We start from the raw sequence: 111,967 nt of genomic DNA, 5'->3' as shown, positions 1-111,967 counted from the left end.
AACGCGTCTTCATCCGCGCCGATCTCAATGTGCCGCAAGACGATGCCGGCAACATCACCGAAGACACCCGCATCCGCGCCTCGGTACCGGCGATCCAGCAGGCGCTGCAGGCCGGCGCCGCCGTGATGGTGACGTCGCACCTCGGCCGTCCGACCGAAGGCGAGTTCAAGCCGGAAGATTCGCTGGCGCCGATCGCCAAGCGCCTGTCCGAATTGCTCGGCCAGCCGGTGGAACTGAAACAGAACTGGGTCGACGGCGTCGATGTGCAGCCAGGCCAGGTCGTGTTGCTGGAAAACTGCCGCGTCAACAAGGGCGAGAAAAAGAACAGCGACGAACTGGCGCAGAAGATGGCCAAGCTGTGCGACGTGTACGTCAACGATGCGTTCGGCACCGCGCACCGCGCCGAGGCGACCACGCACGGTATCGCGAAATTCGCGCCGGTCGCCTGCGCCGGTCCGCTGCTCGCCGCCGAACTCGATGCGCTGGGCAAGGCGCTGGGCGACCCGAAGCGTCCGCTGGCCGCGATTGTCGCCGGCTCCAAGGTGTCGACCAAGCTGACCATCCTGAAAACGCTGGCCGAGAAGGTCGACAATCTGATCGTCGGCGGCGGCATCGCCAACACCTTCATGCTGGCGTCCGGTCTCAAGATCGGCAAGTCGCTGGCCGAAGCCGATCTGGTCGGCGAAGCGAAGGCCATCATCGATATGATGGCTGCGCGCGGCGCATCGGTGCCGATTCCGGTCGACGTGGTGTGCGCCAAGGAATTTTCGGCAACGGCAGCTGCGACCATCAAGGACGTGAAGGACGTGGCCGACGACGACATGATTCTCGACATCGGCCCGAAGACGGCGGCCCAGCTGGCGCAGCAGATCGCGCAAGCCGGCACCGTCGTCTGGAACGGCCCGGTCGGCGTGTTCGAGTTCGACCAGTTCGGCGAAGGGACGAAGACGCTGGCGATGGCGATCGCCAATTCCAAGGCGTTTTCGATTGCAGGCGGCGGCGACACGCTCGCTGCAATCGCGAAATACGACATCGCTGACAAGGTCGGCTATATCTCGACCGGCGGCGGCGCCTTCCTGGAGTTCCTGGAAGGTAAGACCTTGCCTGCGGTAGAAGTCCTGATGCAGCGCGCTGCTTAATTTTAAAAAGAGCTGAGCCACGGCCAACACGGTTTGTTTTTTCGCCGTGCCAGCCGAGGCGGGTAACAAGGGTTTGCCATGCAAAGAGCCACAAAAATCGTTTCCACCATTGGCCCAGCATCCAGCGATCTGGACACGCTCACCCGCATGATCGCCGCCGGCGTCAACGTGGTCCGGCTGAATTTTTCGCACGGCAAGGCGCAGGATCATATCGACCGCGCCAGCCTGGTGCGCCAGGCCGCCGCCAAGTGCGGGCGCGAAGTGGCGATCATGGCTGACTTGCAGGGACCGAAGATCCGCATCGGCAAGTTCGAGAACGGCAAGATATTCCTCGAGAACGGCAGCAAGTTCGTGCTCGACGCGGCCTGCGAGCTGGGCAACCAGGCGCAGGTCGGACTCGACTACAAGGAGCTGCCGCGCGACCTGAAGCCGAACGATGTGCTGCTGCTGAATGATGGCCTGATCGTGCTGGTGGTCGATAAGGTGGTCGGCAGCGCGATTCACACCACCGTCAAGATCGGCGGCGAACTGTCGAACAACAAGGGCATCAACCGCCTCGGCGGCGGCTTGTCGGCGCCGGCGCTGACGGCCAAGGACATGGAAGACATCAAGACTGCGATGAGCTTCCAGGCCGATTACGTCGCGGTGTCGTTTCCAAAGAACGCGTCCGACATGATCATGGCGCGCCAGCTGGCCAATATTGCCGGCGAGCAGACCGGACACAAGCCGCAGATGATCGCGAAGATCGAGCGCGCGGAAGCGATTCCCGCGCTGCAGGAAATCCTCGACGTGTCCGATGGCATCATGGTCGCACGTGGCGATTTGGCGGTGGAAGTCGGCAATGCGGCGGTGCCCGCCCTGCAGAAGCGCATGATCAAGATGGCACGCGCCTCCAACAAGCTCGCCATTACCGCGACCCAGATGATGGAGTCGATGATCGTCAATGCAGTTCCAACCCGGGCCGAAGTGTCGGACGTGGCCAACGCCGTACTGGACGGCACCGATGCCGTGATGACATCGGCAGAAACCGCTTCCGGCAAATATCCGGTCGAGACGGTGGAAGCCATGGCGGCGATCTGCCTGGAAGCGGAAAAGTCGGACGTGGTGAAACTGGACGCCGATTTCCTCAATGCGACCTTCACCCGCATCGACCAGTCGATCGCCTACGGGGCGCTGTTTACCGCGCACCATCTGCGCGTGAAGGCGATCGTCGCCCTGACCGAATCCGGTTCGACCGCGCTGTGGATGAGCCGGCACAACATCGACATTCCGATTTACGCGATCACGCCGATCCTCGCGACGCAACGCAAGGCGGCGCTCTACCGTAACGTCTGCACCTTCGAAATGGAGCGTTCCAGCGACCGCGATGCGACGATGAAAGCGGCGCAGGATTTGCTTCTGGCTAAAGGCGCGGTGCATAAAGGTGACATGATTGTGTTCACCTGGGGCGAGCCCATGGGCCAGATCGGCGGCACCAACGCCCTGAAGATCATGAAGGTCGGCGAGCATTAATTTCTTATTTTTATTATCTGGAGAACACCATGCCTCTCGTATCCATGCGTCAATTGCTCGACCACGCCGCCGAAAACGGCTACGGTCTGCCCGCGTTCAACGTCAATAACCTGGAACAGGTCACCGCGATCATGCAGGCCGCCGATGAAGTCGGCGCGCCGGTGATCATGCAGGCATCTGCCGGCGCCCGCAAATATGCAGGCGAAGCCTTCCTGCGCCACCTGATCGAAGCGGCAGTCGAAGCCTACCCGCACATCCCGGTCGTGATGCACCAGGATCACGGCCAGTCGCCGGCGGTCTGCATGGCCGCGATCAAGTCCGGCTTCACCTCGGTGATGATGGATGGTTCGCTGATGGAAGACGGCAAGTCTGTCGCCAGCTATGAATACAACGTCGACGTGTCGCGCGAAGTCGTGAAATTCTCGCACTCGATCGGCGTCACCGTCGAGGCGGAGCTGGGCGTGCTCGGCTCGCTGGAAACCATGAAGGGCGACAAGGAAGACGGCCACGGCGCGGAAGGGACGATGACTCGCGAGCAGCTGCTGACCGACGTCAACCAAGCCGCAGACTTCGTCAAGCTGACCCAGTGCGACGCACTGGCGATCGCGATCGGCACCTCGCACGGCGCCTATAAGTTCTCGCGCAAGCCGACCGGCGACATCCTCGCGATCGAGCGCATCAAGGAGATCCACGCGCGCATCCCGAACACCCACCTGGTGATGCACGGCTCGTCTTCCGTGCCGCAGGAATTGCTGGCCGAGATCCGTCAGTTCGGCGGCGACATGAAGGAAACCTACGGCGTGCCGGTCGAGGAAATCCAGGAAGGCATCAAGCACGGCGTGCGCAAGATTAATATCGACACCGATATTCGTCTGGCAATGACCGGCGCGATCCGTCGCTTTTTGTTCGAGAATCCGTCCAAGTTCGATCCGCGCGACTACCTGAAGCCGGCGCGCGAAGCCGCCAAGCAGATCTGCAAGTCCCGTTTCATCGCTTTCGGCTGCGAAGGCCAGGCAGCGAAGATCAAGCCGATTACCTTGGAAAAGATGGCCGAAAAGTACAAAAAAGGCGAACTCGCGCAGATCGTGCAGTAAAATTACGCATTAGAAACAAGCACTAAACTAACCGGCGGCGTGTTCAACGCACCCGCCGGTTTAGCTTTCTGGGACCTCTATGAAAAGTCTTTACCAATCCACCATCAAGTCGCTTCCGCTGCTCGGCCGCGGCAAAGTACGCGATAACTATGCGGTCGGCGACGACAAGATACTGATCGTGACCACCGACCGCCTGTCGGCCTTCGACGTCGTGATGAATGAACCGATTCCGGGCAAGGGCATGGTGCTGAACCAGATGTCCGATTTCTGGTTTGAAAAGCTGAAGGATATCGTGCCGAACCACCTGACCGGCATCGCCCCGGAAAGCGTGGTGAGCGCGGACGAAGTGGATCAGGTCAAGGGCCGTGCCGTCGTCGCCAAGCGCCTGCAGCCGATCCTGGTGGAGGCGGTGGTGCGCGGCTACATCATCGGTTCCGGCTGGAAGGACTATCAATCGACCGGCGCGATCTGCGGTATCGCTCTGCCGCCGGGGCTGCGCCAGGCCGACAAGCTCGCCACGCCGATCTTCACGCCGGCGGCCAAGGCCGACCTTGGCGAGCATGACGAGAACATCAGCTTCGCCGAGATGGAAAACCGCATCGGCAAGGAACTGGCTGCGAAGATGCGCGACATTAGCATCAAGCTGTACCAGACTGCGGCTGACTATGCGGCTACGCGCGGCATCATCATCGCCGACACCAAGTTCGAATTCGGCCTGGATGAAAACGGCACGCTGCACCTGATGGATGAAGTACTCACTGCCGATTCATCCCGCTTCTGGCCGGCCGATTCCTATGCCCCGGGCATGTCGCCGCCGTCGTTCGACAAGCAGTTCGTGCGCGATTACCTGGAAACGCTGAAGGACTGGAACAAGACCGCACCCGCGCCGGCCCTGCCGGCGGACGTGATCGAGAAGACCGGCGCCAAGTACCGCGAGGCGCTTCAGCGCCTGACCGGTGAAAACCTGAAGGATTGATATGAGCGACGCGCAAGCTAGCACGCCTGTTGTAGGCGTCGTGATGGGTTCTTCCTCCGACTGGGAAGTGATGCAGCATGCGGTGGCGATGCTGAAGGAATTCGGCATTGCGCATGAAGCGCAGGTGATTTCCGCGCATCGCATGCCGGACCAGATGTTCGCTTATGCGGAATCGGCGCGCTCGCGCGGGCTGCGCGCGATCATCGCCGGTGCCGGAGGCGCGGCGCATCTGCCGGGCATGCTGGCGGCGAAAACGATCGTGCCGGTGCTGGGCGTGCCGGTGCCGTCGAAATATTTGCGCGGCGAGGATTCGCTGCTGTCGATCGTGCAGATGCCGAAGGGTATCCCGGTATCGACCTTCGCCATCGGCGAAGCGGGTGCCGCCAATGCCGCGCTGACGGCGATCGCGATGCTTGCCTCCACCGATGACCAACTGGCCTCGCGCCTGCAGGAGTTCCGCTCCAAGCAGACCCAGGCCGCACAAGCGATGACATTGCCGGCATGAGCGACAAGTTTCACCCGTTTATTCCTTCGGCCACCCCGCCGACCTGGCTGGGCGTGATGGGCGGCGGCCAGTTGGGCCGCATGTTCGTACATGCCGCGCAGATGATGGGGTTCAAGGTTGCGGTGCTGGAGCCGGCGCGCGACTGCCCGGCCGGACATGCATCCGATCACCTGATTGGCGCCGACTATACGGATGAGAAGGCATTGGCCGAACTGGCCGGGCAGTGCGCCGCCGTCACCACCGAATTCGAGAATGTTCCCGCGCAAAGCCTCGCGTTCCTGGCCGAGCGCACCTTCGTCGCGCCTTCTTCCGCCTGCGTATCGATTGCGCAGGATCGCGTCGCAGAAAAGCGCTTTTTTACGGAATGCGCGCCGAAATCCGGCGTGTTGCCCGCGCCGCACCATATCGTCGCTTGTGAAGCCGACGTCGAGCAGATTCCCGATGCGCTGCTGCCCGGTATCCTGAAAACCGTCCGCCTCGGCTACGACGGCAAGGGGCAGGTACGCGTGACTACGCGCGACGAGGTGCGCGCGGCGTTCGCCGGGATGAAGGGCGTGCTCTGCATCCTGGAAAAAATGCTGCCGCTGGCCTATGAAGTATCGGTGCTTGCGGCACGCGCGGCCGATGGCCAGTCGGTGGTCTATCCCATCGCCGAAAACGTGCACCGCGACGGCATCCTGTTTACCACCACCGTGCCGGGCCCGAACGTGACGGCAGAATGCGCCGCCAAGGCGCAGGCGGCAGCGCTGGCTATCATCGAACAGCTCGGTTATGTCGGCGTGCTGTGCATCGAATTCTTCGTGCTGCAGGACGGTTCTCTGGTAGTCAATGAAATGGCGCCGCGCCCGCACAACAGCGGGCACTACACGATCGACGCTTGCGTCACCAGCCAGTTCGCGCAGCAGGCGCGCGCGATGGCGCGGCTGCCGCTGGGCGACGTGCGCCAGCATTCGCCGGCGGTCATGCTTAACATCCTCGGCGACGTCTGGTTCGACGGCGATGGCGACCAGGCGCGTGAGCCGGCCTGGGACAAGGTCCTGGAACTGTCCGGCGCGAACCTGCATTTGTACGGCAAGGACGATGCGCGCCGTGGCCGCAAGATGGGGCACGTCACCTTCGTGGCGCCCACGCTGGAACAGGCGCAGGCGAGCCTGCACGCTGCCTGCGCCATCCTGGGCATCGCCGCGTAATGAATAGGCTTTGACATGGATGACGTTGCGCTGGACTTGAACGCGATCCGGGCAGCCGCACGCCGGCTGGAGCAGGGCGAGCTGGTTGCGTTTCCGACCGAAACCGTCTACGGGCTCGGCGCCGACGCTGAAAATCCGGCCGCGGTGGCCGGGATCTACGCCGCCAAAGGTCGCCCGTCGAATCATCCGGTGATCGTTCATCTGGCGCCGCAGGCTGACCTCAGCTACTGGGCTGCCGAGATTCCTCCGCAAGCGCGGCAATTGATCGATGCCTTCTGGCCCGGCCCGCTGACGCTGATCCTGAAGCGTGCGGCACATATTCCCGACGCGGTATCCGGAGGCCAGGATTCGATCGGCTTGCGCTGTCCGTCGCATCCGGTGGCGCAGGCGCTGTTGCGCGAATTCCGGCAGGGCAGGGGAGGCGTTGCTGCGCCTTCGGCCAACAAGTTCGGGCATGTGAGCCCGACCACGGCCCAGCATGTGCGCGACGAGTTCGGCATCGGCCCGGACAGCCTGGTGAAGTGCGTGCTGGATGGCGGGCAGAGCGAGGTCGGCATCGAATCGACCATTCTCGATCTGTCGCGCATGGCCACGCACGGCCCCGTGCTGCTGCGGCCCGGACACATTAGCACGGCCCGCATCGCCCAGGTCATCGGCTGGCAACCGCGCTTGCCGGATGCCGCCGCGCCACGCGCGTCGGGCACGCTCGAGGCGCACTATGCGCCGAGCACACCCGTGGCGCTGGTCGAGGCGGGGCTCTTGCCGGAAACAGTGCAACGGCTGCACGCACATGGCCGCCGCACGGCATTACTGCGCCGCGCCGCTTTGCCAGAGGTGCGCGCCATCGCGCAAGCCGAACTTCCCGCCGAGCCGGACGGCTACGCGCATGACCTGTATGCCGCGCTCCGCGCCATGGATGGCGCGGGCGCGGACATCATCCTGGTCGAGGCGCCGCCAGCCGAGAACGACTGGCAAGGCGTGAACGACCGTCTGCGGCGTGCGGCACATGATTCGCAAGGCGTGCTGGCGCGCCTTCTCGACGCCGGCCGATAATCCTCTCTGTCTCGTTCGCGACGCAACTTCCCTCGCCTGCCGCCATTGCTGGCGCGATCGCTGTCCATGCGCCGTCTTCCGGACTGGGCTCTGGTTTAGAGCCAACCCTCTAGATTCGGGCCGGATTTTTCCCCTTTCCTGACTATGCAAGCCATTGTCTTCCAGACATACTATTTCCTTACGGAATGGAACGACCGTTCTTTTTTGTTTCGCATAATACACACAAGGGGACAACATGCATCAAATCAAATTCGCAGCGGCGCTGCTGGCTGCTGCCGCGCTTACCGCTTGCGGTGGCGGCAGCAGCGGACCGGCAGTCGATACCACTCTTGCACGTGGTTCACTGGTGGCCAATCCCCCCAATCTTGTACCCATTCCGCAGGCTGACGGGACGGCAGTTGCCAAGCTGGACCCGGCGGTATTCGCGCAAATGCTTGAAGCATCGAATCCCGGCATTACCCAGATCACCGGGACGCCGAAATGTTCGATCACCACCTATTACATGAAATACGGTACGGTCGGCGGCGCTGGGGAAACGACCGATGCCACCGGCGCGATCATGGTGCCGTCGGGCAGCGATCCTTCCTGTAGCGGTGCGCGCCCGGTCGTGCTCTATGCGCATGGAACGAGCTACGACAAGGCCTACAACATGGCCAACCTGCGGGACAACCACGAGGCGGCGCTGGTCGCGGCCATGTATGCCGCCCAGGGCTTCATTGTGGTGGCCCCGAATTACGCCGGCTACGATGTCTCGAAGCTGAGCTATCACCCCTACCTGAACGCCGAGCAGTCGGCCAACGACATGGTCGATGCGCTGCGCGCGGCCCGCAAGGCATTCGCTGGGCTCAATGCGCAGGATTCCGGCAAGCTATTCGTCACCGGCTATTCGCAGGGCGGACATGTGGCGATGGCGACCCAGCGCGCGATGCAGACCACCTACGCATCCGAATTCAAGGTGACCGCGCTGGCCGGCCAGTCCGGCCCGTATGCGATGTCCTTGCTGGGCGACGTGATCGTCGGTAGCGGCAAGCCCAACCTGGGGGCGACGATCTTCTTCCCGATGATCAGCACCAGCTGGCAGAAGTCCTATGGCGGCCTGTATGCGAGCCCCAATGAAATGTACGAGGACCAGTACGCCACGGGCATCGAGACGCTGCTGCCGAGCGCGACGCCGGATACCATCTTCAGTTCCGGCAAGCTGCCGCAACTGGCCTTGTTCGCCGCCGATTCGATGCCGCAAGCACCGATCATCCCTGGCACCTTCGGCGCGGGCAACCTGATGAAGACCAGCTTCCGCAACGCCTATCTCGCCGACCTGTCCGTCCATCCATGCGATGTCGACCCGGCCGATCCGCTGAACTGCGCGCCGGCCAACGCCTTCCGCAAGGCCGGGGTCAAGAACGACCTGCGCAACTATGTGCCGAACGTGCCGGTGCTGCTATGCGGCGGCAATGGCGATCCGACCGTGTTCTGGGCCAATGCGCAAGCGACGGCCGGGTATTTCGGTGCCAAGGGCATGACGGCTCCCGCGCTGCAGGTGCTGGACGTCGACTCCGCGATTGGCGCGGGCGATCCGTATGCGACCGTCAAGGGCGGTTTCGCTCAGCTCAAGGCCAAGACCGCGGCTGACGCCGGCGGCGGCTCGGCCGGCGTGGCTGCGGTCACTTCCGCCTACCACGGCACGCTGGTTCCGCCGTTCTGCAACGCGGCTGCCCGTGGCTTCTTCCAATCCATGCTGGCTATCTAACCGGGAGACCGCACCATGAAAATCACTCAGTTCACCATCTGCGCCCTGATCGGCATCGCATCGATGTCCGCATATGGCCAGCAAAACAGCGTTCGCGCCGGTCTCATCGATCTGACGATCCATTCCGATTCGCCCAACCTGAGCACCAACGGGCCCACCTTCCTGACACCGCAGCCGGCGGGCGTCACCGTGGGCGATGCCACAACCCTACTCCTCGGTTACACGCGCAAGCTGGATGAACATTTCGATATCGACGTGGTATTGGGGTTGCCGCCACGCCATGATGTAAAGGGCACCGGCTTGCTCGCGCCGTTCGGTGTCATTGCACAGGTCAAGCAAGCGGCACCTACGGTCTTTTTGAACTATAACTTCGGGGCTCCGCAGAACAAGTTCCGGCCCTTCGTCGGCGTCGGCATGAATTACACGCATTTCTTCGATGCCCAATCGACCAGCTCCGGCCAACTTTCCAGCGGCGGCCCGACGAAAATCGAGCTGTCCGATTCCTTTGGCTGGGCCGCGCAGGTCGGTGCCAGTTATAAGCTGGGCGATCGATGGTCGCTGGTCGGCTCGGTTGCGACGGCAAAGGTAAAAAGCGACATGACCGCCACCACCGGGAGCATCGAGCGCAAGACGACCATCGATTTCCGGCCTGTCGTCTATACCCTGGGTTTGGCCTACGGCTTCTGAGGAAGTGTGAAAATAAAAAAGCCGGCAAAGCGATTTGCCGGCTTTTTCTTTGATGCGGAAACGGGCGTCAGAATGCGGCGATGCCCGTCTGCGCGCGGCCCAGAATCAACGCGTGAATGTCGTGCGTGCCTTCATAGGTGTTGACCACTTCCAGGTTCACCAGATGGCGCGCCACGCCGAACTCGTCCGAAATGCCATTCCCGCCCAGCATGTCGCGCGCCAGGCGGGCGATGTCGAGCGACTTGCCGCACGAATTGCGCTTCATGATCGAAGTGATTTCCACCGATGCCGTGCCTTCATCCTTCATGCGGCCCAGGCGCAGGCAGCCTTGCAGGCCGAGCGTGATTTCAGTCTGCATGTCGGCCAGCTTCTTCTGGATCAGTTGATTCGCCGCCAGCGGCTTGCCGAACTGCTTGCGATCCAGCACATACTGGCGGGCACGATGCCAGCAATCCTCGGCCGCGCCCAGCGCGCCCCAGGCAATGCCGTACCGTGCCGAATTCAGGCAGGTGAACGGCCCCTTCAAGCCGCGCACCTCGGGGAAGGCGTTCTCTTCCGGGCAAAACACCTCGTCCATCACGATCTCGCCGGTAATCGAGGCGCGCAAGCCGACCTTGCCGTGGATCGCCGGGGCCGACAAGCCCTTCCAGCCCTTTTCCAGCACGAAGCCGCGGATCTGTCCCTCGTCGTCTTTCGCCCACACCACGAACACGTCGGCGATCGGCGAATTGGAAATCCACATCTTGCTGCCGGTAAGCGAAAAGCCGCCCGGCACTTTCTTCGCGCGCGTGATCATGCTGCCCGGGTCGGAACCATGGTTCGGCTCGGTCAGGCCGAAGCAGCCGATCCATTCGCCGGTGGCCAGCCTGGGCAGGTATTTCTGTTTTGTCGCTTCATTGCCGAATTCAAAGATCGGCACCATCACCAGTGACGACTGCACGCTCATCATCGAGCGGTAGCCGGAATCGACGCGCTCGACTTCGCGCGCGATCAAGCCGTAGCTGACATAGTTCAGGCCGGGGCCGCCATACTGTTCCGGGATGGTGGGGCCGAGCAAGCCCAGTTCGCCCATTTCGCGGAAGATGGCGGGATCGGTTTTTTCGTGGCGGAAGGCTTCCAGCACGCGCGGGGCCAGCTTGTCCTGGCAGTAGGCGTTGGCCGCGTCGCGCACCATGCGCTCGTCGTTCGTCAGCTGTTCATTGAGCAGCAGCGGGTCGTCCCAGTGGAACCGTGCTTTGGATTGTGGCGAAGTCATCGTGGGTCCTTGGATTTGTGTTGAGGAAGACTTTTTCCGGTGCGCCTGTGCAAGGGCTGGGTCGATGCGAACTCGCCGCCATGGAACACCAATGCCGGTTTGGGCGAGACGTCGCAGCGCTCCACCTCGCCGACGAAAATCACGTGATCGCCCTCGGGGTAGCGGCTGCGGTTATGGCATTCGAACCAGGCGGAGACGCCTTTGAGGATCGGCAGGCCGGTATGCGAGAGATCGAAATCGACGCCTTCGAAGCGGTTCTCGATGCGCATGGAGAATCGCTGCGCGAGGGCGACCTGGTCGCCGGCGAGGATGTTGATGACGTAGTGCGAATTGCCGGTAAAAACTGGAAGGCTGTTTGCCGTTTGCGCCAGGCTCCATAACACCAGCGGCGGGTCGAGCGACACGGAATTGAAGGAGCTCGCGGTCAGTCCCAGGAAGGTGCCGTCAGGCAGGCGCGTGGTAATGATCGTGACGCCGGTGGCAAATTGCGACAACGCCTGGCGGAAGTGGCGCGAGTCGAATTCGGGCGGCACCGCGCCGGAAGGCCGTTTTGACATCTGATTTCCATGAAATTTTGGTCATTATGCCAAAAAGACGTTGTTACGGTTGGCGCCGTCCCGGCAGCGATGCCGTGCTTATTTGTGCCGCACCAGCTTCGGTCCGGCCTGCTGCGGCCGCAGCAATTCCTTGAACCCCGTCGGCATCCACGGCCGTGCGGCCAGCATGAAGCTGATCGAATAGCGGTCCTCGTAGGGCAGTTTCGCATCTTCCTGGTGCTGCTGCGAGAATTCGCGCGCGACTTGCGTGAAGCGATTCAGCAGCGCGGCGATCGATTGCTTCGACAACATGACGTTTACCAGTCGCAGCAATTCGTTCTCGCCGTCGAATTTCGATTCCAGGTAATCGCTGTACGCTTGCTCACGGAAATGATTCTGGATCGGGCCATTGGGAATCCAGCGGAACGTGCGCGACACAAGAAGCTTCACCCGGTTGTTCGGCATCAGTTCGATAAATCCGATCTTGTCCAGTCGCACCAGGAATTTCACGACTTCCGCTTCGGTGACCTGATAGGTCTGCACGATCTGATCCACGGTGAGATGGTTCAGGACGGAGACGGCGATCAGAAAAAGCTTGGTGTCGCCGATGATTTCCTTTTCCTGCGCATAGCTCAGTTCGGAAATCAGTCGAGACTCGTCGTGTGCGATCAGCGCGATGTCGCGGAAATCGATCTCGGTCGCATTCAGTATTTCATCCAGGCGCTGCAGCGTGAAATTTTTTTGCGAGAACATGCGCTTGACGCTGGCCTCCGACATGCCGATGCGCGCGGCCAGCTCGGCATAGGTGATGCCGCGCGCCTTCAGTTCGCGCTTGAGGGAATCGACGAGGGCGGTCGCTTGCAGCATGGAGGCGTCTCTACTTGATTGGGAATTTGGCAAAAATGATACACGAGGGTGTCGACGGGGCGCGCGTCATTAAAATTCCGGCAACTCGCTGACGGCCTGGTGAAGAATGGATCGTTCCCTTGTTGCGGATGGCGCGGAGCGCGGCAGATTATCGATATGTCAGGGAATCCGATAGGCAGTTTCATGTGTTTGCGCTAAAGTCATAGTGAAGGAACAAACGGAGTGGATCATGGCGACCGAAACAGCGACACTGGGCGGCGGGTGCTTCTGGTGCCTGGAAGCTGTCTACCAGGAATTGAAGGGCGTGCTGCAGGTGGAATCCGGGTATGCCGGCGGACATGTTCCGGATCCGACCTATGAGCAGGTGTGCGAGGGCGCGACCGGCCACGCGGAAGTGGTGCGGGTGACTTTCAATCCCGAGTTGGTCAGCTACCGCGACATACTCGAAATTTTTTTCACCATACACGATCCCACCACGCCCAACCGGCAAGGCAACGACGTCGGCACCCAATACCGCTCCGTCATCTTCTATCACACGCCCGAACAGCATGAGATCGCCAGGCAGGTGATTGCTGCGATGGCCCATGTCTGGGATGCGCCCATCGTGACCGAACTCAGCCGTGCGCAGGAATACTTCAAGGCCGAGGATTATCACCAGAACTATTTTCGGCAGCATCCGCTGCAGGGCTATTGCGCCTTTGTGGTGGCGCCGAAGGTGGCGAAATTCCGCAAGGTTTTCGCCGACAGGCTCAATGCTCCGGAATAAGGGATTGCCATGACTACCGTCTTCACAAAAATCATCGACGGCGAGCTCCCGTGCGCCAAGGTGTACGAGGATGACCTGGTCTTCGCCTTCATGGATGCCGGGCAGGTCAATCCGGGCCACGTGCTGGTCGTGACGAAAACGCCTTACGAAACGCTGATGGATGCCGACGAAGAATCGGCGGCGGCGATGATGCGCGCCGCAAACAGGATTGCAAAGGCCGTCCAGCAAGCGTTCGAGCCGGAGGGGATCACCATCCTGCAGTCCAACAAGCCGGCAGGATGGCAAACCGTGCCGCATCTGCACCTGCATGTGCTGCCGCGTTACAGCAACGACGGCGTCGAACTGATCTGGCCGCGCAAGGACCCCGGCATGGAAAAATTGCTGGAGTACGCGGCAAGGATACAGCTGAAGTAAAGCCGCTACGGCTTGCTCACGCCTGGTACATGTACCGCCGCGACCATGGCAGGGTCGATGCGTCGCGCCCGGCCTTGGTGCAGACGATCTGGTAGAGCGAGATCCAGTCCTGCATGAATGCATAGGCGCAGCCGGCAAGATAGACGCGCCAGATCCGGAAGCGCTTTTCATCGACCAGCCGCTTGATGCGTTCCGCGTTCGATTCGAAGTTGTCGGCCCAGATGCCGCAGGTTTTGGCGTAGTGGCGACGCAGGTTTTCCACGTCCAGCGCTTCCAGCCCGCCTTCCTGCATGGTGCGCAACACCGTGCCGATGTGATGCAGCTCGCCTTGGGGAAATACATATTTTGCGATGAACTCGCCGCCGCCGTAGGCGGTTTCGCCGTCGCTCGGATCGGTAGTCGTAATGCCGTGATTCATCGCCACGCCGTCGTCCGCCAACAGTTCGCGGATCCGCGAGAAGTAGAGCGGCAGGTTTGCGGCGCCGACATGCTCGAACATGCCGACGCTGGTGATGCGGTCGAAGGTGCCGCCGATATCGCGATAGTCTTGCAGCCGGATTTCGACGCGCTCCTCTAGGCCCGCGCGCGCAATGCGTTCCGTGGCGAGGTCGAACTGATTTTGCGACAGGGTGATGCCGACGCATCTGGCACCGTACTTTTGCGCTGCGCGTATGATCAAGGCGCCCCAGCCGCAGCCGATGTCGAGCAGGCTCTGGCCGGGCCGCAGCCGGATCTTGGTCAAGATATGGTCGATCTTTTTCAGCTGCGCCGTGTCGAGGTCCTCCTCTTCATTCTCGAAGTAGGCGCATGAATACACCATGTTCTTGTCCAGCCACATGCTGTAGAAGTCGTTCGATACGTCGTAGTGGTAGCGAATCGCTTCCTCGTCCATTTTTTTGGAGTGATGGAAGGAGCGGACGATGCGGCCGAACTTGCCTTCCTGCTTCAGGGTATACCGTGCAAGCGCATTACCGACGGAAATGATTTCATTGGCGCGGCCTTCGATGTCGATTTTGCCTTCCACGTAGGCGGTGCCGAGGTTGAAGAGGGAGGGCGTCAGCAGGTAACTGAGCGCCGAGGCGTGCGGTACTCTGACGGTGACATGAGGCGCGGGATATTGGCCGAAATCGAGTTGCTGCCCGTTCCATAGTTCCAGCCGCAACGGCAGCGCAGCGCGGTCGCGTATGCGCTCAACCCAGCTTCCAAGCTTCTTTTCCCAGAACATGACATGTCCTCCGTAAAGCCGTTGGATTCGCCATTGAGCCTGGGTGCGCCGGATGACGCGCCCGGATCGGGTAATGTATCGCTTGGCTGCGGGGACAAAAATTCCTTACGGTTGCAGCCTTTGCCGTTTCCAGCTGCCGTCCGCCTGCAAGGTGTACGCGATGCGATCGTGCAGGCGCGACGGGCGGCCTTGCCAGAATTCGATGTAATCCGGCGTCAGCCGGTAGCCGCCCCAGTGCGCGGGGCGGACCGGATGTTCGCCATATTGTTGTTCCACTTCCGCGACCCTTGCTTCCAGCTCGGCACGGCTTGCAACCGGGCGGCTTTGCGCCGATGCGATGGCGCCGAGGCGGCTTTTCAACGGGCGGCTCTGGAAATAGGCATCGTTCTCGGCATCGGAGATGCGTTCGATCCGGCCTTCGATGCGTACTTGTCGCTCCAGCTCGATCCAGTAAAACAGCAGAGCCGCGTAAGGATTTTGCGCTAACTCATGTCCCTTGCGGCTCTCGTAGTTCGTAAACCACGTGAATCCACGCTGATCAACATCCTTGATCAACAGAATGCGCGAAGACGGGCGATTGCCGGCGCCGACGGTCGATACGGTCATGGCGTTCGCTTCCGGCACTTTCGCCAGGATCGCTTCGCCCAGCCATTTGGAAAACTGGTCGATCGGGTTCGGCAGAACCTCGTCTTCGGACAGGCTGGCACGGCTGTATTCTTTGCGTAAATCGGCTATCGACGACATCTGGATTCCTGTTATGGGTGAGTGGTGCGGCGCATCGGTGCTGCTGTAATCAGTATTATCACCGATATGCGGAATTGCAATTGGCGCAATGTTTTTCGTATTGCGAGGCGTTTTGCGGCAGGCTAAAAATACTGCACCACGCATTTCGGGCGCCTTGTCTTGAATCAATTTTTGGGCGGCTGATGGTTATTTGCGAAATGCCTGATGCCATGCGGCAGGTACGCCGGCACCGATCATCGCGCTCATTGCCCAGAAAACCGCCGGCAAGCCCAATGCCGCTCCGGCACCGCCGAACGCAAGCGGCAGGATGACCTGGCAGGCATTGCCGATGGTGATGCGCACGCCGACAGCTTCGGCGCCGCGCCCGGAGGGGGCGGCATGGTGCAAAAGCGCCAGCATGTTTGGCTGGCTTGATCCGACCGCCGCACCCAGCATGGCGGCGACTGCCATCATCGATGCCGGTCGCCCTGTCAGCGGAAACAGCGCATAGCACACCACAGCCAGTATCAGCGCCGCTGTCAGGACATGCCATTCGCTGTAATGGCGCGCGATCCACGGCATTCCCAGGCGCACCAGGAAGGTCGCGGCGGAGAAACTGCCGAGAATGATGCCGATCGTCGAGGCGGAAAATCCGAGATGCGCGCCATGAATCGGCAGCACGAAGGTAAACAGATCCCAGGCCGATGCAAGCAGGGTGCCGACAATATAAATGCGCCGCAACTCCCTGTCGCGCAGCAGTTGCATTGCGCCGCCGGCGCACGCTTCCTTTTCCTGTGCGGCGGGCCGAACCTGCCGTAGCCTTCCACAAGCAGTTAATGACAGCGCACTGAGGGCGATCATGCAAAAGGCCAGATAGGCAACATCATGGCGCGCGTGGTCAATCAGGAATCCGGCCATGACGGGCCCGCAGAAACCGGATATGGAAAAACCGAGCGCAAGCCAGCTGAAGTTGGACGCGCGCCGCTCTGCCGCGCTGATGGCGCCAACCGTATGTTGGGCCGCCACTTGCACCACCATGAATCCGGTACCGATCAGGATCGTGGCCAGGTACAGGACTGGCAAGCCGCTCACGAAGCCTGGCAGTGCGCAGCCGGCGGCAATCGCCGCGCAGCCAGCCAGCATCGGACGCACGATGCCGATGCGATCGATGGCGCGTCCGGCAGAGACCGCCAGCAGCATCGGAAACAGGGCGAACAGCGCAATTAGCGTACCGATGGTGAATTCGGACGCGTGTAGCGAAAGGGCATACAGCGAGGTCGTGACGCGCGCGCCGGCCAAGGCGCTGTGCGCCAATAGTGATATGAAGATTAACTGAAGCAGGGGCGCGGAAGGGAACACGGCAAGGCTGGGAAGGGCGCGGCGGAAAAGCGGGAGAAAAGATTCGCGACAAAAACATTCTAAGAGAAAATATCGCGGCTTGCTCTCCATTAAAATGGCGAAATGAACGCAATTATTTCCCTTCCTCCAGTTTCTGATCCTTCTGCCAACGATATCGATTTCGATCGGCGCTTTGGCGGAATTGCAAGGCTGTATGGCGCGGCCGCGCTCGACCGTTTTCGCTCCGCGCATGTATGCGTGATCGGCGTCGGCGGCGTAGGCTCCTGGGTGGTCGAAGCGCTGGCGCGCAGCGCGATCGGCCGGGTGACGATGATCGATCTCGACAACGTGGCGGAGTCGAACGTGAACCGCCAGATCCACGCGCTCACCGATACGCTGGGCATGGCCAAGGTCACGGCGCTGGCCGCGCGCATCGCGCAAATCAATCCGTACTGCGAGGTGACCGAGGTCGAGGACTTCATCTCGGAAGACAATCTCGACCAGATGATCGGCGTCGGCCGTTATGACTATGTGATCGACGCCATCGACAATGTGCGCGCCAAGACGGCCCTGATCGCTTATTGCCGCATGCATGCGATTCCATTGATAACGATAGGCGGCGCCGGCGGGCAAGTCGATCCGACCAGGATCGAGATCCGCGACCTGTCGCGCACCGAACAAGAACCGCTGCTGGCCAAGGTGCGCAAGCGCTTGCGCGCCTCTCATGGTTTTCCGCGCGGGAGCAAGAACAAGTTCGGCATCGATGCAGTGTTTTCCACCGAACCGCTACGCTTTCCCGAGACGCAGTCGTGCGAGACTGGCGGCGACCAGGCGGGTGGCGTAACCGGATTGAACTGCGCAGGATTCGGTTCGGCGATGGTCGTGACCGCCAGCTTCGGCCTGGTCGCGGCAGCGCATGTCTTGCGCAAGCTGGCTCAGGCCGGCGCGAAAGATACTGCCCGGAGCGCGGCCGAACCCGCTCTCGAACAGGCTTAACCGGATTAATTGCCGGCGTCGCCCGGCATCCATACTTCGCTATCGATCCGGCGCGACGCCAGCACCTGATAGGATGAACCTTCCGGCTTCATCACCGATTGCACCAGGGCGACCTGGTCAGCTTTCCAGGCGATAGGCGTAAAGGCCGTATCCGGCGGCGGCGCCGCGTCGCGCGCCAGCGTGATGTGCGGCTTGAACTTGAATTGGCTGTCAAAGGCGACGCCGTGCTGCGCGAGGGCGAGCGCAAGCTGTTGCTGCAGGCCGGCGAGCGCGGAGGGCATCTCGTGCATGCCGGCCCACGCAATCCGGTTCCTGCCGAAGTAGCCGATCCGGTCGAGCGTCAAAGTCATCGATGCGCCCGGCAAGTGCATGAGGATGTCCTTCAGTGCGGGAATCTGCTCGGCAGGCTGCTGGCCGAGAAACGCCAGCGTGATATGTAGGTTGCCGTACGGGATTTTGCGCCCCTGTAGCACTTGTTGCAGCCGCACGAGTTCACCGCGTGTCAGGTCGTCCGGCCACAACGCATAGAAAAGGCGTAGCGATTGCTTGCTGTTCTCGTTCATGTCGATTCCGACTCCATCGAGGCGCCGACGTTCAGGCTTGCATGTCAGTGGCACAGCGCCGCGCCGCGATCCCGGAAACCGTCGTCTGCAGTCGGCACGAATTCCCATTCATAACCGAGTTCCTTCAAGCTCAGCTTCAGCACGCCGAACGTGAAGTTGTTGCTAACCTCGCTATTCGATTTGCGAAAGCGAAACGGCGTCAGATGCGCACCGCCCGTGCCGACCACGAACTGCCGGATGCCGCGCCGGTCATCCCGGTTGCCGTCGCCATCCTGCGGCGCGAAGCGCTCGTAATCGTGATCATGCCCGACCAGGACCAGGTCGGCATCGGCAGCGACCAGCATCTTCCATGCATCGAGCATGCGCTCGCTGCTGCCGTGGCCGCCGGAACTGAATACCGGATGATGCCAGTAGGCTAGCGTGCAGAGGGTTTTATGCTGTTCAAGATCGTTCTTCAGCCACTCCAGTTGCGCCTGTTGCGCGGCCGGCTTCAGATTGCTGTTGAGAGAGATCACATGCCAGCTGCCGATGTCGACGCTGTAGTAGCCGCGCCGCGCCGGGCCGGCGGCATCACCGAAATAGCCGTAATAGCCGGTTGCCTGCGGCGTGTAATACTCGTGATTGCCGGGCGCTGGATAAGTCTGCTGCTTGAACCTGCCCCACGTCGGCTCGTAGCAATTGGTGAATTCGGCTTGAAGCCCGACCGGATAGGTTGCATCGCCCAGCATCAGCACCGCGGCGTTCTTGTCCTTGCCGAGCCCCTGCGCGATCAAGGCTGCGGTCTTGGCGGCGCCGCTGCGCTGCGCCGGGGCGTTGCTGCAATCGGCGACATCGCCCGCCGCAAATACGGTCACGCCCTTGTCGGCCAGTCGGACCGCCAGCGCCGTCTGCTCTTGCGCGCCCTTGTCGGTAAAGCAGCCTGACAGGCAGCAGATCACCGCGCCTGCCAGGGCAAGGGCAAGGCTTCTATTCCGGAATGTACCAGTCGATCGAATGGCGCGGTTGCTAGGCATGGGAGGTCAGAGCAAAAGGTCACATTTTAACGACCCTCTGGCTGACGCTCCAAACGCAGCCGCGCTACGAGGTATAAGGCGCGGGGCAGGGCGATGCGCGCTGCTGCGCTCAGAATTCATGTTCTTCGATAGCGCGTCTCGCACGATTTTCCGCTGCGTCCCAAGCCTCGACCTCCGAAGCATATATTCCGGCAGGGATATAGGTTTCCGCGATTTCCGGCTCCCGCGTCAGCCTGACATACACTTGCGCTTCAAAACTGCCGTCTGGCTGAGGCTTTGCCAGGATGCGGGCGAGATGCGTGCCGCTGCGCAATATACGCCCGTCCGCCGCTTGCCCGTCGCCGTCTGACGTATTGGTTGGCGTGCCTGGTTGCGTTGGTTTCACAGCCCGAACGTCGTTTTCGACATCGACTTGCCCTGGCGATTTTTCGCCGCTGCCAATATCCGCTTCGTTCGTGAAATGCCTCGGATCCTGTGCCATGCAAGCTACTCCTGTTCAATGCGACTGGAAGCGCCACCTTGTCTTCAGGCGCTTAATGTTCAAACACTAAGATGGCTTGGCCCGGGGATAGTTCTGACGCGCACCAGCGGGTCATGTTTTTTTGGCACCGAACCAAGCTGTTGGCACTTCGTCTAAATTTGTTTGGAGCGTGACATGAACAACGAACAAAAGCAGTATGTCGAATCAGGCAGCGCAGACTTGCGCGTCGCACGGACGAAAGACAACGCGATCGGGATTGACGATATCGGATTGCCGTCGGACGTATTGCCGGATGACGCGAGCAGGATAGAGGAAATCAAGCCTGATCCCGATAAGGTCGAGCACAAGTCTTGAACATGCCGTCTAAGTGCATTGCATGTTCGATCATCACCTCAGCAAACAGGAATGACTATGGCAAGCAAGGAAGAATGCGACCGCTATGCATCGGAATTGACGCAACGGTTCGAGGAATTCACGAAATGGGCCATCGCCAACTGGCCGAAGAAGGAATTCCCGCTGTTGCCATCGGATTTCAGCGAAGCGCGCCGCGAAATTAGCGAAATTGTCGGCCCCAAGCTGGGTGAGGGAGAAAACGATGCGCCGGGCATTCCGGCCGGTACCGCGCAATACAGGGATGTCAATCCGATGCCTTGGCCATAGGTATTGTTACGTCTGGTTACTATCTAGCGTGAACTTAGGATCGACACGGACGTTAGTTTACTTATAATTATTTAAGGCCATTTCGCTGCCTTGACTGGCGGCTGGGAAATGGCGGAACGATTCCATGCGCAACGACGACTAGTTAAGAGCGTGGGGCTTGGAGTTGAATTTCAACATGACCGAAGAGGAAAACATGATTCAGAAAATGAAGCGTTTGTTCGTCTACATCCTGCTCACCGCCTTCGGATCTGTCGGATTTACCCAGACTGTCCAGGCAGCCATCATTGGCACCGAACAGATTCACTCCGCCAGTGCCGCGCAGCAGAACCAGGCAAAAATCGCCGCCGCGCTCAATCGTCCTGAAGTGTTGGCGCAGCTGGAGCAAATGGGGGTCAACAAGGCCGATGCGCAGGCACGCGTTGCGGCGCTGACCGACGAGGAAGCGGCGACGCTGGCGCACCAGATCGACAGCCTGCCCGCGGGCGGCGATGTCGTCGGCGCTCTGCTGGTGATTTTCTTCGTCTTGCTGGTTACCGACATTCTCGGCCTGACGAAGGTTTTCCCGTTCACGCGCTCCCACCGCTAAGTGCGCCTCGGTGGCAAACACTGCCGGCAGTCATGCATGCCGGTAGTGTTGTTCCTTCTTGCGCTGCTGCTCGCCGGCTGTGCAACACAAACCCGCTCCTTGCTGCAGCGCGCACCACAGGGTTTGCCGCGCCAGGCCGAATTGGCGGCGACGCCGTTCTATCCCCAGGAACGCTACCAATGCGGTCCGGCAGCTCTTGCGATGTCGCTCAATGCGGCCGGTTTTTCCGCCTCCCCGGATGCGCTGGTGGCACAAGTCTATGTGCCGCAGCGCGAGGGCAGCCTGCAACCCGAAATGCTGGCGGCCGGCCGCCGTCATGGGGCGCTTAGTGTCACGATTGCGCCGCGGCTGGATGCATTGCTGACGGAAATCGCAGCCGGCAACCCCGTTCTCGTCCTGCAAAACTTGAGTCTTCAATGGGCGCCTCTCTGGCATTATGCGGTCGTTATCGGCTATGACCTTGGCCGGGAAGAAATTATCTTGAGATCGGGTACGACGGAGCGCCTGGTCTTGCCGATGTCCACGTTCGAACACACTTGGGCGAGAGGGGCATATTGGGGCATGGTGACCTTGCCGCCGGACCGCCTGCCTGCCACGGCGGAGGAAGCTGGCGTGGTCGATGCCGTGGTCGCACTGGAAAAGAGCGGTAATGCAGCCCATGCCCACCGAGCCTACGCGACGGCGCTGCGGCGCTGGCCGCAAAACCTGACGCTGCTGCTTGGATATGGGAACACGGCCTATGCCTCGGGCGACCGCACAGGCGCCGCAGCGGCATATCGCCGCGCGACTGAACAGCATCCCGAAAGCGCCGCTGCCTTCAACAATCTGGCGACCGTATTGTCGGAGCTCGGGCAATTCGACCAGGCACGGCTTGCGGCCGAAAAAGCCGTCGCATTGGGCGGCCCCTGGCGCGACGCTGCATATGCGACGTTGCAATCGATCGATGCGGCACAACGGAAACGCGCTTCGAAATGACGCTGTTTTAGTGGGGCGACCAAGAACAAAAAACTACTTTCTCATGGAAAGAAAGGCGGTTTTCGGCACGTCTGAGAACGGGGTGATACGGTGTACTGGTCTTGAACCAAAAACCAGGTCGTTCTCAAAACAGATCAGTTCTTGTCACAGACAGACGGCTGGACGGGATCGCGCGACTTCACGAGAGTGGAGCTGACCAGGTCGAGTAAATCAAGTGGCGTGGCGGCGAGCACATCGGCGCCCCAGGATGCGGGCTCGATATTGCCGCAATAGCCCCAGCCCGCGGCAATCGTCACCATGCCTGCGGCACGGCCTGCCTGGATGTCACGCAAGTCGTCCCCGACATACCAGCATGCGTTTGGCGCAAGGGCAAGCCGGCTTGCCGCTTCGAGGAGTGGTGCGGGGTGAGGCTTCGAGTGAGGCGTCGTATCGCCCGACACGACGCAGCGCGCGTCCTGCAAGCCGATCAGCGGCACCAGCCTGTCGGTAAAGCGTGCCGCCTTGTTGGTGACGATGCCCCAGGATAAATCATGGTCCTGCAGGCCCTTTACCAAGGGGGCAATGCCGTCAAATAAACGGCTTTCAACCGCGATTGCTGCCTCGTAATTAACCAGGAAGGCAGTGCGCAGATCGTCATATCCCTCGTCTTCCGGCAGCAAGCCGAAAGCGGCGCCGATCAGGCCGCGCGCACCGGCGGACGCGACCGGGCGTAACTGCTCATAGGGGGTTGGAGCCAGTCCGCGATCGGTACGGACCTTGTTGATGGCGCCGGCAAGATCGGGGGCCGTGTCGGCCAGCGTGCCATCGAGATCAAACAGGATGGCGCGGGGTACGGTCAGGTGCATGTTGAAGTTCGTGCGGACCGGGCGGGACGCATGCCATATGCCGACCCGCCTGATCGAAAGAGGTTATGCTGTGCGGGAACAGGCCACCAGATAATTCACATCGGTATCCTGATTGAGCGAATATATCTTGGTCAATGGATTGTAGGTCATGCCTTTCAGGCTGTCGACGTTCAGGCCGGCCCCGCGGGCGAACTGCGCCAGCTCTGCCGGAGTGATGAACTTACCATAGTCATGCGTTCCCTTGGGAAGCATGCGCAGCAGGTACTCGGCGCCAATAACTGCAAACAAATAGGCCTTTGGATTGCGGTTAATGGTCGAGAAAAATACATGGCCGCCTGGCTTGACCAGCGTTGCACAGGCTTGCACGACGGCAGCCGGATCGGGAACGTGTTCCAGCATTTCCATGCAGGTCACGACATCGTAGCGTCCCGGTTCGCGCGCCGCCAGCGCTTCGGCAGAGATCATTTCATAACGCACTTGCACACCCGATTCCAGGCTGTGCAGGTCGGCGACTTTCAACGCTTTCTCGGACAAGTCGATGCCGGTTACTTGCGCGCCCTTCTTTGCCATGGATTCGGCCAGGATGCCACCGCCGCAGCCGATATCGGCCACAACCTTGCCTGCCAAGGGCGCGCGTGCGTTAATCCATTCGAGACGAAGCGGATTAATTTCATGCAATGGACGGAATTCTGACGTGGGATCCCACCAACGGTGGGCGAGATCGCTGAATTTTTGCAGTTCTAGAGGATCGGCATTCATAGGGTAAATGATAGCGGGAATAGGGAGGGCCTGCAGCCATTTAATGGCGAATCAGCGGTGCAGGAAAAACGTAGCCATAAAAAAACCCCGCCGAAGCGGGGTTGTTTATCGAGCAAGTCGATTACTTGGTGCGGGTGCCGACCACTTCGATTTCGACGCGACGGTTCTTGGCACGACCAGCGGCGGTCTTGTTGGACGCTACAGGCTGCTTCTCGCCTTTGCCTTCGGTGTAGACGCGGTTGGCTTCGACGCCCTTGGATACCAGGTATGCCTTGACCGCTTCAGCGCGGCGGATCGACAGCTTCTGGTTATAGGCATCGGTACCGATGGAGTCGGTGTGGCCCACGGCGATGATCACTTCCAGATTCATGCCTTGCAGCTTGGAAACCATATCGTCCAGCTTAGCCTTGCCGTCCGGCTTCAGGACTGCCTTGTCGAAGTCAAAGAAGGCGTCTGCTGCAAAAGTAACTTTTTCAGAAACCGGTGCAGGAGCCGGAGCCGGGGCGGGGGCGGGAGCCGGTGCGGGAGCTGGAGCAGCCACCGGAGCCGGTTTGGCGATTTCCCCATCGCAGCCGCCGACTGCATCAGCCGGGGTATAGTAACCAGTATGCCAGCACGGGCCGAACGGGCTACGAACGACCACGCCGCGGGAATCCTGAAGATATGCACTGTTGGGAGTATTTGCCTTGATATCTTGCTGAGCGGATGCTGCAAACGAAGCAACTGCGGACGCAGCAAAGATGAGTTTTGCTAATTTATTCATGTTTTTCCTCTTGGTTGGAGATATCCGCAGATAAACTGCGCAACAAATAAACAACATTCAAATCTGATATTACCACACGTGGTTAGATTATTCTTTTATAAGGTTGTTCACTTGCAATGCACTTTAGCTAATAACATTTTGCCATAGGCTTGATTTACAACGATTGTTGCTAAATCAATGGCAATATGTTTTTCATTTCCTGTTGCGATTTCGCTACGTGCCGCCAACAAAGCTGGCATTTCCAAAAAATTTTGCGTGCGAAGGCTAGTTCTCTTGGCGCTTACGTTTATCGGGATGTTCCACGTACTTCGATTGTCACGCGCCGATTTGGTGCCAGACAGGCTATCAGGCGGGCACGTGGAAGCGCGTCGGCGCAGGATTTGACGGGCTGTGTTTTGCCCGCGCCTAGCGTGTCGATTTCCGCTGTCGCGCCTTTGCTCTTCAAGTAGGCAGCCACTGCATTGGCACGCTTTTCCGACAATTTCTGGTTGTATTGTTGCGAACCAAGGCGATCGGCATGGCCGGTCACCATGATGAGATCGACCTTGGCGCAATTTCTAAATCGTGCCAGAACTTCATCGTCAATTTGTTTCTTGGCTGTATTACTTAAAACGGCCTTGTTAAAGATAAATGCCTGATCGCTGCCGAGCGTCACCGTAAAATCGCAGCGCTTCGAGACTGCTGGTGCTGCTACCACAGGTGGTGCGGCCACGGGGGCAGCAATCGCGGGTGCTGTAGGTTTAACCACGGGGGAACCAGTTCCCCATCGCAGCCGGCGACGGCATCCGCCGGAGTCCACGTTCCCGTGCGCCAGCACAGTCCGAACGGACTGCGCGCGATTATGCCGCGGCCGTCTTGCAGGTAGGCGCTATTGGTTGGATTTGCCTGGATGTCGGTCGTAGTTTGGGCAAATGCGCTTGCAGCGGCGCCAAGGGAGAGGCCGAGTGCGAGTGTTTTGATCATGGTTTTATTTGTGATCGGGTATTTTTTGCAGGAACAGTATTGTGCCTCTTGTAAGGGTTGATTTGAACACATTTTTCCGGGCAGAGCCTTGGAATGCGTTCGTTCTGCTGGCGGCGCGGGTGGCGGCTTGATGCCTTGGGCGGCATGCTAAAATCCAATGTTTGGTGTCCTGCATTCATCTGCAGCCTCGACGCCACGAAATTCTGCCAACTTCAGCACAGATAAGCCGACCCGCCAATGGATCAATTCGCCAAAGAGACAATCCCGATTTCCCTCGAAGAAGAGATGCGCAAGAGCTACCTCGATTACGCGATGAGCGTGATCGTGGGCCGTGCTCTCCCGGACGTGCGCGACGGCCTGAAGCCGGTGCATCGCCGCGTGCTCTATGCGATGCACGAGACGAACAATGTCTGGAATCGTCCGTACGTGAAGTGCGCACGTGTCGTCGGTGAAGTGATGGGTAAATATCACCCGCACGGCGACCAGGCGATTTACGACACGCTGGTGCGCATGGCGCAGGATTTTTCGCTGCGCTACACGCTGGTCGACGGCCAGGGTAATTTTGGTTCGATCGATGGCGATAATGCGGCAGCCATGCGTTACACCGAGTGCCGACTGGATAAGATCGCCAGCGAAATCCTTGCCGATATCGAGAAGGAGACGGTCGACTTCGTGCCGAACTACGACGGCAAGGAAAAGGAACCATCCGTTCTTCCGACCCGTATTCCGAACCTGCTGATCAACGGCTCGTCGGGCATCGCGGTGGGTATGGCGACCAATATCCCGCCGCACAATATCGCCGAGGTCATCGACGGCGCGCTGCATGTGCTGCGCGCTCCGGAATGCACGGTCGATGAACTGATCGAGATTATTCCCGCGCCCGATTTTCCGACGGCCGGCATCATCTACGGCGTGTCCGGCGTACGCGACGGCTACCGCACCGGGCGCGGGCGCGTCGTGATGCGCGCCAAGACGCATTTCGAGGAATTCGGCCGCGAAGGGCGCACCGCGATCATCGTCGACGAGTTGCCCTACCAGGTGAACAAGAAGTCGCTGCTCGAGCGTATCGCCGAGCTGGTGCGCGACAAGAAGCTGGAAGGCATTTCCGACATCCGCGACGAATCCGACAAGTCCGGCATGCGCGTCGTGATCGAACTGAAGCGCGGCGAAGTGCCCGACGTTGTGCTCAACAACTTGTACAAGCAGACGCAACTGCAGGACACGTTCGGCATGAACATGGTGGCGCTGGTCGACGGCCAGCCCAAGCTGCTGAACCTGAAGCAGATGCTGGAATGCTTCCTGTCGCACCGCCGCGAAGTCGTCACGCGCCGCACCGTGTTCGAGTTGCGCAAGGCGCGCGAGCGCGGCCACGTGCTGGAAGGCTTGGCGGTGGCATTGGCCAATATCGACGACTTCATCGCCATCATCAAGGCCGCGCCGACGCCGCCGATCGCGAAATCGGAATTGATGGCGCGCGCCTGGGATTCCTCGCTGGTGCGCGAAATGCTGGCGCGTACCGGCGCCGAGAACGCGGGGGGCATCGACGCATTCCGTCCTGAGAACCTGCCCAAGCATTACGGCATCCAGAGCGACGGCCTGTACAAGCTGTCCGACGAGCAGGCGCAGGAAATCCTGCAGATGCGCCTGCAGCGCCTGACCGGCCTGGAACAGGACAAGATCGTCAACGAATACAAGGAAGTGATGGCGCAGATCGCCGACCTGCTGGATATCCTGGCACGTCCCGAACGCGTGACGGCGATCATCTCCGACGAGCTGGCCGCCGCCAAGAACGAATACGGCGACGCCAACAAGGATGGCCGCCGCTCGACCATCGAACTGAATCCGACCGACCTCGGCACCGAAGACCTGATCGCGCCGCAGGACATGGTGGTGACCTTGTCGCATTCCGGCTACATGAAGTCGCAGCCGGTATCCGAATACCGCGCGCAGAAGCGCGGCGGGCGCGGCAAGCAGGCGATGGCGACCAAGGAAGACGACTGGATCGACCAGCTCTTCATCGCCAACACGCACGACTACATCCTGTGCTTCTCGAACCGCGGCCGCATGTACTGGCTGAAGGTGTGGGAAGTGCCGCAAGGCTCGCGCAATTCGCGCGGCAAGCCGATCGTCAACATGTTCCCGCTGCAGGAAGGCGAGAAGATCACCGTGGTACTGCCGCTGTCCGGCGAAAACCGCAGCTTCCCGGAAGACCATTACGTGTTCATGGCAACGTCGCTCGGCACCGTGAAGAAGACGCCGCTGACCGAGTTTTCCAATCCGCGCAAGGCCGGCATCATCGCGGTCGACCTCGACGAAGGCGACTACCTGATCGGCGCCGCGCTCACCGACGGCAAGCACGACGTGATGCTGTTCTCGGATGCCGGCAAGGCGGTGCGCTTCGACGAGAACGACGTGCGTCCGATGGGCCGCACCGCGCGCGGCGTACGCGGCATGAGCCTGGAGGAAGGCCAGCAAGTGATTGCTTTGCTGGTGGCGGAAAACGAACAGCAAACGGTACTGACTGCGACCGAGAACGGTTTCGGCAAGCGCACACCGATCACCGAGTACACCCGCCATGGCCGCGGCACCAAGGGCATGATCGCGATCCAGACCAGCGAGCGCAACGGCAAAGTAGTCGCCGCGACCCTGGTGGAGCCGACCGATGAAATCATGCTGATTACCACCGGCGGCGTCCTGATTCGCACCCGCGTATCGGAAATCCGCGAAATGGGCCGCGCCACCCAGGGCGTGACCCTGATCGCGGTGGAAGACGGAACGAAACTGTCCGGTCTGCAGCGTATCGTCGAATCGGATGTCGAAGAGGAAAACGGCAGCACGGAGGAAGAATGACCCGCGTCTATAACTTCTCGGCCGGTCCTGCCGTCCTGCCGCAGGAAGTGCTGCGGCAAGCGGCCGACGAAATGCTTGACTGGCATGGCAGCGGCATGTCCGTGATGGAAATGAGCCATCGCGGCAAGGAATTCACATCGATTTACGAGGCGGCTGAGTGCGACCTGCGTGAGTTGCTTGGCGTGCCGGCGAATTACAAGATCCTGTTCATGCAGGGGGGCGCCATTGCCGAAAATGCGATCGTCCCGATGAACCTGGTCGCACGCAAGTCGCAGCCGGCGGTGGTGGATTTCATCAATACCGGCTCCTGGTCGACCAAGTCGATCAAGGAAGCGAAAAAGTATTGCACGGTCAATGTCGCCGCTTCGTCGGAAAGCCAGAAATTCACGGCAATACCGCCGCGCGAAAGCTGGAAACTGTCGGCCGATCCCGCTTACGTGCATGTCTGCACCAACGAAACGATCGACGGCGTCGAATTCCATTACGTGCCCGACGTGGCGGAGCAGACCAATGGCGCCCCGCTGGTGGCGGACATGTCGTCCCACATCCTGTCGCGCGAGATCGATGTATCGAAATACGGCGTGATCTACGGCGGCGCGCAAAAGAACATTGGCCCGGCGGGCCTGACGCTGGTGATCGTACGTGACGATTTGCTCGGCCATGCGTTGCCGATTTGCCCGTCGGCGTTCGACTGGAAGCTGGTGGCGGATAATCAATCGATGTACAACACGCCGCCGACCTACGCGATTTATATCGCCGGCCTGGTGTTCCAGTGGCTGAAAAGGCAAGGCGGCGTCGCCGCGATGGAGCAGCTCAATATCGCCAAGGCCGCGCTGCTGTACGATTATCTGGACTCGACCGATTTCTACAGCAACAAGATCGAGAAGGACTGCCGCTCGCGTATGAACGTGCCATTCTTCCTGAAAGACGAGTCGCTGAACGATACTTTCCTGGCCGGCGCGAAGGAGCGCGGGCTGCTGCAGCTCAAGGGCCACAAGTCGGTGGGCGGCATGCGTGCATCGATTTACAACGCGATGCCGATCGACGGCGTGCAGGCGCTGGTCGATTACCTCAAAGAGTTCGAGAAGAAGCACGGCTGATATTCCCCTCTTGCAGCGGGAAGCCACAGGACAGCGTAAACATGAATACCGACGATAAATTAAAGCCACTGCGCGAGCAGATCGATGCCATCGATGCGCAAATCCTCGATTTGCTCAACCGCCGCGCGCGCGTCGCGCAGGAAGTCGGCCACGTGAAGGCCGAAACCAATGCGCCGGTGTTCCGTCCGGAGCGCGAGGCGCAGGTCTTGCGCAAGGTCGCCGAGCGCAACCCTGGTCCGCTCGATGGCGGCGATGTCCAGACCATCTTCCGGGAGATCATGTCTTCCTGTCGTGCCCTGGAGCGGCGCGTCAATGTGGCCTATCTCGGGCCAGCCGGTACGTTCAGCGAGCAGGCCGTGTATCAGCAGTTTGGTCATGCGGTCGAAGGCGTGCCATGCGCATCCATCGACGAGGTTTTCCGTGCCGCGGAAGCGGGAACGGCGGATTTCGGCGTGGTTCCCATCGAGAATTCGTCGGAAGGCGCCATCAACCGCACGCTCGACCTGCTGCTGCAGACCACATTGTCGATTAGCGGCGAACTGTCGATCCCGGTGCATCACAGCCTGATGACCAGGAGCGGCACGATGGAGGGCGTAACCCGCATCTGCGCGCATTCGCAGGCCCTGGCGCAATGCCAAGTATGGCTTAACCAACATTATCCGGGCATCGAACGCCAAGCCGTCGCGTCCAACGGCGAAGCCGCGCGCATTGCCAGCGAAGACCCGGCGGCGGCGGCGATAGCGGGTGAAATCGCCGGTCAGCGCTACAACCTGGGCGTCGTCAAGGCGCACGTGCAGGACGATCCGCACAACCGCACGCGGTTTGCCATCGTGGGCCGCCTGCAACCCGGGCCGAGCGGCAAGGACCAGACGTCGCTGGTGCTTGCGGTGCCGAACAAGGCGGGCGCGGTGTATAACCTGCTTGCGCCGTTGGCCCGGCACGGCGTATCGATGACGCGCTTCGAGTCGCGTCCGGCGCGCATCGGAACCTGGGAATATTATTTCTACGTCGATGTCGAAGGCCATGCGCAGGATGGCAATGTGGCGGCCGCGCTGGCGGAGCTGAAGCAGAATGCCGCGTTCTTCAAGCTGCTCGGTTCATATCCTTTCAGTTTGTAATTTGAATCGCCGTTTGCCACAGATGGCGAATGGCTCACTCATCTGGAATCTTCTATGTCAATTCAATTCGGACCTGATTACGTTCGCGCCATCGCTCCCTATCAGGGCGGCAAGCCGATCGCGGAAGTCGCGCGCGAGTTCGGCCTGGACGAGTCGAAAATCGTCAAGCTCGCTTCCAACGAAAATCCGCTCGGCATGCCGGAGTCGGCGAGGCAAGCGATGCTGGAAGCCGTCGCCGATATCGGACGCTATCCGGACGCGAACGGGTTCGAGCTGAAGCAGGCAATCGCCGCCAAGTACGGCGTGCCGCAGGAATGGATCACGCTCGGCAACGGCAGCAACGACATCCTTGAACTGGCCGCGCATGCGTTCGTGCAGCCGGGGCAGTCGGTGATCTACTCCCAATATTCGTTCGCCGTGTATGCGCTGGCGACGCAGGCCGTGGGCGGCCGTGCGATCGTGGTGCCGGCAAAGCATTACGGCCACGACCTTGCAGCGATGGCCAATGCGACAACCGCGGATACCAGGCTGATTTTCATCGCCAATCCGAACAATCCGACCGGCACCTTCATTCCCGCCGCGGACATCGAAGCTTTCCTGAAGGTCGTGCCGCGCAATATCGTTGTGGTGCTGGATGAAGCGTACAACGAGTATCTCGCGCCGGAACTGCAATACGAGTCGACGGCATGGGTGCGCGAATATCCGAACCTGCTGGTGTCTCGCACCATGTCGAAAGCCTACGGCCTGGCCGGCCTGCGCGTCGGCTTTGGCATTGCGCAGCCGGCGATCACCGACCTGCTCAACCGCATCCGCCAGCCTTTCAACGTCAATTCGCTGGCCCAGGCGGCGGCGATCGCGGCGTTGAACGACAGTGCATTCCTGCAAAGGAGCGCGCGGCTCAACGAGGACGGCTACCGCCAGCTGACGCAGGCATTCGATGCGATGGACCTGGAGTATGTCCCTTCATACGGCAATTTCGTGCTGGTCAAGGTCGGCAACGACGACGGCGCCGGCGCGCGCCTCAACCTCGCATTGCTGAAGCAGGGCGTGATCGTCCGTCCAGTGGGCAACTATGGTTTGCCGCAGTGGCTGCGCATCTCGATCGGCCTGCCGGACGAGAACGCGATCTTCATCGACGCATTGAAAAAGGCATTGACCTGAGCCGGCAGCGAACGACATTGAGCGATTTCTCGTGCTGAAGAAAATATCAATTTTTGGCGTCGGCCTGATCGGCGGCTCGTTTGCCCTGGCGCTGAAAAGCGCCGGCGCGGTGGCGCAGGTCGTCGGTATGGGGCGCAGCGCCGCTTCGCTGGAACGCGCGAAGGAACTCGGCATCATCGACTCGATCGGCAGCTCGGTGGCGGAAGCCGTCGACGGCGCCGACCTGATCCTGGTGGCCGCGCCGGTGGCGCAGACCGAACAGATACTGGCATCGATGGCGCCGCACCTGCAACCGGGAACGGTAGTGACCGACGCGGGCAGCACCAAGTCAGACGTGGTCGCGGCGGCGCGCAAGGCGCTTGGCGGCAAGATCGCGCAATTCGTTCCGGGCCACCCGATCGCCGGACGCGAGCAGAACGGTCCCGAAGCTGCGATCGTCGATTTATATATCGGCAAAAAAGTGGTACTCGCGCCGCTTCCCGAAAACACGGCGGAGGATGTGGCTCGCGTGGCGAGCGCGTGGCGGTTGTGCGGCGCGATCATTCATCAGCTCACGCCTCAGGAGCACGACCGGGTCTTCGCGGCGGTCAGCCACCTGCCGCATCTGCTGGCGTACGCGCTGGTGGACGACATCGCCAAGAAGCCGCATGCCGATTTGCTGTTCCAGTATGCCGCCAGCGGCTTTCGCGATTTCACGCGGATCGCCGGCTCGTCGCCCGAAATGTGGCGCGACATTTCGCTGGCAAACCAGGCGGCGTTGCTCGGCGAGCTGGATGCCTACATGACGCAGCTGGCGCAGTTGCGCGCCATGCTGGCCGAGGCCGACGGCGGCGCGCTCGAAGCGGTCTATGCGAACGCGCAGCGCGCGCGGCATAACTGGATTTGCACCATCGAGGCGGCGGAACAACAGAACAGACAAGGCGGCGACTAATGAAGCACTATCCCCATCATCTGGACCTGCAGCCGGCCATGCATGCGCAAGGCACGGTGCGGCTGCCGGGTTCGAAAAGCATTTCCAACCGCATTTTGCTGCTGGCCGCGCTGGCCCGTGACACGACCGATATCCACGACCTGCTGGCCTCCGACGATACCCATGTGATGCTGATGGCGTTGCAAAAGCTGGGAATCCAATGGAAGCAGGTCGGAGAAACGCGGCAATACACCGTGCACGGCGCCGGCGGTGCTCTCCCGGTACACCAGGCCGATCTCTTCATGGGCAACGCAGGCACGGCTATCCGGCCGCTGACGGCGGCGCTGGCGGCAATCGGCGGCGACTATACCTTGCACGGCGTGTCGCGCATGCATGAGCGGCCGATCGGCGACCTGGTCGACGCCTTGAACGCGGTTGGCGCGAGCATCGAATACACGGGGCAGCCGGGTTACCCGCCGCTGCACATCCGGCGCGGCCATATCCACGCGCAGCGCATGCAGGTCAAGGGCAATGTCTCCAGCCAGTTCCTGACGGCGCTGCTGATGGCCGCTCCCTTGATGGCGCGCGACCAAGCGGTCACGATCGAGGTGGTCGGCGAGCTGATTTCCAAGCCCTATATCGAGATCACCTTGAATCTGATGCGTCGCTTCGGTGTGGCGGTCGAGCGCAACGCGTGGCAGTCGTTTACGGTCGCGTCCGGCCAGAGTTACGTCAGCCCCGGGGCGATTCACGTCGAAGGCGATGCCTCGTCGGCGTCGTATTTTCTCGCAGCCGGCGCCATTGCCGGCGGGCCGGTGCGGGTGGAGGGCGTCGGACGCGACAGTATCCAGGGCGACGTGCGCTTTGTCGAAGCGCTGGAAAAGATGGGCGCGACCATCACGATGGGCGACAACTGGATCGAAGCGCGTTCCAATGGCGTGCTGAAGGCGATCGATGCCGATTTCAACCATATTCCCGATGCGGCGATGACGATCGCGGTGGCCGCGCTGTATGCCGACGGACCGAGCACCTTGCGCAACATCGGCAGCTGGCGCGTGAAGGAAACCGACCGGATCGCCGCGATGGCGACCGAACTGCGCAAGCTGGGCGCGAGCGTCGAGGAAGGCGCCGACTATTTGCGCGTGACGCCGCCTGAGCAAATCCGCAGCGCCGCCATCGATACCTACGACGACCATCGCATGGCAATGTGCTTTTCCCTGGCAACGCTCAATGGTGCCGGGCGTAAGGGGAATACGGTGCGGATCAATGACCCGCAATGTGTTGCCAAGACGTTTCCGGAATATTTCGACGCCTTTGCCAGCGTAGCGCGCAACGATCTGTTTTAAGCACGCCGGTGATACCGCCGGGCGGGTGGATAAGCTCGGCCTTTTTGATTGTTAATAATGCAAACATACTCCATTCCGGTGATCACCATCGACGGGCCAACCGCATCCGGCAAGGGGACGGTTGCGCACCGCGTGGCATTGCATCTCGGTTTCCATTATCTGGATTCGGGGGCCTTGTATCGCCTGACCGCCTTGTCCGCGCTGCGGCATGACGTTGCGTTGAATGACGAGCATGCCTTGGCCAAGCTGGCCGAAAAGTTGCCATGCAAGTTCCTTGGCGATGAAATATGGCTCGCCAACGAGAATGTCTCCAATGCCATTCGTGCCGAGGAAGTGGGCAATACCGCATCGAAAATAGCTGCTTTGCCAACCGTGCGCCATGCGCTGGCCAGCCTGCAGCACAGCTTCAAGATCGCTCCCGGCCTGGTCGCCGACGGGCGCGATATGGGGACGGTGATTTTCCCCCATGCGACGTTGAAAGTGTTCCTTACCGCAAGCGTGGAGGCGCGTGCCCAAAGGCGATATAAGCAATTGATTGAGAAGGGTTTTTCTGCTAGTATGGAAGATCTTCTCAAGGATTTGAGGGAGCGGGATGCGCGTGATTCGAATCGCGCCGTGGCTCCGTTGAAGCCGGCGGAAGGGGCGCATTTTCTGGATACCTCGGACATGACGGCCGATCAGGCGGTCGAACAGGTGCTTCAGTGGTACGCGGCAGTAAAAAAACAGATGTAATCAATGCACTGTTTTTGTAGCGGAGCCCGGCTTGGCGCAAGGCCTTGTCGGGTGTTGATGAACCTAACCCAGTATGCAATCGATTAGACCCGATCAATACTGGCCAAACCTTTTCAAATTTATGTCTACTGCGCAACAACAATCAACCGGTATGGAAAGCTTTGCAGCCCTGTTCGAGGAATCCCTGTCCCGTCAGGATATGCGTTCCGGTGAAGTGATTTCGGCTGAAGTCGTTCGTCTCGACCACAATTTTGTGATCGTCAATGCCGGCCTGAAATCCGAAGCATTCATTCCTATCGAAGAATTCAAGAACGACAGCGGCGAACTCGAAGTCCAGGTTGGCGACTTCGTCACCGTTGCGATCGAATCGCTCGAAAACGGTTTCGGCGACACCATCCTGTCGCGCGACAAGGCCAAGCGTCTGGCTTCCTGGCTCGCGCTCGAGAAGGCGATGGAGTCCGGCGAAATCGTGACCGGCACCGTCAATGGCAAGGTCAAGGGCGGCCTGACCGTTCTGACCAACGGCATCCGTGCCTTCCTGCCGGGTTCGCTGGTCGACACCCGTCCGGTCAAGGACACCACGCCGTACGAAGGCAAGACCCTGGAATTCAAGGTCATCAAGCTGGATCGCAAGCGTAACAACGTCGTGCTGTCGCGCCGCGCCGTCATCGAAGCATCGATGGGCGAAGAGCGCGCCAAGCTGATGGAAACCCTGAAGGAAGGCACCGTCGTCACCGGTATCGTCAAGAACATCACCGACTACGGCGCGTTCGTTGACCTGGGCGGCATCGATGGCCTGCTGCACATCACCGATCTCGCATGGCGCCGTGTGCGTCACCCGTCGGAAGTGCTGTCCGTCGGTCAGGAAATCACCGCCAAGGTCCTCAAGTACGATCAGGAAAAGAACCGCGTGTCCCTCGGCGTCAAGCAACTGGGCGACGATCCGTGGACTGGCCTGTCCCGTCGCTACCCGCAAGGCACCCGCCTGTTCGGCAAGGTCACCAACCTGACCGACTACGGTGCGTTCGTGGAAGTCGAGCAAGGCATCGAAGGCCTGGTGCACGTGTCCGAAATGGACTGGACCAACAAGAACGTGGCTCCGAACAAGGTTGTCCAGCTGGGCGACGAAGTTGAAGTCATGGTCCTGGAAATCGACGAAGAGCGTCGCCGTATCTCCCTCGGCATGAAGCAGTGCAAGCCGAATCCGTGGGAAGACTTCGCGATGAACCACAAGAAGGGCGACAAGGTGAAGGGCGCGATCAAGTCGATCACCGACTTCGGCGTGTTCATCGGCCTGCCGGGCAACATCGACGGCCTGGTGCACCTGTCCGACCTGTCCTGGACCGAAGCCGGCGAAGAAGCCGTGCGCAAGTTCAAGAAGGGCGACGAGCTGGAAGCCGTCGTGCTGGCGATCGACGTCGAGCGCGAGCGTGTTTCGCTGGGCGTCAAGCAGCTCGAAGGCGATCCGTTCAACAACTTCGTTGCACTGAACGACAAGGGCGCAGTCGTGTCCGGCACCGTGAAATCGGTCGAGCCGAAGGGCGCAGTCATCGCGCTGAACGATGAAGTCGAAGGCTATCTGCGCGCTTCCGAAATCTCCCGCGATCGCGTGGAAGATGCCGGTACGCACCTGAAGGTTGGCGACAAGATCGAAGCAATGGTGATCAACGTCGACCGCAAGGCTCGCAGCATTCAGCTGTCGATCAAGGCGAAGGACAATGCCGAGACCCAGGAAGCCATGCAGAAGATGTCGGCGGATTCCGCTGCCGCTTCCGGCACCACCAGCCTGGGCGCCCTGCTGAAGGCAAAGCTCGACAACAAGCAATAAGGTTCGGGGTTAATGACAAAGTCGGAGCTGATTGCCCGCTTGGCTGAGCGATATCCGCAACTGGTTGCAAAGGATGCGGATTTCGCGGTCAAAACCATTCTCGATGCGATGGCCGACGCGCTGTCTAACGGTCAGCGCATCGAAATTCGTGGTTTCGGCAGCTTTGCGCTAAATAGCCGTCCGCCGCGTATCGGGCGCAATCCGAAATCGGGTGACAAGGTGATGGTGCCGGAAAAGCGGGTGCCCCACTTTAAGCCCGGCAAGGAATTGCGGGAGCGGGTGGATGCGATGGTCGGGCAACCGATCAAGGAAGACTGAGTTATTCGCAGGAAATCAAAACGGCATCCTCGGATGCCGTTTTTTATTTTTGCATTGCAGACTCTTGTCTTGCGGTGCAAGTTTGTCTTTACCGGAACTTCGTTTCACGTACAATTTCGGTTTCTCTCGCCATCCGATTGTTGTTAAAGAAGAGGAACTGCCGCGAATAGCCGGTAATTTCATCGCGGCCGGAGTCACTTTTGCGCCGTCCCAATAAGGAGGAGCTTGCGGCATGAAAATTGTTTTCAGAATCGTTGCGGCCATGCTCTTTTTCGTGTTCTTTGTCTTTGCGCTTAAGAACACGCAGGAGGCCGCGTTGCACTTCTTTTTGGGCTATGAAATCCGGGCGCCGCTGGTATTGCTGCTGCTCGCATTTTTCATGGGCGGCACGGTTCTCGGAATCCTCGCCATGATGCCCACCGTGTTTCGCCACCGCCGCGACCTCACGAAGCACAAGAAAACGATCGCGACGATGGAAAAGGACCATGAGGCGCAGCGCATGGCGCAATTGCAGCCGCCGCCGGACGGCGTGGTCAGCAAGTGACGGCCCCGGGCGAGCCCGACTATTTACGATAACAACATAAAGCATGGAATTCGAAACCTGGTGGCTGCTTGGCATCCCAATTTTTTTCGGCCTTGGCTGGATCGCCGCGCGTGTCGATATCAAACAGCTCCTGTCGGAATCGCGCAGTCTGCCGCGCGGCTATTTCAAAGGGCTTAACTTTTTATTGAACGAGCAGCCCGACAAGGCGATCGACGCCTTCATCGAAATCGTCAAGCTCGATCCGGAAACGGTCGAGCTGCACTTCGCGCTGGGCAACCTGTTCCGCCGCCGCGGCGAGATCGAGCGCGCCATCCGCGTCCACCAGAACCTGCTGGCGCGCCCCGACCTGCCGCAGGAATACCAGGTGCATTCCCAGTACGAACTGGGGCAGGACTACCTGAAGGCGGGATTGCTGGATCGCGCGGAAGAGACCTTCAACCACCTGGTCGATACGCAGTACGGCGCGCAGGCGCGCAGGGCACTGCTCGAAATCTACCAGCGTGAAAAGGAATGGATGCGCGCCATCGAGGCGGCACGCGCCTTGCAGGACTCGGGCGCCGGCGCGCGGCAGAAGGAAATCGCGCAATTCTATTGCGAGCTGGCGCAGGACGAACTGGTCCACACCCATCCGGATGCGGCGCTGGCAATGCTGGAAAAGGCATTGGCGGCCGACCGCACGAACGTGCGCGCCGCCATCCTGACGGGCGATGCCTATCTGGCCAAGGGCGACACCGAGGCGGCGCTGCTGGCATGGCGCCGCGTCGAGCAGCAAAGCGTGCCGCATGTGGCGCTGGTGGCGCAGCGGCTGATGGACGGCTACCGTGCCGTCGGCCGGCCGCAGGAAGGCCTTAACCTATTGACGAGCTACCTGGCCGAGGCGCCGTCGATCGACCTGCTGGAAGTGGTGTTCAAGGCGGTGCTGGAACTCGACGGCGTGGAGGCGGCGAATCAGCTGGTGAGCGACGAGTTGCGCCGTACGCCGACCTTGCTCGGGCTGGACAAGCTGCTCGAAGCGCGCCTGATGGAGGCGCGGCCCGAGGTGCGCCCCGAGCTTTCGCTGGTGAAGAACCTCGTGCATGGCTATACGCAGAAGCTGGCGCGGTATCAGTGCAGCCATTGCGGCTTCAAGGCGCGCCAGTTCTATTGGCAGTGCCCCGGCTGCAGTCACTGGGAAAGCTATCCGCCGCGCCGCACCGAAGAACTCAACGTTATGAATTAATTTTGCCCGCAAGGGCAGCAAGCGCTAAATCATCATGAAAATTACCATCATCGGCACTGGCTACGTCGGCCTAGTCACCGGAGCCTGCCTGGCGGAGCTGGGCAATAACGTGTTTTGCCTGGACGTCGACCAGAAGAAAATCGATATCCTGAACAACGGCGGCATTCCGATCCACGAGCCCGGCTTGGAGGATATTGTTACGCGCAACCGTGACGCCGGGCGCCTGACGTTTTCGACCGATGTCGCCGCGAGCGTGGCGCACGGCGACATCCAGTTCATTGCGGTCGGCACGCCGCCCGATGAAGACGGCTCGGCCGACCTGCAGTATGTGCTGGCCGCGGCGCGCAACATCGGCCGCTATATGAACGGCTTCAAGGTCGTTGTCGACAAGTCGACCGTGCCGGTAGGGACAGCCGACAAGGTGCGTGCGGCAATTCAGGAAGAGCTCACGGCACGCGAGGCCGGTGCGACATTCTCGGTGGTGTCGAATCCGGAGTTCCTGAAAGAGGGGGCTGCGGTGGAAGACTTCATGCGCCCCGACCGTATCGTGATCGGCTGCGACGACACGCCCGAAGGCCAGCAGGCGCATGCGCTGATGAAGAAGCTCTATGCGCCGTTCAACCGCAACCACGAGCGCACCTTCTGGATGGACGTGCGCTCGGCTGAATTCACCAAGTATGCGGCGAACGCAATGCTCGCCACCCGTATTTCGTTCATGAACGAGCTCGCCAACCTGGCCGACAAGGTGGGCGCCGACATCGAAGCGGTGCGGCATGGCATCGGCTCCGATCCGCGTATCGGCTACAGCTTCCTGTATGCCGGCTGCGGCTACGGCGGCTCCTGCTTCCCGAAGGATGTGCAGGCGCTGGAGCGCACTGCGCGCGATTATGGTCAGGACCTGCTGATCTTGCGGGCGGTGGAAGAGGTCAATCATCATCAGAAGCATGTGCTGGGCAGGAAGATCGTCGAGCGTTTCGGCGAAAATCTGGCCGGCAAACACTTCGCGGTATGGGGGCTCGCCTTCAAGCCGAATACCGACGATATGCGCGAAGCCTCGTCGCGCGTTCTGCTGCGCCAGCTGATCGAGCGCGGCGCCACGGTGGCGGTCCACGATCCGGTGGCGATGGCAGAAGCCAAGCGCGTGCTGGCGCTGGACTTTGCCGATGCGCCGCAACTGCTGGAGCGTATCCGTTTCTCCGAGAGCCCGATGGAGACCTTGCGCGGTGCCGATGCTTTGGCGATCGTGACCGAGTGGAAGGCTTTCCGCAGCCCGGATTTCGACCTGGTCAAATCCCTGCTCAAGGCGCCGATCATTTTCGACGGCCGCAACCTGTTCGAGCCGGATGTGATCGGCGACGCCGGCTTTGAATATCACGGTATCGGCCGTTCCGTACTGACCAGATCATGAATCCCATGCAGAAAAACTTGAACGCCGCACGCATCCTGGTGGTCGGCGATGTGATGCTGGACCGTTACTGGTTCGGCGATGTCAGCCGGATCTCGCCGGAAGCGCCGGTGCCGGTGGTGCGGGTGGAACGCCGCGAAGAGAGGCTGGGCGGTGCCGCCAACGTGGCGCGCAATGCCGTCGCGCTGGGCGCCTACACCGGGCTGCTCGGCGTGGTCGGCAAGGACGAGGCGGGCGACGCGGTGCAGGAACTGGTGACGGGCTTGCACATCAACAGCTACCTCAATCGCGACGCGGCCATCCCCACCATCATCAAGCTGCGCGTGATCGGGCGCCAGCAGCAGTTGCTGCGCATCGATTTCGAGGATCCGCCCAGCGAAACCGTCTTGCGCGACAAGCTGAGCCAGTTCAATGCGCTGCTGCCAGAATACGACGTGATCGTGTTGTCCGATTACGCCAAAGGTAGCCTGGTCAACGTGACGCACATGATTGCCGCGGCAAGAAAGGCCGGCAAGCGCATTCTGGTCGATCCCAAGGGCGACGATTTTTCGCGCTACAAGGGAGCGTCGATCTTGACGCCAAACAAGTCGGAACTGCGGCACGTGGTCGGCTCCTGGAAGACCGAAGCCGAGCTGACCGAAAAGGCGCAGCGCCTGCGCAGCGCGCTGGAACTCGAAGCGTTGCTGCTGACGCGTTCTGAAGAGGGAATGTCGCTATATACGGAGAGCGAGGTCACCCACATCCCGACCATTGCGCGCGAAGTGTTCGACGTATCTGGCGCGGGGGATACGGTCATCGCGACATTGGCAGCGATGCTAGGCAACGGCTTGCCGCTGGCCGAGGCTGTTTCGATCGCCAATCGGGCTGGCGGCATTGTTGTCGGGAAATTGGGTACTGCCACTGTCACCAGGGAAGAGCTGTTCGGTTAAAAACGCACAAATTTAAATGACATTTTGTCAACCATGGTGGCTGGCGGGCGTTAGTATCAATCGGAGGGCGCGCACGGCGTCCATTCCGACCCTCAATCTACTTGGAGATATGGCATATGTTCAAAAAGCTGTTACTGGGTATGGCGGCGCTCATTGCGACCATGGGCTTCGCTTTTGCCGAAGTTGACGTCAACAAGGCCGACCAAGCCGCACTCGACGGCATCAAGGGCATTGGGCCGAAGACGTCGAAGGCAATTATCGACGAGCGCAAAAAGGGCGGCGACTTCAAGGATTGGCCCGATCTGGAAAAGCGGGTCAAGGGAATCGGCGAAAAGAGCGCCGCCAAGCTGTCCGCCAACGGCCTGACCGTCAACGGTCAGTCGCTCAAGACTCCCGCAGGCGAAAGTACACCTGCCAAAGCCGACGCAAAGGAAACGAAAAAGGATTCCAAGAAAGGCGAGTCGAAGAAATAACTCGAGCTGGCTCAATCAAGCCCCGCGGTGCGAACCGCGGGGTTTTTTGTTTGTGCCGCCGGAAAATGCGAGCCATACGCACGCATGCGACTCCGATTAAAATGATGCTTTTCCTGAAGCAGTCGAAAGCCGCCATGCCTTATCTGACTATTGAAGACACGATCGGCAACACGCCGTTGGTGCAGCTCAAACGTATTCCTGGCACTGAAGCCGCGCGTCGCAATAACGTGATCCTTGGGAAGCTGGAGGGAAATAATCCAGCTGGTTCCGTCAAGGATCGCCCGGCAATGTCGATGATAAAGCACGCGGAAGAGCGGGGCGATATCAAGCCCGGCGATACGCTGATCGAGGCAACCAGCGGCAATACCGGTATCGCCCTGGCGATGGCCGCCGCCATGCGTGGCTACAAGATGGTGCTGATCATGCCGGAAAACCTGAGCGAGGAGCGGCGGCAGAGCATGGCAGCCTATGGCGCCAGGATTGTCCTGACGCCGAAGACTGGCGGCATGGAGTATGCGCGCGACCTGGCCGAGCAGATGCAAAAGGAAGGCCAGGGAATCATCCTTGACCAGTTTTCCAATCCCGACAATCCGCGCGCGCATTACGAAGGCACGGGGCCGGAAATCTGGCGCGATACCGGCGGGCGCATCACCCACTTCGTCAGCGCGATGGGCACGACCGGCACCATCATGGGCGTGTCGCACTATCTGAAGGAACAGAATCCGGAAATCCGGATCATCGGCGCGCAACCGGAGGAGGGATCGCAAATCCCGGGCATCCGGAAATGGCCTGAAGCATACATGCCGAAGATTTACGACAAGACGCGCGTCGATCAGTTGGAATACGTGAGCCAGGCGGCGGCAGAGCAGATGGCGCGCCGGATGGCGATGGAGGAGGGGATTTTCTGCGGCATTTCATCCGCCGGGGCCTGCGAAGTCGCGTTACGCATTGCAAATACGGTGGAGAACGCGACCATCGTGTTCATCGTGTGCGACCGCGGCGACCGCTATTTGTCTACGGGCGTCTTCCCGGCCTAGCAGGAAGAACGCCGGCTTATTCGGCCGCTTCTTCGTGCTGCTCGGAGATGTTGCCGCCGAGCGGCTCCTTCGGCTTGAACTGCTTGTCGCTGATGCGGAACTTGTCGCGGCGGTCGCCCATCAGCGTGCGCAGTTCCTTGATGCTGAGATCACTCACTTCGTGCATGCGGATCAGCAGCGACGCGCCCACCGGCAGGCGGCGATGGCGGATCTTGCTGATCACTGGCGGCGCCACTTCAAGCGCGCGCGACAATGCCGCATCGTTCTTGAGATTGAGTTTTTCGATCAGCGCATCCAACAGGTTATTGGGGTCGTAATTCACCTGGTCGGCAAGACGATTGCTGTTCATGGTATTGGTGTTGTCTGATTGAGTAGTCATAGTCTCAATAATTCCATATTGCAAATTCGTTGTACAGAGAAATGCAAGCCATATTTCTTAAAATGTTGTCTTTAAGGACACAATCTCAAAATAAGCAACATCTATGGCTTGTAAAGATAGGTTGACGCTTTGCGACATACGTTGCATTGTTGCAATATAGTGAAAAAATTTCAAAATTGCAATATTTAGCTATCCAAATCAGCTGTCGCTGTTGCTGTACGAATAAGCATGAGTCGGGACAACCGGTGCGAATGGAACTAGCGCGGTGCGATTTGTAGTCGCGACGGATAACCAATACCAAGCGGCCAGGGCGAATTGCACGAGTTCGACGGCATTCTAACTAGCGCGGGTATGGATCTGTTTGATAAGCCACAACCGGATTTTTCAACGACAAGCTGTTGTTAGATGCGCATTAAAGGTCCTGCGCATTCTGCGCTAGAAGCTTTGCCAGCATTTGAGCAAAGCAGCGATGTTTAGTTCTTTTGCTTTTCATTATTCCAGGTCATTGCCTGGTGCGTATGGAAAGTTGCCATCAACCGGTTCCAGCCTTCCAACCCTAGGCTGCGCATCGTTGCGATATTCCTGTTGAAAATGTCGCTCGCCTCCGGAAAAGCGGCGACCGCGCGATCGATGCTCGATTCGCGCAGCAGGTGCAGCGTAGGATAAGGCGCGCGATTGGTATGGTTTTCGATATCGTCCGGCGCAGTGCCCGCGAATTGGTACTGCGGATGAAAGCTGGCGACCTGGATTTGTCCTGCTAGTCCCAGCTCGTCGACGGTGGCGTCGACTACGTCGAGGAAATCGTTGTAGTCGAGGAAGTTCGTCAGTACGCGAGGATGCATCAGCAAGGTCGTGTCGATTTCCTCCGGATGCGCGTCGCGCAGCAGGAGCAATTCCTTGACCAGTTCATCATGCAGTTCGAGCGGCGTGCTTGCGGCGCTGGCGACAAAGCGGATCTGTTCGCGCACGTAAACCGCTTTCGCGAACGGGCACAGATTCAAGCCGATCACGGCATTTTCCACCCAGCGGCGGGTGGCGGCGATCACATCGTTGGAAGAAAGGCTGTCCGGCGTGCTCATCATATCGGTCCGCAAATCGCCATTATGCTGCGCCGCGGCTGCCGGTGCGGCGGCGAAGTGGCGCCGCCCGGATCTTTCCTGTACAGTTGCCGGCCTCACTATGCATCGCGTTGCCCCTACACGTCATGGCTCTCAAAGCAACCATCTTCAAGGCCGATCTGCAGGTCGCCGACATGGATCGCAATTATTACGGCGACCATGCGCTGACCATCGCGCGCCACCCCTCCGAAACCGATGAGCGCATGATGGTACGCCTGCTGGCGTTCGCCCTGCATGCGCACGAGGCGCTGGCATTCGGCAAGGGCTTGAGCGCCGACGACGAGCCCGACCTGTGGCAAAAGGATCTGACCGGCGCGATCGAACTCTGGGTCGAGGTCGGGCAGCCGGATGAAAAGCGCATGCTCAAGGCGTGCGGGCGCGCGGCGCAGGTCGTGGTCTACAGCTACAGCGCGACCAGCCACGTCTGGTGGAACCAGGTTGCGGGCAAGGTCGAGCGCGCCAGGAACCTGCGCGTCGTGAACCTGCCGACGGATGCCACCACGGCGCTGGCAAAACTGGCGCAGCGCACGATGCAGGCGCAGTGCACGATCCAGGATGGACAGGTCTGGATGAGCTGCGGCGAGCAAACCGTGCAGCTCGATCCGGTCATGCTGAAAGCCTAGCTGCCGCGCGCGCTGCGTACCGCGCGACCCAGGTCGACCACCGACATGGCATAGAAGAAGCTGCGGTTGTAGCGGGTGATGGCGAAGAAATTGGCCGCGCCGAGCCAGTACTCGGTCGGCTCGCCGCCGTTCTGCAGGTCGACCAAGCCGAACTGCATGCCAGCCGGCGGCTCCACGCCCGGCGTCACGCCGGCCGCTTTCAGCTCGTCGAGCGTGAACTTGGCTTCCAATCCCTGGCCGATGAAGACGTCCCATGAACGGCTGCTCTCGGCGTTCGACACGGAAGCCGGGAACGCGATCGGTTCGCCGCGCTGCCAGCCGTGTTCAGCCAGGAAGTGCGCAACGCTGCCGATCGCGTCGACCGGCGAATTGCGCAAGTCGATACGTCCGTCGCCATCGAAATCCACTGCGTACTTGCGTATGCTGCCCGGCATGAACTGCGGCCAGCCGATCGCGCCGGCATACGAGCCCAGCAGCGTAAATGGATCGATCGCCGAGTCGCGCGCGAACAGGAGCGTGTTTTCCAGCTCGCCGCGGAAGAATTTCATGCGCGATTCGCGATTGGGCGTGTCGGGATAATCGAAGGCCAGCGTGGTCAGCGCGTCGAGCACGCGGAAGTTGCCCGTGTTGCGGCCGTAGATGGTTTCCACGCCGATGATGCCTACGATGATTTCGGCCGGCACGCCGTATTGTTCTTCCGCGCGCGCCAGCGCCTCGGCATTGGCGTTCCAGAAGGCGACGCCGGCATTGATGCGCACCGGTTCGACGAAGCGCTCACGGTACGCGTGCCAGTTCTTGGGGCGGCCCGGCGGCGCCGGCTTAATCAACTGGATGGTGGTGTCGACGTAGCGCGTCTTGCGGAAAATCGATTCCAGTTCGGCACGCTCGAATCCATGCTTGTCGACCATCTGGTCGATGAACTCGGACACATCTTTCCATTGCGTGAAGTTGGCGAATTCGCCGAGGTCGTCGGGAGCGGCTGCGACTTTGCGGATCGCGGATTTGGCAGTGGCTTGTTTGGGATGCGAACCGGCGTGTGCGGCGACTGCGACCAGCAGCGAGGAGAGAACCGCGCAACGGCCGGCGTACTTCAAGAAAATCATCGACATTCAGCTAACAGGGTTTTCAATTGAGAGAGGTAGGATAGCGGCGCTTTCTCCGGCGCGCCATACCGGACTGTTTCATAGAGCGCCAGAAAGCGCCCGATTGCCGCCTTCGTGGCGGTGGGCAACGGCGAATCGTGCGCACTCAGGCGCGCGCCGTAAGCGCGCGGCCCTTCGTGCGGCGCGCGCGGATAACCGAGCTTTGCCATGCGCCGGCATAGCGACTGGTAGGTCGCGTCGATCGGGTCGCGTTTTGGCCGGCCCGCCAGCAAGGGTAGCAGGATAGCGGCCATCACGGCGGCGCCGACGGCCAGCATGACGATCGCCATGGTACGCCAATCGACCTTGTCAAAGCCGAGCGCCCTGAAAAAATTCCTTTGCTTTTCCGGCGTGTAGTTCAACACCCACTGGTTCCATGCGTTGGTGACGGCTTCCCAGTTCTGGCGCAGGCGCGCGATCCACGCGCTGCGGCTGCCGTCCAGCGTGATCAGGCCGCCGAATGCGCGGCGCGGGATGACGCTGGCGAGGTTGCGTTCGACCCGATCCGGCGATACCGCTGCGGTCGGATCGACGCGCACCCAGCCGCGCCTGTCCAGCCAGACTTCCGCCCACGCGTGCGCGTCCGACTGGCGCACCGTCAGAAAGCCGTCGGCCGGATTGATTTCGCCTCCCTGATAGCCGGTCACCACGCGCGCCGGAATGCCCGAGGCGCGCATCAGCACGACAAACGCGCCGGAATAGTGTTCGCAGAAGCCGGCGCGGGTGGAGAACAGGAATTCGTCGACCGCATGCCTGCCCAGCGGCGGCGGTTCGAGCGTATAGCGAAAGCCTTGTTCACGGAACAACCGCAGCGCGGCATGGATGATTTCTTCATTGTTGTCTGCTTGACTACGCAATTGCGCGGCGAGCGCTTGCGTGCGCGGATTGAAGCCGGGGGGAAGCTCCAGCCATTGCGGTAAGACCGACGGCGGCGCATTCGGTTGCAGGTCGAAATCGACAAACGACGTTGCATCGTAACGCACCCTGTCGCTGATCGGCTGTGATGACAGAAGTTGCAAGTCGGGCGTGGCGACGGCGGGATTCCCAGCAAGGATAGGCAACGCGCGCGGCACGTCCAGCGCGAACAGCCAGCGCCGGCCATGCGGCTCCAGCGTCACCTGGTAGCGGGTAGGCGCGCCGCGCGTATTGATGACGATTTGCCCGCCACCTTGGTGCGCCTGCGGCGGCGACCAGGTGCGTCCGTCATACTTGCCGAGCACGATGCCGCGCCAGTACAGCTGCGATTTGGCCGGCACCGGGTCGAAGAACTTGACGCGGAATGCGATCTCGTCCGACAGCGCGAGCCGGGCGATATTCCCCGGCGACATGGTGTCCGACAGGCCGCTGCGGCCGGCTTGCGCATCGTCCGGCATACCCCATAACGGCCCCTGGATGCGCGGGAACAATACGAACAGCGCCAGCATCAGCGGCGCGGCCAGCAGCAGGATCTTCGCTCCCAGGCGCAGGCGCTGCGCCAGCGGCGGCACGGTGCCGGTGTACTGAAAAGACAATTGCGTGGTCAGGATCGCCAGAACCGCGACGATGGTCAAGAGCGCGGTGCCGATCGATTGCGAATAGAAATAGCCGGCCAGGATCAGGAAAAAGCTCAGGAACAGCGCCACGAACAGGTCGCGCCGGGCGTGCATTTCGAGCAGCTTCAGGGTGAGCAGCAGCGCCAGCATCGCAACGCCGGCATCGCGCCCGAACCAGGTGCGGTAGCTGGCGAACACGCCGCCCATGGCCAGCAGCGCAACCGGCAGCAAGATCCAGTGCGGCGGCATGCGGTTGCCACGGAAGGTGATCCAGCCGCGCCATAGCAGGATGGCGGCGCAGGAAGGAAATACCCATGCCGGCAGATGGCCGACGTGCAGCAGCAGCACCAGCCCGCAGGAAAACAGCAGCAACAGCATGTCGGCCTTGTCGCGCGACAGTGGGCGCATGGCGCGCTGCCGGAGCGGTTGAAAAGCGGGCTCGGGTCGCATGCCGCTTCAGACCTTTCCAAATAACGCCAATGCGCGCAGGCAGGCGTCCTGGTGCGCCGGGCCGAGCGTGGCGGGGAAATTGACGTCGCCCAGCCGGAATGCGTAAGGCAGGCCGCGCGCTTCGGCCTCGATCACCCAGCGCGTCATGCGCGACAGCCGGACTTCGAGGTCGAGGCGGTGCGGCAGGGCGGAGAGGTCGATCACGATCTCGGTGGTGGTGCCGCCTTCGAAATGCTTGGTCACGAGCGGGCCGCCGAGCGCGATGTCGATCTTCGCGATGTGGCGCCATGCCAGCCGCCGTGGCGAGTCGCCTGCCTGATAGCCGCGAATCCCGGCAAAGTCGTCCTGGCCGGCTGCGGCCGGGCCGCTGCCGTTTTCCACGCCGGCTTGGGGCAGCGGCGGCGCGTCGTCTTCCGGACGCGGATAGACCAGCGCCTGCGCATCGGGCTGCCAGTAGCTCCAGGCGCGCAGCAGACCGAGCGGGAAACGGGTCTGCAGGCGCACGCGCGGCGCCGGCAGCCAGCCGCGCGCGTGCGCCGGCGTGGCCAGCACGACGCTGCGCGAGGCGTGGGCTGCGACGTCGGCCGCCTGAGCCAGTTCCGGCCTGTCGTCGGCTGCGAAATCCAGCCAGATCGCATAGCGGTCGTAGTTGCGTCGGTTGATCAGGTGCAGTTCGAATTGCGCGTGTTCGCCGGCGAACACTGGCTTGGCGCGCCCGGCGGCCAGGTGCAGGTACGCGAGGTTGCGGAAGGTGAGGTACATGTCGACCAGCGCGCATCCGGCAATCAGGAAGGTGAAGCCGAAGCCCAGGCTCAGGTTGTAATTGACCGAGGCGATGAACAGCGCGAACAGCATCACGCAAAAGATCAGCCCCGGGTGGGTCGGCATGATGAAGACGCGCCGCTGGTTCAGGAAAACCTCGCCCGTCTCGGCGCCGCGCAAGCGGAACAGCCACTTGCTGGCGCGTTTGCGGATGCTGTGTTCCAGCGCGCTGAGCATGGTGCCGATCTCTCTACACCGGCACCGACTTCATTAACTGCAGCACCAGGTCGCGGCTGCCCAGCGCCGTGCTGCCGCCGTCCTTCAGCGGGCGCAGGCGGTGCGCGGCCACCGGCACCAGCACCGCCTGCACGTCTTCCGGGATGACGTGGTTGCGGCCTTCCAGCGCGGCCCAGGCGCGCGCCGCGTGCAGCAGTGCGATGGTCGCGCGAGGGCTCAGCCCTTCGGAAAACAGGCCGCTCCGGCGCGAGGCCTGCGCCAGCGCCTGGAGGTAATCGATCAGCGCCGGCGAGGCGTGGATATTCTTCAGTGCGGCCTGTGCCGCCAGCAGTTCCTCCGGATGCATGGCCGTCGGCAGCGACCTGAGCATCGCGCGCCGGTCTTCGCCCATCAGCAGGGCGCGTTCGGCGGCGGCATCGGGATAGCCGAGCGACAGGCACATCAGGAAGCGGTCGAGCTGCGATTCCGGGAGCTGGAAGGTGCCGATCTGGTGCGCCGGATTCTGCGTTGCGATTACGAAATAAGGCCGCGGCAGGTCGCGGGTGACGCCGTCGGCGGTCACTTGCCGCTCTTCCATCGCTTCCAGCAGGGCGGACTGGGTCTTGGGCGTGGCGCGGTTGATCTCGTCGGCCAGCAGCACTTGCGTGAAAACAGGCCCGGGGTGGAAAACAAAGCCATTCTTTTCACGGTCGAAAATCGATACGCCGATCACATCGGCCGGCAGCAGGTCGCTGGTGAATTGCAGCCGGTTGAATTTCAGCCCGAGCGAGATCGCGAGCGCGTGCGCCAGCGTGGTCTTGCCCACGCCCGGCACATCCTCGATCAGCAGATGGCCGCCAGCCAGCAGGCACACCAGCGACTGGCGGATCTGCAAGTCTTTTCCGACGACGATCTGGCTGACTTGCTGGGCGACGGCGTGGACTTTGGCGAACATGAATTTCCCGGAGTGAGTGGAACGGACAAACGGTCTTCTTATTCCTGATTGAGCGCGCGCAAACGCTGCAAATTAACGTATACCTGTATTACATCATTTTCTTGGCTACACTATTAACACATCCCGTCTTCCGCGTCGCAGGGCGCGGAACGAACCTCAGATTCTATTCGAGAACATCACGGTACATCGTTCCATGACCACCGCCATCTACACCCATCCCGATTGCAAGCGCCACGAAATGGGCCATTGGCACCCGGAATGCCCTGATCGCCTGCAGGCGATCGAAGACCAGCTGATCGCCAGCCACATCGGCATCCTGCTGGAGCACCGCGAAGCGCCGGCGGTCGATCTTGCCGACATCGAACGCGTCCACACGCCGGAGGCGATCGCCCGGGTGCGCGACAGGGCGGCGTCACTGGGCGAGTCCGAATATTATCCGCTGGACCCGGACACGTTCCTGAACTCGCACAGCTGGAAGGCCGCGCTCAGGGCGGCGGGCGCAGCGGTGGCGGCCACCGACGCGGTCATCGCGGGCGAGCTCGAGAACGCGTTTTGCGCCATCCGCCCGCCGGGGCATCATGCGCGCCCCGATGAAGCGATGGGCTTTTGCCTGTTCGATAACGTTGCGATCGCGGCCAAGCATGCCCTGGAAGTGCGCGGCCTCAAGCGCGTGGCGATTGTCGATTTCGATGTTCATCATGGCAACGGCACCGAAGAGATCTTTCGCGACGACCCGCGGGTGCTGATGGTCAGCTTCTTCCAGCATCCGTTTTATCCGTACAGCGAACTGCGGCCGGCCGACAACATGGTAAATGTGCCGGTTCCGGCCTACAGCAAAGGCGAGCTGGTGCGCCAGCTGATCAGCGAGCAATGGCTGCCCGCGCTGCACCGGCATCGGCCCGAGATGATTTTCATCTCCGCCGGCTTCGATGCCCACCGCGAAGACGACCTCGGCCAGCTGGGCTTGGTGGAAGCAGACTATGCGTGGATCACGCAGCAGGTGGTGACGATCGCGCAGCAATACGCGCAGGGACGCATCGTCAGCTGCCTGGAAGGCGGCTACAACCTGTCGGCCCTCGGCCGCAGCGTCGTCGCCCATTTGCGGGTATTGGCCGGAATCGATTGAGCGGGCAGCGGGTAAAATAGCGAATTGCCCCTTCTCAAGAAATTCCCGCATGTCCATACAATGGTTCCCCGGTCACATGAACGCCGCCCGCAAGAAGGCGGCGGAATCCATGGAAAAGACCGACCTGGTCATCGAGGTGGTCGATGCGCGCCTGCCGCAGGCCAGCACCAATCCGATGATCGAGCAGTTGCGCCGCCACCGGCAGCGCCCCTGCCTGAAAATCCTCAACAAGGCCGATCTGGCCGATCCTGCCGCCACCAAGGCATGGATTGAGTTTTACAACGCACAGAAAGACACCACGGCGGTGGCGCTGAGCTGCAAGAAGCCGGCCGACGTCGCGAAAGTCCCGAATCTCGCCATGAAGCTGGCGCCGCATCGCGGCACCGCATTAAAACCCTTGCGCATGATGATCATGGGCATCCCGAACGTCGGCAAATCGACGCTGATGAACGCCTTGCTCAAGAAGCGCGTGGCCGCCGTCGGCGACGAGCCGGCGGTGACCAAGACGCAGCAGCGCCTGTATCTGGGCAATAACATGGTGCTGGTCGATACGCCCGGCATGCTGTGGCCGAAGATCGAGCATCCCACCGACGGCCTGATGCTGGCCGCCAGCCATGCGGTCGGCGTCAATGCCGTGATCGAGGAAGAGGTCGCGACGTTCCTGGCGGACTTGCTGCTTGGCCGTTATCCGCAGCTGCTCGCTGCGCGCTACGGATTCCCGACCGAAGGCATCGACGGTGTTTCCGTGATTGAAGGCATCGCCAAGCGGCGAGCGTTCCGCTTGAAGGGTGGCGACCTGGATTTCGAAAAGGCGGCACATACGCTGCTGCTGGATTATCGCAGCGGCGCCCTGGGGCGCATCAGCCTGGAAACGCCGCAGAGCCGGGAGGCACTGCTCGCAAGCTACCAGCCGCCGCCGTCGCTGGGTTTGCCGAAGGAACAGGAAGAGGAGGGGGACGATGACGAACGATAGCCCGTATGTGCTCAAGTCCGTGATTGACGGCGTCGCTACGCTGACCCTCAACCGCGGAGACAGGTTCAATCCGCTGTCGGAAGAGATGATGGCGGCGCTGCAGGCCGAATTGGATACTCTCAAGGCCGACGACAGCGTGCGCGTGGTGGTGCTTGCGGCCTCCGGCAAGGCTTTTTGCGCCGGGCACGACCTGAAGCAGATGCGCGCGCAGCCTTCGCATGAGTATTACAGGAAGCTGTTTAACCAGTGCAGCAAGATGATGCTGGCGATCCAGCACATGCCGCAGCCGGTGATCGCGCGCGTGCAGGGCATTGCCACTGCGGCCGGATGCCAGCTGGTGGCGATGTGTGACCTGGCGGTGGCGGCGCGCGACGCGAAGTTCGCGGTTTCGGGCGTGAATTACGGCCTGTTCTGCGCGACGCCCTCGGTGGGCTTGGCGCGCAACGTTTCGCGCAAGCAGGCGATGGAAATGCTGTTGACCGGCGAATTCATCGACGCGGACACGGCGCGCGAGCGTGGCTTGGTAAACCGGGTGGTGGCGTCGGAAGAACTCGATGCCGAGGTGGGCAGGCTGGCGGCGAGCATACTCGCAAAACCCTCAGTGGCAATCGCCATGGGCAAGCAGCTGTTCTACAAGCAGCTGGAGATGGGAGTCGAAGCCGCCTATCAGCTCGCAGGGCAGACCATGGCATGCAACATGATGGACGAGGCGGCGCTCGAAGGCGTGCAGGCGTTCGTCGAAAAGCGCGCGCCCGACTGGAAGAAGTAAGCCGTCTCGACAAATCCAGAGAACAAGGGTGTTATTAAGCTGATGGCCCAAAGTTTGGATTCCTGGTTGTTTCTGCTGCATTGCAGCACGAAAACTCCCTAACTACCGTTCCTTCACTTCGGTATTGTCCCTTTCATGAGATACCGAAGTGCGAACACATACCCCTCCCGATTTGAAGTGGCTGCTTGTCGAACGAGCGACGGTGGCTGGCGATATCGACCGCCTCAAAGTACGTCGACTTCAGCTGGCAGGCGAACTTGCCCAGCTCGAACTTACGCTCAAAGCTCTCGACCGCTCCATCAGTATTGCTTACAAGATGGTCGACTGTCGGGCCGCAGGAAAAGTATTTCGGCATACGCAGGAGTACGGACGGCGCGGTGCCCTGACGGAATACGTCCTGTCGCTTCTGGAATCCGCGCCGAAAGGCCTGACACTGCAAGAAGTTACCGACCGAGCAGCTCAGCACTTCGGCCTGGTGTTTTACAGCAAAGCCGAAAGAAGACGTTTTTCGTTGAAAACCGTGCATTCAATGTTACGGCGCCTTTGCGCACAAGGCCGGGTCGAAAATGCTCCTATGGAGGGCAGCCGGGTAAAGCTTTGGCGCTTGAAATCTCACCTCCCAACAGTCGAGCAACTTATCGTCTTGGCTGGGAGCACCAACGCGAGGTCGAATAATGCGAACGGTCACCCCACCTGATGTTAAATGGCTTATCAACGAGGCAGCGGCCCTCGCCGGCGAGCTCGAGCGAATTGACCGCGAGATAACCGATTTGGCCGCCCGGAGAGAGCGCGAGTTGGCAACGTTAGCGCGCCAACGCGAAAAAGTTCGACGGGCAAGAGAGGCCTGTCTGGCGACGTTGGAATTGTCTACGACGCCAATGGCAACGGAAGTGATTCTGCCCGTAGTCCATGCGCATCGCCCTTATGACAGGCGCGGAGGGCTGCTGGCATTTCTGAGAGATGCGATTACTCAAGCTGCGCCGGCCGCCGTTAATACAGAGCTCTTGGCGCGCATGGCGATTGAGCATATGGGATTGCAAATTTTGTCGCCCAGGGAATATTCACGCTTTAAGCACAACACGATTGGCCGGGCGTTGCGGAAATTTGAACAAGACGGATTCGTCGAGCGCATCTTGACACGTTCTGCGGGCGTATCTCGCTTTTCGGTGTGGCGTTTGAAGTCGGAGGTTCCAACCTTGCGGGGATTTAAGGAGCTCACTGGGGCGGCAGATGGGGACAAAATGGAAGTAAAGGGAGGTTGAGGTGGCGTTGACCATGACGCGTACCCGAACGCAAAAGACGCTGGCCAAGCTGGCGCAGCTCATAGCCAACGTGCACGGGGAGCTGAAAGCGCTTGACCGCTTGGCGGTTGAGTATCAGGAGCACCAGGAAGCGTTAGCGCGTCGACGGATGGAGGTCGAGAGGACCAGGGAGACGCTTTACCTCACTCTGAAGCAATTTGACCCAGATATAGCGCCTGAGTCGATTGGCGATAGCGATGAGTGGTTGCGTCCGTATGGCCGACGGCAGTCGAACGCGTCTTTGAAACGCTACGTCCAATGCCTGTCTAAAGCAAGCGAAAACAATTAAGGGCCGACGTCGCCGCCGGCCCTTTAGCTGCTCTGATTACATGCCAGGCCAAATTTGCATCGTTCCCGCTGCTTGGTCTGCCGTGTAGCTGTTACTCCCGATGAGGAATATGTCGATTACCGGTGTAGGCGAAGAGAACTGGTTTTTCACCAGAATGCCATCCGTTCCGTCACCAACCTGCATGTAGAGGTCGGCGTCCTTACGCCAAAAATGGACAAGTTCGGGAGCAATTCCGCTCATGTCGATGACGTCCGTTCCGCTTGTATCGAAAAGGGTATCGTAGCCGTCGCCAGCCGCATAAAAGAACCTGTCATTGCCAGCGTTGCCGTACAACGTGTCGTTGCCGGACCCACCGAATAGCAGGTCGCCTTGATAGCTCCCGCGAAGAACATCATTTCCGTCACCACCAAAAATCGTGTTTGCGTAGCCATCTGCCCCCGTCAGACTATCATTTCCGGAGGTGCCGTACAGTGTAAGTCCACGTGTAGTCAGGTCGTCCGCTGACCAAGCAGTGCCATCGGCAAATTCGACCCGTTCAAGCCTGAATGCGTTTCCATCTGTGGTGGAGTACCAGTTATTGATGGTAACTTTATCTCCACCAGTGATATCCAGCACTAGGTTGTTTCCGCTCCGACTGACAGCGACATCCGCGGCAGTGATACTGCTGTCAAAGACCAAACGGTCTACTGCGGAACCAAAGCGCTCGTTGATGGTGTCATGCCCATCTCCACGGCTGAAGTGATAGACGTCTGCGCCGTCAGTGCCGTTCAGGGTGTCATCACCAACGCCACCTACATAACTGTTACCGACAACCGAATTCGGGTCAAAATACGCCGACAGGCTGTAATCGAAGGTCCAACCGGCGTGGTAGTTTCGGTCCCAAGCTGCGGAATTACCGAATACATCAGCTACCCCGGTGCCCCCAAGGGTGTCGTTACCGGCATCACCGAAAAGTGAATCAAATCCATAGCCTCCGTCGAGCGTGTCCGTTCCATCATTTCCGTGGAGGACATCATTGCCCGCGTCACCGTTCAAATTGTCATTGCCCGTTCCGCCAAGCAGGTAGTCATTCCCCGTGGAGCCGCGAACAACATCGTCGCCACCTCCGCTGAATAGCGTAGAGGGCTTTGAAAGGACCAAGGAGTTTGCCTGGTCGTCAAGCATAACAAGGGAAGGGTCGTTCGCACCGTGGACAAGGTCGATGCCCAAGCCGGAGTGATAGGTGGTTTGGCCCAATGCAGTGCTACTTTGAGGATTGAAGTTTTGAATGGTAACCGTGCTAGAGCCCCGAGTCGCCAGAAGGGTATGACTATTCGTATCCCACCAATAGTCAGCGCTTCCATCTGTGCTGCGATAGTGCAAAGTACCGCCAACGGTGGTTTCAACATACGAGCCGCCTGTCAGAAGCGTACCGTCGAGGCGCACTTGGCCTTGGTCATCAGAATCGCTAATCACGTCGTTATTGGACACGACATAGGTATCAGAGCCATCGCCGCCGAAAAGGGTATCGGCATCGTTGTCATCGCCGCCTTCCAATGTATCATTATCGCTTCCGCCAAATAACGCATCGGCCCCAGAACCGCCTTTCAACGTGTCAGCGCCAATGCCGCCAATTAATCGGTCATTGCCCGCGGCGCCAGCTAAGCGACTTCCAAAACTATTTGCTTGAAGCACGTTGTCCAACTGGTTGCCTTCAAGACTAACGTCGTGGGAATCTTCACTCAAGATGCCATTCTCGATGTTCTGTTGTAAAACATACGGATTCACATCCAATGAAAAATGGATAACTACAACGTCTGTTCCTTCCCCTGGTGTTTCGACTGTTTTATCGCCAGCATCTGAAACTTGGTAGGTATCATCACCTGCGCCACCATGCATTGCGTCGAGGCCTTGTCCCCCGTCTAGAGTGTCGGCTCCTTCATTTCCAAATAAGGAGTCTTCGTTACTCCCGCCATACAAGGCATCGTTTCCCTCGCCGCCGAAAATGTAATCGTAGCCTTGCCCTCCGCGGAGTATATCGTCTTGTCCGCCGCCGACTACAACATGATTTCCACCGCGATTAATGTCATCGGAATTACCCTCCGTATGGTAGTTGCCCGGTAGAGCAACTTGGTCAATCAAGGAGATGGGCCGCCAATTGACGTCAGTTCCGTAACTTATATTGGCCAAAGTTAATGCACGAGTTACGAATCCGGTGCAGTTCATCAATTCGTCATTTTGCATGGCAGAGTAGGTGATTCGCCCTTGTCTGCTTGCGTCCCAAATCACTTGCATGAACTCCTTGATACGCAAATATTGCGCTTCATTTATTTGAAGCACAGAAGAGCTCCATATAGAGTCAGGATTTGTTTCTAGTTTGAATTGAAGGCCATCGGAATCATCCTTTAGGAGGTCGCCTCCTGATGTGGAGTAGAACCCCCTCACGCAAGGGATATCGCCTCCGTCCGCGATACTAATCATGGCATGTCCTCCAGTTACGCCGAATACTTCATCAACCGGAAAACTGAAGCCGTTTTTATCTACAAATACTTGCAGTGAATATTGAGGCAAAATTTCACTCTTTCACAAAGTTTAGGGTTACAGGAACGTCGCTATTTGAGACCGCGCAGGTGAACATGTCAGATGCTGCTTTGTCACTTTTTATACTGCTGCGAACGGAAACCTCAATATGTGGTGATAGTGGATTGCGTATTGATTCGCGCATAACATACTGCTTGTATGCCATAAGCCGAGCTGAGCGGTCTGCGCAATCATGTAAGGCATGAAGGAACTGAGTAGAGCCACCTTGTTGTAAAGCGAGGAATCGTTCGGCACGGGCCATAAGCAGTAATCCGAGACAGATAATCGCGATTAATACCAGAGCGCCTATTAAGATTTTGCGTGTTCTATGTGGCTGACTGATATTAGAAACTTTAGATTTTTTCGCCATTAATACCGTGGAAAAGGTTGTGATTATGGGTATATCTACGCAATTTATTAGAGCAACCCTGGTCACAACAATACTGCTGGCGAATCACGAAAACCTAATGTACTGAGGCGGCACCTCAGCCACGAGCCATACTCCATTGTCCGCCTGCCGAAACTGGATGCCAGCCTTCAGCATCGGATACGTCGCGATGACAAGTACAACTGGCTTTCCGCGGCGCGCATGGACTCAGAAGGCCCGTTTTGAGATTCCGGATGAATAGTCAGGAACGATGACGCCCATGTTTATTTCTAGAATCAAAGATATGTCGCCACACAAAAAGAAGAGCAAGGTTCGCGGCAACGTGGCTGAGTACCGCCAAAATGAAAATTGGAAATAAACAGCCCGAAAATGTGGGTTCTGTCGTCGAGTACTCTCGAGGTAGAAATAGGACTATTGCGCCTATGGTCAGAATAATGAGCGAGCTGACCAAAACTCTCAGATTGAAGCTGTCGCCTGTTTTGACGTAGTCCTCAAAATATTCACGAGTGAACGAAGGGCTTTTCGCTGTGAGGTATCCTTCAGCTGCTACGTACACGGGGACGACGATAATAGCTAACCAATGAATCACAAGCAGATTTTTCCCATAGCTGCGCGGAGCTAATGCTCGTAAATTCGTGGAAAAAAGGGACTCTGTTGGACCAAGAGGCGGTACACACAGCAAGAATATTGTGGCGGCAAAAAGTAGGCTGATAAAAATTAACGCCAATGCCGTGTAGTATCTCTTTGCCAATTCCCCAGAGCGAGGGTCAATTCGGGTATTTGGCAAGCTCTTTTGTTTCGGTAAAGGGGGAGTAGACATATAACGCTTCGTGGTGGACACCACGTGTACGTATTCTCTTTATTTCGGCTTTATACCTAGCTTCAAGCCTTCTCGTTTGGGTGCTCGTCCATAGTTGTTCTTCAAGGCTTCACAGTTGCTCCAACATTGCTCGAACCGCCTGCTGTACTGCCGGGTCGCTGAGCCCGAAACGGTCGTCAGTTTTCACGAGCTTGTCCCTGCACCAGACTGTCCAAGCGTCATCATCATTATCAATTGCAAACCAGCTCTTTGGCTTACGCAGGACCACATCGCCCCAGACCTGTACTCCCCGCGGCAAAAGCTCGAATCCCTTTCCACGCATCTCGCGGCGATGATACGTTGCTCCAATTACCCGCGCCTGGAGTGTCCCAGACAAATGCTTCTTGGCGAACTCAAAACTCTTCACTCTGACCCACGACGTACTCAGAATAATTTTTACGTCGGCGTTCGGCTCGAGCAGTTCGTCTAGGATGGGCATCCACTCAAACAGTGTCCTACCAGGCGTTTTGATGTAGATGCCTCGTTTCGGACTCCAATAGACAGCGTCATCGTGGAGCACGCCATCAAAATCGAGGTACAACACCTTATCGGCTGTTTGTATGTTGTTCATGCCACTCCCTCTGCGTCTATATATGCTTCCCTCTGTCGGAGAACCTACATATCGGCTATCTCGGGGGCTTTGGCTTCGCCCCTTGTTTCATTCCGCGCCCACGCGCCGGCTGATTTCCTTCCACCAGTAGCTCCACATCTCGATGCTTACCGTGGGTGAAATTGACCCACCACCGGGAAATCCCAACACCCAATGCCGTGCGCAACAGATGGCAGAGCTTCTGCCTCGTTGACAGCCGGCGTACGTCCTCGCGCCATGCCTGTTCGCTGGCGTAATCCGACAGGTATTTCACGCTGGCATTCAGGTAGATACCTTCAAGGCCTCGACGAGTACGCCAGTTGAACGATTCACTCTGGTTGTTACTGACGCCGCCCGGTCGGCTGTAACCTTCGGAGTGGTTCACCGTCTTCAGCTCGGCAAACAATGGGCGCAGCACCGCATACGACGGGTCCTCATCACTCATGATGGTCGACTCAGCCGAGATGTACTTCCGGGCTGTCTTCAACACGTTGACGGAGGACTCCGCAAGCGTCATCGCAATGCGAGTGGCCACGGCTCCTTTGCCCTTCGTTACACCGCGTTGTCTGGCTACGAGGCATATGCGTCGGTCAGCGGGTTGTTTCGCCGTCTTGCCCCACTTCGGCGGAAGCGGCGGCCCCATCGGCTCAGCCCCATCCTTCGCACTTGCCACTGGTTTCAACAATGCTTCCGGAATCTTCGGCTTGCCCGTTGCCTTTCCGCCCAGCGGCTTGTTGCGTTTCTCCCTGTACCGCCGGCCGTTTACGTCCGCACCATCCATCTCGACGACACCGCAGAGGATGCCCACGTTATGGCCTCTGAAAATGCCTTCCCTCAGCTTCTGCAGCAGGGAGTAAACCGTTACGTACGGAAGGTTCCAATCTCGGCGCAGCTGCAATGCAGCCTTGCCTGAGGCACCGTTTGCCCATGAAAGCGCTATCTTCAGAATCTTTTTGAGAGGCAGTTTCCGGTCGGCGAACACTGTTTTTGATGTGACCGAGAACCGACTGCCGCAACAACGGCACTTCCAGCGCAGCTCCTTCACGTGCCAGTAGTGCGCATCAATGGTGCCGCAATGCGGGCACGGCATCTCCTTGTCTGAGCCCCACATCGCTCTCGCGAAAAACTTGACGGTCTCGAGCTGCGTCAACTTCTCCAGGTCGTCCATGCCGAAATTCACAGCCTCCTTGGACATGTGAAAGCCCGCCGTCCCTGTGCGCTTTCGCAGAGGGAAGAGCTTCGGCTTCTCGGTAAGGACGGCGGTCGACATGGTCAGCTGTAGAGGAAGTGCACGTAGGAGTCAGCGCGGGGTAAACCGCGTGCCGCTTCCGGGTCTTTCAACTCACCATCAGCGAGGAAGCGTTTGAAGCCCGTTCTGGCGGGTTCACTCAGGGATTCCAGGTGAAACCGGTCAACGCCTTCGAGACGAATCGGGGCCGGCACAATGAGTGCCGGCATCGGCCCCAGAATATCGGTGCCATACCACGCCCAGCAGATGGCGCGCAGGAGCAGCTCGCACGGATTCAATGCCTTGCAACCGTATTCAAATTTAACGGTGCGACTGCCGAGAATGTCTTCTGTGAACTCCGCCGTGTACAGGCCGCGCTTTGCTCCCTTTTGCAGGATTTCGACCGTGCCGAGCTCGACGCCGCGGTCGACGCTGGTCATCCGCTCGATGGAAGCGCACAGGCGGGTCGCGTAAGCACAACGCCGGTCCGGTTTGCTGGAGTGAGGAATTTCATTGTCACGATACAGCGCCTTTCCGAGGGCCCGTGCCACGAGTTCCCAGAGGCTGGAGGACCATCGCGGGTAGCCAAGCAGCTCCGCCGGGGCCAACTCACCGTGGTTCCGGAGTGATAACGCTACAACGTAATCAGCCAGCGCCGCCTTCTTGGCATAGGCGATATCCAGCTTGGCGAGCTGATTCGCATGGCATTGCTCATCGAGCGAGCCGGAATGAATGGAGACGGTCAGCATGCCGTGAGCTCCACGGACCAGGTTTGTGCGAAGTCCGCGCCATCGATGCGCTCGAAGCCGGCGAGACGCATCTTGTTGTCTCCGGCGAAGAGTAGATGTGCGTCATGCAGGCCAGGCAGGACCTCGGTTTCGGTACCCGCTTTGCTCTCGACCAAACGCGCTCGCAAAACGAAGCGACCCAACTCCGGGTCACGGCTCTCCATCACCTTCAGGTCGCCCAGGTATGGCGGGCGGTTATCCACCAGCTCGTCTTTATTGAGCAGGCGCCCGCGCCGGCGCAGTGTTCGCACATGTACTCTCATTTCCGATATTCCTGTTCTTTCGACCTTATTTTGGAAACCGGTATACGGTTAACTTTTTATTCCCTTTGAACGACCGCTGACACCGACCACTCCAACCACGCCGCCGTGTGCTCAATGAACCAGATAGCCTCTGCTTCTTTCACCTCGCCGGTCGCCAGCGCTTGTGGGTAGTCGGCAGGTATCCACGCCTGCTTGGCTGCGAGCTCAGTGCTGCTCCGGTCTAGCGCCTTGCTCAGGTCACTGGTCATGGCTTAGCCTTTTAGATTGAAAACGGCTGTTTACGGCAAAGAGACCCCCTGCCGGGCACAGGCATAGAGTCGGGACTGCGAGGAGTTACCGAGGCAGGTTAATGTCGAAATCGGCGGAAGCTTCCAACCACGACGCCGAAGATTTCCAACGAGCCGGTCGGATGGATATCGGCAAACGCAGGGTTGGCGGGCTCGAGGTAATACCGATTCTGCGCATCGAGGCGCAGCGTCTTGACCGTGAATTCCTCGTCGACGATTGCGACGACGATATCGCCGGGCTTGGTTGGTGAATTTCGCTCAACAACCACAAGGTCACCGTCAAGCAGACCAACGTCTTTCATGCTGTCGCCGCGGACGCGACACAGCACACTTCGGTTCGGGTCGTCGATGAGGTAGTCATCAATCGTGATGAGGTCAACACTGTCTTGGCTCGCCGGCTGCGGCAGACCGGCGCGCACAGTATTCACTACAGGGCGTGCGAAAAAACGCTTCGTGGGCGCGATACGTCCTTCAACGCGGTCAAGGTAGCCGGCGTCGACGAGGCGTCCTACCAGGGCAAATACAGACGAAGTTGACGACAGCCCCACCACTTCACAGAGCTTGGCCATGGCCGGGAACGCCTGATGGCGTTTCCAGTACGTCCGCAGTGCCGCGAGATGCTTCTCGTCTTGCATTTTCGACTCCCCGAATATTTATTCGATGGAATCACAATACTGTATAAAAATACAGTCGTCAAGGAGGTTGCCGGGCGAATCACTAATAAATTCAACGACTTACTGTTCTATATGTGTTGTCTATAGAAGCAACTGTTGATGCTATGTGTCATATGAGAAATATTTCTCATCTAACATCTTGAAAAGATGGTTGTTGACCAAAGTTAACCAAGAGAAATATAAATCCCTCCGTCTATATTTCTGTCGAGTTTTCTCCGCATGGCCGGGCAACACTGCTCGGTTCATGAGGCGCCTTGTCACCATTAGCCAAAAAGGAGCCGCTGCATGCTAATTAGGAAAAAAGTAAGAAGCCTTCTCCCTCATCTTTCGCCGTTTGCGAAGCAGGGAGACATATATGTTGTTCTACCCCATGCAGATGCTCACGATGAGGCACTGGTGAAGATGGGATTCTCAATCCCATTGATGGAGGGAGAACATGCGCTGCCCCCCGCTGCGGCCGGAATTGCGGCTCGTCGCAATGCGGATGGTGAAGAAATCGTCCACCGTGACCAACCGTTAGAAGTCCATTACCGCCAAAAGGAATGGACTTGGCAAGAATTCCACGGCCGTTACGACAAGGTAGAACGCACAAAAGTCGTGGAGGTGCCTTATAAGCGTTATCCCCGCACGCAGATGGCACCCTATGCAATCGAACTTACCGTTCGTACGACTCAGAAAGGCGAAGCAGTGGTTGTAGCAGGGCCATTTTCGTCTGCGACTGCCGCAGACGATAAGGTTCTACTCAATACGGTTCACATGTTTATTGAGCTGTTCGGCGAATGCACACTGACCAAAGACGACCTGGCCTTGACGGCTCAGCCAACACGCCGCCAGTTGAACTGGGAAATTCTCCCACCTGGTAAGTATCCATGGGTGAAAGCGCGACCGGCAGTAGCGAAGGTCATTTCTGAGTCCTCACCGGCGAATCAATCTGTTATCAACGCTCGTTTTAAGGAGATTACGGCCTACGAACCAGACTTCATGGCTGTTGGGCTCAATGGATTCTCTCGCTATGTTGTGTACGGTTGGGACAAACATAAACTCTATATTCTCGAGAGCACCGAGGTGGACAACGCCACCTATGTGCTCAAGGACGACTGGCAACGCGTTTCGGCAATGAGTAAGGCCGAAGTTCTCAATGCGAGTGCCCATCACGCGCGTCTCATTCATCGCAAGGCCTGGTTCAGGCAGCTTGCTGAGCTGATGCGTGGTCAACAAGTCTCTAAACCATAGAAAACCCTCGATAGCTGGGCCCCGGCCGCAGCCTGTCAACGTGACGAATTTCATCGACAGTGTGCCCGGGACTACTTCTGGGCGTTCATATTATTACCATCCTCGGCCAACGAAACCTGCTTTAGTTACATGACGCCAGACACCTCTAACGACATCCCGGCTAAACAGAGCCATCCTGACTTTGTGGCTTTATTGCGAGCACGGTATCGTAACTATCGGGCCGCCAAGCGCGCTCAAGGCAGCTTCGTCTTTTTGACGATTGCAATCCCGATGTTCAGTGTGCTGCTAGCACCAACCTATCCGCAGCTAAAGCCATATTTAGCCCTCGCCGCAGTCATACTTCTGTTACTCGACGTTGGATTCATTGACCCGCTACAGAAAGACTGGATGAAGCGCGGAGCAAAGCTTCAGGAGGAGTTCGATACAAAGGTGTTAGGCATACCTTGGAACCGCTTTGTCGCCGGCGCCATGGTCGACCGTGAAGACGTACACACCGATTCCGCCAAGCCGCTACCCCTTAAACGAGAATCCGAACTGGTTCCCTGGTATGAGCCTTGCGTTGGAGCAGTCTCGCTTTCCTTCGGTAGATTGATTTGCCAGCGTACGAATATCACATACGACGCGCGGCTGCGAAGGCGGTATAGCAGCGCTATGCTTTATGGCGCCGTAGCATTATTTTTCGTAGCGTTCCTCTTTGGTTTGGCTTTTCAATTGGATGTTTCAGGACTCCTCCTTACCGTTGTCGTGCCCTTTACTCCTCTCTTCAGCTGGGCTCTTCGCGAGTACAGAAAGCAGATAGACACCGTTGCCGCATTAACGTCCTTGAAATCCGAATCTGAAAAACTCTGGGAAAGAGCATTATCAGGAGCTTCCTCCGCCGAGCTCGAAAAGGTGTCTCGTGAATTGCAAGATGCTATCTACCAGCACCGAGTGAGAAGCCCTCTTGTATTCGACTGGGTTTACGACCGCCTCCGCAACAAGAACGAAGGGGAAGCGCGTCATGCCGCGCAGCACCTTGTGGCACAGGCCAAGACATTCCTTAATAAGGAGTCCGCAGCATGAAGTTGCATGAACATTTCAAGACATTCCTGGACGAGCACGTCAATCTGAACGCTACCAGGATTGAGCAGTTGGAAAACAGTATTGAAGCAGTGAAGACGGCAGTCAAGGAAAGTGACTGGGGTGCTGAAATCCTACGTTTCGCTCCACAGGGCTCATGGGCTCACCAGACCATCATCAAGCCTCTTCCGGACAAAGAGTTCGATGCTGACCTGTTGGTCTTTGTAAAGCCGAAAGATGGCTGGACGCCAAAGGATTACGTCAACAAACTCGCAACCGCGTTGGAGAGCAACAGCACCTATAAGGACAAGTTACGCCGCTACTCCCACTGCGTCACGATTGAATATGCCGGGGTTCGCCGTATTGATATCGCTCCCTGCGTGGTCGACCGGCAGTACCAAGGGCAATTCGAGGTATGCAACCGTAATGCGGGCGAGTCCGGCACTTTCGAAGCTTCGGCACCGACGGAGTACACGCAGTGGGTCATCGACAAAAACAACATTGCTGGTGGCAATGACTTAAAGAAGGTAACCCGGCTGTTGAAGTACATGCGCGACATCAAAGGTAATTTTACCTGTCCCTCCTTCCTGTTCACGACCTTGCTGGGCTACCAGGTCTATGACCACGACAAGGATTCGGCGGCGTTCGCCGACTTGCCCACCACACTGAAAACTCTCGTCGGCCGGCTGGATGACTGGTTGCAGGCACGCCCCACTGTGCCCATGGTCCGCAACCCAAAACTCTGGTCGGAAAATCAAAGCAGCGGCTGGACTGAGACGCAGTACTCCAACTTCCGCGACAAAATCAATCTATATCGCGGCTGGATTGATGAAGCCTACGACGAGGAAGACCGCGACGAGAGTATTGGCAAGTGGCAGCGCGTTTTTGGCGATAAATTCGCTGTTGGCGAAGCCAAAGAGGCAGCACGTGTTAGCGAATCCGTCGCGAAGGCTGAAGGCGCTCTGGTCTCCCGGGGATATTTCAGTGATTTGGTCGAGCGTGTCAAAGCTCTTGGTGCCCAAGCAGTGCCCGCAAAGCTAGTCAAGCTTCCCTACGTTAAGCGTCCAAAGTGGCGTTTCGCGGAGACGAGGGTCACGGTAAATGTGAGCGCAGAGCTGTATGCCAGCCCGGGAGGAAGTCGTATTCGCCAAGTCGCCTCGCTTGCCCCACTTCAGCCCGACCAATGGATAAAGTTTACGGCCAAGAGCTCGATGGGAGTGCCTTTCCCGCCAGACTACACTGTTAAATGGCGTGTCACTAATACCGACACAGCCGCCTACAATGCGGGGGAGCTGCGCGGGGATTTTTATGACTCCGACTCCGGGGCTAGCCGCATGGAGCACTTGGCGTTCCGCGGAGTGCACTTCGTCGAGGCGTTTGTGGTTAGAAAGAGCGACAACCGATTACTGGGGCAGTCCCAGCCGTTTTATGTGGTCATTGAATGAGTCTTCTAACCAACTCACGGTGCATGGCCATTGCATTGGCCTTCAGCAACGTTTTCAATCTCCATTAAGGAGCAAGTGCAAAAGTAAAAGCGAAGGGAGCCAGAAGTGGCATTACGGGTGTATCTGGACAGTAGCGATTTTTCCGTACTCTCAGACCCAGGCAAGGAAAGCGTCGAGCTTGCAGCAATTCGCGAGCGATTAGCTGGATGGGCGCGTTCCGGGGAGGTTGATTTTCGGTACTCGGCTGCTCACATCATCGAAATGTCGCCGTTACGTGCGGAGCACACGGAGGCAGCAGAGCGCCGAGCGGAGTTACTGTTCCAACTGTGCGGCACTAAGACGCTTATTTCTTTCGATTTGCTTCTTCAGAAGGAACTTGAGGCAATGGGAGGCTCCGGCTCGGTCGTTCCCTTCTCAGACAACGGAGAATGGTTCCCTGAACTAACAGATTTGATGTCCCCGGTATCGTGGGCCGACAACATTAAGTCCATTGGTGTGCAACTCAAGGAATTGGGCGCCAACCGCGCACTCCGTCGACAGCAAATGCGTGCTCATTTTAAGGATGGGAAGCCACGCGCAAAGACTTTGGATACGCTTTCAGAGCAACAATCTGCGGGATTGAAAGAGATGATGAAGTTGTATCCAATGCGGCCGGCTGACGCCAAAGTGCTTTCAGATTATGTCCTTGGCCGCGCAAGCGCCGCTGAAGCGGATGAAGCGTTTCTTTCAAGCCTACGCGACCCGCGCTGGATGATTCGCTGGTTCCATAATCATTCTGAGGCGTTAAGTCCTGTCATCGATTGGCTTCGGGCACCAAGCCAGAACGTGTGCGCGACATTGAGCAATGCAACCGAGGCTGCCTTGAACTTCCGTAAAGTCTGGGAGCGGGTCGGAGATACATCTGGAGTACCTCCAGGCCTTGACGCCCGCGCGAAGCTTGAGATGCAGGCTAGCATCCTTAATAGAATAGCCCGCCAGTTTTCCAAGGCAAGTGACAACGAAACCGATAATGACCTTGATACATTTGCTCGGTATGCGCCAGGCATCACCGTATGTATCAAGAGCCTTGTTACTTCGGCGTGGAACTCTTTCGCGATGAAACCGCGAGTTCCGAAACCTAGCGATTTTGTCGATACCATCCACGCCATGTATTCACCTTATGTGGATGTTTTTAGGACCGATTCTTACATGGCCCCGATTATTGCAAGCAACTTAAATAAGAAAGGGGCCACTGTGGTTGGTAAATTGAAAGACGTTATCGGGGTTATTGACACGAAGCTCAGAGCTGCTTGATTTGGCCAATTTCTCGTTGGTCCTAATGTACTGGTTACGTATGTTCCTTGGGCTTATCAGGGATAAGGTACGTTCACCAGTTTATAGGCGACGGGAACGTACTTATCGAGGATTGCTACCAAGCTTTGTGCTTCTGCCTTGGATACTGGCGGAAAGGGCGAACGATACGATGTATCGTTTCGACGCTCATGGGCCTTCGCCACTAGGGCCTGCTCAGCAGTGTTCATCCCTAGGTCCTTGCATACACGCTGAATGGCCAGATTGCGTCCGGAATCCTTTGTGCGAACCTCGTAGAATTCGAACACTGCCTGAACTAGTTGGAAAAAACCCTCATAGGCAGTGGAGAACACGGGCATTGCGGCGACTGCAGGGTCGAGAAGCTTGGCGGCAGCTAGATAGCTTTGGGCATTCCGCAGATATGCCTCTAAGGCACCTGGTGTTGCGGGCTTTTCAGCAAACGCGTTTATGTTGATTAGGTTGTCGTATTCAAGCGGTCTCGGCATTAGGGAGAATCCTCACGATGGAGTCGGTGGAGATATGGCTAACGACAGGGTCATGAACCCTCAAGTCGGCCCATTCTTCGGGAGTATACATGTTCAAATGCACTGGACGCCCCAATACCTCCTCTGCCTTCGCCAATGTCTCCATTACTTCCATCATGGGCGCCGTGCCCACTACCATCAAATCAATATCGCTTTGATGCGTGTCTGCTCCCCTTGCCACAGAGCCGAAAACGAAAGCCTCTCCAATCTCTTCCTCAAACGGTCTGAGCGCGTCACGAATCGGCTCAATAAGGCCAAAGGACTTTCGACAGATGCTTTGAAGTTCGGGATAAAGTGGAAATTTTGTATTTGCGCTAATAGTTCGTTGGCGCCCTTGTCGAGGGCCTTCTTTGAGGACGCCGGCCGCAAGTAAGAGTTCGACGTGCCGTTGGCCATTACCTCGACCAGTGCCCGCCCGTTCAATGAGGTCCTTTAGCATGAACGACTTGTCCGGTGTCGCATAGACAACTCGAAGGATGTTTTGAACCGGCGGCGGAAACAAGCAATCGGCAATACTCACGTTAATCCCCAAATTAGGTCTTTGAATACCCATTATAGGGATTATTTGTTAAATCCTCAAATTGGGGATTAAAATACCCAAAATAGGGATTTAAATTTGCAAGGTCCAAGGCAATTGATTTGCTACGCTTCGCCGGAGGAAGTTTGGTAAGGGGGAGACGAATGGTAATCGGGATGAAAGAAAAGCTCGCCGGTTGGCGAACTTTGAATTACAGCGGAAGCAGCCAACCTGTTTGGTTTGGTTCTGAGTCGACAAAAGTGCAACCGATTTTCGCAAAGAATGCTTTATGCGCCTCTTGGCCGTATTGCTCTTGAAAAAGAATTTCTGTGAAGCCACCTGCGCCCAAATGTTCCTTTAGTAGCTTGATGCACTTTGTTCCAATACCAATTCGGCACAGCTCGGCGGGGCGTACTGCAAAGTGATAAATGATAAATCGCGACGGGTGGTCGGCACTTTCAGTGCAATTTTGCGCATAGGCAATCGGGTCTTTGCCAGGAAAAAAGAATGCAAGTTCGCCGTAACGCTTCTGCGTCCCCAGAGGCATTTCGTTTCTGTCACACTCCAATGATTCGCCTGGAGGAATTTGGCGCAATGCCAGTTTTGCTTCCTTCGTTTTTGTGCCAAAAAGGCCGGAGAGGCTTTCGAGCATAGTGTCCTTTCAGTATTAATCGCGATATTGCGACGTTACATATAGGCACTTGTGGTTGTTGTCTCTTAAGCGATAGGAGGGGACATCTGGTTTCGGCATAACTTTTAATTTTCACAATCTTTACCGAAAACCTTTTAACGTCAAACACTTAAGTTAATCTTCGACTTAGCGAAACTGACTTTCCGAGTTCTCAACTAGCTTGCCTCCAATCGGGGAATAAGCCAAAATTACCGCGAGCGGCTCTTTAGAGCGCTTGATGGGCCAATACGAGTGACTCGATTGGTACCCGTGATGCTCTCAGGGCGAGCGGGGTTTCATTTTCCTATGGAGCCTCTTATGCCCAATTCTCTGAGTCGTTCCCGTTCTATTGCCCACACCTGCCAAGGCGGCCGCTGCTATTACTGTCACGTGCCCACTTGGCTCAACATCCCTGACCAATTTGCTTCCCAGTACCGGTTGTCTCCGAACGAAACTCGCCTTTCGCAAGCGACTGCAGAACACCTAACTGCACGGCAAGATGGTGGGAGTAACGCACGCCCCAATATTGTCGCTGCGTGCTACTTTTGTAACTCCCGTCGCCATCGTCGCAAAACCCCTCCGTCGCCGGAAGCGTACAAGCTTCGGGTGGAAAGACAGATTGCGAAGGGCCGCTGGCTCGTCGCGGATACTTGAGCGAACCGCAACCACATGAGGTTCCAGGGCCAGTCTGTACTTAACAGACTCTTGGCCAGTGAAGCCAATTATTGCTTCTTGGGGCCCGCCCCGGGTTTCGGCGGGGCGTTTCCTCGTCCTGTGCCCGAACGGCTGCCTGTTTTGCTTGGCCAGTTCCCTCCCGGGTACCCGGTTAGCTGTTGACCGCTGTCCTTGCTTCCGCCACTGGTTTTGGTGCCGGTGCTTCCGCCTTTGCCAGTTCCTTTGCTCATGACAATTACCTCAAATTCAAAGTCACGATATGAGTCATGCTGACACAGTAGGTCTGGCCGTGGAGAGATGTTTGAGGAATCGCAGAGGAAGCGGGTTTGTTGGTGCGATGCGGCAAAAGACGGTATTTTAGAAATGATGAAGAATAGATTCTCTGAACGCGGGGCGCACTTACGTATTTCCTGCAGGCTCTGGTAGGCTTCTCTGCTATAAATTTCAGCATTTACTAAATCAGTTAATACCTTCTAATACCGCTTACTTGGACGATAGTCGTCGGGATTTCTGTACAAACTGATGAGGGCGACATCAGATTACGCGGCTGCTAATTCTTGTGCTGCGACGCAGCAAATGTTGTCTAAGTTACTGATTTTTATGGTTTTGGGCCATCAGCGTAATAACACCCGAGAACAAGAAAAAAGCCCGCAAGGCGCAAACCTTGCGGGCTTTTTAGCAAAAAGCGTAGCTTCAGGCAGGCATTACATCATGCCTTCCATGCCGCCCATGCCGCCCATGCCACCCATGCCGCCCATCGGAGCAGCCGGCTTGTCTTCAACCAGCTCGGCAACGGTGCAGTCGGTGGTCAGCATCAGGCCGGCGATCGACGCTGCGTTCTGCAGAGCCGAGCGGGTGACCTTGGCCGGGTCCAGCACGCCCATTTCGACCATGTCGCCGTAGGTACCGTTGGCAGCGTTGTAACCGAAGTTACCCTTGCCTTCGATAACCTTGTTGACGACCACGGAAGCTTCTTCGCCGGCGTTGGTGACGATCATGCGCAGCGGCTCTTCCATCGCGCGCAGGACGATCTTGATGCCTGCGTCCTGATCGGGGTTGTCGCCCTTCAGGTTTTGCACGTTGGCGCGAGCGCGCAGCAGGGCCACGCCGCCGCCAGGAACGATGCCTTCTTCAACGGCGGCACGGGTTGCGTGCAGCGCGTCTTCGACACGTGCCTTCTTCTCTTTCATTTCGACTTCGGTCGCAGCGCCAACCTTGATCACTGCAACGCCGCCTGCCAGCTTGGCAACGCGCTCTTGCAGCTTTTCGCGGTCATAGTCGGAAGTCGCTTCTTCGATCTGCACGCGGATTTGCTTGACGCGGGCTTCGATCGCAGCAGCTTGACCAGCGCCGTCGATGATGGTGGTGTTTTCCTTGCCGATTTCGACGCGCTTGGCTTGGCCCAGGTCGTTCAGGGTTGCCTTTTCCAGGGTCAGGCCGACTTCTTCAGCGATCACTTGGCCGCCGGTCAGGATAGCGATGTCTTCCAGCATGGCCTTGCGACGGTCGCCGAAGCCCGGAGCCTTCACTGCGCAGGTCTTCAGGATGCCGCGGATGTTGTTCACCACCAGGGTGGCCAGCGCTTCGCCTTCGATGTCTTCAGCGATGATCAGCAGCGGACGGCTCGATTTGGCGACTTGTTCCAGCACCGGCAGCAGGTCGCGGATGTTGGAGATCTTCTTGTCGAACAGCAGGACGAACGGGTTGTCCAGAACGGCAACTTGCTTGTCCGGGTTGTTGATGAAGTACGGGGACAGGTAGCCGCGGTCGAACTGCATGCCTTCGACGATTTCGAGTTCGTCGTTCAGGGACTTGCCGTCTTCGACAGTGATCACGCCTTCCTTGCCGACCTTTTCCATTGCTTCAGCGATGCGCTCGCCGATGGAAGCGTCGGAGTTCGCGGAGATGGCGCCGACTTGGGCGATTTCCTTGGAGGTGGTGCAGGGCTTGGCGATCTTCTTCAGTTCGTCGACAGTGGTGTGCACTGCCTTGTCGATGCCGCGCTTCAGGTCCATCGGGTTCATGCCGGCGGCAACGTACTTCATGCCTTCGCGCACGATTGCCTGGGCCAGCACGGTTGCGGTGGTGGTACCGTCACCGGCGTTGTCGGAGGTCTTGGAAGCAACTTCCTTGACCATCTGCGCGCCCATGTTCATCAGCTTGTCTTTCAGTTCGATCTCTTTAGCGACCGAAACGCCGTCCTTGGTGACGGTCGGGGCGCCGAAGGAACGCTCCAGCACGACGTTGCGGCCTTTCGGGCCGAGGGTGACTTTAACGGCGTTGGCGAGAATGTTGACGCCTTCAACCATCTTGGCACGGGCGGCATCGCCGAATACGACTTCTTTAGCTGCCATGTTCGAAACTCCTTATTTATTAGATAGGTATATCTGTATTACTTCTGGACGATTGCCATGATGTCTTCTTCGCGCATCACCAGCACTTCTTCGCCTTCGACCTTCACGGTCTGGCCGGAGTACTTGCCGAACAGCACGACATCGCCGACTTTCACGTCCAGCGGGCGGACCTTGCCATCTTCCAGAATCTTGCCGTTACCGACTGCGAGCACTTTGCCCTGATCCGGCTTTTCCGCAGCGGCTTCCGGGAGAACGATGCCGGACGCAGTCTTGGTTTCCTGGTCGAGGCGCTTGACGATGACGCGATCGTGCAATGGACGAAGGTTCATACAAACTCCTTAATAATCAATTGGTTATGTTTATTGCGGCAGGGCCGCGGATGAGAAATTCGGAAAGCCAGGGAAGTTGTTAGCACTCTCCCCTAACGAGTGCTAAGTATATGGGCGGGGTAGGTTTTTTTCAAGACAAGGTGCGAAACGATTGTCTTTGCTCTAACGAAAGCTGCGCCACCGTCTTGCTGACCGATGGCGCTGCGAGGGGATATTGCCCAGTTACGCTGATTTTGCAATATGCAAGGCTGCGATGGGCGAGAGCCTTTACGACGCTCAGGCCAGCGCTACGTCGACCTCGATATTGCCGCGCGTCGCGTTCGAGTACGGGCAGACTTCATGCGCCTTGCTGACCAGGGCTTGCGCCGTTTCGCGTTCCAGACCAGGAATGCTCACGCGCAGCGCGCCGGAAAGGCCAAACCCGCCATTGCCGTTCGGGCCGATACCGATGTTGGCGGTGACGGAGGCGTCGGCCGGCAGCGCCACCTTGGCATGCATCGCGACGAACTTCAGCGCGGACAGGAAGCAGGCGGAATAGCCGGCGGCGAACAATTGCTCCGGATTGGTGCCTTCTCCGCCAGGACCGCCGAGTTCTTTCGGCATGCTCAGCTTGACGTCGAGCTTGTTGTCGCTGCTGACGGCGCGTCCGTCACGGCCGCCGGATGCGGTTGCTTGTGCCTTGTACAGGATCTGCATGAAGTTCTCCTTTAGTGGTGGTTGGCAAGGATGGGCTACTGTTGGAATTAAATATAACACGCAATTAAATTGTGTGCAAGTTAAGTGGCCGGGAGATGGGCGTGCCGCGGGCGGCGGCTAGCCGCCGTTGCCACGGGTGAGGTCGTTGCGGATGGCCGACAATTGCTCGCGCAGCTTTTCCAGCGCATCGAGCGATTGGCCGCTTGCGCACAGCACCTGGTGCGGAATGGACTGCGCTTTCTTCTTGAGCGCGCGGCCTTCCTTGGTCAGCGTGATCCTGACCTGGCGCTCGTCCGCTTCGTCGCGCGTACGTGCGATCAGCGAGGAAGCTTCCAGCCGCTTGAGCAGTGGGGTGAGCGTGCCCGAGTCGAGAAACAGCTTTTCGCCGATGGATTTCACCAGGATATCGTCCTGTTGCCACAACACCAGCATTACCAGGTATTGCGGATAGGTAAGGCCGAGCTTGTCGAGGAAGGGCTTGTAGGTTTTCGTCATCGCCAGCGACGCGGAATACAGCGCGAAGCAGAACTGGTTATCCAGCGCCAGCGGGTCGGTCGTAGGGGATTTGGACATGGAATTCTGAAGTCGGCGTGGGATAATCAATTAAATTGCGTGTGACACATTAATCATCGTATGCGAATTCTGGAAAGACTCCAAGCTGCCTGTCTCTTATTCACCCTGTGCATGCTTGCCGCTTGTACAACGGCGCAGGAGCTACCGGTTCCGCTGGCCGATGCCTTCAAGCGTGCCGAAATTCCGCTCGACGCCGCCGGCATCTACGTGCGCGAAGTCGGCAATGGTGTCAATGGCCCGGTGCTGTTCGCTTCCAACGCGCGCGCATCCTTCAGCCCGGCGTCGACCATGAAGCTTGTCACCAGCGATGCCGCGCTGGAATTGCTCGGCCCGGCCTTTACTTGGAAAACCCTTGCCTTCGCCGACGGCACACAGGTGGGCGACGTGCTGCACGGCGACCTGATCATCAAGGGCAGCGGCGACCCGAAGCTGGTGATGGAAAACTTCTGGCTGTTCCTGCGCCGGATACGCTCGCGCGGAATCCGCGAAATCCACGGCAACGTCTTGCTGGACCGCAGCGCGTTCGAGCAGGTCGCCTACGATCCGGCCGCGTTCGATGCCGATCCGTTAAAGCCGTACAACGTCGGCCCCGACGCGTTGCTGCTCAACTTCAAGGCCATGACGTTCCGCTTCCTGCCGCTCGAAGCGAACCGCTCGGTCGCGATATCGATGGACCCGCCGGTCGATGCGTTTCCCCTCGTGGCGCCGCGACTGACGGGCGGCCCGTGCGGTGACTGGCGCATCAGGCTGCAGCCAGTCATCGACGCCAATGGCGCGCGCTTCCTGGGCGAATATCCCGCGTCATGCGGCGAGCGCACCTTGTATGTGCATCCTTACCAGATGACGCATACCCAGTATTTCAACCTGGTGTTCCGCCGCCTGTGGGCCGAACTGGGCGGCACGATCACGGGAGATGTGCGCGACGGTTACGTGCCGCCGTCGGCGCGACTGGTGGCGCAGTGGGAGTCGGCGCCGCTGTCGGAAGTCATCCGCGACATCAACAAGTACAGCAACAATGTCATGGCGCGCCAGGTGCTGCTGACCATCGCGAGCCACCAGCTGAACCTGCCCGCCAGCCAGGAGCGCGGCGCGGACGTGGTCAAGGCCTGGCTGGCCCGCAAGGGAATCGACGCGCCCGAACTCGTCGTCGAGAACGGCTCCGGCCTGTCGCGCGCCGAGCGCATCTCGGCCGCGACCATGGGAAGTCTGCTGGACGCGGCATTCCGGGCGCCGACCATGCCGGAATTTATCGCCTCGATGCCGCTGGCCGGGCTGGACGGCACCATGCGCCAGCGCCTCAACGCGCAGGGCGTCGCCGGCCATGCCCATATCAAGACCGGCACGCTGGCCGACGTGCGGGCTGTTGCCGGCTATGTGCTGGCCGCGTCCGGCAGGCGCTACGTGGTGGTGTGCCTCATCAACCATCCGAATGCGATGCGCGGGCCGGAAGTGCAGGACATGCTGCTGCAATGGGTGTACGAGCACGGATAGATGAATGGCTCCAAAGACATGAATATGTGATGTTTCCTTGTGGACATTATGATTACAATGAGCCGCCCGGCAAGACAATAAGAAGCAAGCGCCGGCACGGTAAATAACCATAATGAACACAGGGAGAATCCATGGCGGACGCGACCATCGGCGTCTATGCCCGCGGCATGCCGGCGGGACGGACGGAGCCGGCGTTGCAATCGGCAGCCGGCGCGGCGCGGCGTGATGCCGTCCGGGCTGGCGCGAAGCAGGGCGATGCCTTGCGGTTCAGCTTTACCGGCAGCGGTTCCGAATATTTCCGCATCTGGATCGTCAACCTGCTGCTGACGATCCTGACCCTGGGCGTGTATTCCGCCTGGGCCAAGGTCAGGCGTCTGCAGTACTTCTACCGCAATACCCGCATCGACGGTTCCATCTTCGACTACCACGGCAATCCGAAGGCGATCCTGAAGGGCCGCATCCTGGCGCTGGCGCTGCTGGCGGCCTACAAGATTTCATTCGACGTCTCCAAGCCGGTCGCGCTGCTGGTGGTGCTGGTACTGGCCGCCGTCATGCCCTGGCTGCTGGCACGCGCGTTCCGCTTCAAGATGGCCAACTCCAGCTATCGCGGACTGCGCTTCCATTTTCGCGGTACCGTCGGCCAGGCTTACCGCATGCTGATCCTGTTTCCTGTCGTGCTGGCTTTCATCGGCGTGTTCGTGTGGAGCCTGGTCACGTCGTTCTCGCGCAATCCCGGCATCGGCACGCTGCTGATCGTCGGCCTGCTGCCGCTGCTGGCGCTGGGCGCGACCGTGCCGCTCGCGCATTACCTGCTTAAGCGCTACCAGCACGACAACACCGATTTCGGCCAGGCGCCGTTCTTCTTCCATGCGCGTCCGGCCGACTTCTTCAAGATTTACGGCAAGGCGGTCGGGTTCTTTTTCCTCGGATCGATTCCCGCGGCTGTGTTCGCCTTCCTCACCATGGGCCTGTACAAGGTCTTGCTCGACACGATCTTCGGCTGGCTGTTCCAGCTGCTGTACGGCTTGATGAGCGCCTACGCGTTCTACCTGTTCGTGCGCACCTACCTCGAAAGCCGCATCCAGAACCTCGTGTGGAACCATACCGAGCTCGGCGAACACCGTTTCGAAAGCAAGGTCAGCGCGCGCAAGCTGCTTTGGATACATGCCAGCAACCTGATGCTGACCACGCTGACCTTCGGCCTGTACAAGCCGTTCGCGGTGGTGCGCCTGACGCGCTACCGGGTAGAGAGCATGGCGCTGGTTCCCGCTGGCAGCCTGGAGGATTTCCTGGCCGACCAGACAGTGGACCATGCCGGCGCGGTCGGGCAGGAAGCCGGCGACTTGTTCGACATCGATATCGCCCTATGATCAACGCCACCTATTTCGATGGACAGAGTTCGCGCCGCCAGCCGGTCGAACTGCTGATCCACAAGCGGATCGTCGCCATCATCGGGCCCGATGTGCGGCGCTCGGTGCGGCTGTCCAGGATTGACGTTTCCGAGCCGCTGGAACATGCGCCGCGCATCCTGCGCCTGCCCGGCGGCGGCTTCGTCGAGAGCAGCGATCCCGGGCTGGAGCGCCTGTTGCGCAAGAATGGCTATCGCGAGCCGCGCGTGGTGAAGTGGCAGCGCAACTGGCCGCTGTCGCTGCTGGCGCTGGTGTCGCTGCTGGCGCTCTTGGTCGCCGGCTACCAGTGGGGCTTGCCGTGGGCCGCCGACACGGTCGCGCAGCACTTGCCCGCCGCGATCGAAAAGAAGATCGGCGACGGCGAGTGGCGGCTGATCGACAACGTCTACATGGAAGCGTCCAGGCTGGACGAGGCGGAACAGGCGCGCTTGCGCAAGATGTTTGCGGCCTTGCGCCAGCCGCGCGGGGAAAAGACGCCATACCGGCTTGAATTCCGATACAGCAAGGTCGGCCCGAATGCCTTTGCGCTGCCCAACGGGGTGATCGTGCTGACCGACCAGCTGGTCTCGCTGGCGCAGGACGATCTGGCGGTCATGGGCGTGCTCGGCCATGAACTCGGCCATCTGCAGCGCCGTCATTCGCTGCGCCGGCTGCTGCAGGCGGTCGGCGTCGGCATGGCGGTCAACCTGGTGATCGGCGACGTGTCCAGCGCGCTGGCGACGATGCCGACGTTCTTGCTGGACCAAAAGTACTCGCGCGATTTCGAGCGCGAATCGGACCAGTATGCGATCGACATGATGCGCGCGAACGGCTTGTCCTTGTCGCCGATGGCGCAGCTGTTCGAAAAAATGGCGGACCAGCGGGAACGCGCGCAGCTTGCGCGTGCCACCCAGGCGGGTGCGCAGCAAGACGAAGGGGATGGTGGCGACGATGGCGACGAAGACGAGGAGGACCAGCCCGACGACAGACGCCAACCGCGCGAGCGCGCACCGGGCGCCAGGCAGGCCGATTACCTCAGCTCGCACCCGAGCGACGCCGAGCGCGTCGCCCGGCTCAGGGCCGCAGATGCGAAGCCGTAGCGGGCTGCGCCCGTCATAGCACCACCGGCCTGTCGGCCAGCTCGTTGGCGCGCGAGCCGTCGCCGGGATAGCGTTCCTGCAGCAGCCGGTTGAGCTGATCGAGCGCCGCCAGGACGCTGTCATGGAAGGCGCCGCGCGCAAAGCCGTGCGTCATCGTGTGGCACACCGCCTGCCACTCGGCGTTGGAAATGGCGCGCCCGGCGCCTCGGTCGGCGACGATCTCGACCTTGTGGTCGGCCAGATTCACGTACACCAGCACGCCGCAGTTCTCTTCGGTGTCCCAGACGCGGTAGTGCGCAAACAGTTCACGGGCGCGCTCGCGCGCGGACATGTGCTGCAGCACCGCCTGCAGGCCGAGCGCCGGTTCCACGATCATGCGCACCTCGGCGCGGTGCCGTGTTTCGCCGTCGGCGATGGCTTGTTCGATCGCCTTCAGCGTCGCAGGCGGAAAGGCGCGCCGACCCGTCGCGCTGGTCGCGGTCAGGTGCTTCCACAGCCGCGATAGCATCTTCGAATGCGTCTTCATTACCAGTCTCCCGATGCGCCGCCGCCGTCGGCGCTGCCGCCGCCGCCGGAAAAGCCGCCCGATGATCCGCCGCCCCAGCCGCCGCTTCTGCCACCGTTTCCGCCGTCGCCCCAGCCGCCGAAGCCGCCATATCCGCTGCCGCCGCCCAGGATGATGCCCGACGAGCGTCCCCAGCCGCCGCGGCTGTGCATGTAACGGCGCGCCGAGCGCGCTTGCTGCAGCAGAAACAGAATCATGAAGAGGAAAATCAGCGCCAGCGGGAAGGGAGAGAATCCCTCGTCCTGGTCGGCTTGTTTGCCTTGCGGCGCCGGGAATTTTTCCTGGTCGAGCAGGCTGGTGATGGCGGACACGCCTGCCGCCAGGCCGCCGTAGAAATCGTTCTGACGGAAATGCGGCGCAATCACGTCCTGCAGGATGCGCTTGGATTGCGCATCGGTGAGCACGCCTTGCACGCCGCGCCCGGCCTCGATGCGCAGGCGACGCAGGGCAGGCGGATTGTTCTTCGCCACCAGCAGCAGCACGCCGTCATCCACGCCCTTGCGGCCGAGTTTCCACTGATCGAACACGCGGATGCCATACTGCTCGATTGCCTCCGGTTCAGTCTTGCTTACCACCAGGATCGCGATCTGGCTGCCGGTGCGTTCTTCGTATTCCTTGAGCACGTTTTCCAGCGCGTCGCGCTGCTGGGCGGTGAGCATGCCGGCCTGGTCGTTCACGCGCGCCGTCAGGGGCGGCACCGGGACGAACTCCTGCGCGCCCGCCGCCGTCAGCAGCAGCGCCAGGATCATGCCCAGCAAGATGCGCAGAATGCTCATGACAGGCCTATTTTCCGAAATTCACCGCCGGCGCATTCGAGATTGCCTTCTCGTCTTCCACCATGAACGACGGCTTGACTTCATAGTGGAACATCATCGCCGTCAGGTTGGTCGGGAAGCTGCGGGCCAGCGTGTTGTATTCGCGCACGGACTGGATGTAGCGCTGGCGGGCGACGGTGATCCGGTTCTCGGTGCCTTCCAGCTGCGACTGCAGATCGCGGAAGCTGGCGTCGGCCTTCAGGTTCGGATAGTTTTCCGATACCGCCATCAGGCGCGACAAGGCAGACGACAATTCGCCCTGCGCCTGCTGGAACTTGCGGAACGCTTCCGGATTGTTCAGCACTTCCGGCGTGACCTGGATGCTGGTTGCGGCCGCGCGCGCCCGCGTCACCGCCTCCAGCGTGTCGCGCTCATGCGAGGCATAGCCTTTGACGGTATTGACCAGATTCGGGATCAGGTCGGCGCGGCGCTTGTACTGGTTGACCACTTCGCCCCACGCCGCCTTGACCGCCTCGTCCTTGGCCTGGAACTCGTTGTAGCCGCAGGCGGAGAGCAGTGAGGCGATCCAGGCGATAGACAGCCATTTGATCCAGATTTTCATGAGCTTTCCTTTGTTAAATATTGGTCTGGAAATACTGATAATTATTTATGGGTGGGATGACGCGGTTTCAACAGCACGGTGCTCATCGCCACCAGGATCAGCGCCATCGCCGCATAATCGGGCCAGTGCGGTGTTTCGCCCAGCAGCCAGGCGCCGGAAAATACGCCGAGCACCGGAATCATCATTACCGACAGGCTGGAGGCAATCGGCGGCAGCGTGCGCGCCAGCTTGAACCAGACGGTATGGGCAAAGCCGAAAATGATGGCCGCGTTGTACAGCATGGCGAGCAGCGTGGTGCGGTCGGGCCAGTGCCAGCGCGCGCTTTCGAACACGGCCGACACCAGCGTCATGGCGATCGCTGCCAGGCTCAGCATCCAGAAGGTAAGCGAAATGGTCGGCATGTCGATCGATGATCGCTTCAGCAAGACCGTGCCGAAGCCCCAGGCAGCGGCGGCGATCAGCGCCAGGATGCTGCCGAGCGGATTGCCGGCGAGGGCGGAAAATTCGCTCGACATCAGCAGCACGGCACCCGCCAGCGCACAGCCGATGCCGAACCACGCGCCGCGCGTCGGACGGTCGCCGAAGAACAGCAAGCCACTCAGCAGCGCCCACACCGGCATCGTGTAGCCGAGGATGGCGGCGCGCCCGGATGACAGCATCTTTACGCCGAGAATGATGAACACATGCCAGATCAGCATGTTCGGGATCGCCAACTTGATTACTTCCTTCAACTGGCTGCGCGGAATCGCAAGCGAGGCGCCCTGCATGCGCGCGGCCAGCCAGATCACGGGCAGGCCACCGATCATGCTGATGGTGCGAAAGCTCACCGGCGGAAAATCGCGCACGCCCAGTTTCATGACCGGCCAGTTGATGCCCCAGCAAAGGGTCAGCAGGATAAGCAGAATCCAGTCTTTGCGAGAAAGCGATGTCATGCAAAATGTCCATGGTCGATATCAGGGTCGCACGATAGCACGGCAAGTTACAATGCGCATTGTTAGGAATTTCTGGATTTCGCCGTGACTTTCATCAAAAAACTATCCGCCGCCTGGGCGGCAAACAATTCCCTGCTGTGCGTCGGACTGGACCCGGATATCGCGAAGTTTCCTGGCCAGTTGCAGGGCAAGCCGGATGCGATCTTTACATTCTGTAAGGCGATCATCGATGCGACGGCGGACGCAGCCTGCGCCTTCAAGCCGCAGATCGCGTATTTCGCGGCGCTGCGTGCCGAAGAGCAACTGGAGGAGATTTGCGCCTACCTGCGCGCGACCTATCCGCAAATCCCGATCGTGCTCGACGCCAAGCGCGGCGACATCGGCGCTACCGCCGAACAGTATGCGCGCGAAGCGTTCGAGCGCTACGGCGCGGACGCGGTGACGGTCAATCCCTACATGGGCTACGACTCGGTGGCGCCCTACCTGGAATGGAAGGATCGCGGTGTCATCATCCTGTGCCGCACTTCGAACCCGGGTGGCTCCGATCTGCAATTCTTGGATGCCGGCGGCAAGCCGGTCTATCAGCATGTGGCGCAGCTGGTGGCGGACAAGTGGAATACCAATGGCCAGTGCGGCCTCGTGGTCGGCGCTACCTTCCCCAATGAGCTGGCGCTGGTGCGCGGCATCGTCGGCGACATGCCGCTGCTGGTGCCGGGCATCGGCGCGCAGGGTGGCGACATCGAGGCGACCGTCAATGCCGGAAAGACGGCCGGCGGCACCGGCATGATGATCAATTCCTCGCGCGCGATCCTGTACGCGAAGCCGGATGAAAAGATCGGCGAGGATTTCGCGCAGGCCGCGCGCCGGGTGGCGATCGAAACGCGCGACGCGATCAACCGCTTTCGCGGCTGAAAAAACTAATACTGCTCGATAAAGCGCAGCAAGCCCTGCAGAGCGTGCATCACGGTCTGCTGGCGAACCGCCTGCCGGTCGCCGCTGTAGACGTGTCGCTCGGTGTAGGTGTGCTGGTGGTTGTTGCGCTCGATCGACCAGGCAAAGCAGACGGTGCCGACCGGCTTGCCGGGCACCGCGCCGCCGGGTCCGGCGATGCCGGTGGTCGACAGGGCCACATGCGCATTGCTGTTGGCCAGCGCGCCCTCGGCCATGGCGCCGGCGACTTCCTCGCTGACGGTGCCGAACTGCGCGATCAGCGCCGGCGAGACATCCAGCAACTCGCTCTTGGACGCGTTGGAATAGGTAACGAAGCCGCAATCGAACCATTCCGAAGAACCGGCGATCTCGGTGATCAACTGCGACACCCCGCCGCCGGTGCACGACTCGGCGGTTGTCAGCAGCAAGCTTTTTTCCTGAAGGGCGCGGCCGACGCGCGCCGCCAGATCCATCATGTCGTTCATGTCTCCCGCACTCCTTTCATAGCATCACTCTATTCTAGCCGTCCCGCTTGGCCAGTCCATCTTCGCTTGCTTCATCTTGCAGCCTGCCAAAGCCGCCGCCGCCGGGCGTCTCGATCACGAACAGGTCGCCCGGTTGCATCTCGGTACTGGCGATAAAACCGAGTTCTTCCCGCATTCCATCGGCACGGATCACATAGTTCCTCCCGCATTGTCCCGCTTCGCCGCCGGCCATGCCGAACGGGGCAACGAGGCGGTTGTTGGAGAGGATCGCCGCGGTCATTTTTTGCAGAAAGCGGATCTTGCGGATGCCGCCGTTGCCGCCATGCCAACGTCCTCGGCCTCCCGAATCGGGCCGGATTTGGTAGCTGTCCAGGCGCACCGGAAAGCGCCACTCAAGCACTTCCGGATCAGTCAGGCGCGAGTTGGTCATGTGCGTCTGCACCACGTCGGTGCCGTTGAAACCATCGCCGGCGCCGGAGCCGCCCGCGATGGTTTCGTAATACTGGTAGCGCTCGTTGCCGAAGGTGAAGTTGTTCATCGTGCACGGGGCGGATGCGAGCACGCCGAGTGCGCCATACAGTGCATTGGTAATGCAGCTCGAGGTTTCGACGTTGCCGGACACAACGGCGGCCGGATAGCGCGGATTGAGCATCGAGCCTTGCGGGATGATGATCTCGAGCGGTTTGAGGCAGCCGGCATTGAGCGGGATGTCGTCATCGACCAGCGTGCGGAACACGTACAGCACGGCGGCGGTGCAGATGGCGCTCGGCGCGTTGAAGTTGTTGTCGAGCTGGGGCGAGGTGCCGGTGAAGTCGATGACGGCGCTGCGCGCCTGCCGGTCGACGCGGATCGCCACCTTGATTGCCGCACCATTGTCGAGCCGGTACTCGTAGCTGCCGTCCCTGAGCGAAGTGATCACGCGGCGCACTGCTTCTTCCGCATTGTCCTGCACATGCCGCATGTACGCCTGCACCACGTCCAGGCCGAAGTGCCCGACCATCTTCAGCAATTCCTCCGCGCCTTTCTGGTTGGCGGCGATTTGCGCGCGCAGGTCGGCCAGGTTCTGGGGGATGTTGCGGCAGGGGTGGCGGCCGGACGAGAGCAGGGCAATCGTTTCCTGCTCGCGCAGACGCCCGCCCTGCACCAGCAGGAAATTGTCGATCAATACGCCTTCTTCCTCGACGACCTTGCTGGCCGGCGGCATCGATCCCGGGGTGATGCCGCCGATATCCGCGTGGTGGCCGCGCGAGCCGACGTAGAACAGGATGTCGTTGCCGGTCGCATCGAACACGGGCGTAATCACCGTCACGTCCGGCAGGTGGGTGCCGCCGTTGTAAGGGTCGTTCAGCATGTACACGTCGCCCGGCCGCATCTTGCCGGCGTTGGCGCGCATGATGGTCTTGATGCTGTCGCCCATCGAGCCGAGGTGCACCGGGATGTGCGGCGCGTTTGCGATCAGGTTGCCGCGCGCGTCGAACAGCGCGCAGGAAAAATCCAGCCGCTCCTTGATGTTGACCGAGAACGCGGTGTTCTGCAGGCGCAACCCCATCTGCTCGGCGATGCTCATGAAGAGGTTGTTGAATACTTCCAGCATCACCGGGTCGGCGCTGGTGCCGATAGCCTTGCTCCGTGAGCGTGCCGCGACGCGCGTTAATACCAAGTGATTCAATGCGGTCACTTCGGCGGCCCAGCCGGGCTCGGCCACGGTGGTGGCATTCTTTTCGGCGATGACCGCCGGGCCGTGCACGAGGTCGCCCGGTCGCATGTCTTCGCGCAGGTAGAGCGCGGCGTCATGCCATTGCCCGCCCGAGAACAGCCGCACTGTTTCCGCTGCCCGCAGCGGGCCCGCACGCGGCGGCAGGCATTCGTCACCGGCCTCGGCATCTTCGCAGGCGCCGATCGCTTCCACGGAAATCGCCTCGATCACCAGCGGTTTGTTCGGCATCAGGAAGGCATAGCGTTTCCGGTACGCCGCCTCGAATTGCGCCACCATGTCTGCGAGCGGTGAAAACGGCAGCACGACGGCGGAATCGGTGCCCTGGTAACGCAGGTGCACGCGTTCGACCACGCCGATGCGTTCCTGCGGCACGCCTTGCGCGGAGAGGTCGTCCCGCGCCAGCGCGGCCAGCGCCTGCAGCTTTTCCCGCAACGGCGGCATGGCCGGCGGCTCCAGCGCGATTTCCAGCGCCTGCTCGCGCATGGCGATCTGGTCCGCCAGTCCCATGCCGTAGGCGGACAACACGCCGGCCAGCGGATGCGCGAAGATGCGCGTGATGCCGAGCGCGGCGGCCACCAGGCAGGCATGCTGGCCGCCGGCGCCGCCGAAGGTATTGAGCGTGTATTCGGTGACGTCATGGCCGCGCTGCACCGAGATGAACTTGATCGCGTTGGCCATGTTGCCGACCGCGATGTCGATGAATCCTTCCGCCACCTGTTCGGGCGAGCCGCGCTTGCCGGTCGCGCGATGGATCCGGTCGGCCAGTTCGGCGAATTTCTGCGCCACGATGTCGCGGTCCAGCGGCTGCTCCCCCTGCGGGCCGAACACGGCCGGGAAGTAGGCCGGCTGGATCTTGCCGAGCATGAGGTTGGCGTCGGTGAGCGCGAGATTTCCGCCGCGCCGGTAGCTGGCCGGGCCGGGATTGGCGCCGGCGCTGTCCGGGCCGACGCGGTAGCGCGTGCCGTCGAAATGCAGCAGCGAACCGCCGCCGGCGGCCACCGTATGGATGCTCATCATCGGCGCACGCAGCCGCACGCCCGCCACCTGGGTGTCGAACTCGCGCTCGAACTCGCCGGCGTAATGCGACACGTCGGTCGAGGTGCCGCCCATGTCGAAGCCGATGATCTTGTCGAAGCCGGCGCTCGTGGCGGTGCGCGCCATGCCGACGATGCCGCCGGCCGGCCCGGACAGGATCGAATCCTTGCCCTGGAAACGGTGTGCGTCGGCGAGGCCGCCATTGCTCTGCATGAACAGCAGCCGTACGCCCTGCATCCGGTCCGCGACCTGGTCGACATAGCGGCGCAGGATGGGCGACAGGTAGGCATCGACGACCGTGGTATCCCCGCGCGGCACCAGCTTCATCAGCGGGCTGACCTTGTGCGATACCGAGACCTGGGTGAAGCCGAGCTCCCGCGCGATGCGCTCGATGGCCGCCTCGTGCTGCGTGAAGCGGTAGCCGTGCATCAGCGCCACCGCCACTGCGCGGTAACCCCGTGCATGCATTTCGCCCAGCTCGCGCCTGAATTGCGCCTCGTCGAGCGGCGTGACGATATCCCCGTGCGCGCCGATGCGCTCGTCGGCTTCCACCACCTGTTCGTACAGCAGCTCGGGCAGCACGATATGGCGGTCGAACAGGCGGGGACGGTTCTGATAAGCAATGCGCAAGGCGTCGCGAAAGCCCCTCGTCATGACCAGCACGGTCGGCTCGCCCTTGCGTTCAAGCAGGGCGTTGGTGGCAACCGTGGTGCCCATCTTGACGGATTCGACCAGGTGGGCCGGAATGGCGGCCGCCGGATCGAGCCCGAGCAGATGCCGGATGCCGGCGACAGCGGCGTCGGTGTAGCGGCCGGGATTGTCGGACAAAAGCTTGTGCGTCAGTAGCTTTCCATCCGGTCGGCGCGCGACGATATCGGTAAAGGTGCCGCCGCGGTCGATCCAGAACTGCCAGCGATCGTCCTGCCGCGGCGCGTTCATGGTCCGATCTCCGTCAGATGGCGCGCCACACGGCGAACACCAGCAGCGTGTAAAACGCGGCGACGATGTCATCCCACATCACGCCGAAGCCGCCTTTCAGGTGGCGGTCGAAATAGCGGATCGGGGCCGGCTTCACCATGTCGAAAAAGCGGAACCAGACAAACGCCCACAGCTGGGTATTGAAGTCGGCCGGCATCAGTACCAGCAGCACCAGCCAGAACGCGATGATTTCATCCCATACCATGCTGCCGTGATCGGCGATGCCGAGGTCACGCCCGGTCCGGTGGCAGGCCCAGACACCGACGACGAATCCGGCCGCGATGACGAGCGCCCAGTGCAGCGGCGTGAACCATTGCGGCCAACGCGTCGACAAGACATTGAACGCCAGCCACGCGAACAGCGTCCCGGATGTGCCCGGAACGACCGGCGACAGGCCGCTGCCGAAGCCTTGCGCCAGCACGTGGGCCGGATGGGACAGCATGAAGCGCGCGTTCGGCTTGGTGACGTAGGCGCTCTGGCCGGGTTCCAGTGTGGTCATGGGGAAGCGAAGTGGTCGAAAGAGGAGAGAGACAGATGAAGCGGCGCGCCGTGCGCATCGGCCAGGCGCAGGCCGGGCGTGGAATCGATGGTGCCGGCGCGGGTGACGGTGATGCCTGCCGTGCGGGCGGCGTCGAGGACGTCGGCGCGGCGCTTTGCCGGCGCGGTAAAGCACAGTTCGTAGTCGTCGCCGCCGGCCAGCGCGAAGCGGCGCCGCACATCCTGCGGCTGCATGGCCAGCATCGGCCCGGCCGGCAGGGCGTCGACGTCGAGCGTCGCGCCTACCCGCGATCGTTTCAGGATATGGCCGAGGTCGCCCGCCAGTCCGTCGGAAATGTCGATGGCCGCGTGCGCCAGGCCGCGCAAGGCCAGGCCGAGCGCCACGCGCGGCGTCGGCGCATGCATCCGCTGTCCCGCCGCTTGCAGGGCGGCGGCGTCCAGCGCGAGCTCGTTGCGGTAGCCGGCGAGCGCCAGACGCGCGTCGCCCACGGTGCCGGAAATCCAGATGTCGTCGCCGGCCTGCGCGCCGTCGCGCCGCAGCGCCTGGCCGGGCGCGACTTCACCGAACACGGTGATGCAGATGTTGAGCGGCCCCTTGGTCGTATCGCCGCCGATCAGTTCGCAGCCGTGCGCATCGGCCAGCGCCAGCATGCCCTGCGAAAAGGGCGCCAGCCATTCGGCCCGGGCATCGGGTAAGGCCAGCGCGAGCGTGAACGCCAACGGCTTCGCACCCATGGCCGCGAGGTCGGAAAGGTTTACCGCAAGACATTTATGGCCGAGCCAAAACGGATCGGCGCCGGGAAAGAAATGCCGGCCCTCGACCAGCATATCGGTGGAGATGGCCAGCTGCATGCCGGGCGACGGCGCGAGCAAGGCGCAATCGTCGCCCACGCCCAGTGCCACCCGGGCGGTGTCGCGCGCAGGGCGGGTGAAATACTGCGCAATCAGGTCGAATTCGGACAACATGCCGCGATTGTACCGAATGGCGCGGCGCTTGATCAGCCTGTTAAGTGATGGGATGGACTCCCCCCGTTTTTTTACGTCAAAGCGTATGCGCTGGTCGACGTGGGGACGGGGATCAGCCTTTAACGAAAGGAGTCCACAATGAATACTACTACTACCGTGGCTGTTGACTTGGCCAAATCCGTATTCCAGCTTGCTGTGGCCGATACCTCCTGGCGTGTTATCGAGCAGCATCGATTGACGCGCAGCCAGTTCGAGCGCTGGTTCCTCAATCGCAACGTATCGCTGGTCATCATGGAAGCTTGCGGTTCGGCCCATCACTGGGCGCGCTGGCTCAATAGCCTGGGCATCGACGTACGCCTGCTGCCCGCCGCCTACATTCGCGCCTACGTTCGGCGCAACAAGACCGACGCAGCCGATGCCTGCGCCTTGCTGGAAGCGGCGCGTTGTGCCGACATTGCCCCGGTCAAAGTCAAATCGATTGAACAGCAAGCCTTGCAGGGGCTGCATCGCACCCGTTCGCTTTGGATGGGTACCCGCACCTCGCGCATCAATGCCTTGCGTGGATTCTGCCGGGAGTTCGGTATTTCCGTTGCGGCTGGCAGCCGCAACGGCCTGGAACAAATCAGCCGTGTGCTGGCCGATCCGCATTCGGCCGTGCCTAACCTGATCAGAGGCACCATGAAACTGCTGGTCGAGGAAATCCGCCTGCTCGAAGCCCGCATCGCGCAGCTCGAACGCGAACTGACTACCTTGGCCAAGCAGAGTGCCGCCTGCACAACATTGCTGTCGATTCCCGGCATCGGCTTGCTGACTGCCACGGCGATGGTCGCCGCCACCAGCGGCAACGTGCAGCACTTCCGTGATGCGCGCCACTTTGCCAGCTGGTTCGGCCTTACACCCAAGGAATATTTGTCCGGCAGCACGCGATGCCTGGGCCGTATCTCCAAGCGCGGGGATCGCTACCTGCGCATGCTGCTCACCCACGGCGCGCGCTCGGTATTGCGTGCTGCCAGCGTGGCGCAGGCCGCCGGCCGACAGCTTGACGGGCTGCGGCAATGGGCATTGGCCGTGCAGGCGCGCAGCAACCATAACAAGGCCGCCTGTGCCCTGGCCAACAAATTGGCGCGCATCTGCTACGCGGCCCTGCGCGATGCCGAACCGTATACGGGAATGGTGACGCGCATGAAGAAAAAGATGGAACGCACCGCGTACGCGATGCCTGCCTGAGCAACCTGAATTGACTTTACCCCGCCAGCCTTTGCATAGAGATTGATCGCCCATCATGGCACCCCGGGAAAACCCCACACTGTTTGACGCCGATAACTCTTCCGGCAGCATGCCTGCCGCTTGTAGCGTATGGCGCACCGGTGACGCAGATTCCATGTCGGCACGGGCCGTTAAAGAGCCCATCATAGATGCCGGATATACGACTGCAGGCTTCTCCCTCATGCCATCCCTATCGATCAGTTTCTTGTACCTTGGGGGGAGTCCATATATGAGTGTTAGGCCGCATGCTGCGCGCGCTTGCCCAGTTCGCCGAGCAGTTGCAGGCGCACGCTGGCGTCCTGCGGCGCCACGCCGAAGCCCAGCATGATTCCCTGGCGATCATAAAAGCGGCAGATTGCGCTGGAGCCATTCTGCGTCGTATGCCACTCCCCGCCCGTCACGGCTGGCAGCGGCGGCGGCAGCAGGGCCAGCGGATAGCTGGGTGTCTTGACGACGACTGGCGCCGGCTTCAGGTCGATGTGCGTTGGCTGGCCGTGGATGGTGCGGGCAATGGCGCGCGCGGCCGTCATTAGCGGCGCTATGTAGGGCATGACGCGCGAGCCGTGCGCGTCGCTGTATTCGGCGCAGTCGCCCAGCGCATAAATGCCGGGTGCGCTGGTTTGTCCATAGGTGTCGACCACGATGCCGCGCGCCGTCTTGAGGCCGGCGGCCTGCGCCAGTGCCAGGTCGGGTCGCAGGCCGACGGCCGACAATACGAGGTCGGCGTCGATGCTCGTTCCGTCGGCCAGCGACACGCGCAGCGCCGCGCTGACCTGATCGACGCCAGCGGCCGTCGTGCCGCAGCGGAATGCCACGCCGCGTGCGCTCAAGGCGGCGTGCAAGCCACGCGATAGGGAAGGCGCGGCCAGCGCCGACAGCGGCAGGGTGTTCGGATCGACCAGCGTGACCTGGTGCCCTGCGCCGGCGAGGTCGTCGGCGAATTCGCAGCCGATCAGGCCGGCGCCGAGGATCGCCACCCGCGCCGGCCGACCCAGGGCCGCGATCCGGCTGCGCAACAGCGCGTAATCGTCGACATGGTTGACCGATACCACCTGGTGCGCCGCATCGCCGCCCAGCGCCAGCCGGATCGGCTGTGCGCCCAGGGCCAGCACGAGGCGGTCGTACTCGAAGGTGGCATTGCCAGCGGTAACAGTTTTGCCTGCGGCGTCGAGGTGGCCGACGCGTGTCCTGGTCAGGATGGTGGCCCCGAGCTGGGCCGCCATCTGCGCGGCGCTCTGGGTGACCAGTTGCCGCGCCTCCTTGTCCTGCGCGAAGGCGTTCGACAGCATGGGCTTGGAATAGAAGCCGCCGTCGTCTGCCGTCATGAGGATGATGGGCGTGGTATTGCCGAGCTTGCGCAGTTCGCGGGCCACGGTGTAGCCGGCCAGGCCGGTGCCGATGATGATGAGCGGCTTCATGTTTCTCCCTGGGTGCGGGTTATTTTTTCCCGCGCGGAGCGGGACAATCTGCTTCAGATTTCGACCATCTCGAAGTCGGCCTTGGCCACGCCGCAATCCGGGCATTCCCAGTCGGCCGGGATATCGGCCCATTTCGTGCCGGGCGCGATGCCGTCTTCCGGCATGCCGGCCGCCTCGTCGTACACGAATCCGCAAACGATGCATTGATAGGTTTTCATGGTGGTCCTCTCTGAATGAATGTCGGTTGGTCTGTATGGATTACTGCTGCGTGGCGGCCAGCGCCTGGCGGTAATTGTTCGCGTGGCGCTCTTCCACCTTGGCCAGCGCGGCGAAGCGCTTGGCGGCGATTTCGAGCGTGCGGCGGAAGGCGTCGGCGTGTTCCTTCGATTCGGCGATCTGCTCGTCGAACTCGGCTACCGCCGCCTGATTGCCTTCTTCCACGGCCAGGTGGCGGAACTTCGGATACATCTCGGTGTATTCGTAGGTTTCGCCTTCGATCGCGATTTCGAGGGCCTTGGCCGGGGTCAGCTTCGCCTTCGGATACAGCAGGTCGAGGTGGCCGAAGGCGTGCATGACTTCCTGCTCGGCGGTTTCTTCGAAAATCTTCGCCACGTCATGGGCGCCGGCTTCGCGCGCCAGTTTGGCGAAGTAACGGTACTTGATATGCGCCATCGATTCGCCGGCAAACGCGGCTTCGAGGTTCTGGACGGTGACGGAATTCTGCTGTGCCATGGTTCACTCCTGGGGTGTTTGTTAAAATCAATTAGGTCGGAGTGAATAATAGAATCTACATATTGATTTATGAAATTGATTGTTTAAATGAAATTGATAGCTTTTATGTTTTTCTGAGCCGGCGCAGCGAAAGAAATGCCCCAGATCGCATGGCGGCTGTTAGGACAAATACGTATAAAGTAAGATTATTGGCTCTGATAAAATCGTACGTTTTCGCAATCCAAAAAGGAACGCCGCATCATGGAATCTCCTGATCGTAAAGAAGAAATTCGCCAGCAATTGCGTCAAGCGGCGCTCGAATATCACGAATTCCCCACCCCCGGAAAAATCAGCGTTACCCCCACCAAGCAACTGACCAACCAGCGCGACCTGGCATTGGCGTATTCCCCGGGCGTTGCGGCCGCCTGCGAGGAAATCGTCGTCGATCCGGCCAATGCCTTCAAATACACGGCGCGCGGCAACCTGGTGGCGGTGATCACCAACGGCACCGCCGTGCTCGGCCTGGGCGCGATCGGCCCGCTGGCGGCCAAGCCGGTGATGGAAGGCAAGGGCGTGCTGTTCAAAAAATTCGCCGGTATCGACGTGTTCGACATCGAAGTCAACGAAACCGACCCCGACAAGCTGTGCGACGTGATCGCGGCGCTGGAGCCGACCTTTGGGGGCATCAACCTGGAAGACATCAAGGCGCCCGAGTGCTTCTACATCGAGCGCAAGCTGCGCGAGCGCATGAAGATTCCGGTCTTCCACGACGACCAGCACGGCACCGCCATCATCGTCGGCGCGGCCATCCTCAACGGTCTGAAAGTCGTCGGCAAGGACATCAAAGAGTGCAAGCTGGTGGTGTCCGGCGCGGGCGCGGCGGCGCTGGCCTGCCTGGACCTGATCGTCGACCTCGGCTTCCCGATCGAGAATATCTATGTGACCGACCTGGCTGGCGTGGTGTACAAGGGCCGCGCCGAACTGATGGACCCGGACAAGGAGCGCTTCGCGCAAGACACTCCCGCGCGCACGCTGTCGGACGTGATTCCCGGCGCCGACATCTTCCTCGGCCTGTCGGCCGGCGGCGTGTTGAAGCCGGAGATGGTCAAACAGATGAACGCCAGGCCGCTGATCCTCGCGCTGGCCAATCCGACGCCGGAAATCCTGCCGGAAGAAGTGAAGGCGGTGCGCGATGACGCGGTGATCGCGACCGGCCGTTCCGACTATCCGAACCAGGTCAACAACGTCCTCTGTTTCCCGTACATCTTCCGCGGCGCGCTCGACTCCGGCGCGACGACCATCACGCGTGAAATGGAAATCGCGGCGGTGCACGCCATCGCCGAGCTGGCGCAGGTGGAGCAGTCCGACATCGTTGCCACCGCCTATGGCATCAGCAACCTGTCGTTCGGTCCGGAATACGTGATCCCGAAGCCGTTCGATCCGCGCCTGATGATGAAGATCGCGCCGGCCGTGGCCAAGGCGGCCGAGGAATCGGGCGTGGCCAGCCGTCCGATCGCGGACATGCAAGCCTATACCGACAACCTGCAGCAATTCGTCTACCACAGCGGCAACTTCATGAAGCCGGTGTTCCAGATCGCGAAGAAGGCTCCCGCCAGCAAGAAGCGCATCGTGTTCGCCGAAGGCGAGGAAGAGCGCGTGCTGCGCGCGGTGCAGGTGGTCATCGACGAGAAGCTGGCCAAGCCGATCCTGGTCGGACGTCCCGCCGTGCTGACGCAGCGTATCGAAAAATTCGGCCTGCGCATGCGCCCCGATATCGATTTCGAAGTCGTCAACCCGGAATACGACGAGCGCTACCGCGAGTACTGGCAGGAATACCTGGCGATGACCCGCCGCAAGGGCGTCACCGAGCAGTGGGCGAAGCTGGAAATGCGCCGCCGCCATACGCTGATCGGTTCGATGATCGTCCACAAGGGCAATGCTGACGGCATGATCTGCGGCACCTTCGGCACCGTGCCGCTGCACCTGCACTATGTCGATCAGGTGATCGGCCGGCGCGAAGGCTGCAACGTCTATGCGGCGATGAATGTGCTGATCCTGCCGGACCGCCAGATCGTACTGGTCGATACCCACGTCAACGAGAACCCGACCGCGGAACAGCTGGCCGAGATCACCATCATGGCCGCCGAGGAAATGCGGCGCTTCGGCCTGCAGCCGCGCGCGGCCTTGCTGTCGCATTCCAATTTCGGCAGCAGCAACAGCGAGTCGGCCAAGAAGATGCGCGCCGCTCTGGAACTGGTGCGCGAGCTGGCTCCGGAACTCGAAATCGATGGCGAGATGCACGGCGACGCCGCACTCAACCCGGAACTGCTCAAGACGATCATGCCGGATTCGCCGTTGAAGCGCGATGCGAACCTCCTGGTGCTGCCGAACATCGATTCCGCCAACATTTCGTACAACCTGCTGAAGACCGCCGCCGGTAACGGCATTGCGGTCGGCCCGATCCTGCTCGGCTGCCGCAAGCCGGTGCATATCCTGACGGCCTCGGCTTCGGTGCGCCGCATCGTCAACATGACGGCGCTGTGCGTGATGGATTCGGTGGCGCAGCGCTGACCGGCACGCCGGCCTCCACGCCTTTTCGCGCGAAAGCCGCTCGCCCTGACGGGGAGCGGCTTTTTTTACGTCAGGAGCGGCCGGTCGCGGCCGGCGGCTGCTTGATTGGCACCAGCCCGGTCTGCACCAGGGGCGCCGCGCGGTCACAGTGGCCCGGCTGGTCGTCGAAGAAGATATGCGGCTTGAAGGCTGCCAGCACATCGGATTTTGCGACGCCGCCCATGAAGAAGGTTTCGTCGATCGCCACGTCCCAGGCGCGCAGCGTGCGGATGACGCGTTCGTGCGCCGGGGAAGAGCGCGCAGTCACCAGCGCGGTGCGGATCGGCGCCGACCGGCCGTCGGGCGAGGTGAGATTGTTCTGGATGTAGGACAGCGCCTTCAGCAGGCGCGCAAACGGCCCTTCCGGCAAGGGCTTCAGGGCGTTTTCGCGCTCATGGTTCTCGAAAGCCTCGATGCCTTGCGTCTGGAAGATCTTTTCCGATTCATCGGAAAAGATCACCGCGTCGCCGTCGAAGGCGATGCGGATCTGGTCCAGTTCTTCCAATGCGTTTTCCGGCTTCTGGTAGAGCCGGGCGGCCGCCACGCCGGAATCGATCGCCGCCTGCACGTCGTCTTCGTGCAGCGACAGGAACAGGCTCACATTGAACGCTTTCAGGTAAGGCGCCAGGGACGAGCCTCCCGACAGCACGGCGCGCGTGATATCGAGGTCGTAGTGCTTGATGGAATTAAAGATACGCATCGACGTTTCCGACGAATTGCGCGACATGATGACGACTTCGACGAAGCGCCGGTTATGCGTCAGCACGTTAAGCTTGAGCAATGCGCGCACCAGCGCGAAACCGGCGCCCAGTTTCAGGATTTCGTTTTCATTCTCGATCTGGTGCCGACGGTAGGCTTCCAGCCCCTGGGTGCGGAAGATCGCTTCCTCCGCCTCCAGGTCGAACAGGGCGCGGGACGAGATGCCGACGACGAGCAGGTTATCGAGGGAAACGGGCATGGAGGTTCTTCGCGGAGAAATGGAGCAGTACCGCTGCAGGAGCGGCATCTCACCGCATTATATACAGATGGAGCATCTCGAATGCCGCCGCTAAAAATGAAAAATGACCTTCATCTCGGCGACGTTTGTCGATCCGGAAATCGTCCGCCGCACGGTTCAAGAGGGCGCTGGCCAGGCATCACAAGTGGCCGCGGATGATGCCGGCCAGGCGATCGAAGGTCGGGCCGATCATCTCGCTTGGCACGCAGGCGTATCCCAGGATGAGGCCAGGCTTGGCGCGCGATGGTTTCATGTAATAGCCCGACAGCGGCCGCGCGATGATGCCTTGCTCCTGCGCCTGGCGGCATATCGCGGCATCGTCGCAATGCTCGGGCAGCAGCAGCGCCAGATGCAGCCCCGCGTCGTCGCCGGAAATCGCCAGTGCGTCGCCGAAGTTGCGGCGGATCGCTTCCCGCAACAGCTGCTGGCGCTCCGCATACAGCACGCGCATGCGGCGGATGTGCGACGCAAAATGCCCTTCCGCCATGAAGTCCGCCAGCACCGCCTGCGTGAGCAGCTGTCCGCAACGGTAGAGATCCGACAGTCCGGTCGCGAAGGCGCCGGCCAGCGTCGGCGGAACGACCACGAAGCCGACGCGCAGGCCCGGGAACAGCGTCTTGCTGAACGAGCCGAAATACAGCACGCGATCGTGCGTATCCATGCCCTGCAGCGAGGCCAGCGGCCGGCTGGCGTAGCGGAATTCGCTGTCGTAGTCGTCCTCCATGATCCAGACGTTATGCATGTCGGCGTATTCCAGCAGCATGCGCCGGCGCGACAAGCTCATCACCTGCCCCAGCGGGTACTGGTGCGACGGCGTGACGAAGATGAAGCGCGGCGGGTGGCGCAGGTCTGGATCGCGCGGGCTGATGCCCTCGGCGTCGACCGCGATCGGCACCGTTTTCAGGTTCAGCGAGGTCAGCACGTTGCGCGTGCCCCAATAGCAGGGATCTTCCACCCAGGCGCGGTCGCCGACATCGGCGAGAAGCCGGGACGCGAGGTCGATCGACTGGTGGATGCCGGAGGTGACGATGACCTGGTCGGCCGCGCAGTTGACCGAGCGCGCCACGCGCAGGTATTCGGCGATCGCTTCGCGCAGCGGCAGGTACCCGCTGCCATGGCCGTAGGTCAGGAGGTCCGAGCGGGAGCGTCGCCAGTACTTGTTCTGCAGCCGGCTCCACACCTTGTTCGGAAACGCGGTCACGTCCGGCACGCCCGGCATGAACGCGCCCCACTGCAACCTGTAGGCGCCGGCTTGCTTGACCAGCTGCGCGCCGCGTTCCGACAGGCCCAGGCTGCCGGCCTGTCGCGGGCGCAGGGAGTCGCTCTCGGCCACTTCCGGGATCTGGTCCGGCACGGTGTCGGCCACGAAGGTGCCCGCTCCGGTACGCGTTTCCAGATAGCCCTCGGCCATCAGCTGTTCGTAGGCGTAGGTGACGGTGTTGCGCGCGATGTTCAGTTCGCGCGCGAGATCGCGCGAGGAGGGCAGCTGCAGGCCGACCGGCATCACATGGGCCAGGATGGCTTCGCGGATCACCTGGTAAAGCTGGCGGTTGACTGGCTTGCCGCAGCTGCGGTCGATGCGCTGCAGCAGGAAATCGGAGAGGGAGGCGACCCGCAAAGTGGCTCCATTGAATAATTCAAAGTGGATCTACATTGTAGCGCCAAAGCCGCCGTAGTATCTGCTCCACAACACAGAAATGGAGCAGACATGAAAAACGCTGATTTACAAAAGCGCAAGGACAATGCGACGCCGCGCGGCGTCGGAGTGATGTGCCAGTTCTATGCGGACCGCGCCTCCAACGCCGAAATCTGGGACGTGGAGAACCGCCGCTATATCGACTTCGCCGCCGGCATCGCCGTGCTCAACACCGGCCACCGCCATCCGAAACTGATGAAGGCGATCGAGCAGCAGCTCGGCCGTTTCACCCATACCGCGTACCAGATCGTCCCCTACGAAAGCTATGTCGAGCTCGCCGAGCGCATCAATGCGATCACGCCGGGCAATCATCCGAAAAAGACCGCACTGTTCTCGACCGGCGCCGAAGCCGTGGAAAACGCGATCAAGATCGCCCGCGCCGCCACCGGCCGCTCGGCGGTGATCGCCTTCACCGGCGGCTTCCATGGGCGCACCATGATGGGCATGGCGCTGACCGGCAAAGTGGTGCCGTACAAGGTCGGCTTCGGCCCGTTCCCGGGCGAGGTGTATCACGCGCCGTTCCCGATCGAGATGCAGGGCGTCAGCACCGAGGACTCGTTGGCAGCCTTGCAATACCTGTTCAAGGCCGACGTCGATCCCAAGCGTGTCGCCGCGATCATCCTCGAGCCGGTGCAGGGCGAGGGCGGGTTCTATGCGGCGCCGGTTGATTTCATGCGTGCGCTGCGCGAGCTGTGCAACCAGCACGGCATCCTGCTGATCGCCGACGAGGTGCAGACCGGCTTTGCCCGCACCGGCAAGCTGTTCGCGATGGAGCATTACGGCGTGGTGCCGGACCTGATGACGATGGCCAAGAGCCTGGCGGGCGGCATGCCGCTGTCGGCCGTGTGCGGCCGCGCCGAGATCATGGACGCGCCGGCTCCCGGCGGACTGGGCGGCACCTACGCCGGCAATCCGCTGGCGGTGGCATCCGCGCTCGCGGTGCTGGAGGTGATCGAGGAAGAAAAGCTGGTCGAGCGCGCCGAGCGCCTTGGCATGCAGTTAAAGGAAAAGCTCCATTCGCTGCGCAAGAAGGTGCCGCAGATCGCTGACGTGCGTGGACTGGGTGCGATGGTCGCAGTCGAGTTCAAGAAGCCCGGAACCGGCGAGGCCGATGCGGATTTCGCTAAAAAAGTGCAAACATGCGCACTGCAGAAAGGTTTACTACTCCTGATCTGCGGCGTATATAGCAATGTAATCCGCTTTTTGTTTCCGCTCACCATCGGCGACGATGTGATGGACGAAGCGCTGGGCATCCTGGAAGCGGCATTGCTTGAGGCTTGACATGTTGTAAAGCCGGAGCGGCAATGCACCGCTTCCGGTCGATAAATGGAGACACTCCGTGATACATACAGAAAAGCGCGACACGCTGGTCGAATTCCGCGGCGTCAAGAAGACCTATGACGGCGAACACCTGGTCGTCAAGCACCTCGACCTCAACATCGAGCGCGGCGAATTCCTGACCCTGCTTGGGCCATCGGGCTCGGGCAAGACCACCTGCCTGATGATGCTGGCCGGGTTCGAATTCCCGACCGGCGGCGAAATCCGGCTCGACGGCCAGCTGCTCAACAAGGTGCCGCCGCACAAGCGCAACATCGGCATGGTGTTCCAGAACTACGCGCTGTTCCCGCACATGACGGTGGCGCAGAACGTCGCCTATCCGCTGACCGTGCGCGGCGTCGACAGCAGCACGCGCGCGGCCAAGGTGAAACAGGCGCTCGACATGGTCCAGATGGGGAAATTTGCCGACCGCTATCCGGCGCAACTGTCGGGCGGCCAGCAGCAGCGCATCGCACTGGCACGCGCGCTCGTATTCGAACCCAAGCTGGTGTTGATGGACGAACCGCTGGGCGCGCTTGACAAGCAATTGCGCGAGCACATGCAGCTGGAACTGAAGGCGCTGCACCAGCGCCTCGGCGTCACCTTCGTCTACGTCACCCACGACCAGAGCGAGGCGCTCACCATGAGCGACCGCGTCGCGGTATTCGACCAGGGCGTGATTCAGCAGCTGGCGGTGGTCGACGAGCTGTATGAATACCCGCAGAATCAGTTCGTTGCCGGCTTCATCGGCGACAACAACCGTCTGACCGGCACCGTGGCGAATGTCGCCGGCGGCCAGTGCGCCATGCGCCTGCCGGATGGCAGCCTGCTGGAAGGCCTGAACATCAATGCAGCGCAAGCCGGCCAGCAGGTGACCGCCTGCGTACGGCCGGAGCGCATCCACTTGCACTCGGGCGACACGGCAGTGCCCAATGCGCTGCTCGCCACCGTGTCCGACATGATCTATTTCGGCGACCACGTGCGCGTGCGCTGTGCGCTCAACAAGCAGGATGACTGCTTCGTCAAGATCGCGCTCAACGACAAGGCCTTGCCCGGGCTCGAAACCGGCATGCCGGTCCGGCTGGGCATCGAGCCGGAGCGCCTGCGCATCTTCAGCTAAGCGATATACAGGATGACGCCCCCGCACAAGAAGGGGCGAATCCAGTGCTGCCCGGCAGGACGACCGGGGAGCCGCACCGATCCCTTTCAACAACAGTACGAGAGAAGGAGCACAAATGAAAAACGCACTCAAACCGATCCTGCTGGCTGCCGCCATGGCCGCCGGCTTTGCCCATGCCGGCGAAATGACCGTAGTCAATTTCGGCGGCGCCAATGGCCTGGCGCAGAAGGCCGCCTATGTCGAGCCGTTCCAGAAAGCGAGCGGCAACAAGGTGACGGTCGTCGAATACAACGGCGAAATGGCCAAGCTCAAGGCGATGGTCGAGACCAAGAAGGTGAGCTGGGACCTGGTCGAGATCGAATCCGGCGAAATCGGCCGCGCCTGCGACGAAGGGTTGCTGGAAAAGATCGATATCAGCAAGATCGGCAAGAAGGAAGACTTCATGCCGGCCGCTATCCATGAATGCGGCCTCGGCGCGTTCGTCTGGTCGACCGTTCTCGGCTATAACGCCGACAAGCTGAAGACGCCGCCGACGAGCTGGGCGGACTTCTGGGACGTCAAGAAATTCCCGGGCAAGCGCGGCCTGCGCAAGGGCGCTCGCTTCAACATGGAATTCGCGCTGATGGCCGACGGCGTGGCGCCGAAGGAAGTCTACAACGTCCTGTCCACCAAGGCCGGTGTCGATCGCGCATTCAAGAAGCTCGACGAGCTGAAGGGAAATATCCAGTGGTGGGAAGCCGGCGCGCAGCCGCCGCAATTCCTGGTAGCGGGCGACGTGGTGATGTCTTCCGTGTATAACGGCCGCATCGACGCCGCCCAGCGCGAAGGCAAGAACCTCGCCATTTCCTGGAACGGTTCGGTTTACGATCTCGATTACTGGGTGATTCCGAAGGGCGCGAAGAACAAGGACGTCGCGGAAAAATTCATCGCCTACTCCAGCACGCCGGAAGCGCAGCATGTCTATGCAACCAAGATCGCCTATGGTCCGGTGAACAACTACGCGTTCAAGCGCATGGATTACAAGCTGCTGTCGCAGTTGCCCACATCGTCCACCAATGCCAAGACTGCGGTGCAGGCTAACCTGAAGTTCTGGGCCGATCACGGCGAAGAACTGGAACAGCGCTTTGCCGCCTGGGCCGCGAAGTAATCCTGCCTCCTCCGTCCGGATGGGCTACTCCTGCCCATCACGGCCGGTTTGATGCCGTATCGCTAAACGCAGTACGGCATCTTTTCACCCTGATTGATATTGCGATATGACTACTTCCGCAATCGCTCCGGCCATCGATCTGCCCATCGCCGAGCCATCTACCGCGCAGCTGAAGCGCGAACTGCATCGGGCTCAATTGCGCAAGCGCCTGTCAGCCATTGCGCTGATCGCGCCGCTGATGATTTTCCTGCTGGTTGTATTCGTCGCGCCGATTGCGATCCTGCTCAAGCGTGCCGTCGAAAACCCGGAAGTCGCAGACACCCTGCCCAACACCGTGGTGGCGCTGAAGGGCTGGAAGCGCACCGGCACGCCGCCGGACGCCGCGTATGCCGCGCTGGCTGCCGATCTTGCCGTCGCACGCGAGCACAGCACCGCCGGCAATCTGGCGCGCCGCGTCAACAGCGAACTGCCCGGCGCCCGCTCCGTCATCATGAAAACCGCGCGCGCCATGCCGCTGCAAGGCGCCGACGGAAAACCGATGACGCCGCAGGAAACCAGGCAGGCGCTGATCGACATCGATGAGCAATGGGGCAAACCGGAATACTGGCAGGTGATTGCCAAGAACGGCTCGCGCTATTCGCCATACTATCTGCTCGCATCGCTCGACCTGCGCCAGGACGGCATGGGCAACATCGTGCACATGGACGAGGATCAGTCTGCCTACCAGCAGATTTTCATGCGCACCTTCGTCATCAGCCTTGGCGTGACCCTGTTCTGCCTGCTGCTCGGGTATCCGCTTGCATACTGGCTGTCGACCATGCCGGAACGGCGCGCCAACCTGTTCATGATCCTGGTGCTGATCCCGTTCTGGACCTCGATCCTGGTGCGCGTCGCCGCCTGGATGGTGTTGCTGCAGTCGGAAGGATTGGTCAACAAGACCCTGATGGCGCTGCACCTGACCAACTCGCCGCTGGAGTTGCTGTTCAATCGCACTGGCGTGTATATCTCGATGACGCACATCCTGCTGCCGTTCATGATCCTGCCGATGTACAGCGTGATGAAATCGATCCCGCCGTCTTACATGCGCGCCGCGGTCTCGCTCGGCAGCCATCCGTTCGCCGCGTTCTGGCGCGTGTACGTGCCGCAGACCTATCCGGGCATCGGCGCCGGCGCGCTGCTGGTGTTCATCCTCGCGCTTGGCTACTACATCACGCCGGCGCTGTTGGGCGGTACCAACGAACAGATGGTCAGCTACTACGTCGCCTACTTCATCAATGTGACGATCAACTGGGGCATGGCGTGCGCGCTGGGGGCTCTGCTGTTCGCGGCAACGCTGGTGCTGTACGGCGTGTACCGGCGCTTCGCCAAGATGGACGTGAGCATGGGATGACTCTCTCTCTCCCGCCTGCGGGAGAGGAGAGTGAAAAAGGAAAAAACGATGAAACACATACTGCCGACATTCGCACCGTACCAGTCGCTTTCCGAACGCGCGTGGTTCTTCACCCTGCGCGGGTTGAACCTGCTGACGCTGCTGTTCCTGATCCTGCCGATCCTCGTGATCGTTCCGCTGTCTTTCGCCGACAGCACGTTCCTGTCGTACCCGATACCCGGCTTTTCGCTGCGTTGGTATCAGAGCCTGTTCGAGTCGGACGACTGGGTGCGCGCCGCGCAGAACAGTTTCATCGTCGCGCCGGCGGCGACGCTGCTGGCGACCGTGCTCGGCACCTTGGCAGCAGTCGGCCTGAACAAGGCCGAGTTCCGCGGCAAGGCGGTCGTGATGGCAGTGCTGATTTCGCCGATGGTGGTGCCGGTGGTGGTGGTCGGCGTCGGCGTGTACATCTTCTTCGCCCAGATCGGCCTCTCGGAAACCTATACCGGCCTGATCCTGGCCCATGCGGCGCTGGGCGCGCCGTTCGTCGTTACCACCGTGTCGGCCACGCTGGCCGGATTCAACCACAACCTGGTGCGCGCCAGCCTAAGCCTGGGAGCGAGCCCGTTGCGCACGTTCTTCCGGATCACGCTGCCGGTGATCGCGCCGGGCCTGATTTCGGGAGCGCTGTTCGCGTTCGGCACCTCCTTCGACGAAGTCGTGGTCACGCTCTTCGTCGCGGGTCCGAGCCAATCGACGCTGCCGCGCCAGATGTTTGCGGGTATCCGCGAAAACATCAGCCCGGCCATCGCCGCGCTGGCAACCATCCTGATTTTTTTCTCAATCTGCCTGCTAGGAACGCTGGAATGGCTGCGCGGGCGTAACAAGGCTGCTGCCAAATACTAAGAGGAATCCTATGTTGCAATTGAAAGATCCGTCTCTGCTGCGCATGCAGGCATACCTGAATGGCCAGTGGTGCGACGCCGACAATGGCGAAACCTTTGCCGTGACCAATCCCGCCACTGGCGAGGTGATCGGCCATGTTCCCAATATGGGCACGGCCGAGACGCGCCGCGCCATTGCCGCCGCTAACGAAGCGTGGCGCGGATGGCGCGCGAAGACGGCCAAGGAACGCAGCGCGATCCTGCGCAAGTGGAATGACCTGATGCTGGCCAATGCCGACGATCTCGCGCAGATCATGACGGTCGAGCAGGGCAAGCCGCTGGCCGAGGCGAAGGGCGAAGTGGCATATGCCGCTTCCTTCATCGAATGGTTCGCCGAGGAAGCCAAGCGCGTTTCCGGTGATACGCTGGCCTCGCCCTGGAGCGACCGCCGCCTGGTAGTGGTCAAGGAGCCGATCGGCGTGTGCGCCGCGATCACGCCGTGGAACTTCCCGTCTGCGATGATCACGCGCAAGGTCGGCCCGGCGCTGGCTGCCGGATGCCCGATGATCGTCAAGCCGGCAGAAAGCACACCGTATTCCGCGCTCGCCATGGCGGTGCTGGCCGAGCGCGCCGGCGTGCCGGCCGGCGTGTTCTCCGTGATTACCGGCGACGCGCGCGCCATCGGCGGCGAGATGACATCCAACCCGACGGTGCGCAAGCTCAGCTTCACCGGCTCGACCGAAGTGGGGCGCCTCTTGATGCAGCAATCGGCAGCGACCATCAAGAAGCTCTCGCTCGAACTCGGCGGCAATGCGCCGTTTATCGTATTCGATGATGCCGATCTCGATGCGGCAGTGGAAGGCGCGATCGCGTCCAAGTACCGCAACGCGGGGCAAACCTGCGTCTGCGCGAACCGCATTTACGTGCAGGATGGCGTGTACGATGCCTTCGCCGAGAAGCTGGTCGCCGCCGTGAAAAAGCTGAAGGTGGGTAACGGCCTGGAGCCGGGTGTCACGCAAGGCCCGCTGATCGACGGCGACGCCGTGCAGAAGGTCGAGCTGCATGTGGCGGATGCGGTCGCCAAGGGCGGGCGCGTCCTCACCGGCGGCAAGCGCCATGCGCTCGGCCATACCTTCTTCGAGCCGACCGTGATTGTTGGCGTTACGTCCGACATGCGCGTGGCGAAGGAAGAGACCTTCGGTCCGTTGGCGCCGCTGTTCCGTTTCAAGGACGACGCGGAAGCGATTGCGATGGCCAACGATACCGAATTCGGCCTTGCCAGCTATTTCTATTCGCGCGACATCGGCCGCATCTGGCGTGTCGCGGAAGGCCTGGAGAGCGGCATGGTCGGCATCAACACCGGTCTGATTTCCAACGAGGTGGCGCCCTTCGGCGGCGTCAAGCAGTCGGGCCTGGGCCGCGAGGGCTCGAAGTACGGGATGGACGACTATCTCGTGATCAAGTATCTGTGCATGGGCGGCATCTAGACCTCGCCGCGAAAGAGGCTGCGGGTTTGCGTTTCAAAAAGCGGAAGCCCGCCCGCGACTGATTTCTTTCACCTGCATTGCGCCGCGCAGGCGCGACCCGCGCAAGCATACCAATCGAGAAGCCCTTCAAAAGGGGAAAACGGCTACGTACGCCCGTACGCAGCCGGGGGGAGAGCATTTACTTTCAACTTGAGGAGACAACGACAATCACCCATGTCCGAAACGCCGGCAGGGCGGTGACAAAGGCCATTCTGCCGCACGCTTAGCCACGATTTTTTCCATCACATCGCAGGTCCAACAATGAAAAAAACACTTCTCGCTTTTGCGGTAATGGGAGCGCTCGCAGGCACGGCCTCAGCGCAATCCAATGTCACTATCTACGGCGTGCTCGACATCGCGCTCAACTACGCGGACAACGGCGCCGCCGCGAACTCGCGCACCTACAGCCTCGATAACGGCACCCAGCTGCCCAGCCGTATCGGCTTCAAGGGATCGGAAGACCTCGGTGGCGGTCTGTCGGCCAGCTTCCAGCTCGAAAACGGCTTCAATAGCGACTCCGGCGCAAGCACCCAGACCGGGCGCCTGTTCGGCCGTCAGGCGTGGGTCGGCTTGAACGGCGGCTTCGGCTCCGTCAAGCTTGGCCGCCAGTGGGCGCCGCTGTTCCTCGCCCTGGCCGAAATCGATCCGTTCGAAGTCGGCCTGGCGGGCGATGCGTCATTGATGTTCGGTGCAGGCACGTATCCGCTGCGCACCGACAATACGATCAATTATTCGCTGCCGTCCATGAACGGATTCTCCGGCCAGGCCAGCTACATAATGGGCGAATCGCCCGGCAGCTTTTCCGACAACCGCCAGTATGGCCTGGGCCTTGGCTATGTGAACGGCCCGATCAATGTGCAGTTCGGCTATCACAACGCCAACACGACCGCGGCGCCCGTAGTCGCCGACACGAAGCATGCATTTATCGGCGCCGTGTACAACTTCGGCCCGGCCAAGGCGCATCTCGGTTATGGCGACAGCAAACTGGAAAGCAATACGCCCGGCGCGACCGTCAAGAATCGCAACTGGCTGCTCGGCCTGTCGGCGCCGGTCGGCAGCGCAGGCACGGCGATGTTGTCGTACATCCGGAACAACGTGCGCGATGTAGCCGATGCCAACTCGACGCTAATCGCCATCGGTTATACGCATGCCCTGTCCAAGCGCACCAGCGTGTACACCTCGCTTTCGCACACGAGCAATGATTCCGGTGCGGCTTTGAACGGCGCCGCCGCCAACGGCAACGATCCGACGCTGTTCAACGTCGGCTTGCGCCATAAGTTCTGACAGGTAGTGCAAATGTCCCTTCTCCTGCGGGAGAGGGGACTTAACAGAATTGCTCACGTAATCTGCCGCATCGGCCAGGTAAATCGCCCGTCCCTCAATTTCGTGCGGGCCTGCCTTTCATGCACATCCCTGTCTGCCCAGGAATTCGAACAGCTCAGGCCGGTCGGAAAAACCGACGTTAAAGCGCATCCATGGCGACGATTGCCCGCCCTCCATGAACAGATGGCCTGGCGCTAGCAGCAGATTGGCATCGAGCGCTTCGTTGCAGAGCAGAGACGAATCCGCGAAAGCGGGATGCCGGGCCCACACGAAAAGCCCCGACTGTGGCTCCGCGAACAATAGCAGTCCGGACTGGACGAGTTGGCGGCAGACGCGATCCTGCGCTTGCGCCAGCTTGTCCTTGAGAGACTTGATCTGTTTGCGATGGCGGCCTTCGTTGAGAATCTCGAGCGTCAGGCGCTCTGTGATCTCGGACGAGGTCAGGCCTGTCATCATCTTGATCTGGGTGAGATCCTCGATCGCATCCGGGTCGGCGGCGATGAAGCCGGTGCGCAGGCGCGGCGAAATCGATTTGGAAAAACTGGTCAGATAGATCACGCGGTTGAGCTGGTCCAGGCAAGCCAGGCTGCGGCGCGCGTCGACATCCAGGTCGGCGCTCACGTCGTCTTCCACCACAATGAAATCGAAGCGGTCCGCAAGCTGCAAAACGCGGTGCGCCGCGCCCGGAGAGTAACTGGCGCCGGTCGGATTGTGCAGCCGCGGGTTGGTGAAGAAGGCGCGCGGCGCATGTTCGGCGGCGAGGCGTTCAAGCGCTGCGAGATCGGGGCCGGTCGCCGTCCACGGCACGCCGACCAGTCGTGCTCCGCGCGCGCGCAGATTGGACATCATCACGCTGTAGCCCGGCTCGTCCACCAGCACCGCATCGCCCGGACGCAGCAGGTATTGCGACACCAGTTCCAGCGCGTGGCTGGCACCGGTGGTGAGCAGCACCTGGTCGGGCGCCGCCGCAATTTCGCGCTCGGCCAGCCAGTCGCAGACTTTCAGGCGCAGTGCAGTCAACCCCTTCGGATGCCCGTACCCCGAGCCTTGTGCAGATGGCTTGCCGGCGAGGTTGCGCATGGTGCGCCGGATCAGATCAGGGTCAAGCCAGTCGTCCGGCACCCAGCCATAACCGGGCGTCACTTCGGCCGAACCGCTCTCCCATACGCGGCGCACGAACCACAGCGGATCGAAGCGGATATTGCGCAGCGATTGCTGCTCCTCGCGGTAGAGGCCGCGCGACATGTAGCGCACGTAGAAGCCTGAGCTCTGGCGCGCCACCAGATATCCCTCCGCGACAAGCCGGTCGTAGGCTTCGACGACCGTGGAGGCGCTTACTTTCTGAGTATCGGCAAACTGGCGGATCGAAGGCAGCTTGGCGCCGGCCCGCAGCTTCTGGCTGGCGATGAGCTCCTTCATGCCTTCCACAATCTGGGTCACGAGCGGCGTGGTGCTGTCGGGATTGATTGCAAACATGCGGGAAGGGCGGTCGGAAATGGGCAAGAAAACCTTTTCATTGTATCCGATCAAACCATCGCAAAAGCCGTCGCTGCAGAGAGAAAAGTGACGACTGTAGTGGTCGCGCGAGCATAACAGTGCGTGCCGAAATCGCGCGTGTTGTGTCTGGGCGAGCGAAAGGAAGAAACCTACACTCCGGTCACGTCGTGCCGTAGCGGCACAGTTCCAATATTCGAAGGAGTACAACGATGACCAAACCCGTCAACAGCAACACCGGACTCATGGCGCGCCGTCATGCCTCGATCGCGCGCGGCATCGGCAATGCCCATCCTGTGTTCGCCGCGAAGGCGCTCAACAGTGAAATATGGGACGTGGAAGGCAAGCGCTACATCGACTTCTGCGCCGGTATCGCGGTCGTCAATACCGGGCATTGCCATCCGCGAGTGGTTGAGGCAGTGGCGGCGCAGGTGCCGTTGTTTACGCATACCTGCTTCCAGGTTGTCGCCTATGAATCCTACGTGGCGCTGGCAGAGCGCATCTGCCGGCTGGCGCCGGGCCCGCACCCGAAAAAGGCCTTCTTCATGTCGACCGGGGCCGAAGCGGTGGAGAACGCGATCAAGCTCGCCCGTGCCTACACCGGGCGCTCGGCCATCATCGCCTTCAACGGCGCTTTCCATGGCCGCACCATGTATTCGCTGGCGCTGACCGGAAAGGTCGAGCCGTACAAGACGGGCTTCGGGCCGTTCCCCGGCGAGATCTATCACGCCGCCTATCCGTCGGCCGTGCACGGCGTAAGCGTGGATGACGCCATCGCCAGCATCGAAAAGCTGCTCAAGAACGACGTCGAGGCGGCGCGCGTAGCGGCCGTGTTCGTCGAGCCGGTGCAGGGTGAAGGCGGCTACATCCCCGCGCCGCCGGAATTCCTGCAGCGCCTGCGCGCGTTATGCGACAAGCACGGCATGCTGCTGGTCGCGGACGAGATTCAGACCGGCGTGGCGCGTACCGGCAAGATGTTCGCGATGGAGCATTCCGGCGTGGTGCCCGACCTGGTCACGATGGCCAAGGGCTTGGGCGGCGGCATGCCGATCTCCGCAGTGGTGGGCCGCGCCGACGTGATGGATCATGGTGCTCCCGGTGCGTTCGGCAGCACCTATGCCGGCAGCCCGTTGGCCTGCGCGGCGGCGCTCTCGGTGCTCGACGTGGTGGAGCAGGAAGAGCTGTGCGCGCGCAGCATGGAGATCGGCGAACGCCTGCGCGGCTGCTTCCACGGTCTGGCGAAGAAACATGCGTGCATCGGCGACGTGCGCGGGCTGGGCGCGATGACGGCGGTGGAATTTTTCCATGGCGGCGACGCCAGCCGTCCGGCACCTGAGATTGCCAATGCACTCAAGGCGGAAGCGCTCAAGCGCGGGCTGCTGCTCCTTACCTGCGGCAATAACGGCAATGTGCTGCGCGTGATGACTCCGCTCACCATTCCATTCGATGTGCTTGACGAAGGGCTCGCGATCATCGGCAGCGTCATTGACGACCTTGTCGCGCAAGGCAAGGCATAAGCATCCACAACAACGCACCATTCAAGGGGGAATCATGAAAGCGACATTCAACTGGGAAGACCCGCTGCTGCTGGACAGCCAGCTTACCGAGGAAGAGCGCATGGTGCGCGATTCCGCAAGCGCCTACGCGCAGGACCGCCTGGCGCCGCGCGTGCTGGAAGCCTTCCGCCACGAAAAGACCGATCCCGCCGTCTTCCGCGAAATGGGCGAACTTGGGTTGCTCGGCCCCACCATCCCGGAACAGTATGGCGGCGCGGGCCTGAATTACGTCAGCTACGGCTTGATCGCGCGCGAAGTCGAGCGCGTCGATTCCGGCTACCGCTCGATGATGAGCGTGCAGTCGTCGCTGGTGATGGTGCCGATCTTTGAATTCGGCAGCGAGGAACAGAAGCAGAAATACCTGCCGGGCCTAGCCTGCGGCAAGCTGATTGGTTGCTTCGGCCTGACCGAGCCGAACCATGGTTCCGATCCGGGTTCGATGATCACGCGTGCCCGCAAGGTCGAGGGCGGCTACAAGATCACTGGCGCGAAAATGTGGATCACCAATAGCCCGATCGCCGACGTGTTCGTGGTGTGGGCGAAAGACGATGAAGGCGCCATCCGGGGCTTCGTGCTGGAAAAGGGATGGAAGGGCTTGTCGGCCCCGGCCATCCACGGCAAGGTCGGCTTGCGCGCCTCGATCACCGGCGAGATCGTGATGGACGAGGTGTTTTGCCCGGAAGAGAACGCCTTCCCCGAGGTGCGCGGCTTGAAGGGGCCGTTCACCTGCCTGAATTCGGCGCGTTACGGCATTGCCTGGGGCGCGCTGGGCGCGGCCGAGGATTGCTGGCATCGTGCCCGCCAGTACGTGCTGGATCGCAAGCAGTTCGGCAAGCCGCTGGCGGCGAATCAACTGATCCAGAAGAAGCTGGCCGACATGCAGACCGAGATCACGCTCGGCCTGCAAGGCTGCCTGCGCCTGGGCCGCATGAAGGATGAAGGCACGGCATCGGTGGAAATCACTTCGATCATGAAGCGAAATTCGTGCGGCAAGGCCTTGGACGTGGCGCGCCTGGCGCGTGACATGCTGGGCGGGAACGGCATTTCGGACGAGTTCGGCGTGGCGCGCCATCTGGTGAACCTGGAAGTGGTCAACACCTATGAGGGCACGCACGACATTCACGCGTTGATTCTGGGACGCGCACAGACCGGCATTCAGGCTTTCCAGGCCGGAAACTGAGAAAGGACACGCGATGAGCGGAGCGCTTTCCCATATTCGCGTGCTCGACCTGTCGCGGGTGCTGGCCGGGCCCTGGGCCGGCCAGTTGCTGGCCGACCTCGGCGCGGACGTCATCAAGATAGAGCGGCCCGGCACGGGCGACGATACCCGCGCCTGGGGCCCGCCCTTCCTGCGCGACGAAAGCGGCAAGGACACGTCCGAGGCCGCTTACTACCTGTGCGCCAACCGCAACAAGAAGTCGGTGACGGTCGATATCGGCAGTGCGCAAGGGCAGGAACTGATCCGCTCGCTTGCCAAAAACGCCGATGTCGTACTGGAAAACTTCAAGGTCGGCGGCCTTGCGCAGTACGGCCTCGATTATGAAAGCCTGCGTGCGGAAAACCCGCGTCTGATGTACTGCTCGATCACGGGTTTCGGCCAGACCGGCCCCTACGCCAACCGCCCAGGCTACGATTTCCTGATCCAGGGGTTGGGCGGGCTGATGAGCGTCACCGGCGTGCGCGCCGGAGAACCGGGCGCCGGGCCGCAGAAAGTCGGCGTGGCCTTGACCGACATCCTCACCGGCCTGTACGCGACGGTTGGCGTGCTGGCTGCGCTGGCGCATCGCGATCGCACCGGGGAAGGGCAGTACATCGATCTGGCGCTGCTCGACGTGCAGATCGCCTGCCTGGCCAACCAGAACATGAACTTCCTGACCACCGGGGTGGCGCCACGGCGCATGGGCAACGCGCATCCGAACATCGTTCCCTACCAGGATTTCCCGACGGCCGACGGCGACATGATTCTCGCCGTCGGTAACGACAGGCAGTTCGCTTCCTTGTGCGGCGTGCTCGGTCACCCCGAGTGGGCAGCTGACGAGCGCTTTGCGACCAATGCCGGACGGGTCAAGCACCGTGAAATACTGGTTCCGCTGATGCGGCAGGCCACGGTATTCAAGACTACGCAAGAGTGGATCTCGGCGTTGGAAGCGGCGAACGTGCCGTGCGGGCCGATCAACGACTTGAAGGCCATGTACGAAGATCCGCAGGTCAAGGCGCGCGGCATGCGCATGGAGCTGCCGCATCCGCAGGCAGGCACCGCACCCACGGTGGCAAATCCGCTCCGACTATCGGCCACGCCAGTCGAGTACCGCAATGCGCCGCCGCTCCTGGGGCAGCACACGCATGAAGTCTTGCAGCAGCTGCTCGGCTTGACCAGCGAGCGTATAGGAGCGCTCGCGTCTCGCGGCATTATTTAGAGAGGTCGATGCAAAGAATTGCGCCATGCTTGGCGAGTTCGTTCCCAGCCTGGGCTTCTACTGTCGTGCAAAGAAGGCAAGACATTGCCGGAGGAGAGAGTGGCCGAGCAGCGCGCGATGGATCATATGCGCCAGCTCGCCCCTGCGGTGCATCTCTCCGATATCGAAGATAGGCTACCGACCCATTGACTGGAGAATCTCGCCATATTAGCGGACGGTCTGCGCAAAACGGGGCTGCCGGAATAAAGGAGTTCCGCGAGACCGATTGTAGGCCGTACTGAGACGACCGCCGCGCTTCCAGTGATGGCCGCTTCGAGCCAGGTGCCTAACAATGTATAAAACTGGTTCACGAACTACCGAGGCCGCCCCTATGCAGTTCACTCTTATGCACTAACGCGGCGCTCTCCGTGGCGGCGCTCGACGGGGACCGACCTAGGCAATGTGCTTTCCACCGGCTCCGGTGGCATCACGACGGCCACCCCATGGACATGCACCATGCGGCCTCCCAGCCATCCCGAGAAGGCGAGTGCAATAATCGCGATCGCCGATAGCCATTGCGGCGTGGTGGTTTCGACGCCCTGTGTGCGCATCCATAGGTTGATCAGATACAGCACGACGACCGCCAAATTAATGCTCATGTGCGTGATGGCAATGCGTTTGACGCCCTTGGGCAAAGACAGCAAATCGATGAAGCCGGGAATTGCCGCCAGCAAAGCGCCGATAATGCCGCCCGCCATTGTGTAATACGCGACAATGCGCCAGTTCTCCGCACCATTGCCGAAGAGATAGAACAAGTCACAAACCAAGGAAAAAATCCAAAGACCGATCGGAAGCGTGATCAACATAGGATGGATCGGATGTTTGGCGATGCTTGCTGGGGTTCGCATGGCTAAAACTCCCATTCTTCAGACACATACAAATTTGACCAAAATTTGGCTGCATAGTTTTTCCGCAAGCGGTACGTATAGAGAAGCTGACATGAGCTTGATTTCTGTCGCTTATTGTGAGCGTATCGGTTGTCGTTAGGTAGCGCCATGCAAAAGTCGGCGATGCGTAGTGACAGAATAAATGTCGCTTCCTTAGTGGATATTTCTCTTTTTCAGGGCTTGGGAACTAGAAAGGACCCTGCCGGGCATCCGGGACGGGTTCGCGGCGCCATGCGTATTCCGGTCAGTGCCTGGATTACGACGGAGTTGATAGTATCTTATTGACTTACGGCGACTATGCTCTACGTTGTCCGAATTCAGTCAGGGCAACGCAGGACAAAAAGGCAGGGTATGAAGAAATGCTGCGTGAAGTACTTGCTGATGCTTAATTTTCGATCCAAATGAAAAACGCCCCTATGCAGGAGCGTCATCATATTGGTGCCGAGAGCCGGAATCGAACCGGCACGCTGTTTCCAGCGCGGGATTTTGAGTCCCGTGCGTCTACCTATTCCGCCATCTCGGCGACACACAAGCGAGCATTATCGCTGATTTGCGGCGATCGGGCAACATGCCGCCCGCAGATTGCATTGTCACAGCGGAATCGAAAGGCGTATCATCGCCTACTTTAGCTATTTCAGGCGCCTCCGCGTACTATAAGAATGAAGCCAGCCAAGATCCGTGAAATTGTCCTCGGCAAAGCGCTCGATCCGATGAAGAGCGAGACACGCCATTCGCTGGCATTGGTCGCCTTCCTGGCATGGGTCGGCCTGGGAGCGGACGGGCTGTCTTCGTCCGCGTATGGCCCGGAAGAGGCATTCAAGGCGCTTGGCACGCACGGCCATTTCGGCGTTTACCTAGCGCTGGCGACGGCCATCACGGTGTTCATCATTTCGCTGGCGTACAACCAGGTCATCGAACTGTTCCCGACCGGCGGCGGCGGCTACCGGATCGCGACCACGCTGATCGGGCCGTATGCCGGCCTGGTGTCGGGCGCGGCCCTGATCGTCGACTACGTGCTGACCATCTCGATTTCGGTCGCCAGCTGCGTCGATTCGCTGTTCAGTCTGCTGCCGCTGGGCGCGCAACCGTACAAGCTGACGGTGGAAGTCGCCTTCGTGCTGTTCCTGTTGCTTATTAACCTGCGCGGGGCGAAGGAGTCGATCAAGATATTGCTGCCGATTTTTCTCGGCTTTGTCGCCAGCCATGCGGTCCTGATCGTCTACGGGCTGGTCGCGCATGCCTCCGGGCTGCCGGAGCTGATCCCCGACACGATCACCGAAACCAGAAAGCTGGCGAGCGAAACATCCTGGGTGTTTACGATCGCATTGCTGCTCAAGGCGTATTCGCTGGGCGGCGGTACCTACACCGGTATCGAGGCTGTATCGAACAACGTGAATTCGTTGGCCGAACCGCGCGTGCGCACCGGCAAGCTCACCATGCTGTACATGGCGTTCAGCCTGGCATTTACCGC

Annotated in this window: 110 protein-coding genes and 1 tRNA gene (2 of these 111 only partly in view); 60 read left to right on the top strand and 51 right to left on the bottom strand. The window is 60.4% G+C overall.

The window, feature by feature from the left end; genetic code table 11:
* The 9 genes from FAY22_RS12845 to FAY22_RS12805 form a co-directional block, all read left to right on the top strand.
* A protein-coding gene (locus FAY22_RS12845; protein ID WP_146330568.1) for a phosphoglycerate kinase crosses the window boundary here: on the top strand, positions 1 to 1,139 show its 3' portion. It extends 52 nt beyond the left edge of the window; 1,139 of the gene's 1,191 nt are visible here — the last part of the coding sequence; the start codon falls outside the window, past its left edge; its stop codon occupies positions 1,137 to 1,139.
* A 78-nt stretch (positions 1,140 to 1,217) separates the two neighbouring features.
* Entirely contained in the window at positions 1,218 to 2,651 is a 1,434-nt protein-coding gene (gene pyk, locus FAY22_RS12840; protein WP_146330567.1) for a pyruvate kinase, read from the top strand.
* A 29-nt stretch (positions 2,652 to 2,680) separates the two neighbouring features.
* A complete protein-coding gene (gene fba / locus FAY22_RS12835; protein WP_146330566.1) occupies positions 2,681 to 3,745 on the top strand; it encodes a class II fructose-bisphosphate aldolase in 1,065 nt (354 codons plus the stop codon).
* Between the two features lie 79 nt (positions 3,746 to 3,824).
* Positions 3,825 to 4,721 (top strand): phosphoribosylaminoimidazolesuccinocarboxamide synthase, encoded by an 897-nt coding sequence (locus tag FAY22_RS12830; protein ID WP_146330565.1) that lies wholly within the window; start codon positions 3,825 to 3,827, stop codon positions 4,719 to 4,721.
* A 1-nt stretch (position 4,722) separates the two neighbouring features.
* On the top strand, positions 4,723 to 5,226 hold the full coding sequence (gene purE / locus FAY22_RS12825; RefSeq protein WP_146330564.1) for a 5-(carboxyamino)imidazole ribonucleotide mutase: 504 nt from the start codon (positions 4,723 to 4,725) through the stop codon (positions 5,224 to 5,226).
* Positions 5,223 to 6,416, top strand: a complete 1,194-nt coding sequence (locus FAY22_RS12820) for a 5-(carboxyamino)imidazole ribonucleotide synthase (RefSeq protein ID WP_146330563.1) — start codon at positions 5,223 to 5,225, stop codon at positions 6,414 to 6,416. Before purE ends, FAY22_RS12820 begins: the two co-directional genes overlap by 4 nt.
* 15 nt (positions 6,417 to 6,431) lie before the next feature.
* Positions 6,432 to 7,469 carry an L-threonylcarbamoyladenylate synthase gene (locus FAY22_RS12815; protein ID WP_146330562.1) on the top strand — a complete coding sequence of 346 codons (1,038 nt, stop codon included), beginning with the start codon at positions 6,432 to 6,434 and terminating at the stop codon, positions 7,467 to 7,469.
* A 235-nt stretch (positions 7,470 to 7,704) separates the two neighbouring features.
* Entirely contained in the window at positions 7,705 to 9,216 is a 1,512-nt protein-coding gene (locus FAY22_RS12810) for a S9 family peptidase (protein WP_146330561.1), read from the top strand.
* A gap of 15 nt (positions 9,217 to 9,231) precedes the next feature.
* The gene (locus FAY22_RS12805; RefSeq protein ID WP_146330560.1) at positions 9,232 to 9,903 is read left to right on the top strand and encodes an OmpW family protein; all 672 of its coding nucleotides are present in this window, start codon (positions 9,232 to 9,234) and stop codon (positions 9,901 to 9,903) included.
* A 67-nt stretch (positions 9,904 to 9,970) separates the two neighbouring features.
* On the opposite strand, the gene FAY22_RS12800 is transcribed toward FAY22_RS12805, so the two are convergent.
* The 3 genes from FAY22_RS12800 to FAY22_RS12790 all read right to left on the bottom strand — a co-directional run bounded on the left by FAY22_RS12800 (position 9,971) and on the right by FAY22_RS12790 (position 12,561).
* Positions 9,971 to 11,158 carry an acyl-CoA dehydrogenase gene (locus FAY22_RS12800; protein ID WP_146330559.1) on the bottom strand — a complete coding sequence of 396 codons (1,188 nt, stop codon included), beginning with the start codon at positions 11,156 to 11,158 and terminating at the stop codon, positions 9,971 to 9,973.
* Positions 11,155 to 11,715 (bottom strand): flavin reductase family protein, encoded by a 561-nt coding sequence (locus tag FAY22_RS12795; protein WP_146330558.1) that lies wholly within the window; start codon positions 11,713 to 11,715, stop codon positions 11,155 to 11,157. The genes FAY22_RS12800 and FAY22_RS12795 overlap by 4 nt, the downstream gene beginning before the upstream one ends.
* Before the next feature lie 78 nt (positions 11,716 to 11,793).
* Positions 11,794 to 12,561: a helix-turn-helix transcriptional regulator gene (locus FAY22_RS12790; RefSeq protein WP_146330557.1), complete on the bottom strand. Its 768-nt coding sequence runs from the start codon at positions 12,559 to 12,561 to the stop codon at positions 11,794 to 11,796.
* 229 nt (positions 12,562 to 12,790) lie between these two features.
* Here FAY22_RS12790 and msrA point away from each other — a divergent pair, with 229 nt between their 5' ends.
* Together msrA and FAY22_RS12780 are read left to right on the top strand one after the other, a co-directional pair.
* The gene (gene msrA / locus FAY22_RS12785) at positions 12,791 to 13,327 is read left to right on the top strand and encodes a peptide-methionine (S)-S-oxide reductase MsrA (protein ID WP_146330556.1); all 537 of its coding nucleotides are present in this window, start codon (positions 12,791 to 12,793) and stop codon (positions 13,325 to 13,327) included.
* Between the two features lie 9 nt (positions 13,328 to 13,336).
* The gene (locus FAY22_RS12780) at positions 13,337 to 13,741 is read left to right on the top strand and encodes an HIT family protein (protein WP_146330555.1); all 405 of its coding nucleotides are present in this window, start codon (positions 13,337 to 13,339) and stop codon (positions 13,739 to 13,741) included.
* 16 nt (positions 13,742 to 13,757) lie between these two features.
* On the opposite strand, the gene FAY22_RS12775 is transcribed toward FAY22_RS12780, so the two are convergent.
* From FAY22_RS12775 to FAY22_RS12765, 3 genes are all read right to left on the bottom strand, one after another.
* Positions 13,758 to 14,966 (bottom strand): cyclopropane-fatty-acyl-phospholipid synthase family protein, encoded by a 1,209-nt coding sequence (locus tag FAY22_RS12775; protein ID WP_146330554.1) that lies wholly within the window; start codon positions 14,964 to 14,966, stop codon positions 13,758 to 13,760.
* 105 nt (positions 14,967 to 15,071) lie between these two features.
* Entirely contained in the window at positions 15,072 to 15,710 is a 639-nt protein-coding gene (pdxH, locus tag FAY22_RS12770) for a pyridoxamine 5'-phosphate oxidase (RefSeq protein WP_146333438.1), read from the bottom strand.
* Positions 15,711 to 15,896: 186 nt separating this feature from the next.
* Positions 15,897 to 17,003, bottom strand: coding sequence for an MFS transporter (locus FAY22_RS12765; protein ID WP_168204836.1), 1,107 nt, complete (start codon positions 17,001 to 17,003; stop codon positions 15,897 to 15,899).
* A 147-nt stretch (positions 17,004 to 17,150) separates the two neighbouring features.
* Here FAY22_RS12765 and tcdA point away from each other — a divergent pair, with 147 nt between their 5' ends.
* On the top strand, positions 17,151 to 18,023 hold the full coding sequence (gene tcdA, locus FAY22_RS12760) for a tRNA cyclic N6-threonylcarbamoyladenosine(37) synthase TcdA (protein ID WP_146330552.1): 873 nt from the start codon (positions 17,151 to 17,153) through the stop codon (positions 18,021 to 18,023).
* A gap of 5 nt (positions 18,024 to 18,028) precedes the next feature.
* Here the strand turns inward: tcdA and thpR are convergent, their stop codons facing one another.
* The 3 genes from thpR to FAY22_RS22365 form a co-directional block, all read right to left on the bottom strand.
* Positions 18,029 to 18,586, bottom strand: coding sequence for an RNA 2',3'-cyclic phosphodiesterase (thpR, locus tag FAY22_RS12755; RefSeq protein ID WP_168204835.1), 558 nt, complete (start codon positions 18,584 to 18,586; stop codon positions 18,029 to 18,031).
* A gap of 44 nt (positions 18,587 to 18,630) precedes the next feature.
* Positions 18,631 to 19,599 (bottom strand): metallophosphoesterase, encoded by a 969-nt coding sequence (locus tag FAY22_RS12750; protein WP_146330550.1) that lies wholly within the window; start codon positions 19,597 to 19,599, stop codon positions 18,631 to 18,633.
* Between the two features lie 109 nt (positions 19,600 to 19,708).
* Positions 19,709 to 20,080, bottom strand: coding sequence for a hypothetical protein (locus tag FAY22_RS22365; RefSeq protein ID WP_246860503.1), 372 nt, complete (start codon positions 20,078 to 20,080; stop codon positions 19,709 to 19,711).
* Positions 20,081 to 20,254: 174 nt separating this feature from the next.
* Here FAY22_RS22365 and FAY22_RS12740 point away from each other — a divergent pair, with 174 nt between their 5' ends.
* The 4 genes from FAY22_RS12740 to FAY22_RS12725 all read left to right on the top strand — a co-directional run bounded on the left by FAY22_RS12740 (position 20,255) and on the right by FAY22_RS12725 (position 22,301).
* The gene (locus tag FAY22_RS12740; protein WP_146330549.1) at positions 20,255 to 20,434 is read left to right on the top strand and encodes a hypothetical protein; all 180 of its coding nucleotides are present in this window, start codon (positions 20,255 to 20,257) and stop codon (positions 20,432 to 20,434) included.
* Between the two features lie 51 nt (positions 20,435 to 20,485).
* Entirely contained in the window at positions 20,486 to 20,740 is a 255-nt protein-coding gene (locus tag FAY22_RS12735) for a hypothetical protein (RefSeq protein ID WP_146330548.1), read from the top strand.
* 205 nt (positions 20,741 to 20,945) lie between these two features.
* Complete coding sequence (locus FAY22_RS12730; protein WP_146330547.1) at positions 20,946 to 21,326, top strand: PA2779 family protein; 381 nt, start codon at positions 20,946 to 20,948, stop codon at positions 21,324 to 21,326.
* A 36-nt stretch (positions 21,327 to 21,362) separates the two neighbouring features.
* The gene (locus tag FAY22_RS12725) at positions 21,363 to 22,301 is read left to right on the top strand and encodes a PA2778 family cysteine peptidase (RefSeq protein WP_146330546.1); all 939 of its coding nucleotides are present in this window, start codon (positions 21,363 to 21,365) and stop codon (positions 22,299 to 22,301) included.
* 134 nt (positions 22,302 to 22,435) lie between these two features.
* Here the strand turns inward: FAY22_RS12725 and FAY22_RS12720 are convergent, their stop codons facing one another.
* From FAY22_RS12720 to FAY22_RS12705, 5 genes are all read right to left on the bottom strand, one after another.
* Entirely contained in the window at positions 22,436 to 23,146 is a 711-nt protein-coding gene (locus tag FAY22_RS12720) for an HAD family hydrolase (protein ID WP_146330545.1), read from the bottom strand.
* A 63-nt stretch (positions 23,147 to 23,209) separates the two neighbouring features.
* On the bottom strand, positions 23,210 to 23,905 hold the full coding sequence (gene ubiG, locus FAY22_RS12715) for a bifunctional 2-polyprenyl-6-hydroxyphenol methylase/3-demethylubiquinol 3-O-methyltransferase UbiG (protein ID WP_146330544.1): 696 nt from the start codon (positions 23,903 to 23,905) through the stop codon (positions 23,210 to 23,212).
* Positions 23,906 to 24,026: 121 nt separating this feature from the next.
* Complete coding sequence (gene ompA, locus FAY22_RS12710; RefSeq protein WP_146330543.1) at positions 24,027 to 24,668, bottom strand: outer membrane protein OmpA; 642 nt, start codon at positions 24,666 to 24,668, stop codon at positions 24,027 to 24,029.
* 107 nt (positions 24,669 to 24,775) lie between these two features.
* Entirely contained in the window at positions 24,776 to 24,913 is a 138-nt protein-coding gene (locus FAY22_RS22000) for a hypothetical protein (RefSeq protein WP_168204834.1), read from the bottom strand.
* Between the two features lie 41 nt (positions 24,914 to 24,954).
* Complete coding sequence (locus tag FAY22_RS12705; RefSeq protein ID WP_246860502.1) at positions 24,955 to 25,416, bottom strand: OmpA family protein; 462 nt, start codon at positions 25,414 to 25,416, stop codon at positions 24,955 to 24,957.
* A gap of 452 nt (positions 25,417 to 25,868) precedes the next feature.
* Here FAY22_RS12705 and gyrA point away from each other — a divergent pair, with 452 nt between their 5' ends.
* From gyrA to cysM, 15 genes are all read left to right on the top strand, one after another.
* The gene (gene gyrA, locus FAY22_RS12700; protein ID WP_146330542.1) at positions 25,869 to 28,481 is read left to right on the top strand and encodes a DNA gyrase subunit A; all 2,613 of its coding nucleotides are present in this window, start codon (positions 25,869 to 25,871) and stop codon (positions 28,479 to 28,481) included.
* Positions 28,478 to 29,581 carry a 3-phosphoserine/phosphohydroxythreonine transaminase gene (serC, locus tag FAY22_RS12695; RefSeq protein ID WP_146330541.1) on the top strand — a complete coding sequence of 368 codons (1,104 nt, stop codon included), beginning with the start codon at positions 28,478 to 28,480 and terminating at the stop codon, positions 29,579 to 29,581. Before gyrA ends, serC begins: the two co-directional genes overlap by 4 nt.
* Positions 29,582 to 29,622: 41 nt before the next feature.
* Positions 29,623 to 30,699, top strand: a complete 1,077-nt coding sequence (gene pheA / locus FAY22_RS12690; protein ID WP_146330540.1) for a prephenate dehydratase — start codon at positions 29,623 to 29,625, stop codon at positions 30,697 to 30,699.
* Positions 30,700 to 30,753: 54 nt separating this feature from the next.
* Positions 30,754 to 31,860 (top strand): histidinol-phosphate transaminase, encoded by a 1,107-nt coding sequence (hisC, locus tag FAY22_RS12685; RefSeq protein WP_146330539.1) that lies wholly within the window; start codon positions 30,754 to 30,756, stop codon positions 31,858 to 31,860.
* Between the two features lie 34 nt (positions 31,861 to 31,894).
* Positions 31,895 to 32,791: a prephenate dehydrogenase/arogenate dehydrogenase family protein gene (locus tag FAY22_RS12680; RefSeq protein WP_146333436.1), complete on the top strand. Its 897-nt coding sequence runs from the start codon at positions 31,895 to 31,897 to the stop codon at positions 32,789 to 32,791.
* Positions 32,791 to 34,116: a 3-phosphoshikimate 1-carboxyvinyltransferase gene (gene aroA / locus FAY22_RS12675; RefSeq protein ID WP_146330538.1), complete on the top strand. Its 1,326-nt coding sequence runs from the start codon at positions 32,791 to 32,793 to the stop codon at positions 34,114 to 34,116. Before FAY22_RS12680 ends, aroA begins: the two co-directional genes overlap by 1 nt.
* A gap of 57 nt (positions 34,117 to 34,173) precedes the next feature.
* Positions 34,174 to 34,848 carry a (d)CMP kinase gene (gene cmk, locus FAY22_RS12670; protein WP_146330537.1) on the top strand — a complete coding sequence of 225 codons (675 nt, stop codon included), beginning with the start codon at positions 34,174 to 34,176 and terminating at the stop codon, positions 34,846 to 34,848.
* A 151-nt stretch (positions 34,849 to 34,999) separates the two neighbouring features.
* The gene (gene rpsA, locus FAY22_RS12665; RefSeq protein ID WP_246860501.1) at positions 35,000 to 36,676 is read left to right on the top strand and encodes a 30S ribosomal protein S1; all 1,677 of its coding nucleotides are present in this window, start codon (positions 35,000 to 35,002) and stop codon (positions 36,674 to 36,676) included.
* A 12-nt stretch (positions 36,677 to 36,688) separates the two neighbouring features.
* Positions 36,689 to 36,994: an integration host factor subunit beta gene (locus tag FAY22_RS12660; protein WP_040041521.1), complete on the top strand. Its 306-nt coding sequence runs from the start codon at positions 36,689 to 36,691 to the stop codon at positions 36,992 to 36,994.
* Between the two features lie 232 nt (positions 36,995 to 37,226).
* Complete coding sequence (locus tag FAY22_RS12655; protein ID WP_146330535.1) at positions 37,227 to 37,538, top strand: lipopolysaccharide assembly LapA domain-containing protein; 312 nt, start codon at positions 37,227 to 37,229, stop codon at positions 37,536 to 37,538.
* Positions 37,539 to 37,581: 43 nt separating this feature from the next.
* The gene (gene lapB / locus FAY22_RS12650) at positions 37,582 to 38,757 is read left to right on the top strand and encodes a lipopolysaccharide assembly protein LapB (protein WP_146330534.1); all 1,176 of its coding nucleotides are present in this window, start codon (positions 37,582 to 37,584) and stop codon (positions 38,755 to 38,757) included.
* Positions 38,758 to 38,791: 34 nt separating this feature from the next.
* Positions 38,792 to 40,165 (top strand): UDP-glucose/GDP-mannose dehydrogenase family protein, encoded by a 1,374-nt coding sequence (locus FAY22_RS12645; protein ID WP_146330533.1) that lies wholly within the window; start codon positions 38,792 to 38,794, stop codon positions 40,163 to 40,165.
* 5 nt (positions 40,166 to 40,170) lie between these two features.
* Positions 40,171 to 41,091, top strand: a complete 921-nt coding sequence (gene rfaE1, locus FAY22_RS12640) for a D-glycero-beta-D-manno-heptose-7-phosphate kinase (RefSeq protein WP_146330532.1) — start codon at positions 40,171 to 40,173, stop codon at positions 41,089 to 41,091.
* A 116-nt stretch (positions 41,092 to 41,207) separates the two neighbouring features.
* The gene (locus FAY22_RS12635) at positions 41,208 to 41,564 is read left to right on the top strand and encodes a helix-hairpin-helix domain-containing protein (RefSeq protein WP_146330531.1); all 357 of its coding nucleotides are present in this window, start codon (positions 41,208 to 41,210) and stop codon (positions 41,562 to 41,564) included.
* A 134-nt stretch (positions 41,565 to 41,698) separates the two neighbouring features.
* Positions 41,699 to 42,601: a cysteine synthase CysM gene (gene cysM, locus FAY22_RS12630; RefSeq protein WP_146333435.1), complete on the top strand. Its 903-nt coding sequence runs from the start codon at positions 41,699 to 41,701 to the stop codon at positions 42,599 to 42,601.
* Between the two features lie 16 nt (positions 42,602 to 42,617).
* Here cysM and FAY22_RS12625 read toward each other — a convergent pair whose 3' ends face one another.
* Both FAY22_RS12625 and FAY22_RS12620 read right to left on the bottom strand, forming a co-directional pair.
* The gene (locus tag FAY22_RS12625) at positions 42,618 to 42,980 is read right to left on the bottom strand and encodes a hypothetical protein (protein ID WP_246860500.1); all 363 of its coding nucleotides are present in this window, start codon (positions 42,978 to 42,980) and stop codon (positions 42,618 to 42,620) included.
* Positions 42,981 to 43,453: 473 nt separating this feature from the next.
* Positions 43,454 to 44,059 (bottom strand): DUF1415 domain-containing protein, encoded by a 606-nt coding sequence (locus FAY22_RS12620; RefSeq protein ID WP_146333433.1) that lies wholly within the window; start codon positions 44,057 to 44,059, stop codon positions 43,454 to 43,456.
* A gap of 125 nt (positions 44,060 to 44,184) precedes the next feature.
* Here FAY22_RS12620 and FAY22_RS12615 point away from each other — a divergent pair, with 125 nt between their 5' ends.
* A complete protein-coding gene (locus tag FAY22_RS12615) occupies positions 44,185 to 44,721 on the top strand; it encodes a YaeQ family protein (protein WP_146330530.1) in 537 nt (178 codons plus the stop codon).
* On the opposite strand, the gene mltB is transcribed toward FAY22_RS12615, so the two are convergent.
* Genes mltB through FAY22_RS12595 form a run of 4 tightly spaced genes read right to left on the bottom strand, consistent with a single transcriptional unit; the run spans position 44,718 to position 49,778 of the window.
* Positions 44,718 to 45,830, bottom strand: a complete 1,113-nt coding sequence (gene mltB, locus FAY22_RS12610; RefSeq protein WP_146330529.1) for a lytic murein transglycosylase B — start codon at positions 45,828 to 45,830, stop codon at positions 44,718 to 44,720. The genes FAY22_RS12615 and mltB overlap by 4 nt on opposite strands.
* A complete protein-coding gene (locus FAY22_RS12605; RefSeq protein ID WP_246860499.1) occupies positions 45,821 to 47,803 on the bottom strand; it encodes a DUF3488 and transglutaminase-like domain-containing protein in 1,983 nt (660 codons plus the stop codon). The genes mltB and FAY22_RS12605 overlap by 10 nt, the downstream gene beginning before the upstream one ends.
* 48 nt (positions 47,804 to 47,851) lie before the next feature.
* Complete coding sequence (locus FAY22_RS12600; RefSeq protein WP_146330527.1) at positions 47,852 to 48,844, bottom strand: DUF58 domain-containing protein; 993 nt, start codon at positions 48,842 to 48,844, stop codon at positions 47,852 to 47,854.
* Between the two features lie 13 nt (positions 48,845 to 48,857).
* Positions 48,858 to 49,778 carry a MoxR family ATPase gene (locus tag FAY22_RS12595; protein ID WP_146330526.1) on the bottom strand — a complete coding sequence of 307 codons (921 nt, stop codon included), beginning with the start codon at positions 49,776 to 49,778 and terminating at the stop codon, positions 48,858 to 48,860.
* 193 nt (positions 49,779 to 49,971) lie between these two features.
* Between FAY22_RS12595 and FAY22_RS12590 the strand changes: the two genes are divergently transcribed.
* The 6 genes from FAY22_RS12590 to FAY22_RS12565 all read left to right on the top strand — a co-directional run bounded on the left by FAY22_RS12590 (position 49,972) and on the right by FAY22_RS12565 (position 54,236).
* Positions 49,972 to 50,904 carry a histone deacetylase family protein gene (locus FAY22_RS12590; RefSeq protein WP_146330525.1) on the top strand — a complete coding sequence of 311 codons (933 nt, stop codon included), beginning with the start codon at positions 49,972 to 49,974 and terminating at the stop codon, positions 50,902 to 50,904.
* A gap of 49 nt (positions 50,905 to 50,953) precedes the next feature.
* Complete coding sequence (gene ylqF / locus FAY22_RS12585; RefSeq protein WP_146330524.1) at positions 50,954 to 51,877, top strand: ribosome biogenesis GTPase YlqF; 924 nt, start codon at positions 50,954 to 50,956, stop codon at positions 51,875 to 51,877.
* The gene (locus FAY22_RS12580) at positions 51,864 to 52,646 is read left to right on the top strand and encodes an enoyl-CoA hydratase (protein WP_146330523.1); all 783 of its coding nucleotides are present in this window, start codon (positions 51,864 to 51,866) and stop codon (positions 52,644 to 52,646) included. Before ylqF ends, FAY22_RS12580 begins: the two co-directional genes overlap by 14 nt.
* Positions 52,647 to 52,848: 202 nt before the next feature.
* Positions 52,849 to 53,343 (top strand): hypothetical protein, encoded by a 495-nt coding sequence (locus tag FAY22_RS12575; protein WP_146330522.1) that lies wholly within the window; start codon positions 52,849 to 52,851, stop codon positions 53,341 to 53,343.
* Complete coding sequence (locus FAY22_RS12570; protein ID WP_146330521.1) at positions 53,321 to 53,908, top strand: hypothetical protein; 588 nt, start codon at positions 53,321 to 53,323, stop codon at positions 53,906 to 53,908. Before FAY22_RS12575 ends, FAY22_RS12570 begins: the two co-directional genes overlap by 23 nt.
* A 13-nt stretch (positions 53,909 to 53,921) precedes the next feature.
* Positions 53,922 to 54,236 carry a hypothetical protein gene (locus FAY22_RS12565; protein WP_146330520.1) on the top strand — a complete coding sequence of 105 codons (315 nt, stop codon included), beginning with the start codon at positions 53,922 to 53,924 and terminating at the stop codon, positions 54,234 to 54,236.
* Positions 54,237 to 54,272: 36 nt separating this feature from the next.
* On the opposite strand, the gene FAY22_RS12560 is transcribed toward FAY22_RS12565, so the two are convergent.
* From FAY22_RS12560 to FAY22_RS12520, 8 genes are all read right to left on the bottom strand, one after another.
* Positions 54,273 to 56,786, bottom strand: coding sequence for a calcium-binding protein (locus FAY22_RS12560; RefSeq protein WP_146330519.1), 2,514 nt, complete (start codon positions 56,784 to 56,786; stop codon positions 54,273 to 54,275).
* A 638-nt stretch (positions 56,787 to 57,424) separates the two neighbouring features.
* On the bottom strand, positions 57,425 to 58,003 hold the full coding sequence (locus tag FAY22_RS12550) for a hypothetical protein (RefSeq protein WP_146330518.1): 579 nt from the start codon (positions 58,001 to 58,003) through the stop codon (positions 57,425 to 57,427).
* 109 nt (positions 58,004 to 58,112) lie between these two features.
* Positions 58,113 to 58,613, bottom strand: coding sequence for an HAD domain-containing protein (locus FAY22_RS12545; protein ID WP_146330517.1), 501 nt, complete (start codon positions 58,611 to 58,613; stop codon positions 58,113 to 58,115).
* A gap of 55 nt (positions 58,614 to 58,668) precedes the next feature.
* Entirely contained in the window at positions 58,669 to 59,901 is a 1,233-nt protein-coding gene (locus FAY22_RS12540; RefSeq protein WP_146330516.1) for a transposase, read from the bottom strand.
* Positions 59,902 to 59,903: 2 nt separating this feature from the next.
* Positions 59,904 to 60,608: a hypothetical protein gene (locus FAY22_RS12535; RefSeq protein ID WP_146330515.1), complete on the bottom strand. Its 705-nt coding sequence runs from the start codon at positions 60,606 to 60,608 to the stop codon at positions 59,904 to 59,906.
* Complete coding sequence (locus tag FAY22_RS12530; protein WP_246860498.1) at positions 60,602 to 60,898, bottom strand: hypothetical protein; 297 nt, start codon at positions 60,896 to 60,898, stop codon at positions 60,602 to 60,604. Before FAY22_RS12530 ends, FAY22_RS12535 begins: the two co-directional genes overlap by 7 nt.
* Positions 60,899 to 60,966: 68 nt before the next feature.
* A complete protein-coding gene (locus FAY22_RS12525) occupies positions 60,967 to 61,158 on the bottom strand; it encodes a hypothetical protein (RefSeq protein ID WP_146330513.1) in 192 nt (63 codons plus the stop codon).
* Positions 61,159 to 61,256: 98 nt separating this feature from the next.
* On the bottom strand, positions 61,257 to 61,832 hold the full coding sequence (locus FAY22_RS12520; RefSeq protein WP_146330512.1) for a LexA family transcriptional regulator: 576 nt from the start codon (positions 61,830 to 61,832) through the stop codon (positions 61,257 to 61,259).
* Positions 61,833 to 62,156: 324 nt separating this feature from the next.
* On the opposite strand from FAY22_RS12520, the gene FAY22_RS12515 reads away from it, so the two are divergent.
* The 4 genes from FAY22_RS12515 (at position 62,157) to FAY22_RS12500 (ending at position 66,901) form a co-directional block, all read left to right on the top strand.
* The gene (locus tag FAY22_RS12515; RefSeq protein WP_146330511.1) at positions 62,157 to 63,104 is read left to right on the top strand and encodes a hypothetical protein; all 948 of its coding nucleotides are present in this window, start codon (positions 62,157 to 62,159) and stop codon (positions 63,102 to 63,104) included.
* Positions 63,105 to 63,233: 129 nt separating this feature from the next.
* Positions 63,234 to 64,166, top strand: a complete 933-nt coding sequence (locus tag FAY22_RS12510) for an S-4TM family putative pore-forming effector (protein WP_146330510.1) — start codon at positions 63,234 to 63,236, stop codon at positions 64,164 to 64,166.
* Positions 64,163 to 65,608 (top strand): nucleotidyltransferase, encoded by a 1,446-nt coding sequence (locus tag FAY22_RS12505; protein ID WP_146330509.1) that lies wholly within the window; start codon positions 64,163 to 64,165, stop codon positions 65,606 to 65,608. The genes FAY22_RS12510 and FAY22_RS12505 overlap by 4 nt, the downstream gene beginning before the upstream one ends.
* A 105-nt stretch (positions 65,609 to 65,713) precedes the next feature.
* Entirely contained in the window at positions 65,714 to 66,901 is a 1,188-nt protein-coding gene (locus FAY22_RS12500) for a hypothetical protein (RefSeq protein WP_146330508.1), read from the top strand.
* A 56-nt stretch (positions 66,902 to 66,957) separates the two neighbouring features.
* Here the strand turns inward: FAY22_RS12500 and FAY22_RS12495 are convergent, their stop codons facing one another.
* From FAY22_RS12495 to FAY22_RS12485, 3 genes are all read right to left on the bottom strand, one after another.
* Positions 66,958 to 67,404, bottom strand: a complete 447-nt coding sequence (locus tag FAY22_RS12495; RefSeq protein WP_146330507.1) for a hypothetical protein — start codon at positions 67,402 to 67,404, stop codon at positions 66,958 to 66,960.
* On the bottom strand, positions 67,388 to 67,963 hold the full coding sequence (locus tag FAY22_RS12490) for a nucleotidyltransferase domain-containing protein (RefSeq protein ID WP_040042157.1): 576 nt from the start codon (positions 67,961 to 67,963) through the stop codon (positions 67,388 to 67,390). The genes FAY22_RS12495 and FAY22_RS12490 overlap by 17 nt, the downstream gene beginning before the upstream one ends.
* 208 nt (positions 67,964 to 68,171) lie before the next feature.
* The gene (locus FAY22_RS12485; protein WP_146330506.1) at positions 68,172 to 68,612 is read right to left on the bottom strand and encodes a hypothetical protein; all 441 of its coding nucleotides are present in this window, start codon (positions 68,610 to 68,612) and stop codon (positions 68,172 to 68,174) included.
* A gap of 291 nt (positions 68,613 to 68,903) precedes the next feature.
* Here FAY22_RS12485 and FAY22_RS22665 point away from each other — a divergent pair, with 291 nt between their 5' ends.
* Positions 68,904 to 69,284, top strand: a complete 381-nt coding sequence (locus FAY22_RS22665) for an HNH endonuclease (RefSeq protein WP_371417397.1) — start codon at positions 68,904 to 68,906, stop codon at positions 69,282 to 69,284.
* 725 nt (positions 69,285 to 70,009) lie between these two features.
* Here FAY22_RS22665 and groL read toward each other — a convergent pair.
* The 4 genes from groL to FAY22_RS12455 form a co-directional block, all read right to left on the bottom strand.
* A complete protein-coding gene (gene groL, locus FAY22_RS12470; protein WP_146330503.1) occupies positions 70,010 to 71,659 on the bottom strand; it encodes a chaperonin GroEL in 1,650 nt (549 codons plus the stop codon).
* A gap of 38 nt (positions 71,660 to 71,697) precedes the next feature.
* Entirely contained in the window at positions 71,698 to 71,988 is a 291-nt protein-coding gene (gene groES / locus FAY22_RS12465) for a co-chaperone GroES (protein ID WP_146330502.1), read from the bottom strand.
* A 276-nt stretch (positions 71,989 to 72,264) separates the two neighbouring features.
* A complete protein-coding gene (locus FAY22_RS12460; RefSeq protein WP_146330501.1) occupies positions 72,265 to 72,684 on the bottom strand; it encodes an organic hydroperoxide resistance protein in 420 nt (139 codons plus the stop codon).
* A 117-nt stretch (positions 72,685 to 72,801) separates the two neighbouring features.
* A complete protein-coding gene (locus FAY22_RS12455) occupies positions 72,802 to 73,257 on the bottom strand; it encodes a MarR family winged helix-turn-helix transcriptional regulator (RefSeq protein ID WP_146330500.1) in 456 nt (151 codons plus the stop codon).
* 111 nt (positions 73,258 to 73,368) lie between these two features.
* Here FAY22_RS12455 and dacB point away from each other — a divergent pair, with 111 nt between their 5' ends.
* From dacB to FAY22_RS12440, 3 genes are all read left to right on the top strand, one after another.
* A complete protein-coding gene (gene dacB / locus FAY22_RS12450; RefSeq protein ID WP_246860497.1) occupies positions 73,369 to 74,748 on the top strand; it encodes a D-alanyl-D-alanine carboxypeptidase/D-alanyl-D-alanine-endopeptidase in 1,380 nt (459 codons plus the stop codon).
* 131 nt (positions 74,749 to 74,879) lie between these two features.
* A complete protein-coding gene (locus tag FAY22_RS12445) occupies positions 74,880 to 76,118 on the top strand; it encodes a YjgN family protein (RefSeq protein ID WP_246860496.1) in 1,239 nt (412 codons plus the stop codon).
* Positions 76,115 to 77,236, top strand: a complete 1,122-nt coding sequence (locus tag FAY22_RS12440) for a M48 family metallopeptidase (RefSeq protein WP_146330498.1) — start codon at positions 76,115 to 76,117, stop codon at positions 77,234 to 77,236. Before FAY22_RS12445 ends, FAY22_RS12440 begins: the two co-directional genes overlap by 4 nt.
* Before the next feature lie 13 nt (positions 77,237 to 77,249).
* On the opposite strand, the gene FAY22_RS12435 is transcribed toward FAY22_RS12440, so the two are convergent.
* Genes FAY22_RS12435 through FAY22_RS12420 form a run of 4 tightly spaced genes read right to left on the bottom strand, consistent with a single transcriptional unit; the run spans position 77,250 to position 80,110 of the window.
* Entirely contained in the window at positions 77,250 to 77,762 is a 513-nt protein-coding gene (locus FAY22_RS12435; protein ID WP_146330497.1) for a TPM domain-containing protein, read from the bottom strand.
* Positions 77,762 to 78,577 carry a YgcG family protein gene (locus FAY22_RS12430; protein ID WP_146330496.1) on the bottom strand — a complete coding sequence of 272 codons (816 nt, stop codon included), beginning with the start codon at positions 78,575 to 78,577 and terminating at the stop codon, positions 77,762 to 77,764. The genes FAY22_RS12435 and FAY22_RS12430 overlap by 1 nt, the downstream gene beginning before the upstream one ends.
* 7 nt (positions 78,578 to 78,584) lie before the next feature.
* On the bottom strand, positions 78,585 to 79,178 hold the full coding sequence (locus FAY22_RS12425) for a LemA family protein (protein ID WP_146330495.1): 594 nt from the start codon (positions 79,176 to 79,178) through the stop codon (positions 78,585 to 78,587).
* Between the two features lie 41 nt (positions 79,179 to 79,219).
* The gene (locus FAY22_RS12420) at positions 79,220 to 80,110 is read right to left on the bottom strand and encodes a DMT family transporter (RefSeq protein WP_146330494.1); all 891 of its coding nucleotides are present in this window, start codon (positions 80,108 to 80,110) and stop codon (positions 79,220 to 79,222) included.
* 84 nt (positions 80,111 to 80,194) lie between these two features.
* Here FAY22_RS12420 and pyrF point away from each other — a divergent pair, with 84 nt between their 5' ends.
* Positions 80,195 to 81,022, top strand: coding sequence for an orotidine-5'-phosphate decarboxylase (gene pyrF / locus FAY22_RS12415; RefSeq protein ID WP_146330493.1), 828 nt, complete (start codon positions 80,195 to 80,197; stop codon positions 81,020 to 81,022).
* 5 nt (positions 81,023 to 81,027) lie between these two features.
* Here pyrF and FAY22_RS12410 read toward each other — a convergent pair whose 3' ends face one another.
* Genes FAY22_RS12410 through thiL form a run of 4 tightly spaced genes read right to left on the bottom strand, consistent with a single transcriptional unit; the run spans position 81,028 to position 86,719 of the window.
* A complete protein-coding gene (locus FAY22_RS12410; RefSeq protein ID WP_146330492.1) occupies positions 81,028 to 81,525 on the bottom strand; it encodes a CinA family protein in 498 nt (165 codons plus the stop codon).
* 34 nt (positions 81,526 to 81,559) lie between these two features.
* Entirely contained in the window at positions 81,560 to 85,216 is a 3,657-nt protein-coding gene (locus FAY22_RS12405; protein ID WP_146330491.1) for a hydantoinase B/oxoprolinase family protein, read from the bottom strand.
* Between the two features lie 13 nt (positions 85,217 to 85,229).
* Positions 85,230 to 85,754: a phosphatidylglycerophosphatase A gene (locus tag FAY22_RS12400; protein ID WP_246860495.1), complete on the bottom strand. Its 525-nt coding sequence runs from the start codon at positions 85,752 to 85,754 to the stop codon at positions 85,230 to 85,232.
* Entirely contained in the window at positions 85,751 to 86,719 is a 969-nt protein-coding gene (gene thiL, locus FAY22_RS12395; RefSeq protein WP_146330490.1) for a thiamine-phosphate kinase, read from the bottom strand. Before thiL ends, FAY22_RS12400 begins: the two co-directional genes overlap by 4 nt.
* Before the next feature lie 138 nt (positions 86,720 to 86,857).
* Here thiL and FAY22_RS12390 point away from each other — a divergent pair, with 138 nt between their 5' ends.
* The gene (locus FAY22_RS12390) at positions 86,858 to 87,946 is read left to right on the top strand and encodes an IS110 family transposase (RefSeq protein ID WP_146330489.1); all 1,089 of its coding nucleotides are present in this window, start codon (positions 86,858 to 86,860) and stop codon (positions 87,944 to 87,946) included.
* A 275-nt stretch (positions 87,947 to 88,221) separates the two neighbouring features.
* Here the strand turns inward: FAY22_RS12390 and FAY22_RS12385 are convergent, their stop codons facing one another.
* Genes FAY22_RS12385 through FAY22_RS12375 form a run of 3 tightly spaced genes read right to left on the bottom strand, consistent with a single transcriptional unit; the run spans position 88,222 to position 90,135 of the window.
* Positions 88,222 to 89,403 carry an FAD-dependent oxidoreductase gene (locus FAY22_RS12385; RefSeq protein WP_146330488.1) on the bottom strand — a complete coding sequence of 394 codons (1,182 nt, stop codon included), beginning with the start codon at positions 89,401 to 89,403 and terminating at the stop codon, positions 88,222 to 88,224.
* A gap of 53 nt (positions 89,404 to 89,456) precedes the next feature.
* Positions 89,457 to 89,621, bottom strand: coding sequence for a rubredoxin (locus FAY22_RS12380; RefSeq protein ID WP_146330487.1), 165 nt, complete (start codon positions 89,619 to 89,621; stop codon positions 89,457 to 89,459).
* Positions 89,622 to 89,661: 40 nt separating this feature from the next.
* A complete protein-coding gene (locus FAY22_RS12375; protein WP_146330486.1) occupies positions 89,662 to 90,135 on the bottom strand; it encodes a rubrerythrin family protein in 474 nt (157 codons plus the stop codon).
* Between the two features lie 240 nt (positions 90,136 to 90,375).
* Between FAY22_RS12375 and FAY22_RS12370 the strand changes: the two genes are divergently transcribed.
* Positions 90,376 to 92,685 carry an NADP-dependent malic enzyme gene (locus FAY22_RS12370; RefSeq protein ID WP_146330485.1) on the top strand — a complete coding sequence of 770 codons (2,310 nt, stop codon included), beginning with the start codon at positions 90,376 to 90,378 and terminating at the stop codon, positions 92,683 to 92,685.
* Between the two features lie 70 nt (positions 92,686 to 92,755).
* Here the strand turns inward: FAY22_RS12370 and FAY22_RS12365 are convergent, their stop codons facing one another.
* Both FAY22_RS12365 and FAY22_RS12360 read right to left on the bottom strand, forming a co-directional pair.
* Positions 92,756 to 93,682, bottom strand: coding sequence for a 5'-nucleotidase (locus tag FAY22_RS12365; protein ID WP_146330484.1), 927 nt, complete (start codon positions 93,680 to 93,682; stop codon positions 92,756 to 92,758).
* Positions 93,683 to 93,860: 178 nt separating this feature from the next.
* The gene (locus tag FAY22_RS12360) at positions 93,861 to 95,339 is read right to left on the bottom strand and encodes a PLP-dependent aminotransferase family protein (protein ID WP_146330483.1); all 1,479 of its coding nucleotides are present in this window, start codon (positions 95,337 to 95,339) and stop codon (positions 93,861 to 93,863) included.
* 90 nt (positions 95,340 to 95,429) lie between these two features.
* On the opposite strand from FAY22_RS12360, the gene FAY22_RS12355 reads away from it, so the two are divergent.
* The 7 genes from FAY22_RS12355 (at position 95,430) to FAY22_RS12325 (ending at position 104,064) form a co-directional block, all read left to right on the top strand.
* Positions 95,430 to 96,698 carry a 4-aminobutyrate--2-oxoglutarate transaminase gene (locus FAY22_RS12355; RefSeq protein WP_146330482.1) on the top strand — a complete coding sequence of 423 codons (1,269 nt, stop codon included), beginning with the start codon at positions 95,430 to 95,432 and terminating at the stop codon, positions 96,696 to 96,698.
* A 58-nt stretch (positions 96,699 to 96,756) separates the two neighbouring features.
* Positions 96,757 to 97,854 (top strand): ABC transporter ATP-binding protein, encoded by a 1,098-nt coding sequence (locus FAY22_RS12350; RefSeq protein ID WP_210411819.1) that lies wholly within the window; start codon positions 96,757 to 96,759, stop codon positions 97,852 to 97,854.
* 115 nt (positions 97,855 to 97,969) lie between these two features.
* Positions 97,970 to 99,001 (top strand): ABC transporter substrate-binding protein, encoded by a 1,032-nt coding sequence (locus tag FAY22_RS12345; RefSeq protein ID WP_146330481.1) that lies wholly within the window; start codon positions 97,970 to 97,972, stop codon positions 98,999 to 99,001.
* A gap of 106 nt (positions 99,002 to 99,107) precedes the next feature.
* On the top strand, positions 99,108 to 100,391 hold the full coding sequence (locus FAY22_RS12340; RefSeq protein ID WP_146330480.1) for an ABC transporter permease: 1,284 nt from the start codon (positions 99,108 to 99,110) through the stop codon (positions 100,389 to 100,391).
* A 48-nt stretch (positions 100,392 to 100,439) separates the two neighbouring features.
* The gene (locus tag FAY22_RS12335) at positions 100,440 to 101,276 is read left to right on the top strand and encodes an ABC transporter permease (RefSeq protein WP_146330479.1); all 837 of its coding nucleotides are present in this window, start codon (positions 100,440 to 100,442) and stop codon (positions 101,274 to 101,276) included.
* Between the two features lie 10 nt (positions 101,277 to 101,286).
* Positions 101,287 to 102,741, top strand: a complete 1,455-nt coding sequence (gene gabD / locus FAY22_RS12330; RefSeq protein ID WP_146330478.1) for an NADP-dependent succinate-semialdehyde dehydrogenase — start codon at positions 101,287 to 101,289, stop codon at positions 102,739 to 102,741.
* A 300-nt stretch (positions 102,742 to 103,041) separates the two neighbouring features.
* Positions 103,042 to 104,064 (top strand): porin, encoded by a 1,023-nt coding sequence (locus tag FAY22_RS12325; protein WP_146330477.1) that lies wholly within the window; start codon positions 103,042 to 103,044, stop codon positions 104,062 to 104,064.
* A gap of 117 nt (positions 104,065 to 104,181) precedes the next feature.
* On the opposite strand, the gene FAY22_RS12320 is transcribed toward FAY22_RS12325, so the two are convergent.
* A complete protein-coding gene (locus FAY22_RS12320) occupies positions 104,182 to 105,606 on the bottom strand; it encodes a PLP-dependent aminotransferase family protein (protein WP_246860494.1) in 1,425 nt (474 codons plus the stop codon).
* A gap of 203 nt (positions 105,607 to 105,809) precedes the next feature.
* Here FAY22_RS12320 and gabT point away from each other — a divergent pair, with 203 nt between their 5' ends.
* Genes gabT through FAY22_RS12305 form a run of 3 tightly spaced genes read left to right on the top strand, consistent with a single transcriptional unit; the run spans position 105,810 to position 109,570 of the window.
* The gene (gene gabT / locus FAY22_RS12315; protein ID WP_210411818.1) at positions 105,810 to 107,114 is read left to right on the top strand and encodes a 4-aminobutyrate--2-oxoglutarate transaminase; all 1,305 of its coding nucleotides are present in this window, start codon (positions 105,810 to 105,812) and stop codon (positions 107,112 to 107,114) included.
* A 34-nt stretch (positions 107,115 to 107,148) separates the two neighbouring features.
* Positions 107,149 to 108,333 (top strand): acyl-CoA dehydrogenase, encoded by a 1,185-nt coding sequence (locus FAY22_RS12310; protein ID WP_146330476.1) that lies wholly within the window; start codon positions 107,149 to 107,151, stop codon positions 108,331 to 108,333.
* A 13-nt stretch (positions 108,334 to 108,346) separates the two neighbouring features.
* Positions 108,347 to 109,570, top strand: coding sequence for a CaiB/BaiF CoA-transferase family protein (locus tag FAY22_RS12305; RefSeq protein WP_146330475.1), 1,224 nt, complete (start codon positions 108,347 to 108,349; stop codon positions 109,568 to 109,570).
* A 383-nt stretch (positions 109,571 to 109,953) separates the two neighbouring features.
* On the opposite strand, the gene FAY22_RS12300 is transcribed toward FAY22_RS12305, so the two are convergent.
* Positions 109,954 to 110,457, bottom strand: coding sequence for a DUF2231 domain-containing protein (locus FAY22_RS12300; RefSeq protein WP_146330474.1), 504 nt, complete (start codon positions 110,455 to 110,457; stop codon positions 109,954 to 109,956).
* Positions 110,458 to 110,932: 475 nt separating this feature from the next.
* Positions 110,933 to 111,019, bottom strand: a tRNA-Leu gene (locus FAY22_RS12295).
* Between the two features lie 136 nt (positions 111,020 to 111,155).
* Between FAY22_RS12295 and FAY22_RS12290 the strand changes: the two genes are divergently transcribed.
* Positions 111,156 to 111,967: the 5' end (the start) of an APC family permease gene (locus FAY22_RS12290; RefSeq protein WP_146330473.1), read on the top strand. Its footprint extends 1,147 nt past the window's final position; only the first 812 of its 1,959 coding nucleotides appear in the window; its start codon is at positions 111,156 to 111,158; its stop codon lies beyond the right edge, outside the window.

Origin of the sequence: Noviherbaspirillum sp. UKPF54, assembly GCF_007874125.1 — a bacterium.
Lineage (GTDB): Bacteria > Pseudomonadota > Gammaproteobacteria > Burkholderiales > Burkholderiaceae_D > Noviherbaspirillum.
The sequence above is the reverse complement of the archived record's forward strand: the minus strand, read 5'-3'. Positions and strand labels throughout refer to the sequence as shown.

What these genes read in the sequence shown, in the direction of transcription:
- pheA (WP_146330540.1), top strand. Translation starts at nt 29,623, where the DNA reads ATGAATACCGACGATAAATTAAAGCCACTGCGCGAGCAGATCGATGCC.
- FAY22_RS12725 (WP_146330546.1), top strand. Translation starts at nt 21,363, where the DNA reads ATGCCGGTAGTGTTGTTCCTTCTTGCGCTGCTGCTCGCCGGCTGTGCA.
- FAY22_RS12550 (WP_146330518.1), bottom strand. Translation starts at nt 58,003, where the DNA reads ATGTCTACTCCCCCTTTACCGAAACAAAAGAGCTTGCCAAATACCCGA.
- ompA (WP_146330543.1), bottom strand. Translation starts at nt 24,668, where the DNA reads ATGAATAAATTAGCAAAACTCATCTTTGCTGCGTCCGCAGTTGCTTCG.
- FAY22_RS12520 (WP_146330512.1), bottom strand. Translation starts at nt 61,832, where the DNA reads ATGCAAGACGAGAAGCATCTCGCGGCACTGCGGACGTACTGGAAACGC.
- FAY22_RS12600 (WP_146330527.1), bottom strand. Translation starts at nt 48,844, where the DNA reads ATGCTCAGCGCGCTGGAACACAGCATCCGCAAACGCGCCAGCAAGTGG.
- FAY22_RS12590 (WP_146330525.1), top strand. Translation starts at nt 49,972, where the DNA reads ATGACCACCGCCATCTACACCCATCCCGATTGCAAGCGCCACGAAATG.
- FAY22_RS12340 (WP_146330480.1), top strand. Translation starts at nt 99,108, where the DNA reads ATGACTACTTCCGCAATCGCTCCGGCCATCGATCTGCCCATCGCCGAG.
- FAY22_RS12375 (WP_146330486.1), bottom strand. Translation starts at nt 90,135, where the DNA reads ATGGCACAGCAGAATTCCGTCACCGTCCAGAACCTCGAAGCCGCGTTT.
- pdxH (WP_146333438.1), bottom strand. Translation starts at nt 15,710, where the DNA reads ATGTCGTCGATAGCCGATTTACGCAAAGAATACAGCCGTGCCAGCCTG.
- mltB (WP_146330529.1), bottom strand. Translation starts at nt 45,830, where the DNA reads ATGTCGATGATTTTCTTGAAGTACGCCGGCCGTTGCGCGGTTCTCTCC.
- FAY22_RS12565 (WP_146330520.1), top strand. Translation starts at nt 53,922, where the DNA reads ATGACGCGTACCCGAACGCAAAAGACGCTGGCCAAGCTGGCGCAGCTC.
- FAY22_RS12510 (WP_146330510.1), top strand. Translation starts at nt 63,234, where the DNA reads ATGACGCCAGACACCTCTAACGACATCCCGGCTAAACAGAGCCATCCT.
- FAY22_RS12485 (WP_146330506.1), bottom strand. Translation starts at nt 68,612, where the DNA reads ATGCTCGAAAGCCTCTCCGGCCTTTTTGGCACAAAAACGAAGGAAGCA.
- FAY22_RS12335 (WP_146330479.1), top strand. Translation starts at nt 100,440, where the DNA reads ATGAAACACATACTGCCGACATTCGCACCGTACCAGTCGCTTTCCGAA.
- FAY22_RS12370 (WP_146330485.1), top strand. Translation starts at nt 90,376, where the DNA reads ATGGAATCTCCTGATCGTAAAGAAGAAATTCGCCAGCAATTGCGTCAA.
- FAY22_RS12410 (WP_146330492.1), bottom strand. Translation starts at nt 81,525, where the DNA reads ATGAACGACATGATGGATCTGGCGGCGCGCGTCGGCCGCGCCCTTCAG.
- dacB (WP_246860497.1), top strand. Translation starts at nt 73,369, where the DNA reads ATGCTTGCCGCTTGTACAACGGCGCAGGAGCTACCGGTTCCGCTGGCC.
- FAY22_RS12730 (WP_146330547.1), top strand. Translation starts at nt 20,946, where the DNA reads ATGAAGCGTTTGTTCGTCTACATCCTGCTCACCGCCTTCGGATCTGTC.
- thiL (WP_146330490.1), bottom strand. Translation starts at nt 86,719, where the DNA reads ATGTTGTCCGAATTCGACCTGATTGCGCAGTATTTCACCCGCCCTGCG.
- FAY22_RS12310 (WP_146330476.1), top strand. Translation starts at nt 107,149, where the DNA reads ATGAAAGCGACATTCAACTGGGAAGACCCGCTGCTGCTGGACAGCCAG.
- FAY22_RS12595 (WP_146330526.1), bottom strand. Translation starts at nt 49,778, where the DNA reads ATGTTCGCCAAAGTCCACGCCGTCGCCCAGCAAGTCAGCCAGATCGTC.
- tcdA (WP_146330552.1), top strand. Translation starts at nt 17,151, where the DNA reads ATGAACGCAATTATTTCCCTTCCTCCAGTTTCTGATCCTTCTGCCAAC.
- groES (WP_146330502.1), bottom strand. Translation starts at nt 71,988, where the DNA reads ATGAACCTTCGTCCATTGCACGATCGCGTCATCGTCAAGCGCCTCGAC.
- FAY22_RS12445 (WP_246860496.1), top strand. Translation starts at nt 74,880, where the DNA reads ATGGCGGACGCGACCATCGGCGTCTATGCCCGCGGCATGCCGGCGGGA.
- FAY22_RS12805 (WP_146330560.1), top strand. Translation starts at nt 9,232, where the DNA reads ATGAAAATCACTCAGTTCACCATCTGCGCCCTGATCGGCATCGCATCG.
- FAY22_RS12545 (WP_146330517.1), bottom strand. Translation starts at nt 58,613, where the DNA reads ATGAACAACATACAAACAGCCGATAAGGTGTTGTACCTCGATTTTGAT.
- purE (WP_146330564.1), top strand. Translation starts at nt 4,723, where the DNA reads ATGAGCGACGCGCAAGCTAGCACGCCTGTTGTAGGCGTCGTGATGGGT.
- FAY22_RS12660 (WP_040041521.1), top strand. Translation starts at nt 36,689, where the DNA reads ATGACAAAGTCGGAGCTGATTGCCCGCTTGGCTGAGCGATATCCGCAA.
- cmk (WP_146330537.1), top strand. Translation starts at nt 34,174, where the DNA reads ATGCAAACATACTCCATTCCGGTGATCACCATCGACGGGCCAACCGCA.
- FAY22_RS12810 (WP_146330561.1), top strand. Translation starts at nt 7,705, where the DNA reads ATGCATCAAATCAAATTCGCAGCGGCGCTGCTGGCTGCTGCCGCGCTT.
- FAY22_RS12820 (WP_146330563.1), top strand. Translation starts at nt 5,223, where the DNA reads ATGAGCGACAAGTTTCACCCGTTTATTCCTTCGGCCACCCCGCCGACC.
- FAY22_RS12495 (WP_146330507.1), bottom strand. Translation starts at nt 67,404, where the DNA reads ATGCCGAGACCGCTTGAATACGACAACCTAATCAACATAAACGCGTTT.
- rfaE1 (WP_146330532.1), top strand. Translation starts at nt 40,171, where the DNA reads ATGCAGAAAAACTTGAACGCCGCACGCATCCTGGTGGTCGGCGATGTG.
- FAY22_RS12540 (WP_146330516.1), bottom strand. Translation starts at nt 59,901, where the DNA reads ATGTCGACCGCCGTCCTTACCGAGAAGCCGAAGCTCTTCCCTCTGCGA.
- FAY22_RS12740 (WP_146330549.1), top strand. Translation starts at nt 20,255, where the DNA reads ATGAACAACGAACAAAAGCAGTATGTCGAATCAGGCAGCGCAGACTTG.
- FAY22_RS12580 (WP_146330523.1), top strand. Translation starts at nt 51,864, where the DNA reads ATGACGAACGATAGCCCGTATGTGCTCAAGTCCGTGATTGACGGCGTC.
- FAY22_RS12505 (WP_146330509.1), top strand. Translation starts at nt 64,163, where the DNA reads ATGAAGTTGCATGAACATTTCAAGACATTCCTGGACGAGCACGTCAAT.
- FAY22_RS12460 (WP_146330501.1), bottom strand. Translation starts at nt 72,684, where the DNA reads ATGCAGATCCTGTACAAGGCACAAGCAACCGCATCCGGCGGCCGTGAC.
- FAY22_RS12515 (WP_146330511.1), top strand. Translation starts at nt 62,157, where the DNA reads ATGCTAATTAGGAAAAAAGTAAGAAGCCTTCTCCCTCATCTTTCGCCG.
- FAY22_RS12390 (WP_146330489.1), top strand. Translation starts at nt 86,858, where the DNA reads ATGAATACTACTACTACCGTGGCTGTTGACTTGGCCAAATCCGTATTC.
- fba (WP_146330566.1), top strand. Translation starts at nt 2,681, where the DNA reads ATGCCTCTCGTATCCATGCGTCAATTGCTCGACCACGCCGCCGAAAAC.
- pyk (WP_146330567.1), top strand. Translation starts at nt 1,218, where the DNA reads ATGCAAAGAGCCACAAAAATCGTTTCCACCATTGGCCCAGCATCCAGC.
- groL (WP_146330503.1), bottom strand. Translation starts at nt 71,659, where the DNA reads ATGGCAGCTAAAGAAGTCGTATTCGGCGATGCCGCCCGTGCCAAGATG.
- FAY22_RS12345 (WP_146330481.1), top strand. Translation starts at nt 97,970, where the DNA reads ATGAAAAACGCACTCAAACCGATCCTGCTGGCTGCCGCCATGGCCGCC.
- FAY22_RS12735 (WP_146330548.1), top strand. Translation starts at nt 20,486, where the DNA reads ATGACTATGGCAAGCAAGGAAGAATGCGACCGCTATGCATCGGAATTG.
- FAY22_RS12425 (WP_146330495.1), bottom strand. Translation starts at nt 79,178, where the DNA reads ATGAAAATCTGGATCAAATGGCTGTCTATCGCCTGGATCGCCTCACTG.
- FAY22_RS12780 (WP_146330555.1), top strand. Translation starts at nt 13,337, where the DNA reads ATGACTACCGTCTTCACAAAAATCATCGACGGCGAGCTCCCGTGCGCC.
- FAY22_RS12535 (WP_146330515.1), bottom strand. Translation starts at nt 60,608, where the DNA reads ATGCTGACCGTCTCCATTCATTCCGGCTCGCTCGATGAGCAATGCCAT.
- FAY22_RS12365 (WP_146330484.1), bottom strand. Translation starts at nt 93,682, where the DNA reads ATGCCCGTTTCCCTCGATAACCTGCTCGTCGTCGGCATCTCGTCCCGC.
- ylqF (WP_146330524.1), top strand. Translation starts at nt 50,954, where the DNA reads ATGTCCATACAATGGTTCCCCGGTCACATGAACGCCGCCCGCAAGAAG.
- FAY22_RS12305 (WP_146330475.1), top strand. Translation starts at nt 108,347, where the DNA reads ATGAGCGGAGCGCTTTCCCATATTCGCGTGCTCGACCTGTCGCGGGTG.
- hisC (WP_146330539.1), top strand. Translation starts at nt 30,754, where the DNA reads ATGTCAATTCAATTCGGACCTGATTACGTTCGCGCCATCGCTCCCTAT.
- FAY22_RS12435 (WP_146330497.1), bottom strand. Translation starts at nt 77,762, where the DNA reads ATGAAGACGCATTCGAAGATGCTATCGCGGCTGTGGAAGCACCTGACC.
- FAY22_RS12775 (WP_146330554.1), bottom strand. Translation starts at nt 14,966, where the DNA reads ATGTTCTGGGAAAAGAAGCTTGGAAGCTGGGTTGAGCGCATACGCGAC.
- rpsA (WP_246860501.1), top strand. Translation starts at nt 35,000, where the DNA reads ATGGAAAGCTTTGCAGCCCTGTTCGAGGAATCCCTGTCCCGTCAGGAT.
- ubiG (WP_146330544.1), bottom strand. Translation starts at nt 23,905, where the DNA reads ATGAATGCCGATCCTCTAGAACTGCAAAAATTCAGCGATCTCGCCCAC.
- FAY22_RS12635 (WP_146330531.1), top strand. Translation starts at nt 41,208, where the DNA reads ATGTTCAAAAAGCTGTTACTGGGTATGGCGGCGCTCATTGCGACCATG.
- FAY22_RS12830 (WP_146330565.1), top strand. Translation starts at nt 3,825, where the DNA reads ATGAAAAGTCTTTACCAATCCACCATCAAGTCGCTTCCGCTGCTCGGC.
- FAY22_RS12790 (WP_146330557.1), bottom strand. Translation starts at nt 12,561, where the DNA reads ATGCTGCAAGCGACCGCCCTCGTCGATTCCCTCAAGCGCGAACTGAAG.
- FAY22_RS12455 (WP_146330500.1), bottom strand. Translation starts at nt 73,257, where the DNA reads ATGTCCAAATCCCCTACGACCGACCCGCTGGCGCTGGATAACCAGTTC.
- gabT (WP_210411818.1), top strand. Translation starts at nt 105,810, where the DNA reads ATGACCAAACCCGTCAACAGCAACACCGGACTCATGGCGCGCCGTCAT.
- FAY22_RS12400 (WP_246860495.1), bottom strand. Translation starts at nt 85,754, where the DNA reads ATGACCACACTGGAACCCGGCCAGAGCGCCTACGTCACCAAGCCGAAC.
- FAY22_RS12570 (WP_146330521.1), top strand. Translation starts at nt 53,321, where the DNA reads ATGCGAACGGTCACCCCACCTGATGTTAAATGGCTTATCAACGAGGCA.
- FAY22_RS12620 (WP_146333433.1), bottom strand. Translation starts at nt 44,059, where the DNA reads ATGAGCACGCCGGACAGCCTTTCTTCCAACGATGTGATCGCCGCCACC.
- gyrA (WP_146330542.1), top strand. Translation starts at nt 25,869, where the DNA reads ATGGATCAATTCGCCAAAGAGACAATCCCGATTTCCCTCGAAGAAGAG.
- FAY22_RS12405 (WP_146330491.1), bottom strand. Translation starts at nt 85,216, where the DNA reads ATGAACGCGCCGCGGCAGGACGATCGCTGGCAGTTCTGGATCGACCGC.
- cysM (WP_146333435.1), top strand. Translation starts at nt 41,699, where the DNA reads ATGCCTTATCTGACTATTGAAGACACGATCGGCAACACGCCGTTGGTG.
- FAY22_RS12655 (WP_146330535.1), top strand. Translation starts at nt 37,227, where the DNA reads ATGAAAATTGTTTTCAGAATCGTTGCGGCCATGCTCTTTTTCGTGTTC.
- FAY22_RS12325 (WP_146330477.1), top strand. Translation starts at nt 103,042, where the DNA reads ATGAAAAAAACACTTCTCGCTTTTGCGGTAATGGGAGCGCTCGCAGGC.
- FAY22_RS12800 (WP_146330559.1), bottom strand. Translation starts at nt 11,158, where the DNA reads ATGACTTCGCCACAATCCAAAGCACGGTTCCACTGGGACGACCCGCTG.
- FAY22_RS12440 (WP_146330498.1), top strand. Translation starts at nt 76,115, where the DNA reads ATGATCAACGCCACCTATTTCGATGGACAGAGTTCGCGCCGCCAGCCG.
- FAY22_RS22365 (WP_246860503.1), bottom strand. Translation starts at nt 20,080, where the DNA reads ATGGCACAGGATCCGAGGCATTTCACGAACGAAGCGGATATTGGCAGC.
- FAY22_RS12605 (WP_246860499.1), bottom strand. Translation starts at nt 47,803, where the DNA reads ATGCGCCCACTGTCGCGCGACAAGGCCGACATGCTGTTGCTGCTGTTT.
- serC (WP_146330541.1), top strand. Translation starts at nt 28,478, where the DNA reads ATGACCCGCGTCTATAACTTCTCGGCCGGTCCTGCCGTCCTGCCGCAG.
- FAY22_RS12615 (WP_146330530.1), top strand. Translation starts at nt 44,185, where the DNA reads ATGGCTCTCAAAGCAACCATCTTCAAGGCCGATCTGCAGGTCGCCGAC.
- FAY22_RS12525 (WP_146330513.1), bottom strand. Translation starts at nt 61,158, where the DNA reads ATGACCAGTGACCTGAGCAAGGCGCTAGACCGGAGCAGCACTGAGCTC.
- FAY22_RS22665 (WP_371417397.1), top strand. Translation starts at nt 68,904, where the DNA reads ATGCTCTCAGGGCGAGCGGGGTTTCATTTTCCTATGGAGCCTCTTATG.
- FAY22_RS12355 (WP_146330482.1), top strand. Translation starts at nt 95,430, where the DNA reads ATGAAAAACGCTGATTTACAAAAGCGCAAGGACAATGCGACGCCGCGC.
- FAY22_RS12380 (WP_146330487.1), bottom strand. Translation starts at nt 89,621, where the DNA reads ATGAAAACCTATCAATGCATCGTTTGCGGATTCGTGTACGACGAGGCG.
- gabD (WP_146330478.1), top strand. Translation starts at nt 101,287, where the DNA reads ATGTTGCAATTGAAAGATCCGTCTCTGCTGCGCATGCAGGCATACCTG.
- msrA (WP_146330556.1), top strand. Translation starts at nt 12,791, where the DNA reads ATGGCGACCGAAACAGCGACACTGGGCGGCGGGTGCTTCTGGTGCCTG.
- FAY22_RS12430 (WP_146330496.1), bottom strand. Translation starts at nt 78,577, where the DNA reads ATGAGCATTCTGCGCATCTTGCTGGGCATGATCCTGGCGCTGCTGCTG.
- FAY22_RS12300 (WP_146330474.1), bottom strand. Translation starts at nt 110,457, where the DNA reads ATGCGAACCCCAGCAAGCATCGCCAAACATCCGATCCATCCTATGTTG.
- FAY22_RS12385 (WP_146330488.1), bottom strand. Translation starts at nt 89,403, where the DNA reads ATGAAGCCGCTCATCATCATCGGCACCGGCCTGGCCGGCTACACCGTG.
- aroA (WP_146330538.1), top strand. Translation starts at nt 32,791, where the DNA reads ATGAAGCACTATCCCCATCATCTGGACCTGCAGCCGGCCATGCATGCG.
- FAY22_RS12750 (WP_146330550.1), bottom strand. Translation starts at nt 19,599, where the DNA reads ATGCCTAGCAACCGCGCCATTCGATCGACTGGTACATTCCGGAATAGA.
- thpR (WP_168204835.1), bottom strand. Translation starts at nt 18,586, where the DNA reads ATGAACGAGAACAGCAAGCAATCGCTACGCCTTTTCTATGCGTTGTGG.
- FAY22_RS12645 (WP_146330533.1), top strand. Translation starts at nt 38,792, where the DNA reads ATGAAAATTACCATCATCGGCACTGGCTACGTCGGCCTAGTCACCGGA.
- FAY22_RS12795 (WP_146330558.1), bottom strand. Translation starts at nt 11,715, where the DNA reads ATGTCAAAACGGCCTTCCGGCGCGGTGCCGCCCGAATTCGACTCGCGC.
- FAY22_RS12420 (WP_146330494.1), bottom strand. Translation starts at nt 80,110, where the DNA reads ATGACATCGCTTTCTCGCAAAGACTGGATTCTGCTTATCCTGCTGACC.
- FAY22_RS12815 (WP_146330562.1), top strand. Translation starts at nt 6,432, where the DNA reads ATGGATGACGTTGCGCTGGACTTGAACGCGATCCGGGCAGCCGCACGC.
- FAY22_RS12720 (WP_146330545.1), bottom strand. Translation starts at nt 23,146, where the DNA reads ATGCACCTGACCGTACCCCGCGCCATCCTGTTTGATCTCGATGGCACG.
- FAY22_RS12625 (WP_246860500.1), bottom strand. Translation starts at nt 42,980, where the DNA reads ATGACTACTCAATCAGACAACACCAATACCATGAACAGCAATCGTCTT.
- lapB (WP_146330534.1), top strand. Translation starts at nt 37,582, where the DNA reads ATGGAATTCGAAACCTGGTGGCTGCTTGGCATCCCAATTTTTTTCGGC.